At 72.1% G+C, this 113,910-nt stretch carries 97 protein-coding genes, 4 pseudogenes and 2 CRISPR repeat arrays (1 of these 103 only partly in view); of the genes and pseudogenes, 49 read left to right on the top strand and 52 right to left on the bottom strand.

The genetic code is table 11. From position 1 onward, the window contains the following. Positions 1-955 carry the 3' portion of a hypothetical protein gene (locus ACIBCM_RS27085; protein WP_399247557.1) on the top strand. 98 nt of this gene lie to the left of the window's left edge, so only the last 955 of its 1,053 coding nucleotides appear in the window; the start codon falls outside the window, past its left edge; it ends in the stop codon at positions 953-955. 124 nt (positions 956-1,079) lie between these two features. Here ACIBCM_RS27085 and ACIBCM_RS27080 read toward each other — a convergent pair whose 3' ends face one another. The 3 genes from ACIBCM_RS27080 to ACIBCM_RS27070 form a co-directional block, all read right to left on the bottom strand. Further along, positions 1,080-1,598 (bottom strand): HAD domain-containing protein, encoded by a 519-nt coding sequence (locus ACIBCM_RS27080; RefSeq protein WP_399247555.1) that lies wholly within the window; start codon positions 1,596-1,598, stop codon positions 1,080-1,082. A 178-nt stretch (positions 1,599-1,776) separates the two neighbouring features. After that, on the bottom strand, positions 1,777-2,367 hold the full coding sequence (locus tag ACIBCM_RS27075) for a hypothetical protein (protein ID WP_399247553.1): 591 nt from the start codon (positions 2,365-2,367) through the stop codon (positions 1,777-1,779). 209 nt (positions 2,368-2,576) lie between these two features. Beyond that, on the bottom strand, positions 2,577-3,104 hold the full coding sequence (locus ACIBCM_RS27070) for a DinB family protein (protein ID WP_399247551.1): 528 nt from the start codon (positions 3,102-3,104) through the stop codon (positions 2,577-2,579). Positions 3,105-3,625: 521 nt separating this feature from the next. Between ACIBCM_RS27070 and ACIBCM_RS27065 the strand changes: the two genes are divergently transcribed. Together ACIBCM_RS27065 and ACIBCM_RS27060 are read left to right on the top strand one after the other, a co-directional pair. Then, on the top strand, positions 3,626-4,354 hold the full coding sequence (locus ACIBCM_RS27065) for an alpha/beta hydrolase (RefSeq protein WP_399247549.1): 729 nt from the start codon (positions 3,626-3,628) through the stop codon (positions 4,352-4,354). 184 nt (positions 4,355-4,538) lie between these two features. Beyond that, a complete protein-coding gene (locus ACIBCM_RS27060) occupies positions 4,539-5,477 on the top strand; it encodes an RNA polymerase sigma factor (protein ID WP_399247547.1) in 939 nt (312 codons plus the stop codon). A gap of 408 nt (positions 5,478-5,885) precedes the next feature. On the opposite strand, the pseudogene ACIBCM_RS27055 reads toward ACIBCM_RS27060, so the two are convergent. Then, a pseudogene (locus tag ACIBCM_RS27055) lies at positions 5,886-6,059 on the bottom strand (IS630 family transposase); the annotation flags it as partial. A gap of 774 nt (positions 6,060-6,833) precedes the next feature. Between ACIBCM_RS27055 and ACIBCM_RS27050 the strand changes: the two are divergent. Beyond that, positions 6,834-8,165, top strand: a complete 1,332-nt coding sequence (locus ACIBCM_RS27050) for an alkaline phosphatase family protein (protein WP_399247545.1) — start codon at positions 6,834-6,836, stop codon at positions 8,163-8,165. Between the two features lie 6 nt (positions 8,166-8,171). Here ACIBCM_RS27050 and ACIBCM_RS27045 read toward each other — a convergent pair. Together ACIBCM_RS27045 and ACIBCM_RS27040 are read right to left on the bottom strand one after the other, a co-directional pair. Further along, positions 8,172-8,399: pseudogene (locus tag ACIBCM_RS27045) on the bottom strand (ISL3 family transposase); the annotation flags it as partial. Between the two features lie 554 nt (positions 8,400-8,953). Beyond that, positions 8,954-9,535 (bottom strand): hypothetical protein, encoded by a 582-nt coding sequence (locus tag ACIBCM_RS27040; RefSeq protein WP_399247543.1) that lies wholly within the window; start codon positions 9,533-9,535, stop codon positions 8,954-8,956. A gap of 517 nt (positions 9,536-10,052) precedes the next feature. Here ACIBCM_RS27040 and ACIBCM_RS27035 point away from each other — a divergent pair. Both ACIBCM_RS27035 and ACIBCM_RS27030 read left to right on the top strand, forming a co-directional pair. Next, complete coding sequence (locus tag ACIBCM_RS27035; RefSeq protein ID WP_399247541.1) at positions 10,053-10,310, top strand: hypothetical protein; 258 nt, start codon at positions 10,053-10,055, stop codon at positions 10,308-10,310. Positions 10,311-10,414: 104 nt separating this feature from the next. Further along, on the top strand, positions 10,415-10,858 hold the full coding sequence (locus tag ACIBCM_RS27030) for a hypothetical protein (RefSeq protein ID WP_399247539.1): 444 nt from the start codon (positions 10,415-10,417) through the stop codon (positions 10,856-10,858). Between the two features lie 204 nt (positions 10,859-11,062). On the opposite strand, the gene ACIBCM_RS27025 is transcribed toward ACIBCM_RS27030, so the two are convergent. Beyond that, positions 11,063-11,773, bottom strand: coding sequence for a hypothetical protein (locus ACIBCM_RS27025; RefSeq protein ID WP_399247537.1), 711 nt, complete (start codon positions 11,771-11,773; stop codon positions 11,063-11,065). Between the two features lie 397 nt (positions 11,774-12,170). On the opposite strand from ACIBCM_RS27025, the gene ACIBCM_RS27020 reads away from it, so the two are divergent. Next, on the top strand, positions 12,171-12,494 hold the full coding sequence (locus tag ACIBCM_RS27020; RefSeq protein WP_399247535.1) for a hypothetical protein: 324 nt from the start codon (positions 12,171-12,173) through the stop codon (positions 12,492-12,494). Positions 12,495-12,864: 370 nt separating this feature from the next. Here the strand turns inward: ACIBCM_RS27020 and ACIBCM_RS27015 are convergent, their stop codons facing one another. The 10 genes from ACIBCM_RS27015 to ACIBCM_RS26970 form a co-directional block, all read right to left on the bottom strand. Continuing rightward, a complete protein-coding gene (locus ACIBCM_RS27015) occupies positions 12,865-13,359 on the bottom strand; it encodes a transposase (RefSeq protein WP_399247631.1) in 495 nt (164 codons plus the stop codon). Between the two features lie 39 nt (positions 13,360-13,398). After that, positions 13,399-14,713: direct repeats of the CRISPR family, unit length 29 nt; unit sequence GGGACCATCCCCGCGGGTGCGGGGAGCAC. Between the two features lie 86 nt (positions 14,714-14,799). After that, on the bottom strand, positions 14,800-15,153 hold the full coding sequence (cas2e, locus tag ACIBCM_RS27010) for a type I-E CRISPR-associated endoribonuclease Cas2e (RefSeq protein WP_399247533.1): 354 nt from the start codon (positions 15,151-15,153) through the stop codon (positions 14,800-14,802). After that, the gene (cas1e, locus tag ACIBCM_RS27005; RefSeq protein WP_399247531.1) at positions 15,150-16,097 is read right to left on the bottom strand and encodes a type I-E CRISPR-associated endonuclease Cas1e; all 948 of its coding nucleotides are present in this window, start codon (positions 16,095-16,097) and stop codon (positions 15,150-15,152) included. Before cas1e ends, cas2e begins: the two co-directional genes overlap by 4 nt. After that, entirely contained in the window at positions 16,094-16,909 is an 816-nt protein-coding gene (gene cas6e / locus ACIBCM_RS27000) for a type I-E CRISPR-associated protein Cas6/Cse3/CasE (RefSeq protein ID WP_399247529.1), read from the bottom strand. The genes cas1e and cas6e overlap by 4 nt, the downstream gene beginning before the upstream one ends. After that, complete coding sequence (gene cas5e / locus ACIBCM_RS26995; protein ID WP_399247527.1) at positions 16,909-17,637, bottom strand: type I-E CRISPR-associated protein Cas5/CasD; 729 nt, start codon at positions 17,635-17,637, stop codon at positions 16,909-16,911. The genes cas6e and cas5e overlap by 1 nt, the downstream gene beginning before the upstream one ends. Further along, positions 17,634-18,827, bottom strand: coding sequence for a type I-E CRISPR-associated protein Cas7/Cse4/CasC (gene cas7e, locus ACIBCM_RS26990; protein ID WP_399247525.1), 1,194 nt, complete (start codon positions 18,825-18,827; stop codon positions 17,634-17,636). Before cas7e ends, cas5e begins: the two co-directional genes overlap by 4 nt. Continuing rightward, positions 18,824-19,525 carry a type I-E CRISPR-associated protein Cse2/CasB gene (casB, locus tag ACIBCM_RS26985; protein WP_399247523.1) on the bottom strand — a complete coding sequence of 234 codons (702 nt, stop codon included), beginning with the start codon at positions 19,523-19,525 and terminating at the stop codon, positions 18,824-18,826. The genes cas7e and casB overlap by 4 nt, the downstream gene beginning before the upstream one ends. Further along, complete coding sequence (gene casA, locus ACIBCM_RS26980; protein ID WP_399247521.1) at positions 19,522-21,222, bottom strand: type I-E CRISPR-associated protein Cse1/CasA; 1,701 nt, start codon at positions 21,220-21,222, stop codon at positions 19,522-19,524. The genes casB and casA overlap by 4 nt, the downstream gene beginning before the upstream one ends. Further along, on the bottom strand, positions 21,215-24,013 hold the full coding sequence (gene cas3, locus ACIBCM_RS26975; protein WP_399247519.1) for a CRISPR-associated helicase Cas3': 2,799 nt from the start codon (positions 24,011-24,013) through the stop codon (positions 21,215-21,217). The genes casA and cas3 overlap by 8 nt, the downstream gene beginning before the upstream one ends. A gap of 341 nt (positions 24,014-24,354) precedes the next feature. Further along, positions 24,355-24,627: a CRISPR direct-repeat array (repeat unit 29 nt; unit sequence CTGCTCCCCGCACCCGCGGGGATGGTCCC). Between the two features lie 176 nt (positions 24,628-24,803). After that, positions 24,804-25,550, bottom strand: a complete 747-nt coding sequence (locus ACIBCM_RS26970) for a DNA-methyltransferase (RefSeq protein WP_399247517.1) — start codon at positions 25,548-25,550, stop codon at positions 24,804-24,806. A 357-nt stretch (positions 25,551-25,907) separates the two neighbouring features. Here ACIBCM_RS26970 and ACIBCM_RS26965 point away from each other — a divergent pair, with 357 nt between their 5' ends. Further along, positions 25,908-26,096, top strand: a complete 189-nt coding sequence (locus ACIBCM_RS26965; protein WP_399247515.1) for a hypothetical protein — start codon at positions 25,908-25,910, stop codon at positions 26,094-26,096. A gap of 68 nt (positions 26,097-26,164) precedes the next feature. On the opposite strand, the gene ACIBCM_RS26960 is transcribed toward ACIBCM_RS26965, so the two are convergent. Further along, positions 26,165-26,608 carry a hypothetical protein gene (locus tag ACIBCM_RS26960; protein WP_399247513.1) on the bottom strand — a complete coding sequence of 148 codons (444 nt, stop codon included), beginning with the start codon at positions 26,606-26,608 and terminating at the stop codon, positions 26,165-26,167. Positions 26,609-26,901: 293 nt separating this feature from the next. Here ACIBCM_RS26960 and ACIBCM_RS26955 point away from each other — a divergent pair, with 293 nt between their 5' ends. From ACIBCM_RS26955 to ACIBCM_RS26900, 12 genes and pseudogenes are all read left to right on the top strand, one after another. Next, positions 26,902-27,255 carry a hypothetical protein gene (locus tag ACIBCM_RS26955; protein ID WP_399247511.1) on the top strand — a complete coding sequence of 118 codons (354 nt, stop codon included), beginning with the start codon at positions 26,902-26,904 and terminating at the stop codon, positions 27,253-27,255. Between the two features lie 387 nt (positions 27,256-27,642). Further along, positions 27,643-28,050 carry a hypothetical protein gene (locus tag ACIBCM_RS26950; protein WP_399247509.1) on the top strand — a complete coding sequence of 136 codons (408 nt, stop codon included), beginning with the start codon at positions 27,643-27,645 and terminating at the stop codon, positions 28,048-28,050. After that, a complete protein-coding gene (locus ACIBCM_RS26945; RefSeq protein WP_399247507.1) occupies positions 28,043-29,122 on the top strand; it encodes a caspase domain-containing protein in 1,080 nt (359 codons plus the stop codon). The genes ACIBCM_RS26950 and ACIBCM_RS26945 overlap by 8 nt, the downstream gene beginning before the upstream one ends. Before the next feature lie 237 nt (positions 29,123-29,359). After that, a pseudogene (locus ACIBCM_RS26940) lies at positions 29,360-29,838 on the top strand (IS5 family transposase); the annotation flags it as partial. A 183-nt stretch (positions 29,839-30,021) separates the two neighbouring features. Then, positions 30,022-30,138, top strand: a pseudogene (locus ACIBCM_RS26935) (IS5/IS1182 family transposase); the annotation flags it as partial. Between the two features lie 400 nt (positions 30,139-30,538). After that, positions 30,539-31,531 (top strand): dihydroxyacetone kinase subunit DhaK, encoded by a 993-nt coding sequence (gene dhaK / locus ACIBCM_RS26930; protein WP_399247505.1) that lies wholly within the window; start codon positions 30,539-30,541, stop codon positions 31,529-31,531. A 35-nt stretch (positions 31,532-31,566) separates the two neighbouring features. Beyond that, positions 31,567-32,175 (top strand): dihydroxyacetone kinase subunit DhaL, encoded by a 609-nt coding sequence (gene dhaL, locus ACIBCM_RS26925; protein ID WP_399247504.1) that lies wholly within the window; start codon positions 31,567-31,569, stop codon positions 32,173-32,175. After that, complete coding sequence (locus tag ACIBCM_RS26920; protein ID WP_399247503.1) at positions 32,172-32,582, top strand: PTS-dependent dihydroxyacetone kinase phosphotransferase subunit DhaM; 411 nt, start codon at positions 32,172-32,174, stop codon at positions 32,580-32,582. Before dhaL ends, ACIBCM_RS26920 begins: the two co-directional genes overlap by 4 nt. Positions 32,583-32,968: 386 nt before the next feature. Then, on the top strand, positions 32,969-33,961 hold the full coding sequence (locus tag ACIBCM_RS26915) for a hypothetical protein (RefSeq protein ID WP_399247501.1): 993 nt from the start codon (positions 32,969-32,971) through the stop codon (positions 33,959-33,961). 31 nt (positions 33,962-33,992) lie between these two features. Continuing rightward, complete coding sequence (locus ACIBCM_RS26910) at positions 33,993-34,616, top strand: class F sortase (protein ID WP_399247499.1); 624 nt, start codon at positions 33,993-33,995, stop codon at positions 34,614-34,616. Between the two features lie 129 nt (positions 34,617-34,745). Next, a complete protein-coding gene (locus ACIBCM_RS26905) occupies positions 34,746-35,324 on the top strand; it encodes a TetR/AcrR family transcriptional regulator (protein ID WP_399247497.1) in 579 nt (192 codons plus the stop codon). A gap of 83 nt (positions 35,325-35,407) precedes the next feature. Further along, a complete protein-coding gene (locus ACIBCM_RS26900) occupies positions 35,408-36,172 on the top strand; it encodes an SDR family NAD(P)-dependent oxidoreductase (RefSeq protein ID WP_399247495.1) in 765 nt (254 codons plus the stop codon). 51 nt (positions 36,173-36,223) lie between these two features. Here ACIBCM_RS26900 and ACIBCM_RS26895 read toward each other — a convergent pair whose 3' ends face one another. Beyond that, positions 36,224-37,447: an acyltransferase family protein gene (locus tag ACIBCM_RS26895; protein ID WP_399247493.1), complete on the bottom strand. Its 1,224-nt coding sequence runs from the start codon at positions 37,445-37,447 to the stop codon at positions 36,224-36,226. Positions 37,448-37,853: 406 nt separating this feature from the next. Between ACIBCM_RS26895 and ACIBCM_RS26890 the strand changes: the two genes are divergently transcribed. From ACIBCM_RS26890 to ACIBCM_RS26880, 3 genes are all read left to right on the top strand, one after another. Continuing rightward, complete coding sequence (locus ACIBCM_RS26890) at positions 37,854-38,357, top strand: SRPBCC family protein (RefSeq protein WP_399247491.1); 504 nt, start codon at positions 37,854-37,856, stop codon at positions 38,355-38,357. Positions 38,358-38,665: 308 nt separating this feature from the next. Continuing rightward, entirely contained in the window at positions 38,666-39,448 is a 783-nt protein-coding gene (nagB, locus tag ACIBCM_RS26885; protein WP_399247489.1) for a glucosamine-6-phosphate deaminase, read from the top strand. Between the two features lie 201 nt (positions 39,449-39,649). After that, on the top strand, positions 39,650-41,008 hold the full coding sequence (locus tag ACIBCM_RS26880) for a globin domain-containing protein (RefSeq protein WP_399247487.1): 1,359 nt from the start codon (positions 39,650-39,652) through the stop codon (positions 41,006-41,008). 320 nt (positions 41,009-41,328) lie between these two features. Here the strand turns inward: ACIBCM_RS26880 and ACIBCM_RS26875 are convergent, their stop codons facing one another. The 4 genes from ACIBCM_RS26875 to ACIBCM_RS26860 form a co-directional block, all read right to left on the bottom strand. After that, entirely contained in the window at positions 41,329-43,722 is a 2,394-nt protein-coding gene (locus tag ACIBCM_RS26875; RefSeq protein ID WP_399247485.1) for a phosphoketolase, read from the bottom strand. Positions 43,723-43,783: 61 nt separating this feature from the next. Beyond that, positions 43,784-45,238: an NADP-dependent succinic semialdehyde dehydrogenase gene (locus ACIBCM_RS26870; RefSeq protein WP_399247483.1), complete on the bottom strand. Its 1,455-nt coding sequence runs from the start codon at positions 45,236-45,238 to the stop codon at positions 43,784-43,786. Between the two features lie 144 nt (positions 45,239-45,382). After that, positions 45,383-45,763 carry a hypothetical protein gene (locus tag ACIBCM_RS26865; protein ID WP_399247482.1) on the bottom strand — a complete coding sequence of 127 codons (381 nt, stop codon included), beginning with the start codon at positions 45,761-45,763 and terminating at the stop codon, positions 45,383-45,385. Between the two features lie 687 nt (positions 45,764-46,450). After that, entirely contained in the window at positions 46,451-46,789 is a 339-nt protein-coding gene (locus ACIBCM_RS26860) for a WhiB family transcriptional regulator (protein WP_399247480.1), read from the bottom strand. A gap of 465 nt (positions 46,790-47,254) precedes the next feature. On the opposite strand from ACIBCM_RS26860, the gene ACIBCM_RS26855 reads away from it, so the two are divergent. Continuing rightward, positions 47,255-48,892 (top strand): MFS transporter, encoded by a 1,638-nt coding sequence (locus tag ACIBCM_RS26855; RefSeq protein WP_399247478.1) that lies wholly within the window; start codon positions 47,255-47,257, stop codon positions 48,890-48,892. On the opposite strand, the gene ACIBCM_RS26850 is transcribed toward ACIBCM_RS26855, so the two are convergent. The 4 genes from ACIBCM_RS26850 to ACIBCM_RS26835 form a co-directional block, all read right to left on the bottom strand. Then, positions 48,862-49,491, bottom strand: a complete 630-nt coding sequence (locus ACIBCM_RS26850) for a DUF6629 family protein (RefSeq protein WP_399247476.1) — start codon at positions 49,489-49,491, stop codon at positions 48,862-48,864. The genes ACIBCM_RS26855 and ACIBCM_RS26850 overlap by 31 nt on opposite strands. A gap of 21 nt (positions 49,492-49,512) precedes the next feature. Further along, positions 49,513-50,313 (bottom strand): carbon-nitrogen hydrolase family protein, encoded by an 801-nt coding sequence (locus ACIBCM_RS26845; protein WP_399247474.1) that lies wholly within the window; start codon positions 50,311-50,313, stop codon positions 49,513-49,515. Positions 50,314-50,578: 265 nt separating this feature from the next. Further along, the gene (locus ACIBCM_RS26840; protein WP_399247472.1) at positions 50,579-50,923 is read right to left on the bottom strand and encodes a hypothetical protein; all 345 of its coding nucleotides are present in this window, start codon (positions 50,921-50,923) and stop codon (positions 50,579-50,581) included. Between the two features lie 306 nt (positions 50,924-51,229). Beyond that, on the bottom strand, positions 51,230-51,595 hold the full coding sequence (locus ACIBCM_RS26835) for a VOC family protein (protein ID WP_399247470.1): 366 nt from the start codon (positions 51,593-51,595) through the stop codon (positions 51,230-51,232). A 307-nt stretch (positions 51,596-51,902) separates the two neighbouring features. Here ACIBCM_RS26835 and ACIBCM_RS26830 point away from each other — a divergent pair, with 307 nt between their 5' ends. The 5 genes from ACIBCM_RS26830 to ACIBCM_RS26810 all read left to right on the top strand — a co-directional run bounded on the left by ACIBCM_RS26830 (position 51,903) and on the right by ACIBCM_RS26810 (position 59,258). Then, the gene (locus tag ACIBCM_RS26830) at positions 51,903-53,777 is read left to right on the top strand and encodes a methylmalonyl-CoA mutase family protein (protein WP_399247468.1); all 1,875 of its coding nucleotides are present in this window, start codon (positions 51,903-51,905) and stop codon (positions 53,775-53,777) included. Beyond that, the gene (gene scpA / locus ACIBCM_RS26825) at positions 53,777-55,975 is read left to right on the top strand and encodes a methylmalonyl-CoA mutase (RefSeq protein ID WP_399247466.1); all 2,199 of its coding nucleotides are present in this window, start codon (positions 53,777-53,779) and stop codon (positions 55,973-55,975) included. Before ACIBCM_RS26830 ends, scpA begins: the two co-directional genes overlap by 1 nt. A 13-nt stretch (positions 55,976-55,988) precedes the next feature. Beyond that, a complete protein-coding gene (gene meaB, locus ACIBCM_RS26820; protein ID WP_399247464.1) occupies positions 55,989-56,978 on the top strand; it encodes a methylmalonyl Co-A mutase-associated GTPase MeaB in 990 nt (329 codons plus the stop codon). Positions 56,979-57,278: 300 nt separating this feature from the next. Beyond that, positions 57,279-57,875, top strand: a complete 597-nt coding sequence (locus ACIBCM_RS26815) for a putative glycolipid-binding domain-containing protein (protein WP_399247463.1) — start codon at positions 57,279-57,281, stop codon at positions 57,873-57,875. Between the two features lie 39 nt (positions 57,876-57,914). Next, positions 57,915-59,258: a 6-phospho-beta-glucosidase gene (locus ACIBCM_RS26810; protein WP_399247461.1), complete on the top strand. Its 1,344-nt coding sequence runs from the start codon at positions 57,915-57,917 to the stop codon at positions 59,256-59,258. Between the two features lie 73 nt (positions 59,259-59,331). Here ACIBCM_RS26810 and ACIBCM_RS26805 read toward each other — a convergent pair whose 3' ends face one another. The 3 genes from ACIBCM_RS26805 to ACIBCM_RS26795 form a co-directional block, all read right to left on the bottom strand. Next, entirely contained in the window at positions 59,332-60,207 is an 876-nt protein-coding gene (locus ACIBCM_RS26805) for a GNAT family N-acetyltransferase (protein WP_399247459.1), read from the bottom strand. A gap of 120 nt (positions 60,208-60,327) precedes the next feature. Then, positions 60,328-61,785: an amino acid permease gene (locus tag ACIBCM_RS26800; protein WP_399247629.1), complete on the bottom strand. Its 1,458-nt coding sequence runs from the start codon at positions 61,783-61,785 to the stop codon at positions 60,328-60,330. Between the two features lie 249 nt (positions 61,786-62,034). Further along, entirely contained in the window at positions 62,035-62,988 is a 954-nt protein-coding gene (locus ACIBCM_RS26795) for a hypothetical protein (RefSeq protein ID WP_399247457.1), read from the bottom strand. A gap of 459 nt (positions 62,989-63,447) precedes the next feature. Between ACIBCM_RS26795 and ACIBCM_RS26790 the strand changes: the two genes are divergently transcribed. The 3 genes from ACIBCM_RS26790 (at position 63,448) to ACIBCM_RS26780 (ending at position 66,814) form a co-directional block, all read left to right on the top strand. Continuing rightward, complete coding sequence (locus ACIBCM_RS26790; protein WP_399247455.1) at positions 63,448-63,882, top strand: DUF6299 family protein; 435 nt, start codon at positions 63,448-63,450, stop codon at positions 63,880-63,882. Positions 63,883-65,000: 1,118 nt separating this feature from the next. After that, positions 65,001-65,924 (top strand): MurR/RpiR family transcriptional regulator, encoded by a 924-nt coding sequence (locus ACIBCM_RS26785; RefSeq protein ID WP_399247454.1) that lies wholly within the window; start codon positions 65,001-65,003, stop codon positions 65,922-65,924. 719 nt (positions 65,925-66,643) lie between these two features. Further along, the gene (locus tag ACIBCM_RS26780; protein WP_399247452.1) at positions 66,644-66,814 is read left to right on the top strand and encodes a hypothetical protein; all 171 of its coding nucleotides are present in this window, start codon (positions 66,644-66,646) and stop codon (positions 66,812-66,814) included. 196 nt (positions 66,815-67,010) lie between these two features. On the opposite strand, the gene ACIBCM_RS26775 is transcribed toward ACIBCM_RS26780, so the two are convergent. Continuing rightward, positions 67,011-67,763, bottom strand: coding sequence for a Clp protease N-terminal domain-containing protein (locus ACIBCM_RS26775; RefSeq protein WP_399247450.1), 753 nt, complete (start codon positions 67,761-67,763; stop codon positions 67,011-67,013). A 794-nt stretch (positions 67,764-68,557) separates the two neighbouring features. On the opposite strand from ACIBCM_RS26775, the gene ACIBCM_RS26770 reads away from it, so the two are divergent. Further along, positions 68,558-69,370, top strand: coding sequence for a hypothetical protein (locus ACIBCM_RS26770; protein ID WP_399247448.1), 813 nt, complete (start codon positions 68,558-68,560; stop codon positions 69,368-69,370). A 117-nt stretch (positions 69,371-69,487) separates the two neighbouring features. On the opposite strand, the gene ACIBCM_RS26765 is transcribed toward ACIBCM_RS26770, so the two are convergent. Then, positions 69,488-70,750: a cation diffusion facilitator family transporter gene (locus ACIBCM_RS26765; protein ID WP_399247446.1), complete on the bottom strand. Its 1,263-nt coding sequence runs from the start codon at positions 70,748-70,750 to the stop codon at positions 69,488-69,490. A 562-nt stretch (positions 70,751-71,312) separates the two neighbouring features. On the opposite strand from ACIBCM_RS26765, the gene ACIBCM_RS26760 reads away from it, so the two are divergent. Further along, on the top strand, positions 71,313-72,179 hold the full coding sequence (locus ACIBCM_RS26760; protein ID WP_399247444.1) for a maleylpyruvate isomerase family mycothiol-dependent enzyme: 867 nt from the start codon (positions 71,313-71,315) through the stop codon (positions 72,177-72,179). Positions 72,180-72,479: 300 nt separating this feature from the next. On the opposite strand, the gene ACIBCM_RS26755 is transcribed toward ACIBCM_RS26760, so the two are convergent. Both ACIBCM_RS26755 and lnt read right to left on the bottom strand, forming a co-directional pair. After that, positions 72,480-72,962 (bottom strand): NUDIX hydrolase, encoded by a 483-nt coding sequence (locus ACIBCM_RS26755; RefSeq protein ID WP_399247443.1) that lies wholly within the window; start codon positions 72,960-72,962, stop codon positions 72,480-72,482. A 50-nt stretch (positions 72,963-73,012) separates the two neighbouring features. Next, a complete protein-coding gene (gene lnt, locus ACIBCM_RS26750; RefSeq protein WP_399247442.1) occupies positions 73,013-74,641 on the bottom strand; it encodes an apolipoprotein N-acyltransferase in 1,629 nt (542 codons plus the stop codon). 440 nt (positions 74,642-75,081) lie between these two features. Here lnt and ACIBCM_RS26745 point away from each other — a divergent pair, with 440 nt between their 5' ends. Continuing rightward, the gene (locus ACIBCM_RS26745) at positions 75,082-76,161 is read left to right on the top strand and encodes an O-antigen ligase family protein (protein WP_399247440.1); all 1,080 of its coding nucleotides are present in this window, start codon (positions 75,082-75,084) and stop codon (positions 76,159-76,161) included. 108 nt (positions 76,162-76,269) lie between these two features. On the opposite strand, the gene ACIBCM_RS26740 is transcribed toward ACIBCM_RS26745, so the two are convergent. Together ACIBCM_RS26740 and ACIBCM_RS26735 are read right to left on the bottom strand one after the other, a co-directional pair. Beyond that, positions 76,270-76,824, bottom strand: coding sequence for a hypothetical protein (locus ACIBCM_RS26740; RefSeq protein ID WP_399247438.1), 555 nt, complete (start codon positions 76,822-76,824; stop codon positions 76,270-76,272). Positions 76,825-76,940: 116 nt separating this feature from the next. Beyond that, on the bottom strand, positions 76,941-77,774 hold the full coding sequence (locus ACIBCM_RS26735; RefSeq protein WP_399247436.1) for a glutamate racemase: 834 nt from the start codon (positions 77,772-77,774) through the stop codon (positions 76,941-76,943). On the opposite strand from ACIBCM_RS26735, the gene ACIBCM_RS26730 reads away from it, so the two are divergent. Continuing rightward, on the top strand, positions 77,773-78,960 hold the full coding sequence (locus tag ACIBCM_RS26730; RefSeq protein WP_399247434.1) for a glycosyltransferase: 1,188 nt from the start codon (positions 77,773-77,775) through the stop codon (positions 78,958-78,960). The two genes, ACIBCM_RS26735 and ACIBCM_RS26730, sit on opposite strands and share 2 nt — an antisense overlap. Before the next feature lie 140 nt (positions 78,961-79,100). Here the strand turns inward: ACIBCM_RS26730 and ACIBCM_RS26725 are convergent, their stop codons facing one another. Further along, the gene (locus ACIBCM_RS26725; RefSeq protein ID WP_399247432.1) at positions 79,101-80,393 is read right to left on the bottom strand and encodes a TerD family protein; all 1,293 of its coding nucleotides are present in this window, start codon (positions 80,391-80,393) and stop codon (positions 79,101-79,103) included. Between the two features lie 253 nt (positions 80,394-80,646). Between ACIBCM_RS26725 and ACIBCM_RS26720 the strand changes: the two genes are divergently transcribed. The 3 genes from ACIBCM_RS26720 (at position 80,647) to ACIBCM_RS26710 (ending at position 84,613) form a co-directional block, all read left to right on the top strand. Continuing rightward, complete coding sequence (locus ACIBCM_RS26720; protein WP_399247430.1) at positions 80,647-81,114, top strand: DUF6643 family protein; 468 nt, start codon at positions 80,647-80,649, stop codon at positions 81,112-81,114. A 250-nt stretch (positions 81,115-81,364) separates the two neighbouring features. Further along, positions 81,365-81,970, top strand: a complete 606-nt coding sequence (locus tag ACIBCM_RS26715; protein ID WP_399247428.1) for a hypothetical protein — start codon at positions 81,365-81,367, stop codon at positions 81,968-81,970. A 231-nt stretch (positions 81,971-82,201) separates the two neighbouring features. After that, positions 82,202-84,613, top strand: coding sequence for a right-handed parallel beta-helix repeat-containing protein (locus ACIBCM_RS26710; RefSeq protein ID WP_399247426.1), 2,412 nt, complete (start codon positions 82,202-82,204; stop codon positions 84,611-84,613). Here the strand turns inward: ACIBCM_RS26710 and ACIBCM_RS26705 are convergent. Continuing rightward, positions 84,583-87,114 carry a hypothetical protein gene (locus ACIBCM_RS26705; protein WP_399247424.1) on the bottom strand — a complete coding sequence of 844 codons (2,532 nt, stop codon included), beginning with the start codon at positions 87,112-87,114 and terminating at the stop codon, positions 84,583-84,585. The genes ACIBCM_RS26710 and ACIBCM_RS26705 overlap by 31 nt on opposite strands. A gap of 196 nt (positions 87,115-87,310) precedes the next feature. On the opposite strand from ACIBCM_RS26705, the gene ACIBCM_RS26700 reads away from it, so the two are divergent. Beyond that, positions 87,311-88,156 (top strand): DeoR/GlpR family DNA-binding transcription regulator, encoded by an 846-nt coding sequence (locus tag ACIBCM_RS26700; protein ID WP_399247627.1) that lies wholly within the window; start codon positions 87,311-87,313, stop codon positions 88,154-88,156. Next, positions 88,153-88,605, top strand: coding sequence for an SRPBCC family protein (locus ACIBCM_RS26695; RefSeq protein ID WP_399247422.1), 453 nt, complete (start codon positions 88,153-88,155; stop codon positions 88,603-88,605). The genes ACIBCM_RS26700 and ACIBCM_RS26695 overlap by 4 nt, the downstream gene beginning before the upstream one ends. A 255-nt stretch (positions 88,606-88,860) precedes the next feature. Here the strand turns inward: ACIBCM_RS26695 and ACIBCM_RS26690 are convergent, their stop codons facing one another. Then, positions 88,861-89,802, bottom strand: coding sequence for an NAD-dependent epimerase/dehydratase family protein (locus ACIBCM_RS26690; RefSeq protein ID WP_399247420.1), 942 nt, complete (start codon positions 89,800-89,802; stop codon positions 88,861-88,863). Positions 89,803-90,204: 402 nt separating this feature from the next. On the opposite strand from ACIBCM_RS26690, the gene ACIBCM_RS26685 reads away from it, so the two are divergent. Next, complete coding sequence (locus ACIBCM_RS26685; RefSeq protein WP_399247418.1) at positions 90,205-90,690, top strand: SRPBCC family protein; 486 nt, start codon at positions 90,205-90,207, stop codon at positions 90,688-90,690. A gap of 100 nt (positions 90,691-90,790) precedes the next feature. Here ACIBCM_RS26685 and ACIBCM_RS26680 read toward each other — a convergent pair whose 3' ends face one another. Then, complete coding sequence (locus ACIBCM_RS26680; protein WP_399247416.1) at positions 90,791-91,924, bottom strand: PLP-dependent cysteine synthase family protein; 1,134 nt, start codon at positions 91,922-91,924, stop codon at positions 90,791-90,793. Between the two features lie 200 nt (positions 91,925-92,124). Here ACIBCM_RS26680 and ACIBCM_RS26675 point away from each other — a divergent pair, with 200 nt between their 5' ends. Together ACIBCM_RS26675 and ACIBCM_RS26670 are read left to right on the top strand one after the other, a co-directional pair. After that, a complete protein-coding gene (locus tag ACIBCM_RS26675) occupies positions 92,125-92,448 on the top strand; it encodes a hypothetical protein (protein ID WP_399247414.1) in 324 nt (107 codons plus the stop codon). 249 nt (positions 92,449-92,697) lie between these two features. Then, on the top strand, positions 92,698-93,255 hold the full coding sequence (locus ACIBCM_RS26670) for an ATP-binding protein (RefSeq protein WP_399247412.1): 558 nt from the start codon (positions 92,698-92,700) through the stop codon (positions 93,253-93,255). 291 nt (positions 93,256-93,546) lie between these two features. Here the strand turns inward: ACIBCM_RS26670 and ACIBCM_RS26665 are convergent, their stop codons facing one another. The 5 genes from ACIBCM_RS26665 to ACIBCM_RS26645 all read right to left on the bottom strand — a co-directional run bounded on the left by ACIBCM_RS26665 (position 93,547) and on the right by ACIBCM_RS26645 (position 99,616). After that, a complete protein-coding gene (locus ACIBCM_RS26665; RefSeq protein WP_399247410.1) occupies positions 93,547-96,111 on the bottom strand; it encodes an ABC transporter permease in 2,565 nt (854 codons plus the stop codon). Next, positions 96,108-96,932, bottom strand: coding sequence for an ABC transporter ATP-binding protein (locus ACIBCM_RS26660; protein WP_399247625.1), 825 nt, complete (start codon positions 96,930-96,932; stop codon positions 96,108-96,110). The genes ACIBCM_RS26665 and ACIBCM_RS26660 overlap by 4 nt, the downstream gene beginning before the upstream one ends. Before the next feature lie 74 nt (positions 96,933-97,006). Then, positions 97,007-97,315 carry an SHOCT domain-containing protein gene (locus tag ACIBCM_RS26655; RefSeq protein WP_399247408.1) on the bottom strand — a complete coding sequence of 103 codons (309 nt, stop codon included), beginning with the start codon at positions 97,313-97,315 and terminating at the stop codon, positions 97,007-97,009. Positions 97,316-97,449: 134 nt separating this feature from the next. After that, positions 97,450-98,322 (bottom strand): YhjD/YihY/BrkB family envelope integrity protein, encoded by an 873-nt coding sequence (locus ACIBCM_RS26650; protein WP_399247406.1) that lies wholly within the window; start codon positions 98,320-98,322, stop codon positions 97,450-97,452. 79 nt (positions 98,323-98,401) lie between these two features. After that, entirely contained in the window at positions 98,402-99,616 is a 1,215-nt protein-coding gene (locus ACIBCM_RS26645; RefSeq protein ID WP_399247404.1) for an ROK family protein, read from the bottom strand. A 120-nt stretch (positions 99,617-99,736) separates the two neighbouring features. Here ACIBCM_RS26645 and ACIBCM_RS26640 point away from each other — a divergent pair, with 120 nt between their 5' ends. Together ACIBCM_RS26640 and ACIBCM_RS26635 are read left to right on the top strand one after the other, a co-directional pair. Then, positions 99,737-101,203, top strand: a complete 1,467-nt coding sequence (locus ACIBCM_RS26640) for an MFS transporter (protein ID WP_399247402.1) — start codon at positions 99,737-99,739, stop codon at positions 101,201-101,203. 114 nt (positions 101,204-101,317) lie between these two features. Beyond that, positions 101,318-101,608, top strand: coding sequence for a DUF6332 family protein (locus tag ACIBCM_RS26635; protein WP_399247400.1), 291 nt, complete (start codon positions 101,318-101,320; stop codon positions 101,606-101,608). Here ACIBCM_RS26635 and ACIBCM_RS26630 read toward each other — a convergent pair. The 3 genes from ACIBCM_RS26630 to ACIBCM_RS26620 all read right to left on the bottom strand — a co-directional run bounded on the left by ACIBCM_RS26630 (position 101,569) and on the right by ACIBCM_RS26620 (position 104,406). Further along, the gene (locus tag ACIBCM_RS26630) at positions 101,569-102,234 is read right to left on the bottom strand and encodes a response regulator (RefSeq protein ID WP_399247398.1); all 666 of its coding nucleotides are present in this window, start codon (positions 102,232-102,234) and stop codon (positions 101,569-101,571) included. The two genes, ACIBCM_RS26635 and ACIBCM_RS26630, sit on opposite strands and share 40 nt — an antisense overlap. Positions 102,235-102,347: 113 nt before the next feature. Then, positions 102,348-103,583, bottom strand: coding sequence for a sensor histidine kinase (locus ACIBCM_RS26625; protein ID WP_399247396.1), 1,236 nt, complete (start codon positions 103,581-103,583; stop codon positions 102,348-102,350). A 124-nt stretch (positions 103,584-103,707) separates the two neighbouring features. After that, positions 103,708-104,406, bottom strand: a complete 699-nt coding sequence (locus ACIBCM_RS26620; protein WP_399247394.1) for a TetR/AcrR family transcriptional regulator — start codon at positions 104,404-104,406, stop codon at positions 103,708-103,710. Between the two features lie 313 nt (positions 104,407-104,719). Between ACIBCM_RS26620 and ACIBCM_RS26615 the strand changes: the two genes are divergently transcribed. Continuing rightward, complete coding sequence (locus ACIBCM_RS26615) at positions 104,720-105,169, top strand: nitroreductase family deazaflavin-dependent oxidoreductase (protein WP_399247392.1); 450 nt, start codon at positions 104,720-104,722, stop codon at positions 105,167-105,169. A gap of 458 nt (positions 105,170-105,627) precedes the next feature. Here the strand turns inward: ACIBCM_RS26615 and ACIBCM_RS26610 are convergent, their stop codons facing one another. Continuing rightward, positions 105,628-107,007 (bottom strand): geranylgeranyl reductase family protein, encoded by a 1,380-nt coding sequence (locus ACIBCM_RS26610; RefSeq protein ID WP_399247390.1) that lies wholly within the window; start codon positions 107,005-107,007, stop codon positions 105,628-105,630. A 109-nt stretch (positions 107,008-107,116) separates the two neighbouring features. On the opposite strand from ACIBCM_RS26610, the gene ACIBCM_RS26605 reads away from it, so the two are divergent. Further along, a complete protein-coding gene (locus tag ACIBCM_RS26605) occupies positions 107,117-108,481 on the top strand; it encodes a dipeptidase (RefSeq protein ID WP_399247388.1) in 1,365 nt (454 codons plus the stop codon). Positions 108,482-108,733: 252 nt separating this feature from the next. Here ACIBCM_RS26605 and ACIBCM_RS26600 read toward each other — a convergent pair whose 3' ends face one another. Both ACIBCM_RS26600 and ACIBCM_RS26595 read right to left on the bottom strand, forming a co-directional pair. After that, positions 108,734-109,801 carry an NUDIX domain-containing protein gene (locus ACIBCM_RS26600; protein ID WP_399247387.1) on the bottom strand — a complete coding sequence of 356 codons (1,068 nt, stop codon included), beginning with the start codon at positions 109,799-109,801 and terminating at the stop codon, positions 108,734-108,736. A 363-nt stretch (positions 109,802-110,164) separates the two neighbouring features. Then, positions 110,165-111,142: an ROK family protein gene (locus ACIBCM_RS26595; RefSeq protein WP_399247385.1), complete on the bottom strand. Its 978-nt coding sequence runs from the start codon at positions 111,140-111,142 to the stop codon at positions 110,165-110,167. A gap of 211 nt (positions 111,143-111,353) precedes the next feature. On the opposite strand from ACIBCM_RS26595, the gene ACIBCM_RS26590 reads away from it, so the two are divergent. Continuing rightward, positions 111,354-112,334, top strand: a complete 981-nt coding sequence (locus tag ACIBCM_RS26590) for a LacI family DNA-binding transcriptional regulator (protein ID WP_399247383.1) — start codon at positions 111,354-111,356, stop codon at positions 112,332-112,334. Positions 112,335-112,416: 82 nt separating this feature from the next. Here the strand turns inward: ACIBCM_RS26590 and ACIBCM_RS26585 are convergent, their stop codons facing one another. After that, complete coding sequence (locus ACIBCM_RS26585; RefSeq protein ID WP_399247381.1) at positions 112,417-113,724, bottom strand: DUF6986 family protein; 1,308 nt, start codon at positions 113,722-113,724, stop codon at positions 112,417-112,419. Between the last annotated feature and the right edge of the window lie 186 nt (positions 113,725-113,910).

Below are 113,910 nucleotides of genomic sequence, written 5' to 3'. Positions count from 1 at the left end.
GAAGAACTTCGTGGTGAGCCTCGGCTCGCTCCGCGACGGCTCCCGCGACAACTGGACCCGGCTGGGCACGTACTCCTTCGCCCCGTCCGGCACGGTCACCGCCCGCATGTACCTCTGGACCCAGGAGAACCACCCCGCCCGTGACATCACGGACACCACTCCCGATCTGTCCTGCTCCACCAACGCGAACAACTCGAAGACCCATGTCCGCCAGTGCCGGACCCTGACGGCCGGCGGCTTCCTGGCCGCGCCGGCGGAGACACGCACGGGCACGTTCACCACACGCACCGACGCCACCGGGGCGCAGGTCGTGCACATCACCTGGCAGATCAACCGGACATGGACGGAGGAGTGGACCGTACGGCCCGCACCGGACGGCACCCTGGCGCGGCTCGACTACCGTTACAGCACCCTCGCCACCCACGGCTACGCGTACGGCAGCGACCAGGAGTTCACCGAACGCAGATCGATGGACACGGTGCAGCAGTACCCCGGCGCGCTGAAGCAGGACATCGCCACATGGGCGAAGGACCAGGTCGGCACGGGCGCCGGGCAGACGTTCCAGCACGGGCAGTTCCGCAGGTGTACCGGGGAGACCCACTGCCTGACGTACGTCCAGCCGACATCGGCGGCGGCGTGCCGGAAGACCGGCGGCTGCCCCGCCTACGGGGGCGGAACGGCGGCGGACGTCACGTCGATCCAGTACCACCTGCTGAAGATCTCCAGCTTCGACCGGCGGGACTCGCTGTGGCACTGGTGCACATGCCTGGCCATGGAGCGGAACGAGTTCTGCTACACGGGCAACTCGCATGTGAAACCGATGATGCAGATCATCGACGACAACGGGAACTTCCGCGGCTGGGTGGGCGCGGAGGCGTCGTTCTATCCGTCGTCGGCGGGTGACCCGCGGCACCACGACATGCTGTCGACCTTCCGGATCACGGATTTCCGCTGACCGGGGGCGCCTCCGGCCGGGGTGTTGGGCCGGCCGGGGGCTCTGACGACATCGGCGAGGCCCTACGGCTCGCTGAAGCGGCGGCCGATCCGGGCTTTCAGGCCGGTGTACTTCTCCGGTCGTGTCAGACCGGTCTGCGCAGCCACGAATCAAGGGCCGTGTAGTCGGCGTCCGTCAGGCCATGTCGGGGGTCGACACGGTGGAGCAGGGCTTTCCCCCGATGATGGGCGGCGACCCAGGCCCGATCAGTGTCCGTGACCTCGTCGTCGGCCCAGGCGAATGGACGCCCCGCGGCCCATGCGACCAGGGCTCGGGTCTTCCAGTGCAGTCCGTTCCGCTCGTCCCGGTGATCGGCGTCCGACGGTTCCGGCCAGACCACCACCGCCAACCGCGGGAGACCGATACGGGGCGCGATGCACTCGTTCGCGTCCGCCATCCAGGTCGTCGCCCAGACCACCTCGCACGGCAGCGCCGCCAGCCGGGGCCCGTGCCCGGGGTTGATCCTGCTCAGGAGCGGGTTCGCGCCGGCAGGCAGGTCAACACCCGTTGCATAGACCGGATACGGCCGGGATACCGCACCGAACGGGATGAGCGGCCCGTCGACATCGAGAAACAGCAGTGGGCGCTGCACGGCGCCCGTCACGTGAGCACGATGGCCGGCGGATGCCACAGGTCACCGCCTCGACGCCCCGGCGGATGTGCGCGGCCGGAGATCCCGGGACACCGCGCGCCGGGAAATCGTTCGGGGTACGCAGGCGCGCCTCCGGCCCCGGGGGCCCGGCAGAAGACAGCATTCCGCGCCGCCCCTGTGCAAGATCCGTTTATGGGAACACATCCTTTCCCTGAAGTACGCTCCGAAGGCGCGCCTCCAGTTCCTCTCCAGCTGATTGCCACTTCCTTGCCGCTTCCCACATTTCTTCGATCGGGATGTCGGACACCCCCGTGTCCGCCCATGTGCTCTCGTAGTCGCCAGGATCCGCGTGGCCGGAATCAATGCGCGACTGACGGTACGCCCTCCAGCTTTCACGGCGCTGTTCCTCGTGGTGGTCGATCCAGGTCAGACCTTCCAGGAACTGTCTCGCGAGTTCGAGCTCATCTTCTCTGAGTAACGCACGTTTTTGAATGAGAAAGGTGTTCAGGACCGGGATCTCGGCCCTCAGGTCCTGACCGCCCGTGTTCCAGCGAGAATTCAGTTCGTACTGTTTGAGTTTATCGATGAGCGCCTGGAGGGCGGCTGTGCGTTGTTCACGGAAGGGTGCTTCCAGGGTTCCGCGCTGCTCCATCTCCAACGCCTGCCGTGTCGCACGCTCATTGCTCGCCTGCCGCTTCTCGGTGCGCGCCCATTGGAAGAATGCCAGTGCGGCCACCAACAGGGTCGCGGCAACCGGCAGGGCGATCGACAACACGTCCATGGCGGGGGCTTACCCGTCCCGCGCATGAATGACGCGGGCTGGGGGTGGGCGTGGTCCGGGCGAAGGGGGTGGAGGGGCGATTGCCGAGTGCCGGGAGGTCGGGCGGGGCGGTCGGGACCGGCGTACGCGGGACGGGCAGAGCGGGGCCCGCTGCGATGGAGCACGGAGCGCCGGGTGCTTGCGCCGCCTTTCCGGGCCGCACCCACGTCTCACGCGCCGGTGGCTCCGTCGACCTGCTCGCGGATGAGATCGGCATGACCGTTGTGACGTGCGTACTCCTCGATCATATGCACCATGATCCAGCGCAGGGAGACTCCCCGGTCGCCGAGGTGACCCGCTTCCTGCCCGGACAGGCGGCCGGAGTCGTCCAGCGATGCGTCGGTGATCAGCTCACGGCCTCGGGCGACCTCCGCCTGCCAGGCGGCCGTCGCCTCGTCGAGCCCTCGGTCCGGCTGGAGGGCGAAGCCGTCGGGGTTGCCCTCCCCGAAGACCGGGGGCACGGTCAGACCCGCGAACACCCGCTGGAACCAGTTGCGCTCCACCTCGGCCATGTGCTGAACGAGGCCGAGCAGCGTCATCGGCGACGGTGACGCCGCGGCGAGCCGCAACTGATCGTCTTTCAGGCCCGAGCACTTCAGGGCGAGAGTCGCACGGTGAAAGTCCAGCCATGCTTCCAGCATGGTGCGCTCGTCGGCATGCGCGGGCGGGACGGTCCGTCCATCCGGTGTCGTCTTCATGAGCACACCCTGGCAGCAGCGCCCGTGGACCACGACCGTCTTCGCCGGAAACGAACACGCTCGCCGGTCTTCCACGGTGGGCCGGTGACATCGAGACCCACTAAAATTGATCGCACTGAGCCACGGCCACCCCGGCCTGGTCGACGACCGTGGGCGCTCGGCGCTCGGCGCTCGCCCTGTCCGGCCCGCGGTCCGGGCTGCCCCGCCCGGACCCTGTGAGGGCGAGGGCCGTCGGCATGGCCGCGCGCGAGGGATCGCCGCCGGGAAGGGACCTCCTCACGGCGGCCGGCAGGGCCGGGGGACGCGGGGGCGCTGCGGATCCCCCCGGATCTTCGGCCGCTACGTCCGGCAGTGGATGCCACGACCCGACTCTACTGTGACGGGTATCACACCGAGCGGGGTGAACTTCGGCGCCCGCCGTGCATCTGGTCGGTGTCGGGTCACCGAGCGGGGGCGCAAGATCGGCCTCTGCTCGGCAGCCGTCTTTCTCCTGTCACCGAGGAACTGTCAAAGGAGCGGCCGTGAGTGCCACACCGCATATACGGAACATCGTCCTGGTCCACGGCGGATTCGTCGACGGATCGGGCTGGAAGGGTGTCTACAACCTGCTGCGCGCGGACGGCTACCGCGTGAGCGTCGTACAGAACCCCACCCTGTCCCTGGCCGGCGATGCCGCCGCGACCAGGCTGATCCTCGACGCCCAGGACGGCCCGACCGTGCTGGTCGGCCACTCCTACGGCGGCGCGGTGATCTCCGAAGCCGGCAACCACGAGAACGTCGCCGCACTCGTCTACGTCGCAGCGTTCGCGCCCGACAAGGGCGAGTCCGTGAACACCCTGATCGCCGATCCGCCGCCCGGCGCGCCCGTCCCCCCGATCCTGCCGCCCGTCGACGGCTACCTCTTCCTCGACCGCGAGAAGTTCGCCGCGTCCTTCGCCGGGGACCTGCCGGCCGACGAGGCCCGGTTCCTGGCGGACTCCCAGGTGCCGTGGGGGCTGGACGCCCTGAGCGGGAGCGTCGGACACCCCGCCTGGCGCGGCCGGCCGAGCTTCTACCTGGTCGCCGCGGACGACCGTATGATCCCGCCGCCGGCCCAGCGCGCCATGGCACAGCGGGCCGGCGCGACCGTGGTCGAGACCCCAGGCAGCCACGCCGTCTACGTGTCCAGGCCCGCCGAAGTCGCCGCCCTCATCGCCCGGGCCGCGACCGGAGCCGACACCCCGCAACCCGGCGCACCGAGCGGCGGCTGACCTTCCAGGACCCGGTACGCGCACCCCACCCGGCGCCCGCGGAGCACGCGCCCCCGGACACTCCTGGTCCGGGGGCGGCCCCAGGGCCATGCGGCGACCGCCGCCGCATGGCCCTCTGGACCGGCCCCCGCAAGACCCCTACTGTTGCCGCACAACCCGGTACCAGCCACGGAGGCCCTCAGCCATGGTGCCCTTCCAGCCGCTCACCGACACGGAACTCACCCGCCGCGCCCAGGCCGGCGAGACCGGAGCCCTCGGTCTGCTGCTGGCCCGCCACCAGGCGCCGATGCGCGCGGTGGCCCTCAGCCTCCTCGGCCACGGTCCCGACGCCGACGACGCGGTCCAGGACGCGGCCCTGACGGCGCTACGGCGTATCGCGGACGTACGGGACCCGTCCGCCGTCGGGGCCTGGCTGCGCGCGATCGTACGGAACAACGCCCGCATGCGGCTGCGCGCCGCCCGCGAGACACCGGGTCTGGAGGGGCTCGACCACCTCCGGCCGTCCGACCACGGGCCCTCCCATCCCGAACAGATCGTCGAGCAGCACGCCATGCGCGACTGGATCTGGGCAGGAGTGGAGAAGTTACCCCAGCACCTGCGGCTGGTACTGATGCTGCGGCACTTCAGCGACATCACCTCCTACCAGGACATCGCCGAGGCGTGCGAGGTGCCGGTCGGCACGGTCCGCAGCCGCCTCAGCCAGGCCCGGGCGACCATGGCCCGCGCGCTGACGTCAACCGCCGAGGAGGCACACGACGACGCCTCCGCCGTCACCGACGAGAGCAGACACGAGGCCATCGCCACACTTCAGGCGTCCGAACGCGGCCCACTGCCCCGGGACATCGCCGAACTGTGGCCCAGGGAGACCGAACTGACCGGCGTCCTCAGCCGCCCGGGCGAACGTCTCCACCCCACCCCTGTCCTGCGCCGGGTCCTGGAGTCCGGAGTGCGCCAGCACCTGCGGCACGTGGTGGCCAGCCATGACATCACCATCTGGGAGATGGACGTCACCAGCCCCGCCGACAAGGCCGACCCCTGCCCGCCCACACTCGCCTGGCTCATGTTCCGCGACAACCGACGGGTCCGCCGGCTCCGGGTCGTCTTCCCCCGGCCGCCGCGGTAGGCGCTCCGTCACCTCGCTCACTCCTGACCTCCCGGCCCGGACCCGACGCCCCATCAGAAACGTCGGCAGTCACGGGCGTCGACAGCAGGGCCAAGGCCCTGTGCACAGGGTGCTCATCTCGGCCGAGCGGGCACGCGTGCTGCTTGCCGAAGCGGCGCGGGACGGGCAGCTGAGAGACGCGGAGGTGGCGGGGGCACTGAGTAGCGCACAGGCGTCCCTGCGGAACCTGGCCCGCGACAGCGGCAGCGTCACACTTGTCGCCGAAGTCCGCGGCACCCAGGCCGGACTGTTCGGCGGCGCCGAGGCGCTGCGCTGCTACCGGGTACACGGTACGGATGGACGCGCTTCGGCCGTCCGCCCGGGCTCACGAGGTCGACAGCTGGGCCAGACGGGGTGTCCAGTGCCGTGTCAGGCAATGTTCGCCCTGTCGACGATGGCGCGTAGGCGCCGGTCGTCGGCAGGGCGGTTTCGCCGGATGATGTCGCGGCGGATCATGCTTCCCTGTTCCTTGTGGCCGGCGTGGTCGGTGCCGTCCGGCGTGGAGTGGCGCAGGGCGGTGAACCGGGCCTCGATGCGGTTGAGCTGGTGAACGTCACCTCCGCGACCTTCGTCACCGGCATGCCCTGCGCGGACAGCAGCACCGTCCGGGCCCGCCGCCAGGTCACCACCGAACCCGTACCGCGGCGGTGATCCGCAGCAACTGCCTGCCCTCGTCATCATCAATGTCCCGGGCCCGCACACATTCAGCCACCCCATCATTCCCGCCGTACGGCCCCTCCCCAGCCGGCAACCACGCAACCTCTCATAACAGGGCGAACATCCCCTGACACGGCACGAGCTCTGCATTTGCGGGATTCACACGGATATGAGGTTGAGGCTGGGCAGGGCCGCCGGATCTGATGTGATCTGTGATACAGAAGTGACATTCGCACGGCGTCTTGGTCCGGCTGCTGCTGTTTCATCCCAAGGCGCGGCAGGTGGTGTGCCCGTTGCTCCAAGCGCCGGTGTCTGCGCCCTGGCCCCGCCGGGTCTCATCAATCTGTCGCTGGACGCGCCACAGGGCCCCGGGGGGCCTTCGTGAGCTGTCCTCGGTGTGCGGTCTGTTCCGGTCCGGCCGCCAAGGCGCCGCCGGCCACCGGACTGCCGCCTTGCACCCGATCCGCCGGCAACGTTCCACTTCGCGGGACGTTCCTGAGAACCGGAAACCCCCTACAGACCAACCTCATCCGGGTTGATGAAACGAATAGGAGCACCCCGCCACGACGCGATGCGACCGGCGGGAGTGCCAAATGATCTTCCGGAGTTGTTCAGTTGGCGGTCATCGGACCGCCGCCGTGGCCCGGTGTGATCGATGCCATGAAATCTCCCTTCATCACCGCCCCTTCCCGTCGCTCCCTGGTCCGCGGCCTGCTGGCCGGAGCCGGTGCCGCCGCGGTGTCCGGCGTCCTGCCGTCCGCCGCTGCGGCCGCTGGCACGGGCCGGGGAAGCCGGGGCGCGGCGGACCACGTCATCCTCATCGCCTGGGACGGGTTCGACCCCCGCTACGTGGACCTCGCGCCCCTGCCCAACCTTCGCCGGCTGGCCAAACGGGGGTCGCTGTCGACCTCGCGCGGCGTGATGACCTCGATCACCAATCCCTCGTGGGCCTCGGTCGCCACCGGGGCGTGGCCGGAGAGGACCCTCAACACCGCGTACTTCTTCGACTCGAAGGCCGGAGTCGCCCGCGGGCAGATGCGGGACCTCGCGGTGCCCACGATCGCCCAGGCGGTGCGCGCCCAGGGCGGCACGGTGGCATCGGCCCAGTGGTTCATCGTCCAGAACCACGGCACCGCGTACGGGGATCCGGAGGGCATCTACACACAGCCGGGCGGTCCTGCCTCCCGCCGGTTCGACGACATCATCGCGGTGATCGAGGGCAGGCCGGTCCGTTCGGGCGCCACCACGGTGACCGCACCGCGCATTCCGGAGCTGATGGCCGTGTACTGCGACGAGCTCGATGGACTCGGCCACGCGGGCGGCGAGGACAACCCGGCGCTCCCGGACGCGATCACCGTGCTCGACGGACAGCTGGGCCGCCTGGTGGAGGCGACGAAGGACGCCGGGATCCACGGCCGTACGGCGTTCGTGCTGCTGGGCGACCACGGCATGACGACGTTCACCCGCCGCAACGGCGATCAGATCCTCGACGCCGTCGCGTCCGCCGGACACACCGCGCAGATCCTCGGGAGCGGTCAGGCGCCCTCCCCCGGAACCGATGTCGCCATCGTGGTCGGCGGAGTCGGCAGCGTTCATTTGCTGGGAGAGGCCGCGGCCGACCCCGGCGCGGCGCGGCGGATCAAGGCGGCGATAGAGAAGGCCGACCATGTGACCGCGGTGTACGACAAGGGCTGGCAGCGGGCCCAGCGTATGAGCCCGCTCCACGGCGAGCTGATCATCCAGGTCGACCCGGGCTGGTCCATCGGGACCGGCGAGCAGTCCGGCCCCTCCGGGCGGCACGGCGCGCCGACCGAGCAGGAGTCGGCGTTTCTGATCGCCGGTGCGGGTGTCCTCCCCAACCGACGCCCCCGCGCCGCGCGCCATGTGGACATGGCACCCACGATGGCGGCGCTCCTCGGGATCGACCCGCCGGCGGGTGCGCAGGGCAGGGTGCTGACCGAGGTGCTGCGTCCCCGGCACAACAATCACTGACTGTGCGGTCTTGGTGTTGACGCCCTCGGTGGGGCCGTTGCTGTAGGGAAGGGTGAGTGCGGCGGGGACGGCGTCGTGGTCTCGTTCCAGGCCCCGGGTGAAGGCGTGCAGATGGGGCAGGTCGGCTGCGCGGGCCTGGATCCAGCGCGAGAGCCGGTCGGCGTTTCCTGCGCAAGACGACAGGAGCCCGCTGCTCACTGTAGGTATCGGCCTCGTCGTACTGGGGCATGTCGCGAAGCCCAACCGTTGAAAGCGAGTTGGCCGCACCGCGCCGGAGGTCAACGGCAGGGCGAGTGCCTGTGTCCGGCCCCGCAGGTCCCTTTACGGGCGGCCGTTTCCCCCTCCGGCGGGGCCGTGGACAGGTACGTCCGGAAAGAATCTTGCGGCTCCCGGTACCCGTTGCGGGGCACTCGTGCGGCGGGTCGTGACAGCGGCGCTAGCCAACACGCCGCCGGCCGTGCAGCCGGGAGCGGGCCGCAGCAGGAAGACACGGTGCCAAAGAGGCCGGCGTCAGCAGGGCCACGATCAACCGGGCTCGATCCAGCGGACCGCCGCCACCGGTGCCGCTCCCCGGCGAGCTCGTGACGACAACGAACTCAAGTACATCGGCGGAGAATTGAGGAAACCGAAACGCGAGCGGCCCGCTCCAGAACCGCCTCGCCGCCGCAGCCGGCCGCGATCGCCGCGCTTGTCCAACGATGCACCTCCCGGGCCGACGTCATCGGCCCTGTTGAATGCCCCGGACCCAACCTTCGCCCAACGTCGCCGCATACCGAAAAGGCCAGAGATCATCCCCTGTCACCAGTTGCACCCGAGAAGGGAGAAGCCCGAGCCAGTACGCCTTGCAGAGCATCCACAAGTGCGGAACGCGCTGGAGCCAGCGCCCTCGCACGCTCGATGACTGCGGTCACCCTCTCTTGATCGTCAGTATGGTCCGCCGCCCAGTCATGCAGTGCGTTCCTGAAATGGTTCGTCGCAGCGGAGCAGTCATACAGCGTGGCGTGGACCTCCTGCGGGCCAACCAGGTTGATCATCACAGCGGTCGCCTGGAAGTTCTCGTGCGTCTCCACGACTCGGGCCATGTGCTGCGGACGGTCGTCGTCGCCACAGAACATCGCGCTCTCGGCAGCCGCAATGAATGCCTCTACGGCACGGACGGCGCCTGCATATGCTTGCTGGCGTTGCCCACGGAGCCACTGCCGGTGCTCCACGACCGCCTGGTCACGCACCTGCTGCCGGACTGCCTCACCCGCCGTTCGTGCCCCGCGGATGGCTGCAGTACCGGCAATCAGCCCGCCACCCAACGCGCCTATCGTGCCTGCCAAACCTGCAATCAGCGCGGCAACCCCTTGGTCCATGGTCAACAGCATGCCCAGAGCGGTTCCATGGCCAACACCACGACCGGAGCACGGTGCGGGACGGAAGGCCCGGCGGCCCGGCTCCCGCGATGACGGATCCGAGTGGATCGCGCGGGCGTGCCGGCAGGCACCGAGGCACAGGCGACGTGCCGCGCGGCCCGAGGCCGTGCAGGCGGTTGCCCGGCCGGTGGTCCGGAGAAGGGCGGCGACAAGCCCTTTTCAAGGGGGTGTCCGGGGAAGCGGCGTTCGCGGTGGCTGCTCATCGTTGCGGTCACAAGTAGAGCAATCGGGCCGCGCGTTGGCGGGCCGATGGCGGTGATCGAAGGGCGGCCGGGCTCGGGGGCGCCGGGAGCGGCGCAGGTCGCACCTGATCGGTGCGGTGTGCGTGCCGGCGGCGGTGCTCAGCGTCGCGTATGTGGTGAGGTAGCTGGGTTCATGGCTGTCTTCAGGCGGGCGAGACTGCGGGCCTGCTGGCCGCCCCGGTGGTGTGGCCGCGTTCGTGCCGGCGGTGCCGACGTTGCGGAGGCCGGTGCAGGGCAATGACGCCGAGCTCACCCGGGGCCGGGCGGCGACGCCGGCCGGCCAGGCCAAGGAGAGGGAGGGTGCGATGTGGCGGCAGTTGCGGGGCGGCGACAACCGGCGCATCAACCTCACCCACTCCCTTCGCCCCGCTGCGGGTCGGACGGCCGATGCCCCGGCGGCGGGCCGACTGTCCGCCGAGGGCCCCGGAGGTCCGGGACTGCCGGACATCGTCTCCTACTACTGCTCAGCCAAGCTGCTTCCGTGATACGTGCGTGATACGCGGTCATTTCTTGCCGCCCCCGGAACAGCCCTCTACGGTGCACAAGACCTTACGGTGTACAACCGTTCTCGATCACTGGAGAGCACCACATGATCAAGGCAAGGGCCAAGGCCGCAGGCGCAGTTCTCGCAGGGGCGGCGCTCATGACCGGCCTCGGCACGGGAGAGGCGATGGCAGCCACCAGCGCTTCGAAGCAGCCGTTCAGCGCCAGCGGCACCTCGCACTCGGGCTGGTCCGGCTACACGAACGGCTCCATGACCTTCTACCAACGGTCCGTCAACATCACCGGAACCGTGAAGTCGAACACCACCGGCTGTGTACGCGCCGAGTTCAACGTGTGGTCGGGCAGCAGCATCACGGACACCCAGTACCGGACCGCGTGCGGACGCGGCCCCGGCTCGTCCAAGGGCTTCAACTTCACCTCACCCACCCTGAGGGGAGGCGCGGGCTCCATTCAGGTCCGCCTCGACGCGGTGACCGCCGACGGGCGGTACCTGGAGTACATCGACGGCAACTACGTCTACAACCCCTGACGGCCGGGGAAGGGCGGCCCGGCCACTGCCCGGCCGCCCTTCCCTCCCCGGCACCGCACCGGGCCGCCCGAGCACAGCCGGTGTGCTTCGAGCCTCTGGCGGCGCCGGAACCGAGAACGCTCCGGGACCATCCGAGCGCGTCCTCCTTGCGATGTACCGCATCTGACGCCACGCGCTGATCCACCGCCGATCACGGGACAGCCCTTAGGACGGCAGAGTGACACGGGCTGTGGGCCGGGTGCCCTCGGCAACAGCCCGGACTCGGTCGACGAGCATCCTGGCCCAGTCCTCGGCCGAGGGGCTCCGTTTGTCCCTCGGAGCAGTGACTCGGATCTGCACCGGGCCGACGTGCGCCTTGACATGGGCGAAACGCTCGGAGCGCAGGATCACCGCAGCGTCTCCGATGGCCGCCTCGGACGATTCGTAACAATCGAGGTTGCGGGGGGTGTTTTCCACGTTCTCGGCAGCGAGGCGGGCTCGGGCCAGGGTGCTGACCTCGCCGTCGTCAGGGCCTTCCTTTGGCGCGTCGACCACGTCGATCTCGAGCGTGGCGCCAAGGCTTCCGTCCGGGGATACAGCGGAGTCGTACAGCCCGTATTCGGTGTCGTTGAAGTAGATGATGTCCTGCGGTTTCCCCCCGCACGCCCCGGCGTGCAACTCTTTGGCAGCATCGATTTCGTCCCTCCAGAGCCTGTCTGTCTCCTGGGACGAACCCCACCCCGGCGGCAGGTCACCCGCCTTCGGCCAGGCCGCCTTGATCCCCTCTCTCGTTACCAGGCCGTCGATGACCAGGCTGCCCGACTCACTGGGCGCAGGGGTGCTCTCGGACACAGTCGCCGAGGCCGACGGCCTGCGGTCGGGCGACGCCGTGTCGTCGCTACAGCCGGAGACGGCTACGGCGACAACGGCGGTCACCGCGGCGATGCGTACGAACGGTGTACCCAGCGTCCTTGAACCCATTTCCACGCCCCCCAGTCAGCCTGATATCCAGTCAACTCTACGGAAAGATAGGCGAGTTGCGCAGCAGTGGATACGATTCGCATTCTTCGGGTCCTGATCCGCGGGAGGGCGTTGACGCATCCGGTACGCTCCAGGGCCTCCCCGAGCGAAGCAGCGACGCGCTGGAGCGGATCCCCCACTTTTCTCCACCCCGGCGTTGACTCGGAGGGGAATTCAGGTGGAAGGCGCGAGGAAGCGGCATCCTGCCGACCCGGGGCCAGTCCACGGTCCAGAAAGAGGCTCTGTAACAAGCCGTCGCATGCCGGCCGCGTTCTATCTTTCCGTGGGCGACCGACCTCCCAAGAGAGGCCGTTTGGAGAGTCTGTCGGACTGCCTCGGCATCACCGACCGGATGGTCGAACCGTGGGGTCCTGACGGGACGGATCTGGTAGCCGGCCGGTGGGCGGGGATCATCTGCGAGTCGGTTCTGCTCCCGCTCACACACTACGACGCCCTGATGATCACCTTCCGGTTCGAGACACTTGAGGCGATGACGGATTCAACGTCAGGCGACGCTCTTTTCGAGGACGGAGCAATCGCCCTTGTCCACGCTTTCCGTGATGCCTGCACCGAACTCTCGCCCGCCTCCGCCTTCATCTCCACGCATCCGTGGGCCCTGTCTCGCCTTTGGTGGTGACGGAGAGTCGTGAGGGTCATCGAAGGAGTCCTGAGCACACCCGCCGATGGTGACTCGAGGCTGCAGTGTCGAGGCCCCTGCTCCCGATCGGGAGGGGACGCTTGGCGCTCTACGGCTTCTAGGTAATGCTCCCCATGCATGTGGGGATGAAGCTCCTATTGGTCGTCAAGTTTCCAATTCCGATAGGTGTTGGCGAGGTTGCCGTCACATCAGATCCGCGTTCGATGCAGGAGGTGACGCTGATCCAGACGCCAAAGCTGTGGCGAGGGTGGTGTTCTTGGACCGGCGTGCCGCTCGCAGGTCTGCGATGCCGGGGACAGCAACTGTGGTGGGTGCGAGGTAGCGGAACATCTCCCGGGAGGTCGCCCGTTCAAGGAGTCGGACGATCTACTCCTTGGTCCTGCCAGCCGTTGTCTGCCGCGCCACGTATTCGAGGCTGCGCTGCTCGCTGGCCATTCGGACGAGGGCTATTCGATGGAGGGCCGCGCTGGTGGCCCGGTCGCCGCCCCGGGAGAGGCAGTGGCGGCGTGGTCTCTCCGCTGGGGCCCGGCACCGGGACCACGCCGCAAAGGGCTACGAAGGACGCTTCGGTGCGGAGACGATCAGGGTTGCCGCCTGCGGTGATCAGCAACTGGGCAGGAAGGTCGGGCCCGACACCGTAGGTGGTCTGCGGGCCGGGATTGTGGGTGCTGACCACAGAACTCAGCGCAGTCGGGAGCGCCCGAGCGGCGGCGCGGGCGTCGATCCAGTCGAGCTTGCCGCTGCGGCGGCGTACAGCGCGGTCGAGACGGGTTAACCTCGGCCACGGCCAAACCGGCTGCGCGGGCGGCGCGAAGCCGGTTCCGTAGGACGCGGTGTCCTCCATGCCGATCGCGGCCACGTCACCGTGAGTGCCAAGGCGCTCGGGGCCGTCCCCGCGCGTGCGGGAAGAACGATTTAGCCGCTCGCGCCCGTGACACCGGATTGAAGGGTCATCCCCGCGGGTGCGGGGAGCACCTGCCCTCGCGGTTCGTACGGCGGGTACCGTCGGGACCATCCCCGCGGGTGCGGGGAGCACATCCTCGCCGTCCGTCTCGACCAGGCACCGCCGGGACCATCCCCGCGGGTGCGGGGAGCACACGGGGGGCCTGGTCGCCGGACTCCGGCTCAGGGGACCATCCCCGCGGGTGCGGGGAGCACCGGCTTGATCGCGGGTTGGCGGTCGGACTCAGGGGGCCATCCCCGCGGGTGCGGGGAGCACCGGCCGCGGTCCGTGCCGACCGGGTGGCTCCCGGGACCATCCCCGCGGGTGCGGGGAGCACCGGTAGTGCTGCTGGGCGGCGGTGATCGCGTAGGGACCATCCCCGCGGGTGCGGGGAGCACGATCCGCCGCCCCGGACCTTGCCCGTCTCGGGGGGACCATCCCCGCGGGTGCGGGGAGCACGTCACAGAGAAAGGGAGCGAGGTGGCCTCGTTGGGACCATCCCCGCGGGTGCGGGGAGCACCCCGCCACCCGGCCCTGCGGTCGGTGTCCCGGGGGACCATCCCCGCGGGTGCGGGGAGCACCCGGCACCTCCTCGACAAGATCCTCCTCCCCGCGGGACCATCCCCGCGGGTGCGGGGAGCACCACGTTGTAGGGGCCGTCGGCCGCGAACGTCACGGGACCATCCCCGCGGGTGCGGGGAGCACTTCGCCTGCACCTTCTGCGCGGCGCGCAGCCAGGGACCATCCCCGCGGGTGCGGGGAGCACGGCGTAGAAGGGCCGGATTCAAGCGGATCACGGGGACCATCCCCGCGGGTGCGGGGAGCACCCATGGTCCAGGGGCTCCTGGACGACGCGTCCGGGACCATCCCCGCGGGTGCGGGGAGCACACCGGCACCGTCTCCGTCGACACCTCCACGACGGGACCATCCCCGCGGGTGCGGGGAGCACGACACGGTCGATGAATCGGCCGAGCTGGTCGAGGGACCATCCCCGCGGGTGCGGGGAGCACGGTGGGGGCGAGATCAGCACGAACGGGCGCCCGGGACCATCCCCGCGGGTGCGGGGAGCACGTCGCCAACGAGCCCGCGAAGTGGACCGCGAAGGGACCATCCCCGCGGGTGCGGGGAGCACATCTGCTCGCTGGATCGTCGCTCTCGATCCAGGGGGACCATCCCCGCGGGTGCGGGGAGCACGCCGCCAGTTGCACGCGTTTCCAGCGGCGGATGGGACCATCCCCGCGGGTGCGGGGAGCACACTCGGTGACCTGCGGTGTTAGGAAGGTCGGGCGTAGTTCTCGAGCACTTTCACCGGTTCCGGCAATCTGCGCATATCGAGCTCAATCATTGTCTGCCGAAGCGGCGGCGCCTGGACGCTTTGCTCCAGCCGGGCTTCGGACCGCTCAAGGTTGGCTTCTGGGTATCGGCGTTGGGGCGGAGGATCAAGGTGATGCCTTCGTGGTCGATCGGGTGCCAGGCATGATCGTGAGTGCGGAAGGTGTAACCCTGTTCGTTGTTGGTGGTGTGGGCGAGCAGTGCTCGGCCTTGGTCGGCGTACTGCTGCACCTCGTCCCAGAGGATGTCGCGGATGCGTGCCGACGGGTTGCCGATGAACACGCCGGAGGAAATCTCCAGGAGCCAGCGGGTGAGGAATCCACGGAGGCCGGCCGGGCAGTTGGTGAGGACGATCACGGTCACCAGACGGCCGCCGCATCGCCGCCGTAGTTGCGGCCGGCGGCCACTTTGCGGTCGCCATCGCTCCGCAGCGTGACACGATCCTGTTCATCGGGCTGTGCGCCATCCAGGAGGAGCAGGTCTTTGATGTCGTTGACGCACCGGTCCAACAGGGAGGTCTCGTTGACTCGGTCGCGCAGGGCTCTGCGGGTGCGGGGGCCGACGTCTTCGTCGTCTTCGGCTGCGATGTCGAAGGCCAGCGGGATGCCGATCTCGGTCTTGTAGAGGTCGGCTATGTCCATGACGAACGACAGTTCGTGTCCGGAGTGGACGAATCCGAGAGCGGGGCTGCAACCGAGGGACGCGACGACCGCGTGTGCAATGCCGTACATGCACTGGGCGGCCGCGGTGATGGCCTGGTTGACGGGGTCGCCGCTGGTGAAGTCGCCCGGCGTGTACTGCCGGCCGTTCCACGGGACGCCTGTGCGGCGGGCCTGGGCGCGGTAGCAGTCTTTGACACGAGTGCCTTCGCGGCCCAGGAGTTCGTGGCGGGTGAGTCGGGCGGGGTCTTCGGCCGGGAAGCGCAGGCGGTACATGGCGCGGGCGACGGCGATGCGGGAGCGGACGTTGGCCCACTGGGCGGCTTGGGCCTCGGCGAGTGCGGCGGACCTGGTCAGGGCACGGCCGCCCGCGTAGTAGCGCACGCCGTGCTCGCCCACCCAGGCGACGGCCGCTCCGGTCTCGCCCAGGACGCTCATCGCCTGGTGGGTGATGCGGGTGCCGGGACCCAGGAGAAGTGTGCCGATGGTGGCGGAGGGGATGTGCCTGGTGCCGTCGGCGTCCTCGGCGGTGATCGCGTTGGCGTCCCGGTGCACCGTACAGCGTTCGAGGTAGACGAAGGAGAGACGCTCACCGATGCGGGTGAGGTGACGTGGAGTGAGCGCGGTGCGCTTTCCGACGGTCGTCACCGGGCACCCCCGGCCGTGGCGTCGGGCACCGGTGGTGCGAGTGTCATCAGGCCGCAGCCGTACGCCTTCGCCTTGCCGAGTCCCTGGGTAAGGGTGCGGCGCAGGGCCCCCGGGTCGGTGACCTCCAGACGGCCGTCGAAGGTCACTGTCACCAGACTGACCGGGCCCCGCTTCGATGCCCGGTCGTCACACGACTTCGAGAACGACAGGGACCGCTGGTCCCGGACGGCCAGTTCGTACCGGTCGCCGTGGTGCTCGGTCTTCGACATATGGGTCGTGCCACCGGGCAGCAGCCGTTCGTCTTCGCGTTTCTCGATGATCCGGAATCCCGCTCGGGCTTGTCGCCCCTCGTCGAGGAGCCATCCCATCTGGTGAATGGGCGTCAGATGGGCGGTGCGTTTGGTGGGTTCACCGTCCTTGCGGCGGATGTGATGGACGGGGTTGGCCGTGAGCCGGAATGCCCAAGTGTCACCTTCGGTGAGGCGGTCGAGGAACGGGCTGTAGGGACGAGTCTGCCAGCCGGGAGTCTCGGGGGTGAGGGCTGCCGCGGGCCAGCCGGCCTGTTCGACGAGGTGGGTGAGGTCGGGGCGGTCGGGACTCACGACGTAGAGGAAGACCTCGGCTCGTGCGTTGTGGTCCAGGCGCCACAGCACCCTCGGCGCCTCGGAGTCACGGGTGCCGGGGCCGTCGGGATCGCTCGGCAGCAGGCCGGGGAAGGAGGACATGACGGCCGCGTGCAGCGACTGGGGCGAAGAGAGCAGTCGGCGGGCGCCGGGACGTGCGGTGTTGACGCGGAATCGGGTCAGATACATCAGAGAGTCTCCTCCTCCACGGCGTCGAAGGGGTCGTGTCGCGGTACGGAGTGGGCGGGGGCGGCACGCGGGTTGGGCACCTTCACGGTCGTGGTGATGACGGAGCGCAAGGTGTGCCGACGGTGCGCCGGGGAGAAGCTGAGGGGCTGGTCGCGCAGGGTGTCGCCGCCGGGCTGTTCGCCGGGGCCGGGTTCGCTCAGGACGGTCAGGGCGACCGCGGTGTCGGTGCGGCGGAGCCTCTGGTACCAGCGGGCGGCGTGCCAGGGCTCGTCCCGCAGCGCCTGCTGAAGGCCGGTGTCACGGATGCCGATCTCGGGCGGGAGGTCCGGCGGGCAGGAGCGGCGGCCGAGGAACAACGGGTAGGCGGGGGCGCGCAAGGCCGTGTGGAGTGCCGTCAGGTGGTCGGGGTCTCCTTCCAGAGCGGCGACGAACACCGCGTCCGCGAGATAGAAACGCTCGGACAGCGGCATCGATTTGCCGGTGACGGCATGGTGGGCGGTCTGGAAGTCGCGTACCCGGGTACCGGGCTGGTCGATACGGACCCCGAAGCGGAGCTCAGCGAGCCGCGCCAGGGCGCCGTCGTCGGCCCGGTCGATTCCGGCGGCGGAGGCGAGCATGCCGATGACGCCGCTCTTGGTGGGGGCCGGTTCGGTGGTACGGCGGACGAAGCGGGCCGAGGACCCCCATGCCTGCAGGGGTCCGGCCAGCCGTAGGAGCAGGACGCTCATGCGGGCTTGTCCAGGCGTTCGGCGACGGCCCGGCCGACGGAACGGACCAGATCGGACAGGCGCTCCGTGTCGGTGCCGAGGCCGGCGAGCTTCTCGGTGTTCGGTCCGACCCTCAGGACCCAGGTGAGGGTGGTTTCCTCGTCTCCGTAGGCACGTTCGATCGCGGGGATGTACTCGGCGAGACGGGCGGCCGCCTCGCGCAGATGCCCGCCGGTCGCGGTGACGGGCTCCTCGAAGGCGGCGACATAGCTGATCGGGCGGGTGGTACGCAGCTTGACCACGACGGCGTCCGGCAGCGTGTGGTGCCCAAAGGTGTTGATCTTTCCGGTGGGGAGGGATTCGAGGAAGCCGCGTACGAAGGCCTCCACGGCGCGCTGTACCGGTTCGGTTCGCGGTTCGTCCTCGCGCAGCCCCTCCCCGAGGTTCTTGGCGAGCTGATGGACGCCCAGTGCGGCGTAGCGATAGAGAGTGGCGGAGTTGAAGTCGACGGTGCCGATCATTCCAGCGCCCGATTCGGCGTCGGTGTTCTTGTCGTCGACAGCCGTGTAGTAGTCCGACTCCATGTCGACGCGGTGCACGCTGATGGCGTGGGCGACCTGGACCGCGGCGTCGACGTTGAAGTCGGCGGAGTCTGCGACCATACGGCCGAACAGCGCGATGTCGACCGAGTGTCGAGTGTCGGCGATCTCCCTCGCACGGGCCTTGTTGTCCTTGTTCTTCAGGTACGCCTTGATGTCGGCTGCACCCTCGACGGCGAGAGCGGCGAGGCCGTCGAGCTGACGGGCGCTGAGAAACAACAGGTACTTGGACTCCGGCGCGGGATCGTCCTCGCCGTCCTTCTTCGCGTCGGCTTTCCGCTGGGGCACCTCGATCTTGGATCCGGTCGCCGACTGGATCACCTCGGCGGCGAGCGTCAGGGCCGCGGGGCCGACGATCGTCGCGTCCAGGCCGGTGATACGGGCGGCGAGGACTTCGGCGACCTTCTTCGTCCGTACGCCCAGCTCGCTCGGATCGAGCAGATGCTCGTCGCCGAAGTAGCTGCGGGTGGCGCGCTTCCACGCCTGGCTGGAGACACGGGCGCGCGGCACTCCGCCGTAAACGGCCGACTTCGGAGCGCCGGTGTCGTCCCGGTTGAGATTGCTGGGCGGCACGGTCTGCAGGGCGTGCACGTCGAGGAAGATACGGTTCACGAGGCGTCCTTGTCCGTGAGGTCGGTGGTGTCGTCGGCTGTGGCGGGAGCACCGGCCGCGTCGGACGGCGTGCCGGTTCCGGTCGGCCGGGGGGCGCGGTGTGCGTGGAAGGAGCGACCCCAGGCCCGACGGACCTCGTCCCGGCCACCGGTCTCCTGCCAGCGATAGAGCTGCTCGGCCAGGAGTGCGTAGTCGAGGGGGATGTCAGCACCCCGCAGAAGCACGACGACTTCTCGTAGGCGCTGCGCCAGGGCGGGCAGGTCCGTGGCGGTTCCGACGCGGACGAACCGCTTGAGTACGGGTTCGTCCATGTCTCCGGGAGGCATCAGACGCCGCACCGCGGAGCCCAGGGCGTGCGGTGCGGTACGGCTGCCGGGCCGGTGCATGCCGGTGCCGCGGGACTGCTGGTGCAGCGCCCACAGGGTGAGCGCCACATGGAGGGCGTCCTCGGCGCGGGTCAGTTCCACCTCACCGAGCGGCCGGCCGCTCTCGGGGACCTCGTGCAGGGGGCCGGTGTCGGCCAGTCCCCACAGATCCGGTGTCCGGGCGAATTCTCTGCCCGCGCCGCGGCGCAGCCGGGCCAGAGCAGCCACGGCGTGGGACTGATCCTTGAGATAGCCCTTCTGCAGCGGGGTGATGAGCCGGTCGGTGAGCCGTCCGACACGCTTGCGGGCCGTGACTGCGATGACGGTGGTCATACGGGCATCTCCGGGGAGAAGTCGGGCCCGGGCTCGGGACCGGAGTCCGGCGGCGGGTCGGAGGAGAACGGGTGGCCGAGCGCCTTGTTCAGGGCAGCGCGGAACCACTTCTCCGCGAGCGCGGAGTTGAACCACACGAGGCCCGTCTTCGTCGTCACGGTCCGCCCCGCCCATGCCGCTTCGCCTGCGTCGTCCAGGAGCCGATCCCCGAGCCGCGCCACGGCCCGGTACACGTCCTGCTGCCACAAGGTGCGCTGTTCGTAGGGGTCTTCGGCGGCTCCGAGCTTGTGGAGCCAGGTGCGATACGGGCCGTCCAGGGTGGCGAAGCCGAGGTGGCGAGCGGTGGCCTTGGCCCCGTCTGGTTCGGTGCCCGCGGCGCGGGCCAGAGCGGTGGCGAGATCACCGAGGGCCCGTACGGCTTGGTCGGCGTCGTCGACCGCGTCGATCGCCTGCCTGGCGTATTCACGGTCGGTGCGGTGCAGCAGCACCACGGCCATCGACACGTGGTCGTCGACGATCTCGTCGATCACGGACTGCTGAGTGCCGTAGACCGGGCCGACGACCCGGGTGCGGATCAGGAAGCCGCGCGGAAGCCGACCCTCGGTCACGAGACGGGCGACCCATTCGAGAATCCCCGGCCGCAGAGTCCTGGCCGGGTCGGAGCCCTGGGCGGCTTCGGTACGGTCGGCGAGCAGCGCCTCCAGCCCTCGCCAGGCCGACCGGGAGGGGTCGTGCTCCCGGGGCAGGTACGACAGTGCCTCGCCGTGCTTCTTCTCCTGCGCCACACTGCGGCGCCAGCCCGTCATCGGCTCCTGTTCGTGCATGTTCCGCGGAACGAGCGGATCCCCGTAGCCGAGGACCACCCCGTGAACACCGTCGGCGTCGAAGTGGAGCCGTAACCGCCGCGTCTGCCATGTGTACAGATCCCGCACCCCCGACGGTCGGCGCGAATCTGTCGCACCGGGCCCGGGCGCCTCACGGCGCCAGGCCGGCCGGTCCCCGGATTCGAACCGCAGGCCCGTGGTGTCGGCGGCCACGAGATTGAGCAGCAGCGTCTCCCGCAGCGTGGCGCCCTCGACCATGACCCCGCCGAGCGTCCCGGCCCAGCCGACACCGAGCGGGTACACCTTGCCGCCCTTGACCCGCGCGTCGCCGTCCATACCGGTCTTGATGCCCGAGGTGTCGTAGGCGTGCGCGTGCACGACCCAGCGGGCCACCTCGGCGAAGCCGAGCCGTGCCACGGCAGGCATACGGGAAGTGAAGAAGGGATCGCCGTTGGGGACGTCCGCGACAATGCGGTTCAGGGAGAACACGTCGTCCCGCGCCGTGCGCAGACCGGCGACCTGGAAGAACGGTACCTGTGGGTGGAGAAGGTCGAACCGGCCGCGGTGCTCGTCCAGATAGGTCGGCACAGGTATGAAGCACTGCTCGTCGGCCCACAGTGCTGCCCAGTGTTCGATGTCCGCGGGGCCGTCGAACGCGTCGTGCGCGACGGCCAGCAGTAGGCGTATGAGGGCGAAGTCCTGCGTCGGGAGGTCTCCCACGATCCGTGTGAGGTCGCCTGCCTGGGCGAACACCTCCCGCAGCGAGAGTTCGGCATGGGTCCCGTCGCACCGCAGGACCGGAATCCACGGCTCCGCAGTGAGGTCGAACGACGGGCCACGGGCCTCGGCATGTTGTGGTGGCGGTTCAGTCACGGGTCACCTCAAGACCGTCGCTCTGGGTGTAGTGAAGCCGGAAGCCTGCCAGACGGGTCCGACAATCGGTGTCGAGCGGCAGGATCAGCTGGCCGGCGAGCCAGTGGCTCTCCTTCGTCTGCCAGGCCGGTACGTAGAGTTCTTCGAGTTCCGCGATCGCACGGTCCATCACGTCGGCGTACGAGAACTGGATGGGCAGCCGCAGACCGCACTGCGCGGCGGCCCGCGCCGCACGCGGCGACGGCGTCCGGTCCCGGGGCAGTTCCAGATCCCCGAGATCGTTTCCGTGCCGGTCCTTTCCCAGCCACGGAAGGGTGGCCAGGGTTCCGTCGGAACGCCGCTGTACGACGACGACTTCCAGGCTCTCCCTGCTGTCGCGGACCTGAGCCCGGCCCGCGCGGGTGTCTTCGGCCTCGCCAACTCCCGCGGCGACCCAGCCGATCAGCGGTCGGCCCGCACGCCCGACCGCCCCGAGCCGGAACACCTCCGCCCGCGCCGCCTGGTCGGCCCGGTGCTTCTCGTGGTGCTCCAGCGCTGCGGCCATCGCCTCCGACCACCCCTCCGGCGCGGCCGCGTCGTCCGCATACGCGCCCTGCACCAGCGGACTGATGTCCTGCGGCAACTGCACCGGCTCGCCGGTCCCGCCCCAGTAAGGGAGCAGCATCGCCGCGGAGCGCAGCAGCGTGTACGCCCCGTAGACCGCGACCGACCCCCGCACCGGCACGGGCACACCGGCACTCCAGTCGGCTCCGGTCACCAGGCACCGGGCTGTGCGCAGGCTTTCGGGCCGGTCGGCCTGCTTCTCGCCCCGCTGATGGCGGTGGAGCCGTCCCATCCGCTGGAGCAGCAAGTCGACCGGACACAGATCGGTGACAAGGAGGTCGAAGTCCACATCGAGAGACTGCTCGGCCACCTGGCTCGCCACCACGATGTGGGCGCCCGCCGGCCGTCCGCGCGGCTTGCCCGGCGGCCCGAAACGAGCGAGGAGATCAGCGTCCTTGCGGGCCCGGTCCACATCGACGAAGCAGGAGTGCGCCACGGTCACCCGCTCATCCCCGAAACGCTCCCGTAACTCCCGCGCGGTCTCCAGAACCCGCTTCACGGTATTCCGCACGACCAGGACACAGCCCCCGCCGCCGAGGTCAACGGCAAGCCGGTCGGCCAGCACCGTCACGTCGTCGTCAATGTGCTCAACATGGACATCAACGCCTCGCGCCGACGCCCCGGGACTCTCGACGACGGGCGCCTGCTGCGGAGCGACGGCCGTCAGCAGCGGATACGCGGTTGCGCGCCCGATGTCCTCGTACCCCACGGCGCCCGCCCCGGCTCCCGCGTACGCTTCGGCGAGCTCCCGGCGCCGGGACGCCGGAAGCGTCGCCGACAGCACCACCACCGGCACCCGGTAGGAACCCAGCCACGACAGCACCCGGTCCAGATACACGCTCATATACGTGTCGTAGGCGTGTGCCTCGTCGATCACCACGACCTTCCCGGCGACCGCGAGGTGCCGCAGCGCCAGATGACGGCTTTTCAGTCCGGCGAACAGCAGCTGATCCACCGTCCCCGCCACGAACGACGACAGCATCGCCTTCTTCCGGCCCCGCAGCCAGGCATGCGCCACCAGTCCGGCCTCGGCGGCGCCGCCCTCCTGCGAAGGCCGCAGGCGCTGCACCGGCGCATCCATGTCCACCGCCGCGATCTGCTGCCGGGTGTCGCGCATCAGGTCGGCGTACTCCTCGTTCAGGGCGGCCTTGGAGTGCGCCAACAGAACCGACCGGCCGCCCTCCTGCGCGGGCAGATGTCCGAGCCAGTCCAGCAGGCGGGGAAACATCGCGTTACCGGTGGCCATGGTGGGCAGCGCGAAGAACATCCCACCCGCACCCGAACGCGCCGCGAACACCTCCGCAACCGCCAGCGCCGCCTCCGTCTTCCCCTCCCCCATCGGGGCCTCAATCACCAGCAGTCCGGGTAACGGCATCGCGCGCGCCACCCGCACCGCCGCCTCCTGCACCGGCCTCACCCCGGCCCCCGCCGGCAGGTCGAACCGGTCGGCGAACAACTCCTCCACGCTCCCGCCAGGCTCCTCCGCCCGCCAGGGATTCGGCAGGTCGAGCCCGCGCCATGCCGCCGCAACACGCTTCTCACCCGTACGGCGCTCGTCCTGCGGGAAGTACGGGAACAGATCCGGATTCGAAGCGATCCAGTCGGCGACAATCACCAGACCGGTCAGCAGGACCTGCACCGGTTGCGGCAGCTTCACCCCGCGCCACGCGCCGAGTCGCTCGCCCGCCCCGTACTCATCCGCGCACGCGTCCAAGAGCTCGCCCTGCACCCGCCGCCACACCTCCCGACCGGAACCGGGCGTACGCAGCAGGTGGTGGCGGTCGTCCAACGCCTTGATCTGCCCGTGTTCCGGCGGCACGCCATGATGTCCGCCCACCACCACCGCGAACTGTCCCGACTCCTGGCGCGTCCAACCGTGTCGTTCCTCCAGCCACTCCTCCAGCAACAGCTGACCTGCCAGGGCATGCGGCGCAATCCGGCGGTCCGGACCGAACTGACGCCCCGTCCGCATCTCCAGACCCACCGCCCGCATGCAATTGGCCAGCGCCTCGACCTGGCAGGCGAACGCCGGCGTCGCCTTCCCGATGTCATGCACCGCCGCGAGCCACACCACCAGCCGCCGGGCTTCTTCGGCGCCCCCCGGCAGAGAATCCACGATCAGCCCGCGGACGCTCGCTGGAAGCCACTTGTCCCACAACAGCCCCGCCACAGCGGCACTGTCCTCCATGTGCCGCCACAATGGCAGCCAGCCCTCGGTGTCCCGGTCGTGCTTTGCCCACACACTCCGCACCGGCCCCACCAGCCGCCCACCGAGCCCTGAACCAGATCCCCCGCCACTCCTCATGCCAGATGAATACAGCCAAACCACCAACCACGGGCCCTAAACACGAAAAGATGTGCACCACGTACGCGAATCAGGTATTGGTGACAACCGGCCCCTCAACAACCTACGGTCGACGTAGATCAACCTCACAAGAGGACGAATTGGGAACTATGACCCATTTGCCTGATTCGATGAAACTACTCGAAAACAACACCCCTCACCGCTAGAACCCCAGGTCACGGAGTCTGCTCCCCGCACCCGCGGGGATGGTCCCGAGACCGGGGAGCTGGAGACGCTCGATTCGATCTGCTCCCCGCACCCGCGGGGATGGTCCCCGTACGGCGCGGCGTGACCAGACTCCGGAGGCCTGCTCCCCGCACCCGCGGGGATGGTCCCTCCATGAACTCCGACAGGCCGTTGCCGACGCTCTGCTCCCCGCACCCGCGGGGATGGTCCCGCAGGAGCGCCGCGTGCCGCTGTGCGTAGTCGCTGCTCCCCGCACCCGCAGGGATAGTCCCCGTCACAGCCAACGGCCCCACCTTAGCGATCTGGACCCGCAGCCGCGCGCGGAGAACAACCGCTTCAGTGGAGCAGCGGCTTCTGAACAGAAGCGGAAGGGCAGCTGGTACCTCCCAAGGCACCAGCCAGCCTGCGAAATCTGCGGCCTTCGGCCCCGGCCCAGCGGAGGTGTTGCTCACTCCTCCGGCCCGACGAGGACGACGTCGTCCTGGGTCAGCTCCGCCCGTAGCCTTCGTTCGGCCACTTTCGCGTAGTGCTCTGACAGTTCGATTCCGATGAACCGCCGTCCTTCCCCTAGTGCCGCGACGCCCGTGGAGCCGCTGCCGGTGAAGGGGTCGAGGACGGTTCCGCCCTCGGGGCAGATGCGTACGAGTTGTTGCATGATCTCGACCGGTTTCTGGGTGATGTGTACGCGGTCTTTGCGCGGCTGGGAGGCGGTGAAGTGGCCGGGCAGGTAGAGGCGCCGCTCCTGGTCGAGGGTGCCCTTGACGCCCCAGGTGATGAACTCGGCCGACTGCTTGAACCCGCCCCTCCTGGGCCGGCTGACGGGCTTGATCCAGGGAAGCGTGCCGCTCCAGGTCCAACCGGCCATCTGCAGGGCGTCGCTGGTGGTCGGCTCCTGGCGCCAGTCGGAGAAGACCATCGCGACGGAGTGCTCCGCCGCGATCCGGTACGCCTCGGTGAGAAGCGCGGTCAGCCAGCTCCGGTACGAGCGCTGGTCGCGGTTCTCGCCGGGGAAGTTCCGCAGGTCGTGCGCGGAGCCGCTGGAGACGTACTTGGCCCGTGCCGTGCGGCCGGTGCGTTCGGAGCCGGTGCGTCCGCCCGAGTTGTAGGGCGGGTCGGTGATGACGGCGTGGACGCTGTCGTCGGGGAGGGTCTTAAGCACCGTGAGGGCGTCGCCTCGGTGCAGGGTGTAGCTCATGCGCGGGGTCCTCTTTCACAGCGCGACGGACCGGGCAGGGGCCTGACCCGGACGGCACTCACAGCACCCGCCCGGAACGGCTGCGCCGGAGGGTAGCCGCGATCTCCGGCCGTACCCAACGAGCAGATGCCCTGCCCCGCGCTCCGGTTCGACGGCCGTTTGGTGCGGCCGGAATGTCCGTTTACTGTCTCGCCGTGTCACCGGGACGGAGCCCAGCTCCACCCGGCTGACCTGCGCTGATCCCTGCCGTCACATCCCGATGCGGAGTCGGTGCGGCCTGCTCGTCCCACCGCTCCCGAATCCTGAAGGAGAACGTGGTGCACCGGCTGAGAATACGAGCGCGGCCGGCTGCCGCGTATGACCTGGGCCCTGCCGTCCGGGACGGCCGACTCCTTTGATCTGGGCCCGCCTTCGAGGTTCATCACCCTGGTGCGCGGTGCCGCCGGCTCTGTACGAGACGTCGGCACCGCGCACCCGACCAACCGCGACGAGGAGCTGCGATGCCGCACGTCCTGGTACGCCTACCTGGTGTCTCCATCCCGTTGAACAACTGGGCTGCCCACCCCGGCGGACGGCGGCTCCGATGAAGAAGACCGTCGCAGCTGTCATCGCACTCAGTTCGTTCGCTCCTCGTCGTCGAACAGGCCCGCGCGGTCGGGCTGACGATCTGCCACTCCCGGCGGCCCCGGCCCATCGACGAGAACTGGCTCCGCGAGCAATACCTCATCTGCAAACGCTCCACCTACGACATCGCCCGGGAAGTCGGCGTCGAGGACGAGACGATTCGCCGCCGGCTCCGACAACTCGACGTCCCCCTGCGTCCGCAGGGTGTTCGCAGCCGCACCGTGATGCTGGCCCCACTCGACACCGCCCTGCCCCGCGACATTCGCCGGGCGGTCGAAGGCACACTGCACGGCTGGCACCGGCTGCACCGCTTCCACATCGCCATGGCCTTCCCGTCCCTGGAAGCGGCGGCGAGCTACCTCAGGGCCGAGCGCAGCACCCTCGTGACCCAGTTCCAGCGACTCGAACGCGACCTCGGCACCGCTCTCTTCCACCGATCCGCCTTCAACAAGCCCCAACGCCCCGGCACACGCGGCCAATCACTGCTGCGTGACCTCACGCACGAACGAATCCAGGAACTCATGCGCAATCCACAAACCCCGGTTACACCTCCCGTATGCGCCGCCGGGCAGTCCCCGGCATCTCCGTGCTGGCGGCCCTCCTCGCCGTCGCGGGCCTGGCCGCATACGTCACTCGCGATGAGCGTCCGTCCTCCAAGGCTTCCGTACATCAGGCAGGGCCCGCCTCCCCCTCGCCCCCTTCAGTCAGGGATTCCCCTTCCCCGGCCGTGAGCCCCAGCCCCCTGCCCACTCCCCCGTCCACCCGCGACCCGATCGCCTTCGGGAAGGCCGCGGCCGCAGCCCTGTGGTCCTACGACACCCGCGTCCATTCCCAACCGAAGCTTCTGGCCGCCCTGCGCACTTGGCTGACCGGTGAGACCAGGTACGCCTCTGCTGCCTCGATCGACGCGGTCGTCCCCTCGCCCGTGCTGTGGGGGCGGATGGCCGACAACGGCCAGGACCAGGGTGAACACCAGCATGGCGGTGGTGGCGCCATCCTCGCCCCGGCCGAACGCGCTGCCGGCCAAAGGCGGCGTACCTGCCTAGTCCGTGGGCTGACCTCCCTTCCCGTCTTGACGTAGTCAGGACTCGAACGGGCTCCCTGACTCGGGGGAATTCGGTACCGGGCAGGCCGGGATCCAGTTCCGGCGACGCGCCGGCCCGGGGTTCTGCATCCCGGGGGACTCATCGAAATCCCTATGAATCGGAAGCGGCTCGTCACGGTCCTCCGCCGGAAGCAGGCCAGCAACACGCCCAAGGGGCCTCGGCAGTTCCGGGCAAGTGACGACATTCCGCAGTACGAAGATCGGGTCCCGTTGTACTGTGTCACCTGCCCAGGATCGTCGCGCCGGTGCGGCCGATGGCGTGTGGCGTTCACCTCCCACAGGCGCTCCGTGGCCCCGGCTCCTTGTCACGACGGCCAAACTGGGTAGTGAGCACGGAACCGACACTCACCGCTTGGGGGGACAGTGCTCATCAGTGTGGAAGTGGCTGACGATCCTGACGGCCGCACGACCGCCGATCTCTACCGTTGGCTGCGCAGTGACTCAAATCTGCGAAGGACAGCAGATGTTGCTCTACAGACGCGCGGCGTCCCCGGGGCGATGGGAGCCCTGGAGGTCATCAACATCGTGCTGACTCAGGGCATCGCGGCGCTCAACCTCGCGGTGGCCTATGCGGCATGGCGCGTCGCCAGGCCGACCACACCAGCGGTGACAATCGAGTTTCCCGGCGGCTCGATCACTGTACGGGATGGCGGAGAGGAAACCGTGCGGCGTCTCGTCGAAGCCCTGCGCGAGGACCAGGCCGCTGACCGGGGCCGCTCCGCCAGTCCTTCACAGGGCAACGACGATACGATCGGAGAGCCGGGTGGATGAAGCGACGCAGCCCGACCCCAGTGCCTCACGTGCTGTCCTCATCGGTGTGACGACCTACAGCTCCCCAGGGCTGGACGCCCTGCCGTCGGTGGGCAACAACCTCGGGCAGCTCGCAGCACTGCTCACCGACAGAGAACTGTGGGGACTCCCGAGGAAGCACTGCCGTGTACTGCGCAACCCATCGCGGAACGAAGTCCTCGACACCGTCCATGAGGCGGCCTCCCAAGCGGAGGACGCCTTTGTGCTGTACTACGCCGGACACGGCCTGGTGAGTATGCAGAATGAACTGCACCTTGCCCTTGGCGACGCCTCCAGCGAGCGCCTCTACCGGGCGCTGCGCTACGACGAGGTCAGATCGCCGATCGTCGACGATTGCTCCGCCCGAAGCAAGGTCGTCCTTCTGGACTGCTGCTTCAGCGGGTGGGCCATGCAGGGCCACATGAGCGGTTCCGCCATACCGCTCATGGTGGCGGATCACACAAGCATCAACGGCACCTATGTGATGACCGCTTCCGCCGAGACCAAACTCGCCCTGGCCCCGAAAGGCGAGCGGTACACGGCCTTCACCGGCGCGCTTCTCGACACCTTGAGCAGAGGAGTTCCCGGAGCTCCTGACCTGTTGAACATGGAGACCATCTACCGTGCGGTGCGCCAGGAACTGATCGCAAAAGGCCGCCCTGAGCCTCAACAGCGTGCCCGGAACGCCGGCCATCGCATCGCGCTCGTGCGGAACCGCGGAGCGCCGTCGAAGTCCGCAGCGGGCCGTCCGGTTGATGGAAACACTCCGCTGCCTGCACAGGGGGCCGCTCTCGGTGAGGGCGCTCAGGAGGGAAGCCCTCCCTCGGGCCGGAAGGAGCCTGGCAACCTGTGGAAGCTGTTGAGTCTCTGGATGATTGCGCTCGTGGCCGCCACGCTCGTCGGGCTGGTGCTCGCCACAGCCCTGGTCTTCCTGACGGCGTGGTGGGTACTCGCAACGTTCACTCCGGTGACCAGCCACACCGCGCTGGGGATCGCTGCCGCCATCGCACTCCTGGTCGGGGGTACTGGTCTTGTGCTGTTTTCACGCTCCTGAACCGAACGGCCTGGCGCAGACCAACCACGTCACCGTCTCATCCACTCTTTTCTCATTCCGCTCCCCCTGGAATGCTTCACCGTCGAGGCCTCGCGGCAAGAGGGACGTAGGGGCTGACCACCAAACATCAACGGTTACGTAAGCGATTACGGTTCCAGGCGGCGCAGCGGCTAGCTCCAGTAAGAGGTCGTCTCATTTGGGTGGTCGATAGTCTGGGTTGGTGCTGATCGTGGAACTCTGGTGGCGGACGAGTTGTACGACCTGTTCCAGCGGGTGATTCCGCCCGCTCCGGTGCGGCCGCAGGGCGGGGGGCGGCGCCGGTACAGGGGACCGTGAGATGCTCGCGGCGATCATCTTCGTGGCCACCACGGGCTGCACCTGGCGCCCGTTGCCGCCGGTCTTCGGCCCCTCGGGACCGACCGCGCACCGGCGCTTCGCCGAGTGGAGCGCCGCCCGGGTCCGGGCGAAGCTGCACCGCCTCGTTCTTGATGAACTGGGCTCTCGCGGCGAGCTGGACTACCAGCGGATTGCGCGATCGACTCGGTGAACATGCGGGCCCTGAAAGGGGGGGACCTGACAGGTCCGAATCCTGTGGACCGGGGCAAGAAGGGCTCGAAGATCCGCTTGATTACGGACCGGACCGGTCCGCCCCTCTTCACCGGTATCTGCGGCGCCAACCTCCACGACAGCCAGGCCCTCGAACCGCTCGTGCTAAGGGCTGTCCCGTAATCGGCGGTGGATCAGCGCGCGGCGTCAGATGCGGTGCATCGCAAGGCGGAGGAGCGCCCGCATACTGGGCGTATTTGGGCGTTTCGACAACGAAGCGAGGTGCCGTAGCTGTCGTCGTGCGCCCGCCGGAGATTGCGGGACAGCCCTTAGGCATCCCACCCATCCGCTCCCGCCGCGGGCCGCGCCGGCGACGGCCCGCCAAGCTGCATGCGGACAAGCGCTACGACTGCGACCACCTGCGCCGCCGACTCCGCAAACGCGGCATCCGCCACCGGATCGCCCGCAGACTCGCCAAAGGAGACCACCTCTTAGCCCGTCCGGGCGACGCGCCGCCCCGCGGCCCCAGCAGCCGCGTCGGCTGCGGCTGACCTCTCATCAACACCGTGCCGGACCCCATGATGGGTGCGGACCATCCGAGTGAGAGCCGGGACGAACATACGGAGGGCGCCACACCACCGGCGCAAACCGCGAACTCGCCCGATACTGGTTCGAGCGTTCGCGCTGGAGAACCCCGTCCCCGATCCGACCCGACGCCCCATCAGAAAGTCAGCATCGAGTCAGCATCAGTACCGCCAGGACCCGCCCTCGACCGCCGGGAAGCATCAAGATCAACTTCTAGCCATACTCGCTCCGAACTGCAGAAACACACCCCAGGTACCCGTCTGCCAACCATCCAGGGAGAGACAGTTGAGGATGCTCATCAATGTCCCCGAGACCGTCGTCGCCGACGCTCTTCGGGGGATGGCCGCCGCGCACCCCGAACTCAGTGTGGACGTGGAGAACCGCGTGATCGTCCGGCGGGACGCGCCGGTGCCGGGGAAAGTGGGGCTGGTCTCCGGGGGCGGATCGGGGCACGAACCCCTGCACGGCGGGTTCGTCGGGCCCGGGATGCTGTCCGCCGCCTGTCCCGGGGAGGTGTTCACCAGTCCCGTGCCCGATCAGATGGTGCGTGCCGCCGCTGCCGTGGACAGTGGCGAGGGAGTGCTGTTCATCGTCAAGAACTACACCGGGGACGTCCTGAACTTCGACATGGCCGCCGAACTGGCCGAGGACGAAGGGGTACGGCTCGCGAAAGTGCTGGTCGACGACGATGTGGCGGTCACCGACAGCCTCTTCACGGCGGGCCGGCGCGGCACGGGCGCGACACTGTTCGTGGAGAAGATCGCGGGCGCCGCCGCCGAGGAAGGCGCACCGCTGGAGCGCGTCGAGGCCGTGGCGCGGCGGGTGAACGACGGCTCGCGCAGCTTCGGGGTGGCGCTCAGCGCGGTCACCACACCCGCCAAGGGCACGCCCACGTTCGACCTTCCCCCGGGGGAGCTGGAGTTGGGGATCGGTATCCACGGTGAGCCGGGACGCGAGCGGCGGCCGATGATGACCGCGCGGGAGATCGCGGACTTCACCGTGGACGCGCTGCTGGAGGACCGGAGGCCGACGGGCCCGGTGCTGCTGCTGGTCAACGGGATGGGGGCCACTCCGCTGCTGGAGCTGTACGGATTCAACGCCGAGGTCCACCGGGTGCTCGCCGAGCGCGGGGTGGCGGTGGCACGTACCCTCGTCGGGAACTATGTGACCTCGCTCGACATGGCGGGCTGCTCGGTGACGCTCTGCCAGGCAGATGAGGAGTTGCTGCGGCTGTGGGACGCTCCGGTACGGACACCGGCGCTGCGCTGGGGCCACTGAAACCGGCCGGGAACTACTGATCACAGGGAGTCCATGTGCTCGACGCCGACTTCTTCCGCCGCTGGCTGACGGCCGCGGGCGACCTCGTGGACCGGGAGGCGGACCGTCTCACCGAGCTGGACTCGGCGATCGGGGACGCCGACCACGGCAGCAATATGCAGCGGGGGTTCGCGGCGGTCGCGGCGGCCCTGGAGAAGGAGTCGCCCGGGACCCCCGGGGCGGTGCTGACGCTGGCGGGCCGGCAGTTGATCTCCACCGTCGGCGGGGCTTCCGGTCCGCTGTACGGGACGCTGCTGCGCCGGACGGGCAAGGAGCTCGGCGACGCGGCCGAGGTGACGCCCGCGCAGTTCGCCGACGCGCTGCGTGCGGGTGTCGCCGCGGTGGCACAGCTCGGTGGGGCCACGGCCGGGGACAAGACCATGCTGGACGCGCTGGAACCCGCGGTCGAGGCACTCGGGGAGGGCGTCGATTCGTTCGCCGGGGCCCGTGAGGCGGCCGAGCGGGGCGCGCTCGCCACAGTGCCGATGCAGGCGCGCAAGGGCCGGGCCAGCTATCTGGGCGAACGCAGCATCGGACACCAGGACCCCGGGGCCACCTCCTCCGCCCTGATCGTCGCGGCGCTCGCGCAGGCGGTGCCGTCATGAGCGCGGACGGGCCGGTCGGGATCGTGCTGGTGTCCCACAGCAAGGAGGTGGCCGAGTCCGTCGCCGTTCTCGCGGCCGGCCTCGCGGGCGGGGGCTCGACCGCGACGGTCGCCGCGGCGGGAGGCACCACGGACGGCGACCTCGGCACCAGTTCCGAGCTGATCGCCGGAGCTGCGGCGGCGGTCGACCAGGGCGCCGGGGTGGCCGTGCTGGTCGATCTCGGGAGTGCGGTGCTGACCGTGAAGGCGCTGCTCGCCGAGGGAGACGAACTGCCCGACCGTACGCGCCTGGTGGACGCTCCCTTTGTGGAGGGGGCCATCGCCGCGGTGGTGACGGCGTCGGCGGGCGGCGATCTGGACGCGGTGGAAGCCGCGGCGACGGAGGCGTACGGCTACCGGAAGGCCTGAGTCACCCGGCTGCCGGAGGGTTCCGGAGGCGGTGGTCACGTTCGTCCGGTGAGGTGGGCGTCACGATTCCCCGGGGCACGTTGGTCACACGGTTCCTCGGCCGGGACGGTGGTCGCGGTCCGCCCGTGGGGCGGGTGCCGAGCCCTGACCCGTACCGCTGGTGGTCGGCCGTTCGCCCGATACGGCGGACGGGCCGGGCGACGATCCGACGGCGGCCGCCCCGGGCGCCGTCGGATCGTCGCCCGGACGGCCCGGTAGGGGGAGCACCTTCCGGAGCCTCGCGCAACGTCCCGGCGACCGTTCGGCCCACCACCGGTGGCAGCCCTGGCGGAGCCCTCCTAGCGTCGGTCTCGACGGGGTCATTTCCTACCATCGGAGACCTGACCATGCGGGCCATACGGCGTGCCTCCCTCGCCTCGCTTGCCTCCCTCGCCCTCCTCGGCGCCACGGCTCTGGCAGTGGGAGTACCCACCGCCGCGGCGGAGCCCGTACCGGTCCCCGCACCGGTCGGTGGCCTGGGCGGGACGGAGAACGGACCCGGTGCCGAGGACAAGCTCGGCCCCGAGGACCGGCTCGGTGCCGAGGACAAGCTCGGTGCCTGGGCCGGAGACGAAACCGTTGCCGGGGCCGGGGCCGGAGAAGACCACCGAGCCGGAGACGGATCGGGGTTCGCGGACGAGTTGGCGCCCGGGAGGCCGGATGCGGCGGGCCGCGAGGACGAGGTCCCACCCGGCTCCGACGCCGGGGCGAAGACCCGCCCGGAATCCGAGCACGGATCCGGGACGGGCACCGGCAGGGAAGCCGGGACCGGCACGGGAGCATGGCCAGGGACAGGGACATGGACGGAGACGGGGACGCGGACGAAAACGGAGACGGGGACGGAGACGGAGACGGAGACGGGGACGGGGACGGGGAACGACATCACCTCCTTCGGTTTCACCGTCACACCCGAGCAGGTCGCGCCGGGTGAGTCCGTCACGCTCAATGCGACGGAGTGCGAGTCCCCGACCGTGACCGCGTCCTCGGGCGTCTTCGAGACCGTGACCCTGACCGAAGGACTCCCGGCGACGGCCAGGGTCGTCGAGGACGCCGAGCCCGGAGCCGAGTACGAGATCACCTTCGACTGCAAGGGCGAACGGGGCTCGGCGGTCATCGTGATCGCCGACTCCCACCGGGGCGGCGGAACGCACACCGGAACCGGTACGCACGAGCCGCCCGGCCCCGTGAAGCCCGGTGGTGGGGTGAAAGCGGGCGCCGGTGGCAGTCTCTCCGGGCTGAGCCCGGCTCAGATCGCCGTGGGATCCACCCTGGTGGCGGGCGCGGTAGGCGGCGGAGTCGTACTCCTGCTGCGCCGCCGCCGTGCCGGGGACGGCGTCTGACGCGGCGCGCGGGTACGGATACGGGTACGCCATGCAGCCGGCCTCGCGACGCGGTACATGGTGCACTCTGCTGTGCCTGCTGCTGCTCGGTGTCTTCCTGCTGCGCGCCGAAACGGGCGGCGGCGGACCGGCCCGTCCCGCGGCGGCGGCCTCGGCGCGCCCCGAGGCCGCCGCGCTGCCGCCCGCGCCCGGTCCCCTCCCCCACTCCCCACCCCGCCGGCTCACGATCCCGTCGATCAAGCTGAACGCCCCGCTGACGGGGGTCGGCCTGGAGAAGGACGGTTCGATCGAGGCACCTCCGCTCGCGGACGCCAATCTGGCGGGCTGGTACACGAGGGCGGCCGCTCCGGGCGGGCGTGGCACCTCCGTCGTCGTCGGCCATGTCGACAACACTCTCGGACCGGCCGTCTTCTATCTCCTGGGCACGCTGAAACGGGACAGCCGTATCGAGGTGCTGCGCGAGGACGGACGTACGGCCGTGTTCGCCGTCTACGGCGTGGAGCTGTACGCCCGGACGGCCTTCCCCGCCGACCGCGTGTACCGCGACGGGCCCCGGCCGGAGCTGCGTCTGATCACCTGCGGGGGTACGTACTCGAAGAAGGCGGGCTACGACGGCAATGTCGTGGTCTTCGCACGGCTCGTCGAGGTCCGCTGACCACCGGGCCCCTCCCCCGTCTGCCCCCGGCCCGAGCCCCGCGGCCGGCCCTGCCCGGGAATCCGGAGCATGGATCAACACACGACTCTTATTTGACCGCTCGTTCCAGTAAGGATTATCGTCACCGGCATGGCGAGAACCAAGGAGTTCGATCCGGACGCGGCGCTTCAGCGGGCCATGGAGCTGTTCTGGCACAAGGGGTACGAGGCGACCTCGATGGCCGATCTCGTCGAGCACCTGGGGATCGGTCGCGCGAGTGTCTACGCGACGTTCGGCAGCAAGCGGGAGCTGTACCTCAAGGCGTACGACCGCTATCTGGAGAACGGCGTCGACTTCGTCGGACTGCTCTCCCGGCCGGGCCCCGTCCTGCCCGCCGTGCGCGCCCTCGTCGAGCGCTACGCGGACGAGGCCGCCCGGGACACCCTGCACCGGGGCTGCATGGTGGTGAACACGGCCGTCGAACTGGCACCGCACGACCGGACGGCGGCCCGGCGGGTCGAGGCGAACTGGGACTTCGTCGAGGGCACCCTCACCTCGGCGCTGGCCCGCGCACGCGCCCAGGGAGAGCTGTCCGCGGGCAAGGACCCGCGGGCGCTGGCCCGATTCCTGCTCACGCTGCTCCAGGGAATCCGCGTCATGGGCATGGGCTCGCAGGACCCGGCCCGGCTGCGCGACACGGCCGCGGTCGCCCTGTCCGTACTCAACTGATCCCGCCTTCGGCGCCTGCGCCGCTTTTCTGTGGCCGAATACTAGACCGATCGTTCAATTATGACCTCCTCGAAGGAGAACCCGTGAACACCCATCGATTCCACGGCAAGGTCGTACTCGTCACCGGCGGCGGAACGGGCATCGGGCGTGCGACGGCGCGCGCCTTCGCCCGGGAGGGCGCCGCCGTCGTGGTGGCCGGGCGGGGCGCCGACGCCCTGGCCGGGACGGTCGAGCTGATCGAGAAGGAGGGCGGCCTGGCGAGTCCGGTGACGGCCGATGTGACGGTGGAGGAGGACGTGGTCCGACTGGTGGAGACCGTCGCCGAGCGCCGCGGAGGGCTCGACGTCGCCCACAACAACGCGGGGATCCTCGGCCGTCCGGGCCCCCTCGCCGACCTCGACACCGACACCTGGCGCGAGGTGCTGGACGTCAATGTCACCGGGGTCTTCCTCTCGATGAAGTACGAGATCCGGCAGATGCGCGCCCGGGGCGGCGGCGCGATCGTCAACACGTCCTCCAACATCGGTACGCATCTGCGCAAGCCGATGCTGGCCGCGTACGCGGCTTCCAAGGCCGGGGTGAGCGCGCTGACGCGGGCCGCCGCCCGTGACCACATCGGCGACGGCGTCCGCATCAACGCGGTGAGCCCCGGGGCCAGCGACGCGCCGATGTCCCTCCTGCCCGGCGAGAGCCCCGGGGAGCGCGGGGAGCGGCTCGCGCCCTCCATCCCGCTCGGACGGGTCGGCACACTCGACGAGATCGCCGCCGCCGTGCTCTGGCTCGCGTCCGAGGAGGCGGGTTTCGCCGTCGGCCACGATCTGGTCGTCGACGGCGGAGCCAGCGCCTGAGCCCGGACCCGGGCCGCCCTGCCCCGGGTCCGTGCCGTCCGCGCCCCGCCCTCAGCCGCGCATGCCGAACAGGAAGCGCGTCACCCGGGTGCGCCGTACGAGGAGGTCGTACACCGTCGTCGTGAGGACCAGCGAGACGAGGACGATCACCAGGTACTTGGGCAGCATCGGCCAGTCCCAGCCGACGACCCCGTACGCGACGGCGACGACGACCGGCTGGTGGAGGACGTAGAACGGGAGGACCGCGGCCCCCAGATACGCGTACACACGCTGTCGCCCGCTCCGCTCTCCGTCGGGCGGGGACGGGGGACGGGGCGGTGAACGGCGGGCCAGGAGGTGGCGGTCGAGCAGTCCGAGGATCGCGACCAGCCAGAACCAGCCGGTGAGACCGAAGAACGTACGGGCCGCGACGGCGAGCGGGGTCATCGCGGTGAACGGGTCGTCCTGGGTGAGGAACCCTGGCAGCGCCGCCAGGAACAGCACTCCGCCGGCCCCGGCCGCCAGGAGTGCCTCCCGGCGCATGACGGCCCGGAACCGGTCGTCGGCGGCGAGGGCGAACCCGCAGACGAAGAAGAGCAGATACGCCCAGCGGCTCCAGCCGCCGTACGACTCCTCCAGGCCCACCAGCGCGCTGATCAGCGCGATCGGCAGGGCGGGCAGCAGGACGACACCACGCCTGTCCACCGCCTTCGCCGCCCCATCGCGCAGCCGGGCGCCGGCTCCGCCCCGCAGCGCGTACGCGGGCAGGGCGAGCAGCAGGGAGAAGGCCAGCAGCAGTACCACGAACCACAGATGCCCGGTCTCGAAGTGCTCGCCCTGGACCACGAAGGGGAAGGCTCCCGGATCGAAGCGCACATCGTAGAAGCGCGGCAGGAACCGGGCGTAGGACTCGTCGTACGAGGGGTCGGCGGCGCGCAGCCGGAGCCACTGGGGCACGGGCATGATCGTGAGCAGGGCGAAGACGAGCGGGACGCCCAGTCGCAGCAGTCGCTCCCGCAGAAAGCCGCCCGGACCACGTTTGCGGAGCGAGTACCAGGTGCCGAGCCCCGCGATGAGGAAGAGCGCGGGCATGGCCCAGACCACCCCGAGCCCGGCGCCGATCATGGTGAGTCCGGTGGTCTCGTCGTTCTTGACGTAGAAGTCGTCCCGCTCGTCGAACACCAGCGCCGAGTGGAAGAAGACCAGGCCGACGACCACGAGGAGCCGGATGGCGTCCAGCTCCGGCCGTCGCTCCGGGGACGTGGCGCCGGATGTTCCGGTGCGGGCCTGTGACATGTTCGGGTGCCCCCCTGTCCGTGCCGCCGATCGCGCTCCAGAGCGACGATTGTCGGGGTCGCCGGAGGCGGCGCGCCAGTACGTCACCGGCCTCACGACGGCGCCGGATGCGGCACCGGTTGCCGACGGCCGGCGAGGGAGGCGGTCTCCCGGTGCGGACGGCCGGCGGCGGCCACCGCTGCGGGCGCGGACCGGACCGCGTGAACCGGTACGGCGGGACACGGCGCCGCGGGCGAACTGCGCCCGTCGGCACGGCGCGTGACCGGAGCCGCCGGAAAGCGCAGGTGGACGGGCAGTCGGGCGGACCGCGCGGACGCGCGCGGTCCGCCCGTTGTCAGTGGCGGACCCTACTGTGGGATCGTCGGCGCCCTCGCGTGACGGCGCATCGATCCCGGAGGAGAGAGCCATGACGTCCCCCCAACCGACAGGCCGGCTACTGGACACCGAGGGCGGCCGCGACCTGGTGCTCAGCCGCACGATCCACGGCTCCCTGACGGACGTCTGGGCGCATCTGACCGAGTCCGGGCGGACCGCGCGCTGGTTCGGCGCCTGGAAGGGGGAGGCGGGACCGGGCCGGACCATCGAGGTGAGGATGGGGTTCGAGGAGGGGACGCCCTGGTCCGAGGTGGCCGTCGAGGTGTGCGAGCCGCCGCGCCGGCTCGCGGTCAGCACGGCGGACGAGGCCGGGGCCTGGCATCTGGAGGCACTGCTGTCGGAGGCGGACGGTCTGACGACGGTGGAGCTGATCCAGCATCTGTCGCGGGAGAACGGGACGGGGCTCGGCGAGATCGGCCCCGGATGGGAGTACTACCTGGACATGTTCACCGCTTCGTACCAGGGCGCCGGGCTGCCCTCGTTCGAGACGTACTATCCGGCGCAGAAGGAGTTCTACGACCGCCTCGGCGGCTGATCCGGGCGCCGGCGGGCGGGCGGACGGGCCGCTCCCGGCCACAGCCCCGGGACCGCCCCGGACCGCTCGGCTCCGGGCCGCGCGGCGCCGGACATGACGGCGGCGGACCGCGGGTGCGCGGCTCCGTGGCCGGTCAAGGGCGGGGCGGGCCCGGACGCCCGACGGCGGCCGGTGCCCACGGCGCCGGACAGCCGGCCCGCCATGGTGTTTGGCCGCTACACGCTTAAGAGTCCCCAGCTGGGGTAGATTGGTCTACACCATTGTGCGGACACGGGGTCACGCACAGAGTGCAAGAGACAGGGACGACCGTGGAAGTTGTCATCGTTCCGGATGCCGCCTCCGGCGGGGAACTCATCGCCGAAGCCATGGCCGAGCTGCTGCGACGCAAACCCGATGCCCTGCTGGGGGTGGCCACCGGGTCGACACCGCTACCCGTCTACGAAGCCCTTACCACCAAGGTCCGCGCCGGCGAGGTGTCCATGTCCGCGGCGCGGATATGCCAGCTCGACGAGTACGTGGGCCTGCCGCCCGGCCACCCGGAGTCGTACCGCTCGGTGGTCCTGCGGGAGTTCGTCGAACCGCTCGGTCTGCCCGAGTCCTCGTTCATGGGTCCCGACGGCGCCGCCGAGGACGTGGCGGCGGCCTGCGCCGCCTACGACCGCGCGCTCACGGACGCCGGCGGTGTCGACCTCCAGTTGCTGGGCATCGGCGGCGACGGGCACATCGGCTTCAACGAGCCGTGCTCCTCCCTCGCGTCCCGCACCCGGATCAAGACCCTCACCGAGCGGACCCGCCGGGACAACGCCCGGTTCTTCAACAGCCTCGACGAGGTCCCGCACCATGTGATCACGCAGGGGATCGGCACCATCCTGGACGCCCGCCATGTGGTGCTGCTGGCCACCGGCGAGGGCAAGGCGGACGCCTTGGCGCTCGCCGTCGAGGGCCCGCTGTCGGCCCTGGTACCCGCCTCGGCGCTGCAGCTCCATCCGCACGCCACCGTGGTGGCCGACGAGGCCGCGGCCTCCCGGCTGAAACTCGCCGACTACTTCCGCGCCACCTACGCGACCAAGCCGGCCTGGCAGGGCATCTGACAAATCCGCCACCGGGCGCGGACCCCGGACAGCGGTACGGACGTTCCGGCCGGGACGGCGATTTCGCCCCGGCCGGAACATATCCGGAACAGATTTAGCATTCAACGGCTCATCCTCCCCCGTGAGTTGATACGGTGCGCTCGCTCGGCACTACTCGTGCGTTCAGTCGGCGCACGGAACGTGCGGCCCCGGGGGAACCACATGGACGACGACAGCACCGCCCGCCACGACATCGCCCTGGTCGGCGCGAGTCTGGAGCGGGTCAGAAGACGGGCCGGACATGTGGTCCGGTACTTCTACGCGCACCTCTTCGCCAACCATCCGCATCTCAGACCGCTGTTCCCGGCCCTGATGGACGATCAGTACGAACGGCTCTTCACCACGCTGGTCCATGTGGTGGAGCATCTGGACCATCCCGGGCTGCCCGCCCATCTGGAGGAGCTCGGCCGGGACCACCGCAAATTCGGGATCGTCGAGGAGGACTACGCGGCGGTGGGTACGAGCCTGGTCGCCGCCGTCCGCCAGCACAGCCCGAACCGGTGGGACACGCGGACGGAGTCGGCCTGGCTGCGGGTGTACGGACATGTCGCGGCGCTGATGGCGGCCGGTGCGCGCCGGGCGGCGGCCGCGCACGAGCCCGCGTTCTGGAGCGCCACGGTCCTCTCCCACCGGCTGCACGGGGACCACACGGCCGTGGTGCGGGCGGCCGTCCGCACCCCGTACCCCTGGCTGCCCGGCCAGTACGCCACGATCGAGCACCCCGAGCTGCCGGGAGTGTGGCGGCCCTACTCGCTGGCGGGCGGAGCCGCCGGTCCCGACCGGGAGCGGATACTCGAATTCCATGTCGGCCGGGTGCCGGACGGGCTGCTCAGCAATGTGCTGTGCGACGCCACCGAGCCCGGCCGGACCCTGCGGCTCGGCGCGGCCTCGGGATCCGCGCTCACCCCGCCGCCCGGCACCCCGGCCGTCACCCTCATCGCCGCGGGTACGGGGTGGGCGCCCGTCAAGTCGGTCCTCGACGAGCTGCTGCGCCGCCGGCCGGCGCCCCGGATCCGTATCGACGCCGTGGCCCGCGGTGAGGCGCACTTCTACGACGGCGCGTCCCTCGACGACCTGCTGCGCGATCATCCCTGTCTGAGCGCGTACTGGTGGTACCAGGAGCGCGGCGAGGGCGAGATACGCGCGGCGGAACGGCTGCACACCCATCTGCGCGGACGCCGGGACTGGGCCGGTGAGCGCGTCTATCTCTGCGGACCGGTGATGTTCGTGGAGGAGACGGCGAAACTGCTGTACGCGTGCGGGCTGCCGGAGGGCTCCCTGATCCGGGATCCGCTGCCGTCGTCGGTCAAACCGCGCGGCCATGTCTCCCACGCCGAGGCGTTCGTCGATCCCGTCCCGGTGAACTGGATCGACCCGGACGCCCGTATCCGGCCGCTGGACGCCCCGGCCACCGCGGGGCCCGGCGCGGTCGCGCTCCCGGTCACCGGTGAGGAAGCGTCCGGCCGGGAGAGCGCGACCCCCGCGATCAGCGCCTTCCGCGGCGGGCCCGGCGGCCGCTGACCACGTTCCGCGCGCCGGGGAGACGCCGGCGAGACGCTGCCCGGGGGCGCGGCACCATACCCGGCGACCGACGCACGCCGTGTGATCACTCCCCGGTGACGCCGCCCGGGACCGCGTCAACGGGTCCGACACCCGCCGCCGCTCCGGGGCCGGGCGGGGCGCCGCGGCTCACCGAGATCACCGTGGCGAGCCCGAAGGGTCAGCCCGGGCGGCGGCCAGGGACAAGCGAGCCCGAGGCCGCCCGGTCGTGGGCGCCGTAGTGCAGGGACCGAGGGCTCAAGGGCGCCTCTCGCCTCCGGGGCGGGCACGGTCCGGGGCGGTCAGCCGCTCCACGTCCAGTCCGCGATCTCGGGCAGATCCGTGCCGTGCTCACGGATCCAGATGTGGTGACGGGAGCGTGCGTCGGCCATCGCCTGGCGCAGGGCGGCGGCGCGCACCCCGAGCCCCGGAACACGGTCGATGACGTCCATCACCAGCCGGTACCGGTCCAGATCGTTGCGGACGACCATGTCGAACGGTGTGGTGGTAGTCCCTTCCTCCTTGTAGCCGCGGACATGCAGATGGGGGTGGCCCGCCCGGCGGTAGGCGAGCCGGTGGATCAGCCAGGGATAGCCGTGGTACGCGAAGATCACCGGCTTGTCCCGGGTGAACAGGGCGTCGTACTCGAAGTCCGGCATGCCGTGCGGGTGTTCCCGCTGCGGCAGCAGCCGGGCGATGTCGACGACGTTGACGACCCGCACCGACAGCCCGGGCGCGTGACGGCGGAGCAGTTCCGCGGCGGCCAGGGTCTCCTGCGTGGGTACGTCCCCGGCGCAGGCGAGCACCACATCGGGCCCCCTGCCACCCGCCGTGTTGTTCTCGGTGCCGGCCCACTCCCACACCCCGGCGCCCCGGGCGCAGTGGGCGCGTGCCTCGTCCATGGTGAGCCAGTCGGGGCAGGGCTGTTTGCCCGCGACGATCACATTGACGTAGTCGCGGCTGCGCAGCGTGTGGTCGGCGACGGCCAGCAGGGTGTTGGTGTCCGGTGGGAGGTAGACGCGGACCACCTCGGGGCTCTTGTTGAGGACGTGGTCGACGAAGCCGGGGTCCTGGTGGGAGAAGCCGTTGTGGTCCTGGCGCCAGACGTGGGAGGTGAGCAGATAGGTCAGGGAGGCGATGGGCCGGCGCCACGGCAGACGGCGGGAGGTCTTCAGCCATTTGATGTGCTGGTTGACCATCGAGTCGACGATATGGGCGAACGCCTCGTAACAGGAGAACAGCCCGTGCCTGCCGGTGAGGAGATAGCCCTCCAGCCAGCCCTGGCACAGATGCTCGGACAGGATCTCCATCACCCGTCCGTCGTGGGCCAGATGCTCGTCGGTCGGCACGGTCCCGGCCTGCCACGCCTTGCCGGTGGCCTCGTAGAGCGCGTCGAGCCGGTTGGACGCGGTCTCGTCGGGGCCGACGACCCGGAAGTCACGGCGCTCGGCGGTCGCCGCCATCACGGAGGCGAGCAGGGAGCCGAGGACCCGGGTGGGCTCATGGGTGCCCGCCCCCCGCTTGTCGACCTCGACGGCGTACCGGTCCAGGCCGGGCAGGGGCAGTTCGCGCAGCAGGACTCCGCCGTTGGCGTGGGGTGAGGCACCGAGCCGCCGGGTGCCGGTGGGGACGCAGCCGAGCACCTGGGGCAGCGGGCGGCCCGTCGCGTCGAACAGTTCCCCGGGACGGTAGGACCTGAGCCATGCCTCCAGCTGGCGCAGATGCTCCGGATGGTCGCGTACCCCGGCCAGCGGCACCTGGTGGGAGCGCCAGGTGTTCTCCACCGGGTTGCCGTCGACGGTGGCGGGTCCCGTCCAGCCCTTGGGCGTGCGCAGGACGATCAGGGGCCAGTGCGGCCGCTGCCGTACGCCGTCCCTGCGGGCCGCGCGCTGGATCTCCTCGATCCGGTCCAGGGCCCGGTCCATCGCGGCGGCCATCGCGCGGTGGACGGCCTCGGGCTCGTCACCGGTGACATGGATGGGTTCATGGCCGTAGCCGCGCAGCAGTGCGTCGAGTTCGGCCTCCGGGAGACGGGCGAGGACGGCCGGGTTGGCGATCTTGTAGCCGTTGAGATGGAGGATGGGGAGCACGGCCCCGTCGTGGACCGGGTCGAGGAACTTGTTGGAGTGCCAGGAGGTGGCCAGCGGCCCGGTCTCCGCCTCCCCGTCGCCGATGACACAGGCCACGAGGAGATGCGGATTGTCGAACGCGGCTCCGTAGGCGTGGCTCAGGGAGTAGCCCAGCTCACCGCCCTCGTGGATCGAACCCGGTGTCTCGGGGGCCACATGGCTGGGCACCCCGCCGGGGAAGGAGAACTGCCGGAACAGCCGCTCCATGCCCTCGGCGTCCCGGCTCACGTCCGGATAGGTCTCGGAGTACGTGCCCTCCAGCCAGGAACCCGCGAGCACGGCGGGCCCGCCGTGGCCGGGACCCCAGACGCACAGGGCGTCCAGGCCGCGCCCGGAGACGACCCGGTTGAGGTGTGTGTAGACGAGGTTGAGGCCGGGTGAGGTGCCCCAGTGGCCCAGCAGCCGGGGTTTGATGTGCTCGGGCCGCAGCGGCTCGGTCAGCAGCGGATTGGCCATCAGATAGATCTGGCCCACGGCCAGGTAGTTGGCGGCACGCCAGTGGGCGTCGAGGGCCGCCAGTTCGGTGCCGGTGAGCCGGGTACCGGCGGTGGTGGTGACTGCGTTCATGGAGGAGTCCTTGTGGGGTCCGTGAGGAGTCCTGACGGGTCCTTGCGGGGTCCGTCGGGGGTCAGTGCCCGGGGCCGTACCAGAGCGTCGTGATGTTGCAGAACTCCCGGATGCCGTGGGCGGACAGCTCCCTGCCGTAGCCGGACCGCTTGACACCGCCGAACGGCAGCGCGGGGTGGGAGGCGGTCATCCCGTTGAAGAAGACGCCCCCGGCCTCGATGTCCCGGGCGCACAGGGCCATCTCGTCCTCGTCGCGGGTCCAGACGTTGGAGCTGAGGCCGAAGGGCGAGTCGTTGGCGAGGGCGATCGCCGCGGGGAGGTCGGGGACGCGGTAGACGGTGGCCACCGGTCCGAAGGCCTCCTCGCGGTGGATACGCATCCGCTCGTCGACCTCCGTGAGGACGGTGGGCTCGTAGTACCAGCCCTTGTCCAGGGTCGTGTGTGCGTCCCCGTGCGTACCGCTGCCGCCGCCGGCCGCGGACCCGGTCGTGGGCGTGGGGCGGCCGCCGCCGCACAGGGCCCTGGCTCCGTGCCTGAGGGCGTCGTCGACGAGTTCCTCCAGATCGGTGCGGCCCTTCTCCGTGGCGAGCGGGCCCACCTGCACGGACTCGTCCAGGGGATCGCCGAGGACGAGTGCCCGCATACCCGCGGTGAAGCGTTCGCAGAAGGCGTCGTGGACATCGGTGTGGACGATGAACCGTTTGGCGGCGATGCAGGACTGGCCGTTGTTCTGCACCCGTGCCGTGACGGCGGTGGCGGCGGCCCCGTCCAGATCGGCCGACGGCATCACGAGGAACGGATCGCTTCCGCCGAGTTCCAGGACCGTGTGCTTCACCTCGTCGCCCGCGACCGCTGCCACGGACCGGCCCGCGGGCTCGCTGCCCGTGAGGGTCGCGGCGGCCACCCGGCGGTCGCGCAGAATGCCCTCCACCGCCGCCGACCCCACCAGCAGGGTCTGGAAGCAGCCCTCGGGGTAGCCCGCGCGCCGGAACAGATCCTCCAGGTACAAGGCGGTCCCCGGCACGTTGGAGGCGTGCTTGAGCAGTCCGGTGTTGCCCGCCATCAGGGCCGGTGCGGCGAAGCGCACAACCTGCCAGAGGGGGAAGTTCCACGGCATCACCGCCAGCACCACCCCGAGCGGCCGGTAGCGCACAGTCACCCGGGCGGCGCCCGAGTCCTGGACGTCGGCGGCCGAGGGGTGCTCGTCGGCGAGGAGTTCCGCCGCGTGCCGGGCGTACCAGCGCATCGCCCTGGCGCACTTCGCGGCCTCGGCGCGGGCCGCCGCGATCGGCTTGCCCATCTCGGTGGTCATCACGCGGGCGATGCGGTCCTCGTCGGCGTCCAGCAGATCGGCGGCGCGGTTCAGGAGCCGGGAGCGGGTGGCGAAGTCGGTGGTGCGGTGCTGCTCGAAGGCGGTCCGGGCGAGTGCGAGGCGCCGTTCGATCTCCTCGGCCCCGAGGGGGTCGAAGGTCCGGAGCGTCTCACCGGTGGCCGGATTCACCGTGGCGATGGGCATGGGGATGTCCTCCTCGGATGTGGTACGGCTATGCGTCGGGACCTGCGCGCCCGACCGCCCGAACCCGTCCGGGCGCCGGCGTCCGGCTCGGTCGGCTCTTCGACGGTCCCGCGCCCGGGGCCGTCCCGCAACGCGGCGGACGGGTCACGCGGCCCGGCTCACCAGCCGCAGCTGGACGTCCTTCTCCTGGTCACCGGCCGCGGTGCCCTCCTGCCGTACGTCGAAGGACGCGGCCAGCGCTTCCGTCATCCGGTCGACGGCCCAGTAGCCGCCCTGCATCTCCGCCTCGACGGCGTCGGTGAGCGATACGGGTCCGGCCCCGCCGCCGGGGACGGTGTCGCTCACGTCGAAGGTCGCCGTCCACACGGTCGTATGCCCCTCGGAGACGTACTCCGGGCGGTCGGCGGCGGCGCGGTCGCAGGCGTACGACCTCCTCAGCACCTGGAAGACGGTATGGGCGTCCTCCTTGGTGCAGCCGCTGATCGTGACCGTCACGGGTTCGGCGTGCTCATCGGTCCTGTTCACGGTGATCCCTCGCTCTCCGCACGGTCCGTGCGCTGTTCCCGGCCGCCTTCCCGGGCCGGTGCTGTACCGGGGCCGCCGACCCGGGCCGCCCGCGCCGAAGGCCCGATGCCTGTGCCCGGCCGCGTGAACCAGGGGGCAGCGCGCCCGCCGCAACGCCCGGCTCGCGGGGAGGAACGCATCTCCAGGCTGCCCCGGTCCCGTACGGGATGCGAGTCGGGCGACCCCCTCGGCCCGGGGTGGCGACAACGAGCCGGGCCGCCCGGACCGGGGTCAGCCGGAGGGCTCGTCCGGAACCGGCTGCTCGGGGTGGACGGATCCGCTGCGGGGTTCACCGCTGCGGCCCGTGCCCGCTTCGTCCGTCCGGGGCAGGTCCCCGTTCGTGTCACCGCCGCCGGGGACGCCGGCGGGTTCCAGGGGGTCTTCGCCCTCCCAGGCCTGCTGGTCGGCCGGATCCCGGGGCAGCGGGCGTTCCGTCTCAGCCGGGCCGGACCGCCGCCCGCCGTTCGGGGGCCCGGCGCCCGCTCCCTTCGTGCCCGGTCCCGGCGCCCCCGATGGCCGTGGCCCGTCCGGTGGCCGCCCTTGGCCCCGTGGCTGCCCCGAGCGCCGAGCGGTCTTCCGCCCCGGCCTCGGTCCGCCGCCGGAATGCTCCGGCTCCGCATCCGCGCGGTCTCGGTCGGTCATCGCCACTCACCTCTTCTCGCCGGTCTCCTCGGCGGCCCCGGCGGAGGGCCGGACGCCACCGCCGGTACGCACGGAACTGCCCACGGAACGGCGCTGGCTCGCCGCCGTCCCGCCCCAGACTCCCGTGCGCTGCCCGGTGCTCAGGGCCCAGTCGAAACACTCCCGGCTGACGGGACAGCGCCCGCAGACCTCACGGGCACGGTCCAGTTGCCCGGCCCCGGGACCGATGGCGCTGATGGGGAAGAACAGTTCAGGGTCCTCGTCCGTGCACGCGGCCTCGCGCTGCCACTCCATGGTGTCCGGGCCGTCCGGGCCGGGGGCGCGGCGACGGGGTACCGGGCCCATCCGTTCAGTCCCCGCCCCGGACGATATGGCTCTCGGGATCGGTGTCGGGGCCCTCGGCCCGCCGTCCGCCGGGGCCCGTGCGGTGGGCCCGCGCCGGGACGCATATGCGTATCCGCCCGCTGAATCCGGCTTCTTCACGGGGCCGGCACCGGCGGGGGTCTTTGCCGGACACCCCGGATACCCCGGACATTCTCGCTGTCCCGGGCACTCCGGCCGTCCCGGGCGTCCCGGGCGCCCCCGGAGTCCGTGAAGTCGCCTGAGTCCCTGAAGTTCCCGTACGCCCTGATTTCCCCAACGCCATGACAAACGCCTCCTCGGCCTTCCGCACCGTCACCGCGGCTTCGGGTACCCATTCGGCTCGGGATTAACGGGGTTCTCGATATGTTGAGGGGGCAAGCACTTGGTGTCGGCTCCCCGGCCGGACCGAGCATCCGTCAACTCGTTCGCCAGGGAAGGCCGTTACGCATGCCGCGCAGGACAGCACAGGAGGACACCGCCCCGGGCGGGCGCGTCCGTGAGGCCCGCGCAGCCCGGGGAGTCGTCCCCGTCCTGGCGTTCGCGGGCATCACGGTCGCCGTGATGCAGACCCTGCTCATACCGGTGATCAAGGATCTGCCGGTGCTGCTGAGCACCAGCCCGGCCAATGCGACCTGGGTCATCACCGCCACGCTGCTCGCGGGGGCGGTGGCGACGCCGATCATGGGACGGCTCGGAGATCTGTACGGCAAGCGGCGGATGCTGCTGGCCAGTCTCGGCATCATGGTCGTCGGCTCGCTCATCTGCGGATTCACCGACGATCTGGTGACGATGATCGTCGGCCGGGTGCTCCAGGGTTTCGCCATGGGCGCGATACCGCTCGGCATCGGCATCATGCGCGATGTCGTACCGCGCGAGCGGCTCGGTCCGGCCATGGCGCTGATGAGCTCGTCGATCGGGGTGGGCGGCGGTGCGGCCCTGCCGGGCGCCGCGGTGATCGCCTCCCACGCCGACTGGCACACGCTGTTCTTCACCTCGGCGGGCCTCGGCCTGGTGTCGATGCTGGCCACCGTTCTCGTGGTGCCCGAGCCGTCACTGCGCGCGGGCGGCGGCTTCGACCTGCCGGGGGCGCTGGGACTGAGCGCGGGTCTGCTGCTGCTTCTGCTGCCGATCACCAAGGGCGGCGACTGGGGGTGGAACTCCCCCGTGACACTGGGCATGTTCGGGGCGTCGGCGGCCGTGTTCGTGCTGTGGGGTCTGTGGGAGCTGCGGACCACCGGCCCGCTGGTCGATCTGCGGACGACCGCGCGCCGGGAGGTGCTGCTGACCAATCTCGCCGCGATCATGCTCGGCGCGGCCTTCTACATCGTGTCGCTGATCCTCCCTCAGCTGCTCCAGCTCCCGGTCTCGACCGGTTACGGCCTCGGGCAGTCGATGCTGGTGGCCGGGCTGTGCGTCGCTCCGCTCGGGATGACCATGATGTTCACCACGCCCCTCTTCGGGCGTCTGTCCGCGCGTTACGGCCCCCGGGCCGCTCTGCTGACCGGCATGCTGATCATGGCCGTCGGCTATGGAGCGGGCCTCGGCATGATGAACGCCGCCTGGCAGACCGTCGCCCTCTCGGTCGTGCTGGGAGCGGGCATGGGACTGGCGTACGCCTCCCTGCCCGCGCTCATCGTCGGGGCGGTCGACCCCTCCGCGACGGGAGCCGCCAACGGGCTCAACACCCTGATGCGCTCCATCGGCACCTCCACGGCGAGCGCCGTGATCGGCATGGTCCTGGCGAACACCTCGGTGTCGATGGGCGGGGTGCCCGTACCGAGTATGCGGGGCTTCAGGATCTCGTTCCTGGTCGCCCTGGGCGCGGTGCTCACCGGACTCGCCCTCGCGGTGTTCCTGCCGTCGCGCAACAAGGCGAGGCCGTACGCACAGGGCACCGGACCCGGAGTCGAGAGCGGCCCCGGACCGGAGGGCGTTCCGGCGGCGGGCGCGGCGGGCGGGGGCACCGTCAGCGGCACGGACACCCGTGCGACGGCGGGCGCCCGGCCGGCCGAGGACTCCGGCCGGGGCCGGGGACCAGGGCGGGATCCGGGCTCTCAGACCGCCCGCACCCCTCCCGGGGGCTGACGGCGCCCGCGTACCCAGAAGAGCACCGATACGGAGGCGACGGCCGCGACCGCGCACCAGGTGGACACGAACGCGGTGCGCCACAGCAGGGCGCAGAGCGCCGCACCGGCCGCGGCCACGAGCCCCAGCAGCCGCAGCACCCGGTCACCGCTCAGCAGCAGCGCACCGACGGTCGCGAGGAGATATCCGGCGGCGACGGCGCCCGGGTGGGGCAGATCCAGTACATAGCCGACGGTACGGCCCCGGATGTCGGCCGTCACCGTCCGCGTGGCCAGGCAGTACACGAGCACCGCCGCCGTGACGAGCCCCGCAGCGAGCGGGACCGCGAGCAGCCGCCGCCCGGGTACGGCAAGCAGGACCCCCAGCGGAACCCAGACCGGCAGCACCGGCAGGGCGATCGCGGCCCAGGCGTCGGTCGCCGCTCCCGTGCCGCCGCCGGAGCGCCACAGCACCGCCTCGACGATCTGGTGGGCGCCGAGCAGCAGGGGCAGTGCGGCGAGCGGCAGCTCACGGGCCCGGCGGACCCGGGAGACGCAGACGACCCCGGCCGAGGCGACGGCGGTGCCCGCCACCAGATCGGCCGTCGCGCTCCAGCACATGCGCGTGGTCCGGCCGCGCCGTCAGCCGTGTCCCAGCCGGCGGTTCGCCAGTACGGGCACGGCCCGCCGTACGGACTCCACCTCGGCCGGATCCACCTCGGCGACCAGCAGCCCGGGGGCGGCCTCCAGCCGTGACCGTACGGTTCCATCGGGCCCGACCACCGCGCTGAACCCGATACCGGTCGGCGCCTTGGCGACGGCGGGCCCTCCGGAGGCGGCCGGGTCGGCCTGGTCCACGGCGGCGACCCACAGGGTGGCGTCGAGCGCGCGGGCGCGGACGAGCAGCTCCCACTGATCGCGCTTGCCGGGGCCGTCGCCCCAGGAGGCGGGCAGCAGGGTCAGGACGGCTCCGGCGTCGGCGTGGGCGCGGAACAGCTCGGGGAATCGGACGTCGTAGCAGGTCGCGAGGCCGATCCGGACGCCGTCGACGTCGACGGTGACGACCTCGGAGCCGGGGGCGACGGTCGCGGACTCGGTGAATCCGAAGGCGTCGTACAGATGGATCTTGTCGTAGGCGGCCTCGACGCCGGGGCCGGTGGCGATCAGTGTGTTGGTGACCTTGCCGTCCGCCGCGGGGGTGAACATTCCGGCGACCACGACCAGCCCGGTCTCCTTGGCGATCTGCCGCACCTCCGTGGCCCAGGGCCCGTCCAGCGGTTCGGCGAGGGGGGCGAGCCGGGTGCCGAAGCAGGCCATGGTGGCCTCGGGGAAGGCGACGACCCGCGCACCGGCCCCGGCCGCGCGCCGCGCCTGCTCCCGTACGAGGGCGAGGTTCCGCGCGGGATCGGGGCCGGTGGTGATCTGGCTCAGGGCGATGCGCATGGATGTCCCCAGAGGTGGAGGAAACGGTCCGGGGTGGACCGGCTGTCACTGACAGGATGCGCCATCACCCCACGCGACACCCGCCTTGGGACCGGCCCCGCGGAAGGGACACGGCACACGCGGTACCGGCATCCGGTCGGGGTGCGGGGTGGTCTCGCCGCGGGGGCACCGGATGAGCACCGCTCGCACGGAGCACCCTCTGACCGCCGCTGTGCCCGTGCGACCGTGCCAACCGCTCGATCCGGCATGTAACCGGCACGCGTACTCAAAGCTCAACGCGCACTCTCACGATGTCGTCGCCAGGTTCTCCGTAGCGCAGGACGACGTGTGCCGGCCGAAACGGGAGCGCGCGCAAGCACGGCTCCATCACCCGGTACAGGGCATCCGCATCAGGGCCATAGGCATAGATCACGACTTCACCGCCACCGAACTCGTTGCCGTCGACCTCACCGACGCCGGCGGCCCTGACCGCGGACTCCGCCGATCGCTCGGCGTCGAAGACCAGCGACCTCTGGTCAGGCTCCCCGAAGCCGTCGCCACCCAGTTGGAAGCGAGCGATCACGGCGTGCTCCGGAGGCGTCTCCGGCGGGTCGACCTGTGTGTCCTTCATGGCAGCACCCTCCCACCGGGCTCTGACAGCCGGCTCCGAACCCGGACAGCCCAGCACACGGCTCTCAGGTCGCCCCCTGCGCGCAGGAGCGCCGCTCACAACCGAGAGCACCGCTCACACACCAGAGCACCGCCCGAGCGAACACCGCTCACAACCGAGAGCACCCCTCACAACCCGGAACACCACCCACACACCAGAGCAGCGCTCACAGCAGAGAGCGCCGCTCCCACAGGTGAGCATCCGTCAGACAGCGCCATACCCCCCTGGCTCCCGGTTCCGGAGGCCATGAGGATCAGCACGAACGGGTCAGCCGCCTTTCGGTGGTTCGTGCAGCCCGAAGGGCGAGCCCTGGTCGTCGTGGCAGAACGTGAAGCGGCCGTAGCGGGCGATCGTCTCCTCGTCCTCGCCGAGGGCGAAATCGTCGACCGTACCGCCGAGTTCGACGACCCGGTCGAGCGCGGCTTTCAGATCGTCGACCCGGAAGAAGAGATACGGACCCGCGCCGGGGTCGTCGCCGTGCACCCCGCCGGGGGCACCGGGCGTACCGATCTCATAGCCGCCGCCCCCGGACACGCCCGGATCGAAGGTCCAGTCGAACAGTGTGCCGTAGAAGGCGCGGGCTCGTTCGGCGTCACCCACGCCGAGTTCGAAGAAGGAGATCTCACCGGCCATGGCGGAGCCCGCCTTCCCTCAGGAGTCCCGTGGTTCCACGATACGGTCCCGCCCCGGGGACCGCACCCGGCTGGTCGCGGCCGCACGGACTCGCCTGCCGGCGGGCGTTCCCCTCCGGCAGGCGTTTCCCTGCCCGCCGCGCGTTCCGCCGTCGCCGGAGCGGCCCGGCGCCGCCGGAGAGCGGACCATCAAGGGATAAAACATCTCATAACCCAATCAAAACATAGATTCACGACCATCGGGGCGAGTGCAAGGTCACAGCGTGTGCCCCTCCTGAACGATTGTGTGCATGACCTAGCATCCGAGCATGACGGTCCTCCCCGACGACGGGTTCTCCCTGGCCGCGGACTTCCCGGACACCTCCCATGAGCAGTGGCAGCGCCTTGTCGCCGGCGTGCTGCGCAAGGCGGGCAAGGACGTTCCGGACACGGCGGCCGAGGAGGCGCTCTCCACGGCCCTGGAGGACGGGCTCACGACCCGTCCCCTGTACACATCGGACAGCGGCGCCACCGCCGCGGGCCATCCGGGCTTCGCCCCCTTCACCAGGGGCGGCAGGCCCGAGGGCGGTGTGCTGTCCGGCTGGGACGTGCGCCAGCGGCACGACCGCCCCGACCCGACGCGTACGAACGAGGCCGTGCTCACGGACCTGGAGAACGGCGTCACCTCCCTCTGGCTCTCCGTCGGTGAGTGCGGGGTCCCCGTCCCGGAGATCGCCACGGCGCTGGACGGTGTCCTGCTCGACCTGGCGCCCGTCGTCCTGGACGCGGGTGACGCGTTCGGCCCCGCCGCGGCGGAGTTGCTGCGGCTGTACGAGAAGCGCGGCATCGAGTCCGCGTCCGGCAACCTCGGAGCGGACCCCCTGGGCCACGCCGCGCGCACGGGCGTCTACGACGGCGTACCGGAGCGCACCGCTGAGGCCGTCGCGCTCGCCCGCCGCGTCCGTGACAGCCACCCGGCACTGCGGACGCTGACCGTGGACGCGCTGCCCTACCACGAGGCGGGAGCCTCGCCCGCGCAGGAGCTGGGCTGTTCCCTGTCGACCGGTGTCGCGCTGCTGCGCGCGCTCAACGACGCCGGGTTCCCGGTCGAGGACGCCTGCGCCCAGCTGGAGTTCCGCTACGCGGCCACCGCCGACCAGTTTCTGACGATCGCCAAGTTCCGGGCCGCGCGCCGGCTGTGGGCGAGGGTCGCCGAGGCGAGCGGCGCGCCCGCCGCGGGCGCCCAGCGCCAGCACGCGGTGACCTCGTCCGTGATGATGACCCGGCGCGACCCCTGGGTGAACATGCTGCGCACGACCGTCGCCTCCCTCGCGGCCGGCGTCGGCGGGGCGGACGCCGTGACCGTACTCCCGTTCGACCACGCCCTCGGTCTGCCGGACGACTTCGCCCGCAGGATCGCCCGCAACACCTCGACGATCCTCGTGGAGGAGTCGCATGTGGGCCGGGTCATCGATCCGGCCGGCGGCTCCTGGTACGTGGAGCGGCTGACGGACGAGCTGGCCCACGCGGCCTGGGAGTGGTTCCAGGAGATCGAGCGCGCGGGCGGCCAGCTCGCCGCGCTGCGCGGCGGCCTGGTGTCCGAGCGGATCGACGCCGTCTGGCGGGCCCGTGGTGCCTCTCTCGCCCGCCGGCGCGAACCGGTCACCGGAGTCAGTGAGTTCCCGCTGCTCTCCGAGGCGCCCGTGGAGCGCGACCCCGCGCCGTCCCGGCCGTCCGGAGGACTGCCCCGGGTACGCCGTGACGAGGCCTTCGAGGGGCTGCGGAGCCGTTCGGACGCGCATCTGGCCGCGACCGGAGCCCGCCCGCGGGTCTTTCTCGCCGCCCTCGGCCCGGCGTCCGCGCACACCGCGCGGGCGTCGTTCGCCGCCAACCTCTTCCAGGCGGGCGGTGTGGAGCCGGTCCACGACCCGGTGACCGTCGACGCGTCATCGGCCGCGCGGGCGTTCACCGCCAGCGGGGCCGAGATCGCCTGCATCTGCTCCAGCGACGCCCTGTACGCCGAGCAGGCGGCCCCCGTGGCCGAGGCGCTCAAGGCCGCGGGCGCGCGCCGGGTGTACCTCGCGGGGCGCCCCGGTGAGTGGCGCGAAAGCTGTGAACGGGCCGGGGTGGACGAGTTCGTCGTCGCGGGCGGCGACGCGGTCGCCGTACTCACCCTGGCACTCGACCGGATCGGAGTGGCGTGATGGGTATCCCCGACTTCACCGAGGTCGCGCTCGGGAGCGGCGCGCCCGCGGGCTCCGAGGACCAGTGGCGGGCGGCCGTCAAGGAGTCCACGGGCACCGGCGCCGGTGATCTGGCGTGGGAGACGCCGGAGGGCATCGCGGTCAAGCCGCTCTACACGGCGCAGGACCTGACGGGGCTGGACTTCCTCCACACCTTCCCCGGGATCGCGCCGTTTCTGCGCGGCCCCTACCCGACGATGTACGTCAACCAGCCGTGGACGATCCGCCAGTACGCCGGGTTCTCCACCGCCGAGGAGTCCAACGCCTTCTACCGGCGCAATCTGGCCGCCGGCCAGAAGGGACTGTCGGTCGCCTTCGATCTGCCGACCCACCGCGGTTACGACAGCGACCATCCGCGGGTGACGGGCGATGTCGGCATGGCGGGTGTCGCGATCGACTCGATCTACGACATGCGGCAGCTGTTCGACGGGATCCCGCTGGACCGGATGAGTGTGTCGATGACGATGAACGGCGCCGTCCTGCCCGTTCTCGCGCTCTATATCGTGGCCGCCGAGGAGCAGGGCGTACCGCCCGAGAAGCTGGCCGGGACCATTCAGAACGACATCCTCAAGGAGTTCATGGTCCGCAACACCTACATCTATCCGCCGGCGCCCTCGATGCGGATCATTTCGGACATCTTCGCGTACACCTCGCAGCGGATGCCCCGCTACAACTCCATCTCGATCTCGGGCTACCACATCCAGGAGGCCGGGGCCACGGCGGATCTGGAGCTGGCGTACACCCTCGCCGACGGCATGGAGTACCTGCGTGCGGGCATCGGCGCGGGCCTCGACGTGGACGCGTTCGCGCCCCGGCTGTCGTTCTTCTGGGCGATCGGCATGAACTTCTTCATGGAGATCGCCAAGCTGCGGGCCGCACGTCTGCTGTGGGCGAAGCTGGTGCGCACCTTCGAGCCGAAGAACGCCAAGTCGCTGTCGCTGCGCACCCATTCACAGACCTCGGGCTGGTCGCTGACCGCGCAGGACGTCTTCAACAATGTGACCCGTACGTGTGTGGAGGCGATGGCGGCGACCCAGGGGCACACCCAGTCGCTGCACACCAACGCGCTGGACGAGGCGCTCGCCCTGCCGACGGACTTCTCCGCGAGGATCGCCCGCAACACCCAGCTGCTGCTCCAGCAGGAGTCGGGTACATGCCGGGTCATCGACCCGTGGGGCGGCAGCGCGTACGTCGAGAAGCTCACGCACGATCTCGCGCGCCGGGCCTGGCAGCACATCGAGGAGGTCGAGGCCGCCGGGGGCATGGCGCGGGCCATCGACGCGGGCATCCCGAAGCTGCGGGTCGAGGAGGCGGCGGCGCGTACCCAGGCGCGTATCGACTCCGGACGGCAGCCCGTCATCGGGGTCAACAAGTACCGCGTCGAGACGGACGAGCAGATCGATGTGCTGAAGGTCGACAACTCGTCCGTGCGCGCACAGCAGTTCGCCAAGCTGCGGAGACTGCGCGAGGAGCGCGACGAGACGGTGTGCCGGGACGCGCTGCGGGCGCTGACCCGCGCCGCCGAGCAGGGTCCGGGCCCCGGTCCCGACGGCAATCTGCTGGCGCTCGCCGTGGACGCGGCACGCGCGATGGCGACCGTCGGGGAGATCTCCGACGCCCTGGAGACGGTGTACGGGCGGCACTCGGGCCAGATCCGTACGATCTCCGGTGTGTACCGCAACGAAGCAGGCGGGTCCCCCTCCGTCGAACGCACCCGGGCGCTCGTCGAGGCCTTCGGCGAGGCCGAGGGACGCCGGCCGCGCATCCTGGTGGCCAAGATGGGCCAGGACGGGCACGACCGCGGACAGAAGGTCATCGCCACCGCCTTCGCCGATCTCGGTTTCGACGTGGACGTCGGCCCGCTGTTCCAGACCCCGGCCGAGGTGGCCCGGCAGGCGGTGGAGGCCGATGTGCACATCGTCGGCGTCTCCTCGCTCGCGGCCGGACACCTCACACTGGTGCCCGCGCTGCGCCAGGAGCTGGCGGCCGAGGGCCGGGAGGACATCATGATCGTGGTGGGCGGGGTGATTCCGCCGCAGGACGTCGACACGCTGATGTCCGAAGGGGCGGCGGCGGTGTTCCCGCCCGGCACGGTGATCCCGGACGCGGCGCACGACCTGGTGAAGACCCTGGCCGGTTCGCTCGGCCACGAGCTGTGAGACCGTGCCCTCCATGCCACCCACGATCGACATCGCCGGTTATGTCAAGGGCGTCAGGGAGGGGTCGCGGGCGTTCATCGCCCGCGCCGTGACCCTCGTCGAGTCCACACGCGCCGATCACCGGGCGCTCGCACAGGAGTTGCTGACCGAGCTGCTGCCGTACGCGGGCGCGGCCCGGCGGGTGGGGATCAGCGGGGTCCCGGGGGTCGGGAAGTCGACCTTCATCGACGCGCTGGGGACTTTGCTCACGGGCCGGGGGCACCGGGTCGCGGTGCTCGCGGTCGATCCGTCGTCCAGCCGTACGGGGGGCTCCATCCTCGGCGACAAGACCCGGATGGAGCGGCTCGCGACCGACCCCGCCGCGTTCGTACGGCCCTCCCCCACGGCGGGCACGCTCGGCGGGGTGGCGAAGGCGACCCGCGAGACGATCGTCGTGATGGAGGCCGCGGGATACGACGTGGTGCTCGTGGAGACGGTCGGCGTGGGCCAGTCCGAGACCACGGTCGCCCAGATGGTCGACACGTTCCTGCTGCTGACCCTCGCGCGGACCGGGGACCAGCTCCAGGGCATCAAGAAGGGCGTGCTGGAACTCGCGGACGTGATCGCGGTGAACAAGGCCGACGGTCCCCATGAGCGGGACGCCCGGGGCGCGGCGCGGGAACTCGCGGGCGCGCTGCGGCTGATGCATCCGGCCGACGCGGCGTGGACTCCCCCGGTGCTGTCGTGCAGCGCCCGGGAGTCCACCGGGCTCGACACCGTGTGGGAGCGGATCGAGCGGCACCGGGCGCTTCTGGAGTCGACGGGACGGCTCGACGGCAAACGCCGTGACCAGCAGATCGACTGGGCCTGGTCGATGGTCCACGAGGAGCTGCGGGAGCGGCTGCGCACGCATCCCTCCGTACGGGCCCTGGTTCCCGGCCTGGAGCGGCAGGTCCACGACGGGGAGCTGACCGCGACCCTGGCGGCGGAGAGGATCCTCGGCGCCTTCGGGGAGCCGCTCTGACGGGTCGCGCTCCGGTTCCGCGGGGGCGGCGCCGACCGGGTGCGGTACGGGACGGGGTCCCGCAGCCCCGCACCGCGGGCGCGCGGTCCTGTAGCCGTGCCGCGCGGACCCGGTCATCGGGCCCTGCCGGGCGGTTCGCTGGCACTGCCGGTCCCGAGGCCGTAGCTTTACCGGCCGGTCGCCGTCCCGAAGCCGTACGCCCGCTCACGGCCCCGAAGCCGTACCGCCCGGTCCAGGCTCACAGGCCCTGCCGCGCGGTCACGGGCCCGGTCGTCCCGTCGCTCTGGCTAGTGTGGTCCCATGACCACCTCACCTGTTCTGACCTGGGAAATCCTGGAGAACCAGGGGTACGAGACCGCCTGGGTCCGCCGGTCGGAGACCAGCCTTCAGGCCCGGGGCCGGGCCGTCGGGATCACCCCGGAGCCGTACTGGATCTCGTACGGCCTGCGGACCGGCGACGGCTGGGTGACGCGTGAGCTGCGGGTGACGGCCGAGTCGGCCGGAGGGGTACGGGAGCTGGTTCTGCGGCACGACGGCGCCGGGCGGTGGACCGCAGGCGGAAAGCCCCGCCCCGACCTCGACGGCGCGCTCGACTGCGATCTCGGGCTGTGTCCGCTCACCAACACCATGCCGGTGCTCCGGCACCGGCTCCACCGCTCGGGTGGCGAGCGGGAGTTCCGCATGGCGTGGGTCTCGGTGCCCGATCTCACCGTGTCCGCGTCGGCACAGACGTACACCCCTCTGGGACGGACCGGGGACGGCGGGGCACTCATCCGGTTCGTCTCCGGCGGCTTCCGGCGCGAGGGGGAGTTCGACGCGGACGGATTCGTCGTCGACTACCCGGAGCCGGCCCGTCTCATCGGTCGCGGTGAACGCCCCGCCCGCGACCACGGGTAGGTTCGGTGCCCAGGCCCCGGAAGTGAAGGCGGTTCAGTCATGAGGCTCACGGTCCTCGGCGGCGGCGGGTTCCGGCTGCCGCTCGTGTACGGTGCCCTGCTCTCCGATCGCGCCGAGGGCCGGATCACGCGTCTGGTCCTGCACGATCTCGACGCCGGGCGGCTGGCCGCCGTCTCCCGGGTCCTCGCCGACCAGGCGGCCGGGGTCCCCGACGCCCCGGAGGTCGTGGTGACGACCGATCTCGACGAGGCGCTGCGCGGCGCCGACTTCGTCTTCTCCGCGATCCGGGTCGGCGGACTGGAAGGACGGGCCGCCGACGAACGCATCGCGCTGGCGGAGGGGGTGCTCGGGCAGGAGACCGTGGGCGCGGGAGGGATCGCGTACGGGCTGCGCACCGTGCCCGTGGCCGTCGGTATCGCGCGCCGGGTCGCCCGGCTCGCCCCCGATGCCTGGGTGATCAACTTCACCAACCCGGCCGGTCTGGTGACCGAGGCGATGGCCCGCCATCTCGGCGACCGGGTCATCGGCATCTGCGACTCGCCCGTGGGCCTCGGACGGCGGGTGGCCCGGGTGCTGGGCGCCGACCCCGACACCGCCTGGTTCGACTACGCGGGACTCAACCATCTGGGCTGGCTGCGCGGTCTGCGCGTCCGGGGCCGCGACGAGTTGCCCCGGCTGCTCGCCGACCCGGAGCTGCTGGGCTCCTTCGAGGAGGGCAGGCTCTTCGGCCCGGACTGGATCCGGGCGCTGGGCGCGATCCCCAACGAGTATCTGCACTACTACTACTTCAACCGCGAGACCGTCCGCGCCTACCGTGCGGCCGGGCAGACCCGGGGGGCCTTTCTGTATGAACAGCAGGCCCGTTTCTACGCGGCGATGGAGCGGCCCGGCACCCCGGCGCTGAAGACCTGGGACGCCACCCGCGCCGAGCGCGAGGCCACCTATATGGCCCACAACCGCGAGGCGGCCGGGGCGGGCGGGCGCGACGCCGCCGATCTGGAGTCCGGGGGGTACGAACAGGTCGCCCTCGCTCTGATGCGGGCCATCGCCCGGCATCGGCGGACCACCCTAATCCTCGACGTCCGCAACCGTGGCTCGCTCTGCGCGCTGGACTCGGACGCCGTCGTGGAGGTTCCGTGCCTCGTCGACGCGAACGGCGCCCATCCCGTCCCGGTGTCCCCGCTGCCGGACCACGCGACCGCGCTGGTGTGCGCGGTGAAGGCCGTCGAGCGGGAGGTGCTGGCGGCGGCCGAGTCCGGTTCGCGGGCCCGGGCGGTGAAGGCGTTCGCCCTGCATCCGCTGGTCGACTCGGTGACCGTCGCCCGCCGGCTGGTCGACGCGTACACCGCGGCCCATCCCGGCCTCGCGTATCTGCGGACCTGACCGGAGGCGGGTGCGGTGACGGATTCCCTCGCGCGCGGCCCCGGCCGGTGCGCCCGGGGCCGCGCCGGGCGCCTCAGCCCAGTTCGAGGGTGGTGGTGCCGTAGACCCGTTCCGCGCGCGTCTCGGGGGCGGGCCCGGTGTACATGCGTACGGTCGGGAACCGGGGCGTCAGCCCCCGCTCCCGTGCGAGTGCCGCGGCCTCGCCCTGGGTCTCGGGCATGTCCACCGCGACGTCCTCCTCGGGGCCGAGGTGGGCGGTGAGGCTCTCCAGGAGCGCCGCCGCGTCCTTGGGGGTGTCGGCGAACAGGGGCCCGACGCGGTGTCCGTCGCGGCCCGGCCGGATCGCACCGTAGCCGGTGACACGGCCGTCGAGCAGCCGGACACGGGCCGTGTGCCCCGGGGCGGTGAGCCAGCGGGCGACGAAGGAGGCGCGGTCGGCGGGAAAGCACTCACGGTCGTACGCGCCGATCGCGGGGAGATGCTCGGGGGTGACGGGGACGACCCCGTCGACGGCGGTACCGGTGCGCGCGGCACGGCCGCCCCAGCGGACGGTCCCGTGGGCGGGGCGGAATCCGGAGCGCCGGTAGTTGGCCTCCTGGGCCGGGACGGCGTCGAGGCCGACCAGCCGGTCCCCGGCGTGCGGGAAGGCGGCGCGCCAGGTCGCGAGGCCGACGCCCCGGCCGCGCAGGTCGGGGCGGACCAGGTAGTGGCCGAGGAAGGCGTACCGCGGCGAGTAGGTGACGATCGACACCGCGGAGACCGGGCTGCCGTCGATACGTCCGATGAAGAAGCCCCGGGGGTCGGTGGGGTGGAAGCAGGCGGCATCGCCGAGGCCCGGGTTCCAACCCTCGGCGGCGGCCCATTCGGCGATCAGGTGCCAGTCCTCAAGGGACGCGGGGGCGACGGTGAGTCCGGTCGCGTCCGCAGTACGGGGGACGGGGTGGGTCATGGGGGGTGTCCGTTTCCCTCAGTTGTCGGTCAGATCGGTTGTCGTTCGGGCTGTCGGTCGGACCGGTCGCCCGTCGGGCCGGTGGGCGGCCGGACCGGTTGGCGTCGGACCGGCCGGCGGTCAGATCAGGTCCATCGCGGCCACTTCGTCGGGGCTGCCGTAACTGACCGGTCCCTGGAAGCGTCTGCGGGCGGTGGCGAACCACCACACCGTGGCTATCAGAAGAACCGCGCCGAGCGCGATCGGCGCGTAGTTGAAGGTGGTGGCGGTGATCGGGGAGACGTGCGGCAGCACGAACAGCGCACTGGTGAACGCGATCCAGCCGACGGCCGTGCGGGCGACGGGCACGCTCCAGCGCCCGAGGCTCCACGGTCCGGGCTCGAAGGCGTCGCCGAGGCGCAGCCGCAGGAAGACGGGGATGCCGTACGCGAGATAGAGCCCGACGACATTGACGCTGACGACCGCGGCGAACGCGGTGTGGGACCACCACGCGGGAGTGATCAGGGCGAGGGAGCAGGCGGCGGCCAGCCAGACCGCCTTGACCGGGGTGCGGGTACGCGGGGAGACCGAGTGCCACAGCCGGGAGCCCGGCATCGCGCCGTCACGGGAGAAGGCGAAGATCTGGCGGGTGTTGCTGGTCATACTGGCGAGACCGCAGAACAGCATGGCTCCGATCACGATCAGCAGGAGCAGTTGGGCGATGCCCGTGCCGAGCGCGTCGACGAGAATCCGCACGGGTGGGGCGGAGGCGCCCGCGGTGGCCGGATAATCGCGGATGGCGTACACGAGAGCCAGGATCAGAGCCAGTCCGACGACGGCTGAGCAGGCAATGGCTCGCATGATGCCCTTCGGTGTGTTGACGGACGCCTTCACGGTCTCCTCCGACATGTGGAAACTGCCGTCGAAGCCGGTGAACGTCCAGCTGGCCACCAGCAGCCCGAGCATTGCCGCGTAAACACCGCTGGTGAAGCCGGTGCCGTTCATGAAATCCGTGGCGAACGAGGCTTCCTGATGACGTGCCGGGATCAGGATGAGACAGGTGACGATCACGGTCGCGCCGATCAGCAACCACCACACCGAGATCCTGTTGAAGATCGCGACCAGCCGTACGGTGTAGGTATTGGCCAGCGCCTGGATCAGCAGAATCGCCGCGGTGATGATCACGGTCCGCCGTCCGGTCACCTCGTAGTGCCGCGGCCAGTGCATCGTGATGTACGCCTGGATGAAGGTGGCGGCGGCATAGCCGGTGGCGGCCGTACGGCCCACCTGCCCGACGAAGTTCAGCCAGCCCGTGTACCAGGACCAGGCGCCCGAGTGGTGCCTCGCGAGCTTGCCGGCGGCGAAGTGCAGGGCCCCGCTGGTCGGGTAGGCGGACGCGATCTCCCCCATCGCAGCCCCGACGGCCAGCACCATCACCGACACCGCGATCCAGCCGAGGATCAGCACCGGCGGACCGCCCGCGGCCATTCCGTAGCCGAAGGCCGAGAAGATCCCGGTGATGACGCTGATGACGGTGAAGGAGATCGCGAAGTTGTCGAAGGCGCCGAAACGCCGGGTGAGCCTTCGCGGATATCCCATGGTGTGCAGGGTGGCGTCGTCGTCGAGAGTGACGGCTCCTCCGTCCCGGTCCCGGTTCCGCGCACCGGAGGAAGCTGTGCGTTCGGACACGGCCGTGTCCTTTCCATGAATGACTGGACAGCCGGGGCGGTGGGGGGTTCGGCCCATGGACGATTCAGTACGTGTTCTTCGTGGTCGTTTTCTCTGTGGTCGATGAATTACTCATCATGTGGGTGCCACGGACCGTGAGTGGAGCACGGGCCGTGCCGATCACTGCGCCGGGACGGGAAGTCCACAGGCGCGCCTCACCTTGGTCAATTGTTCGCCGGGGTCGCCGAAGACACTCCACGGCATGCGCGAAGCGTAGGGCCCCATGGCGACCAGGACTTCACGTGCCTCGAATTCCCTTCTGCCCATATAGAGGGCGTGGGCCAGATAGGACAGATCGAGGACCGGGGTGAAGCGGTAGCCCGACGCCTCGGGGAACCAGCTCTTGTAGCCGCCCATCGCCGTGGTCACCCAGTGCGGCTGCCGCCAGGCGCGCGACGCCAGCAGTGAGCCGGGGTCGTACTCCTCGGCGAGGACGACGAGCGGCAGCAGCCGCAGCGGGGAGGAGGCCGGGGCGCGGTGTCCGAGGAAGGAGGCGACGTCCCTGCGGGCGCTCGCGGAGCCGCCGTTGCGGGTGAAGAAGAAGGCGAGGAACCGGTGGTGGGCCTCCCGGTTCCAGGGGTCGAGCCTGAGGATGCGGGCGAAGAGCTGCCAGGGCCCGGGGGGCGCGGTCAGCAGTCCGTGCGGAGCGGGGTCGCCGGTGCGCCGGACATGCGCGAGCGCCAGCTGGGCCACCCAGGGGGTGGGGTCGTCGGGCAGCATCCGCGCGGCGCGCTCGCAGGCGGCGTTGGCGATGCCGAGGAGGGTGCCGGTGTGCGGGTCCCCCGCGTCGGCGGCACGCAGGGTGCGCAGCATCGCCACCCGGGCCCACAGCAGCGCGGCATCGGGCCCCGGTTCCTCCCCGAGCCAGCGCTCGGCGAGATCGGAGTCGGCCGCCTCGGACGCCAGCACCAGCGAGCGGTGGGCCCTGATGCCGAAATCGTGGCGCGCCTCGCCCAGGATCTGCTGGGAACTGAGATATCGGCCCGCCTTCACATCGACACACGCACGGGCGAGCTGATGGTCGTCAGCCGCCGGATGCCAGACGTACTGACCGTCGAATGAGCCAGTCGGCACGTACACCTCCCCCGTTCCCCCCGGACGACAGCGGTTCCCCCCGCGATGTACCGGCCACCGCATTCCGGCCCGGCCGAATCGGCCGGTTCCCCCCGGATCAGCGGCGGCGGGATCACACCCTACTCATCATCAAGTGAAGGAGAAAATACTCGTCCGGGTATCGGATGAGTTCACTGCGCAGGATGCAAGGGACTCATGGGTAACCGGCATTTGCTCCAGGCACTCCCTATACCACGGGCCGACGAGGATTCCCGCGCCTTCTGCCGCGCCCCCACCCGAAAGAGACCGCGGCGCCACGGACGACCGGTCGGCCGAACGATCCCGCGATCGGTCCCGGGGCGGGGCGGCGGAACCGGCCGCTCGCCCGGCCGGCCCCGGGAACCCGGCACAGGGAGCAGTCGGCTCACCCGCTCGCGGCAGGGCCCGACACCCGGGCCGGGCGCACTCGTTGGGGCGGACATGATCATCACTCGACGGGCGACGCTCGCCCTCTCGCTCTGTACCGCCGCCGTCCTCGGGGCCGGGCCGCTGGCCGGCACCGCCGGGGCGCAGTTCGCCGCCGACACCGTCACGATCGACCCGGGCGGCCGGATCGACGGGGCCGGCGCCGTCACTCTCACCGGCGCCTACCGGTGCTCGCCGCCGCGCGCGGGCACGGTCCTCATCGGCTCCGCCGTGGTCCAGGGTGACAGCAGGGCCGACCTGGAGGGGTCGGTCGCGATCTGCGACGGCCGCGTCCACGGCTGGCGCGGCTCGGGCAGCGCCGGCAAGGCACTCCGCCCCGGGCCCGCGCGGGGGGAGGTGACACTGCTCGAACTGGACACCTCACGCGGTCTGCCGTTCCCCGTGATGCTCGGCACCGGTCGCGGTGAGGTGACCCTGCACCGCGGCTGACGGACGGTCGGCGCCGGTGGAACGCCGGAGCAGGGCGGTGCTGTCGGGGCGGTCGGTCGCCCTTCAACACCTCCCGGATCAGCCGGCCGTCCCGGTGAGCGGGCCCGTCCCCGCGGTCGGCGAGGGTACCGCGCAGCCGCTCGCCACCGGAGCCGATGCCGGTTCCCGATCCCGCGTCGGCGGCCGCCGGACGCGGGCAGCGGTTCGCCGGTGACCACCGCCGGCGCCCGGCGGGCCGTGACGGCCCCGGCCGGGCGAAGGCGACCTCGGCCGGACGGCAGAGGTTCCGCGACGGTGCGGCTCGTCGTGCCGGGGCGTCCGGTCCGGAGAGCGCCGGCCCCTCCGTCCGGCGGGAGGATCGGCCGCCGCGATGGTGTCGGTGAGCCCGTCGCGGGCCCGGGCGGAGGAAGACCGACAGCCGTTCGTCCCCTCGAAGAGCGCGGACCTGGCGCCGGGTAAGGCGGCCACCTCGCCGTAGGGCGCCACGGCACCGGCCGTCCGTGTCCCGGGCGCAACTTCCGGCCCGCGCGAGAGGCCCGCGCGAGAGGCCCGCGCGAGCGTCGCGCCGGAAGCGGGGAGCCGGTCCGGGACGGGTTCACCGCCCCGGAGGACGGGTGAGCCGACCCGTCCGGCCGCCTCCACGGCACCCGCGACCGCCCGGGCGAACAGCGGCTCCGGTCCGTCCGGCACTCCGCCGCCTCCGGTGTCACCCGCGCCCGCCGCGGCGGAGTGCGCCCGGCCACGCCGTACCGGGTCACACGGCCGGCCTGCTCCCCGGACGCCCCGGACCCGGATGTCACCCACCGCCGGGAGCGGAACACCTCGCTCCAGGGGGCCGCCGCCGTGTGGCCGAGGAGTGCCGCAGGGCCCCTCCACCGAGAGGTTCCCCGGGTTAGCACGGCGTGGAGAACGATCGTTCTTCCTACCGCCGTACACTCCCGGCCGGACGGTCGCCGCAACTCAACCCATGCCGCGCCCAAGGGAGTTGGCTTAACGGTCGCCCGTCCACCGGATGTCCGGCATCCGAGACGGGAGTCCGCGGAGGCGGACGGCACCCTCGGAGCGCCGCGGCGACTGGGCTATGTTGAGCGGGAGTGGGACGAGAAGGAGTGACACCGGTGCCATCAGATCAGCAGTCACGCGCTCAGGCGTCTGCGATCACGCCGGGAAGACTGGAGCCCGACGCCGAAGCCGCCCCCACGGACCGGGTTCTCGCCCTGTTCGGCGGCCACCGGCTCTCGCCCGGTCAGCGGCGCATCGCGCAGTACATCACCGACCACCTCACCGAGGCCGCTTTCCTGTCGATCACCGACCTCGCCGAGCGGGTCGGGGTCAGCCAGCCGTCGGTGACGCGGTTCGCCGCGTCGCTGGGCTTCAGCGGCTATCCGGCGCTCAGGGAGGCCCTTCAGCCGATCGCGCTGAGCGCGGTCGCGGGCCTGCCCGACACCCGCGAGGAGATCCGGCGCAATGAGCTCCAGGCCGCCGTCGACGCCGAGATCGAGAACCTGGAGAATCTGCGCCGGGTGCTCGCCGACACCAACCAGGTGCTCGACGTCGGCCGCGAGCTGGCCCGCTCGGTTCCGCTGACCGTCGTCGGCCTGCGGATCTCCGTCTCCCTCGCGGAGTACTTCTCCTACGCCGCGCGCCGGATCCACCCGGATGTGCGCACGGTGACCCGCGGGGGCAGCGTCGCGTACGACACGCTCCTCCAGTCACGGGCGGCGGGCGGGAGCTGGGTCCTGGCGTTCGCGATGCCGCGCCACGCCCACGAGACCCTGGCGGCCATCCGCGCGGCCCGAAGATCGGGCCTGAGGGTCGCGCTGATCACCGAACTGGCGCTCGGCCCGCTGGTGGACGAGGCCGACGAGGTGCTGCTGGCCTCCACCGGCTCGCGGCTCGTCTTCGATTCGTACGCGGCACCCGGGGTACTTTCCGCGGCGCTCCTGCAGGCCATGGCGGATGCCGACCCCCAGCGCACCCAGGCCCGGCTCGAAGACTACGAACAGGCCGCTGAGCAGCACAATTTCTTCATCGAGGACTGACTCCGCGCCCCCGCGCACCCACCCCTTCGCACCCTGAAAGAACAGGACTTTTCACACCTGAACCTGCATGAATTTTTTCATACCCTTGCTTACTCGACGGTATATATATTTACTTCGTGGAGTGACACCGAGATCATCGGATGCCGGAGTCACCCATGCTCTTCAGGAAGGCCACAGCCCGCGAACATGCACATGGCCAATCGCCCCGCCTCGGACGAACCGGGGCGCGGCCTGCTTCCGGAGCCGGCGCCCCTGAGGGGCGGCCCCGCTGCGGTCGGTCACGGCGAGCCCTCGCGGGTCGACGAGAACCGGACACCGGGTAACGACGCAACCTCCTCGCGTCCGCGCCAAGGTGTTCCGTCAGGGCTCCGCCCCCTGCGGATGCCCATCCCGGCGGCCTCGGCCAACCCCTGGGCCGGGGCCGCCAAAATCTTCCGGTCCGGCCGCACCCCGGACCGGCTTCCGGACCCCGGCTGGAGCGGCGACGCGCCCGCTCCGCCCCGGGATCGCCCCGGACCGGCGGTGCCGGTTCGAGTCCCCCGGAACCCCGGACCGGAAACACACCGCCGCCCGTCGGCCGCGCGATCTGCCGTCGGCCCGGCACGTCTGCTGCGCGGTGCTCACCCGTCACCATCCGCTGCCGGCGCGCCCGGCTCCAGGTGCAGCACGGGAGACGCGCCGCACTCCGGACCCGCCGCACGGAGCCGCCGGGGCTCGGGATGTTCGACCAGGCCGCCGGGAACACCATCCGGCTGTACGCGGTGGAACCGGACCGGCTGAACCGACCGGCCCGTACTGTACGGCTGCTGATGGACGCGCTCGCCGACGAGACCCGCCACGAGGGCCCGGGGCGGACACCTGCACAGGAACGCTTCACCCTCACCCGGTAACCGCTCGGTACGGGCCCCTTCAGCCGCCATGACTCCGGGCTCCGGGCTCCGGGCTCCGGGCTCCGGGCTCCGGCGGGATCAGGCGCCAGGGCACGCGAGCCGGGCTCGATCCGTACGACAGGACCCAGTCCGGCCCCGGTGCCGGATTCCTCCTGGAGCACCGGGGCCTGACTGGAGCACCGCGGCCGGGCGAGGGTCAGCTCCCCTCCTTCTCCTCGGCGCTCCCGGCGACCGCCCCGGCCAGCGCCTCGGCCGTGAACTCCTCGGCAGCCGTCTTGCTGATGCCCAGGCCGGTCAGCACACCGTCGCCGTCCTCCCACTCCAGCAGCGCGAGCAGGATGTGCTCGGTGCCGATGTAGTTGTGGCCGAGGCGCAGGGCCTCTCGGAAGGTCAGCTCCAGCACCTTGCGCGATCCGGCGTCGTACGGCACCAGTTCGGGGGCCTCGTCGACACGCGGGGGCAGTGCGTCCGTCGCGGCCTGCCGGACGGTGTCCAGCAGCACGTTCTGGGCGACGATCGCCCGCGCGCCGATCCCCTCGCGCTCGACCAGCACCCCGAGCACCAGATGAGCGGGGGTGATCTTCTCATTGCCGACTGCCTGGGCCTCGCGCTGAGCCGCCACCACGACATTGCGGGCGCGCGGGGTGAACCGGCTGAATCCCTGTTCGGGGTCCAGCGCCTGCGCCGCGCCGCCCTCCTTCGGGACGAAGCGCTTCTGAGCGGCCTGCCGGGTCACGCCCATGCTGCGGCCGATGTCCGTCCAGGACGCACCGGAACGGCGCGCCTGGTCCACGAAGTGGCCGATGAGATGGTCGGCCACGTCACCGAGGTGGTCAGCCGCGATGACCGCGTCGGACAGCTGGTCGAGAGCGTCGGTGTGGACCTTCTTGATCGCCGCGATCAGATCGTCGAGGCGCACGGTGGTGGTGAGTGGTTCGGAATTCTCCATGCGTCAACCCTAGGTTGTCACTCCAGGAACGTCAACTCGCGGTTGACAGTCATGATCCGGCCGGAGGCACGTCGCGGGCCGGGCACGGGCTGTCGCGGGCGGAACCCCTCGCAGGCGGAAGGCCGCCGGAGGGATCCCGCGCCCGTCTGCGCGGCGGACCGCGCTCGCGGGCTGCTCCGAACGAGCGGTACGGGCCCGGGCCCCCGCCGGTTCCTCGCGTGACCAGCGAGAACGGCGTTACGCTCCCCGCGCACCTCTCCGGATTCCCGGAAACACCCCAAGGCCCCGAGTACCTGGCAGATCTGGAGAACACGCATGAGCAACGGCCCCGGGCGGGCGGCCCGCACCGGCGTGTTCGTGGCCTCCGGCGCTCTGGCCGTGCTCTGCACCGCCGTGATCACTGCCTGCGGGTCGGACGGGGATCCCGGCAAGCGCGACCGGTCCCCCGGCTCGAAGCCGCCCGGATTCGCGACCTCCGGCTCGATGTCACCGGGCTCCGCCGCGCCGGGCTCCCCTTCACCGTCGGCGAGGCCACTGCCTTCCGGTACCTCCGCTTCCTACGGCGGTGAGTCGGTGCCTCCCCCTCCGCCGCCTCCGAAGCGCAGCGGTGCCCCGAAGCAGACGGGCCCCGGTGTCGCGCCCCCGGAGACCCGCCTGCCCATCTGCCCCGAACCCGGCTGCCGGCAGCCCCCCGGGGAGACCCCGCCGCCGGGCACCCCGTGAGCGGACCGGAACCCCGCGCGCCGGGGTCGACCCGGCGTACGGGCCCGGCCGAAGAGGCTTCCCCCACCGCGGTGATCAGGATCGTGGCCGCACAGGCGTCGCTCATCGCCGCGCTGATGTTCTACCTCGGCGTGATCTATACGAGCGCCTACTACAACCACTTCCACATCTCTCCCTTCGCCCTCGGCTTCGGCTTCGCCGAGTTCGTCCTGCAGAGCCTGAATCTGATGACCTTCCCGGTCCTCGTCGGTGCCGTCGTGCTGGTCATCGCCATTGCCGTCAGCGGGCGACGGCCCCGCCAGGCGCTGCCCGGCGGCATGGTGCGCGGTGCCTCGTCCGGCGTGTCGGCGCTCGCCCGCTACTACCCCGTCGTCGTGGCGGCCGGTCTGGTCCTTCTCGTCGTGTGGTGGGTGTGGCAGCTGTTTCTCCCGTACCGCTGGCTCGGCCCCCTGCTCATCGCCGTCGGTCTGCTGCTGGGAGAGGCCCGCCGGACCGGCCCGGACGATGCTCCGAGGGGTCTTCGGGACACCGCCGTACCGGTGTTCGCCGCCGGGGTACTCCTGCTCTGGACCGTCACCCTCGTCGCAGGCCAGCTCGGCGAGCAGCACGCCAGGAACGCCACCCACGACGTGGTCCAGCGCACCGGGCTCGTCGTCCTGAGCACGGAACGGCTCGGCCTGACCTCCCGGTCACCGGACCTCCGCTTCGAGGACCTCGGCGCGGGTGTCCACTTCCGTTACCGGTACACGGGCCTGCGGCTCATCGCGGAACGCGAAGGGCGCTACTTCGCCGTACCGGTCGGCTGGGACTCGAAGACGGATCCGGTCTACGTCCTCCGGGAGGCCGACGGCATGCGCGTCGAGCTGACCCCGGGCACGCAGTAGGGGCGGCAGGGCGGCGGTTCGGGCAGGAATGTGGTTCGGGCAGGGCGGCGGTTCGGGCGGGAGGACCGGTACGACGAACCGCGCGGACCGACGGGCGGGACGGTCCGAGCGCGGCGATCAGGGTGCGGGCCGCGCGGCGCGGGTCTCCCCCGGCCGCGGGCCGTGGTCCGGCTCGTCGCCGGAACACATGGCGGTCATGTCCCGGTACGCCGTGACGGCCGCGGAGTTCGTCGTCCGGTGGTGCTGTCGGCCCCCACCGGTACCGCCGCCGGGCACCGGGTCCCCGTGGGCGGCCCGGCCGCCGTGGTGGGCGAGGACCCGGTGCGGATCACCGCCGGTGGGCGAGTGGTCGGTGTGGACGGTCGCGGCGGTCAGCCGGGGTACGGCGTGGATGAGGGCGTGCTCGGCGGCCACGGCCAGCTCGTGGGCCCGGACCACCGTCAGATGGGGGTCGACGACGATATCGGCCTCGGCGCGCAGGGTGTGGCCGATCCACCGCATCCGCAGCTGCCCGGTGTCCCGTACTCCGTCCACCCCGCGCAGGGCGGCACGGGCGGTGTCGACCAGGGCCGGGTCGACCGAGTCCATCAGCCGCCCGCAGACCTCGCGGGCCGCGTCCTTGAGGACGTACAGGATGGCGGCCGTGATCAGCAGGCCGACGACCGGGTCGGCCGCGCGCACACCGAGCGCGGCCCCGCCCGCGCCCAGCAGCACGGCCAGGGAGGTGAAGCCGTCGGTGCGGGCGTGCAGACCGTCGGCGACCAGCGCGGCGGAGCCGATCCGCCGTCCCGTACGGATCCGGTAGCGGGCGACCCACTCGTTGCCCGCGAATCCGGCCAGCGCGGCAGCGGAGAGCTCCCACAGATGCGTGAGTTCACGGGGGTGGAGCAGCCGGTCGACGGCCACGAACGCGGCCAGTGCCGCCGAGGCGGCGATCGTCACCACGACGACGATGCCGGCCAGGTCCTCGGCGCGGCCGTAGCCGTAGGTGTAACGGCGGTTCGCCGCGCGTCGGCCCAGCATGAACGCGATCCCCAGCGGGACGGCGGTGAGGGCGTCGGCGGCATTGTGCACCGTGTCGCCGAGCAGCGCCACCGACCCCGACAGGCCGACGATCACGGCCTGTACGACGGTGGTCGCCCCCAGGACCGCCAGGGAGATCCACAGGGTGCGCATCCCCTCGCGGGAGGTCTCCATCGCCGCGTCGACCTTGTCACCGCTGTGATGGGCGTGCGGTCCGACCACATGGGCGAGCCGGTGGCGCACCGAGGCCCACGAGGTCCGCTTCCCGTGCTCCGGACCGCCGCCGGGCGAAGCACCGTGCCCGGGTCCCTCAGCCTGGCGGTGATCGTGCGTACGGTCGTGCCGATGCGCCTCCATGCGCCCACCGTGGCACAGGGATTCGCCTGCAGCCACCCTCGTCATACACCTCCTGACCAGGTGCGACACACACGCAGCTGCGTCGGGTGGGCAACGGATCCCCGAGGCCGGTCCGCCCGGCGCCGGCGGCGGACCTGGTCGTCCTCAGGGGACGAGTTGATCAGAGCCCTTCGCCGGCCGGCGGCTGAGAGGTGAGGGGCGTGTCGTACGCCACGGGGAGCGGGCGCCGCCGAAACCGCTGCCGGCGGTGAGCGAGCGGTACGGCCGGTGGCGGGGTCATCGCCGCGTGATCAACGGCTCGTCCACCGGGGGGCGTCGGGGTGGGGGCGTGAGTTCCGGAACGGCGCGGACCGTACCGGTATCCGGCGTCGGGCTCTCATCACGGCCCATGCCGTCCAGGGGCTTCCTGGCCGGGAGCACCGCCTGCGCCACAACCGTTTCCGGCCGGTCCCGGAGGCCGGTGTGCGGGCCGGGGTCCGGTGTTCCGGTCCCGGTGTCCGGGCGCGTCCGAGCGGGCGCAATTCGGTTTACCACCCGGCGCACCCGCTGCCAGGATCGCTCGATGAGGCCTTCGACAACCGCGGACCATCCGCTGCCCGATCACTCATGGCTCGGCGATCCGATCGACGCCCGCCCCCTGTTCACCGCCGAGCGGGCCGCGCTGCTCGCGGATCTGCGCGGTCTGGCACCCGCCGCCTGGCACGAGGAGGCGGTGCCCGGCTGGACCGTACGGGATCTGGCGGCGCATGTGCTGGGCGACGATGCCGGGCGGATCTCCCGTGACCGCGACGGGCACCGGGAGGGCCCGGCCCCCGTCCCGGGCGAGACGCTGGAGGAGTTCATCCACCGGATCAACCAGGAGTGGGTGAACGCCTGTCGACGGCTGAGCCCGGCCGTGATCGTCGAGATGCTGGAGGTGAACGGGGTCTCGGTCGCCCGCCTCTTCCAGGACGCCGATCTCACCCGCCCGTCCCTCGGGGTCTCCTGGGCCGGGGCCGATCCCGCGCCTCTGTGGCTCGACTGCGCGCGGGAGTTCACCGAGTACTGGACCCACCGCCAGCAGATCCGCCAAGCCACCGGCCGGACCACGGACCCGCAACCGCGGGCACTCGCCCTGGTACTGAACACATTCGCCCGGGCCCTGCCGCACACACTCCGCGCCACCGAGGCGGACCGGGGCACTCAGGTCCGGCTCGTCGTGGAGGGACCTGCGGGCGGAACCTGGACCGCCACCGCCGGGGACACCGGCTGGTCCCTGGCCCCCGAGCCCTCGGGGCCACCCGCGGCCACGGTCCGGCTCGACGCCGAAACCGCCTGGCGCCTGTGCGTCCGCGCGATCGAACCGGCCACCGCGGTGGAGCGCGGCCGGCTCGAAGGCGACCGCCGGCTCGCCGAGGCGATCTGCCGGATCGTGTCCATCATCCGCTGAGCCCGCATCCAGCCCGCCGAGACAGGCCCGGGAAGTCCACAACCAACCCGTCAGGACAGGCCCGGGAAGTCCGCATCCAGCCTCGCCGGCGATTGATTGAGGCGGGGGCCCGGGGGCAGCGCCCCGCAGCCACCCACACCACCACAAGCGCCCGCACCAAGCCCCGCCCCACCCGGGGCAACGGAACCAGCCAGGGACCGCCCGCACCACCCCGCGAGCCAGGAGCCGCACCACCCCTGTCCACCGGGAAACCCGCCCCACCCGTAGGGCGGGCTCACACGCGCGCCGGGCTTCGCCCCCTCAGACTCCCCCGGCCGGCAGGAACCACGCGGCCCCTTCAGCCGGCGCCTGTTGGATCCGGAAGCGCGCGAACTCGCTCAGCTCCGGCAGCGCGTCCACGGCGAACCACCCCACCTCCAGCAACTCGCCGTCGTGGACCCGCGCCTCACCGCCGGTCGCACGGCAGCGGAAGGTGATGTCGAGGAAGTGGCACCGGTCGCCGTTGGGATACGTCACCGGCTTCGGCAGGGCCTGGACGAGCACTACCCGCTCGGCCTCACACCGCACCCCGGTCTCCTCGTACACCTCGCGCACGGCGGTCACCGCCGGTTCCTCCCCCGGCTCGGGGATGCCGCCGACCGTCGACCAGCGGCCGTTGTCGGCCCGTCTGCCCAGCAGCACCCGTCCGTCGTCGTCGAGGACGACCGCGCTGACCCCCGGCAGCAGCAGCAGCTGATGGCCGGCCTTGGCCCGGATGTCACGGATGAAGTCGGGGGTCGCCATGCCCCCGACCCTAGCCTCTCCCGCCGGACGCCCCGGGTTCCGGCCGAGGACTACGGTGCCCCGGTCACGCCCGCGGTGCCGTCCTGTCCCTGCCGCCCGCGCCGGGCCCGTACGGCTCCGGCGGCCACCCAGCCGAGACCGCCCGCCGCGACCAGCACGAGCACGGCCTCGGGCCAGGCACCGAACCGGGTGGCCGGGGTGAGCGAGGAGCGCAGCGGGACCTCGGCGACCAGGGCGTCGGGCGTGAACATCTTCGTCTTCTGTACGACGTCCCCGTCGGGCATGATCACCGCGCTGACCCCGCTGGTCACCGGGACAACCACCGACCGCCCGTGCTCCACCGCCCGCACCCGCGACATGGCCAGCTGCTGGTACGTCATCTCGCTCCGCCCGAAGGTCGCGTTGTTGCTGGGTACGGAGATGAGCTGAGCACCGTTGGTGACGGTGTCACGCACCATGTCGTCGAAGGCGGCCTCGTAACAGGTGACCAGGCCGACCTCGGTACCCGCCAGGTCGAAGACGCCGACCTCGTCGCCGGGCCCGAAGTCACGGCGGACCCGGTCCACGTCCGAGCTGAAGAGCCGTACGAAGGACCGCATCGGGATGTACTCGCCGAACGGCTGCACATGGCGCTTGTCGTAGGTGTCGACCGGGCCGCGCGCCGGGTCCCACTCGATGAGGGTGTTGCGGAGCTTGCCCTTGTCGGGCGTGATGACCGCGCCGACGACGGTGGGCACGCCGATCGCCTTCACGGCGCGGTCGATGACGAGCCGCGCGTCGGCGTTGGCGTACGGGTCGATGTCGGAGGAGTTCTCCGGCCACAGCACGAAGTCGGGCCGCGGCACCTTGCCCGCCTTCACCTCCGCCGCCAGTTCCTCAGTACGGCGCGCGTGGTTGTCGAGGACCGCGCGGCGCTGGGAGTTGAAGTCGAGCCCGAGCCGGGGCACGTTCCCCTGGATCGCGGCCACGGTCGCGGTGCCGTCCTCGGCGGAGTCGTCGACGAGCGGGAGCACGGCGAACGCGGCGGTGACCGGGACGAACACCGCGAGCAGCGCGACGGCCATCGGGCCGCGGGGCAGTGTCCCGGTACGGCGATGGAGGACCACGCGCCGGGCGCTCTCGTACAGGCCGAAGCCGCACAGGACCACCGCGAAGCCGAGGACCGGTGTCCCGCCCAGCGCGGCCAGGGGCAGAAAGACGCCGTCGGCCTGGCCGAAGGCGATCTTGCCCCAGGGGAAGCCGCCGAACGGCACCCTGGCGCGGGCCGCCTCGCCGAGGATCCAGACGGCCGCGCCCCACAGCGGCCATAGCGGCAGCCGTGAGACCGCGGCGATGCCCATGCACGCGCACGCGATGAACAGCGCCTCCGCGGCGGCCAGCGCGAGCCACGGGACCGGCCCGACGTCCTCACCGGTCCAGATCAGCAGGGGGAGCAGAAACCCGAGCCCCGCGAGATAGCCGAGCCCCAGGCCCGCGCGCAGCCTGACCCCGTGCAGTGTCCAGGCGAGCAGCGCGAACGCCGGCACGGCCAGCCACCACAGGGGCCTCGGCGGAAAGCTCAGAAACAGCAGCACCCCCGCGAGCGCCGCGCCCCCCGGCCGCACCAGCCGGCGCCCCCACGGCCCGCGGCCGGCCGGAGCGGGTGAGGGGGCGTCGACGGAGGTCATGGTGGCGCTCACCTGCCGGAGTCTACGGGAGGGGGGTATCGGCCCCACACCCGAGCCACGACCGGGCAGCGCCCGCGCCGGGATTCGGCCCCGCCGGGCGGCCCCGGACCGGGGAGCGGGTCCGCACGATCCGCCCGCCGGTCGGCGGAGGCCCGCCGAACGCCGGTGACGGCAGCGGTGATGGTGCAGTTGCCGGTGGTGCCGGACCGCCGGGCACCGGCACTCTGCGCACCCCGGCCCCGCCCGGTGTTCGAGGACCGGAAACACGGGCGGCCCGGCCACCCCGTCCGTACCCGCGAGGGACGCGCGCACCGGCCCTCGGCACCCGCCTCCGCCAACCCATCCACAAATCCGTGTCCCGGCCGTTACCGTAAGCGCAGCCTTCGCGGACCCGGTCGGGCCGGCGGTCGCGTCGGCCCACGGGGACGGGTGCAGGTCGGGGGGTCGGCAGGATGATGGCTGCGCCGGACAGCCGGGCAGCGGCGCGCGAGCGCGGGGGTGCGACCGATATCGCCGGGGCCGTCGTCCTCGGTGTGTGCGCGGTGTGGTCACTGGTCAGCGCCGCGGGACGGGAGGCCAGACCCGAGGGCGTGCTGCTCGCCGTGTCGGCCGTCGCGGCGGGGTACGCGTGCGGCCGGATCTCGGGCACGCTGCTTCCGGTCACCAGCGCCACGGCCCTGTCCCTGGCCGCGCTCGGGCTCGCGCTCGTCTCACCGGAGGGCGTACCGGGCGCCAACGCGGGCGCCCCGGTCCAGCCGGGCCACACCGGCGCGGCGGCGGCGCTGCTGGTGCTGAGCGCGGGCGCGGCCTGCTGCGCCGCCTCCGCCGCCCGCCCGCCGGCACTGCGGCTCGCGCTGCGGCTGCTCGCGCTCGCGACCGTCGTGACCGCCCTGGCCGTGGGCTCCGTCGCCGGTTTCGCCGCCTGTGCGGGGGTCCTGCTCTGCTCGGTGGCCGCCGCCCGGATGCGCCGGCGTACGGCCGGTCTCACCGGTCTCGCCGCGGTGACGGCCCTGGCCGTGGCGATCGCGTGGGGCGTGGCGGAGAACGCGCTGCCGAGCGGGCTCAGGCAGTCGCTGGTGGGCCAGCTGACCCCCAACAGGGTGGCCCTGTGGCAGGACGCGCTCGCGCTCGCCGAGGACGATCCCGTACGGGGTGTCGGGCCGAGCCGCTTCGGCAAGCTGAGCGCCACCGCTCTCCAGTCGGCGGGCTCGGACGGCAAACCGCACTCGGCCCTGTTCCAGCAGGCGGCGGAGCAGGGGCTGGTGGGCGCGGTGCTGCTCGCTACGGCATTCGGGTGGATGTTGTTCGCGCTCTGGCGCTCGCCCCGGTCCACCCCGGTGGTGCTCAGCGCGGGCGCGGCCCTGACCGCGCTCGCGGTGCTGGCGAATCTGGGGAACGCACTGAGTTTCGCCCCGGTCACGGCGGGGGCGGGACTGCTCGCGGGCCTCGCGACGGCGCGTGGGGCGGGCGGGGGCGCGTCCGGCCCGGCCGGCCGTACGCCTCCGGAGACCGCGGGTCTCCCCGCTCGCTGAGCGGCGAGGCCGACCAGGGGCCTGCGGAGGGTTCAACGAGGATTCGGCGAGGGTCCGGCGGGCGGAAGGCACCGGGCGCCCGGTCTCACCGGGCAGGGGCGGGGACCCTCAGATCTGCGCCGGCTTGCCGGACCCCGCGCCGAGCCGGTCGCGGATGGCCCGGACCGCGGATTCCGCGTCGTCCACGGTGACCGTGAAGATTCTGCCGTCACCCAGGGTGACGACCACGCCCTCGCCCCGGCGTACGACGACCGCCGTACCCCGCTCCGGGCGCCAGCGGTAGCCCCAGCCGCCCCAGTGCCTCGGGGTGACCTTGGGCTCGAACTCCGCGCCGACGACATGGGCGAGGAGGATCCGGCGGCGCGGCAGGCCCATATGACCACAGCGCACCTCGACGGCGTCGCCGTCCACCTTGACCGCCACATGCACGAAGGCGAGGGTTCCGTAGAGCATCAGCAGACCGGCCGCGACACAGCCGACCACGGACATCACCAGCGGGGCGACGCCCGAGGTCCAGCTGGACACGACCGCCAGCACGATGCCGAGCGCGATACAGGCGGCTCCGGCGAAGGCCAGCAGCCACTGCACCCGGTTGGTCGCACGGCCGGTCCAGATGGCGGGGACGGGCTCGGCGTGCGTCGAGTCATGGGATGGGTCCCTCATGCGTGCAGAGTACCCAGCTTCCGGCGCCCCGGCATGGGGTCCGTCATGAGGATCACATCCGGTCCGGCGGCCGGGGAGACGGGTGCCCCCGGCCCTGCCCGTGACCGTCGGCGGCGTCAGTGCGCGGGCGTCACGGCCCCGAGCAGCCGGGCCTCGGCGTAGCCCAGCGCGCGGTCGGGCAGGGGGGACTCCCGGCCGCTGAGAATGACGGTGAGCCCGCCGGGCGCCCCGGGGCGGACCGCGGCCGGGGTACCGATCCGGCGCAGTGCCTGGGCGGCGACCGCGTCGGCCGAGCCGTGCAGCACGACGGGGCGGCCGATGGCGGCGCGGATGCGTTCGGCGACCAGTTCGTAGTGGGTGCAGCCCAGGACGATATCGGCGGCGTCCTCGGGGGTCAGGGCGCAGGCGGCGGCGATCGCGCGGTCGATGCCGGCCTCGTCGGCGAACTGGACGCCGTCGGCGAGACCCGGGCACGGCACCTCGGTGACCTCGGCGCGCCCGGCGAAGTCCCGGATGAGGGCGCGCTGATAGGGGCTGCCGGTGGTGGCGGGCGTCGCCCAGATCGCGAAGGGGCCGCCGCCCGCCGACGCCGGTTTGATCGCGGGCACCGTGCCGATCACCGGGATCGCGGGCTCCAGTTCGTCGCGGAGGGCGGGCAGCGCGTGTACGGAGGCGGTGTTGCAGGCGACGATGAGGGCGTCGGGCGCATGGGCGGCGGCGGCGCGGGCGACGGCGATGGCCCGTTCGGTGACATCCCGCGGTGTACGCGGACCCCAGGGCATGCCGTCGGGGTCGGAGGAGAGCACGAGATCCGCGTCCGGCCTCAGCCTGCGTACCGCCGCGGCCGCCGCGAGGAGGCCGATTCCGGAGTCCATCAGCGCGATCTTCACCCGGTCACCATAGTCGACCGACCTCGGGGAACCGGGGCGGTGCGGCAGACTGCGGCGCATGAGCCCCCTCGCCTGGACCGCCGTCGGATCACTGCTCGCGTGGGGGTGGCTGCTGCTGGGGCAGGGCTTCTTCTGGCGCACGGACCAGCGGCTGCCGCATCCGGCCAGAGGCTCCGGCGCGCCGGGCTCCTGGCCGGATGTCACCGTGGTGGTGCCCGCGCGGGACGAGGCCGCCGTCCTGCCGGACAGCCTGCCCTCGCTGCTGGCACAGGACTACCCCGGGAGTGCCGGGATCGTACTCGTCGACGACGGCAGTACGGACGGCACGGCGGATGTGGCCCGTGCGCTGTCCGAGCGGTACGGCGGGCTGCCGCTGACCGTGGTCTCCCCCGGCGAGCCCGCGCCGGGCTGGACGGGCAAACTGTGGGCGCTGCGGCACGGCATGGCGCTGGCGAGGACGCGCGGGCCCGTGTATCTGCTGCTGACGGACGCCGATATCGCCCATGCCCCGGACAGTCTGCGCACTCTGGTGGCCTCGGCGAGGGACCACCGGCTCGATCTGGTGTCGCAGATGGCGCGGCTGCGGGTCGCCGGGGGCTGGGAGCGCCTGGTGGTGCCCGCGTTCGTCTACTTCTTCTCCCAGCTCTATCCCTTCCGGTGGGTGAACCGGCCCGGGGCGCGTACGGCCGCGGCGGCGGGCGGCTGTGTGCTGCTGAGCACGGAGGCCGCCGACCGCGCGGGGCTCCCGGACTCGATCCGCCAGGCGGTGATCGACGATGTGTCGCTGGCGCGGGCGGTGAAGCGGTCCGGCGGCCGGATCTGGCTGGGGCTCGCGGAGCGGGTGGACAGCGTACGGCCGTATCCGCGGCTGGCGGATCTGTGGCGGATGGTCTCGCGCAGCGCGTACGCCCAACTGCTGTACAGCCCCTTGCTGCTGGCGGGGACGGTGCTGGGGCTGACGCTGGTGTATCTGGTGCCGTCCCTCGCGCTGGCCGTGGGCGTCGTCGGGGGCGATGCTCCCGCGGCCTGGGCAGGAGGGCTGGCGCAGGCCGTGATGACGGCGACGTATCTGCCGATGCTGCGCTACTACCGGCAGTCGCCCCTGGCGGCTCTGCTGCTGCCGTTCACCGCCCTGCTCTATCTGCTGATGACGGTCGATTCGGCGGTGCAGCACTACCGGGGCCGGGGCGCGGCCTGGAAGGGGCGTACCTACGCCCGTCCCGGGGCCGCGCCCGAGGAGACCTGACCGCGGAAGGTGACCGGGGCGGGGTGACCGGACCGACCGGGCGGGGCGACCGGTGCGCGCCCGCGGCCGGGCCGGCGGCGCCGTACCGCCGGCGGCCCCGTCCCCGCGGACCGCGCCCTGGAATCACCCCCGCCCCCGGCTCACTTGCGGCCGGGGGTCCAGTTCATTCCCCAGCCGTAGGTGTAGTCGATGGTGCGCTGCGGGCTGACTCCGCGCTCCGGGACCAGGAACCGCGCCTCGCGCTGGACGACGAGGTCCGAGCCGGTGTTCGTGATCAGCGCGAGGGAGCAGACGGTGGAGGGCACGGTGCACTCGCCCAGCGAGAACTCGATGGGCGCGCCGTGCTGCGGCTGGAGGGTGACATGGGCGTCGAGGTCGGCGAAGCTGCGCGCGCCCTCGTAGATGGTGACGAAGATGACGATCCGGCGGAAGTACTGCTGGTGGTCGAGGTTGATGGTGAGGTTCTCACCGGATGTGCCGCCGGTGCGGTCGTCCCCGTCGAGATGGATGAACGGGGGCTGGTGGAGGGCGCCGAAGGCGTTGCCGAGCGCCTGGACGACTCCCTTGCTGCCGTCGACGAGTTCGTAGAGGGCGCACAGGTCGAGGTCCAGGTCGCCGTGCACCGCGATGGCCCGCCCGAGTTTGGCACCCCAGCCCTTGAACTGCTTGCGGACCTGCCAGCTGAGGTTGACGCGCATGGTCCCGGAGGTGCCGCCCTGCTTGGTGAGGGAGACCGTGGGGGTCTCCTTCGTCAGCGTCACCTTGCTCAGACGTACGGGCGCCGTGGGCGCGGAGGGCGCGGGTGCGGGAGGCGCGGGGGGCGCCGGTGCGGGCCGGGGGGCCACGGGCGGAGGGGTGACCTGCGGGACCGGAGCGGGGGGCGGCGGCGGGGCGGCCTGCTGCGGTTCGTCGACCGTGATGCCGAAGTCCGTGGCCAGCCCGGCCAGTCCTGAGCTGTAGCCCTGCCCCACCGCGCGGAACTTCCAGGCACCCTGCCTGCGGTACAGCTCACCGAGGACGAACGCCGTCTCGACGCTCGCGTCCTGGCTCTCGTAGCGCGCGATCTCGGCTCCCGACACCGCGTCGACGACCCTGATGTAGAGCCCCGGCACCTGTCCGAAGGTGCCGCCGTCGGCGGACGCGGCGAGGACGATCTTCCCGATCGCGGGCTCCACGCCGCCGAGGTCGACGCCGACGACGTCCGTGACCGCGCCCGGCGCGTTCTGCTTCCCCTCGTGGCGCACGGCCCCGGAGGCGTGCGAGGGCTGGTTGTAGAAGATGAAGTCCGCGTCCGACCGGACCTTGCCGGAGCCGTCGTCGATCAGCAGCGCGGACGCGTCGACATCCGGTACCGACGGGCCCTGCCGCCAGCCCAGTTCGACGCGCACCCGCTGCGCCGCCACCGGAGTATTGGCTCCCTTAAGCATGGACATGCTCGCCCCCTCGCGAGTCGGAGTGTCACCGGACAATTCGCTGGGCGCCAACCTATTCCTCCCGGGCGCCCGAGCGCGCGTGCCGACGCACGAGTAACCCGCGCTCAGCTCGTCCTTTACACGATTCTTGCTCGATTCGACGACCGATTTTCCCAGATTCGCTCACATTGGGGATCGGCAGCCCCTCGCCTCTCCCGAAAGAACCCTTTAATCGGGCTCCCCAACCGACAACTCAGGGCTTAACTTATGTGCCATGACCTCCCCCCGCGTCACCTACGGCGGCGGCTACTACTCCGCTCCGTCGTTCGCCGACACCCCGATCTACGACTCACTGGTCGCAGAGCGGGGCACGCCTCAGATCGCCCCGATCCGAGTGCCCTCCGCGTACGACACCGGCAACAGCTATCTGCCGGCGCTCCCCGCGGCTCTGCCGGCCCTGCCGGCGGCTCCCTCGATGCACCAGCAGGCGCCCGCGTACGGCCATCCCCAGCAGATGCCCCAGCCCGTACCGCTCCAGCAGGCCGCGGCGCCGTACATTCCGCAGCAGCCGTCACCGCAGCGCGGCTACCCGGGTCCCCAGGGCCCTCAGCCCCAGCGCCAGGCGCCCAGCGGCTACGAGGCGATGCGCCCGGCGGCGGCCCGGCCCGCGCCGCCGCCCGCGCAGGGCCCCACCGCGTACAACGCCCAGTACACCCGCCCGCATCCGGGCCAGGGGTACTGACCCGGGGCCGGGAAGTACCGGCGCCCCCCGGGGCTCCGGACAGGATCCGTATCACCGTCACCGTGAAGCCGCCCGGCCGTGGGGGCCCGGGGTTCGCGCCCGAAGAGGTCTGTGGGAACCCCGCGCCGTGCCGCGGACGTTGGGCCTACGGCAAGGTGACGGCGAGGGGTGATGTACCTCTCTCTTTCCCGCGACTCGTCCGTGCGCCGTGCCGTGCCGGGCTATCACGGAGAGGGAAGGGGGTGTCGCGGTGCGGGCAGCAGCAGGGCTCTGGCGCTGGCGCGGCAATCCGCTGCGTCGCGCGACCGATCTCGTCGAGGCATGGGTGGCGCTCGTCGCCGCGTTACTGATCGTCAGTGCCGCCCCGGTCATCGGCTGGATCACCGGCGGCCTCACCGAGGAGTCCGTGCGCCAGCAGGCGCGCGCACAGCGGCAGCAGCGCCTTCAGATCACCGCCACGGTCGTCGGGCCGGCTCCGAAGTCGCCGACCCGGATGTATCTCCCCGGGGTGCCCGCCTCACACGAACGGCGTTCCGTGGTCGCCGCCTGGACGGCGCCGGACGGGAGCAGACACACCGGCAGACTCTCCTCCCCGCTGGCGCGTCCGCGCGCGGGTGACACCTTCACCGTCTGGGCCGACCGCTCGGGCCGGATCACCGGCCGGCCGCTGGACACCGCGTCGGTCAGGACGCACGGCGTCCTCGCGGGCGTGGGCGCGGGCCTGGTCTCGGCGGGACTGGTCGAAGGCGCCCGAAGACTTCTCGTACGTCAGCTGGTGCGCCGCAGACACGCGCGCCTCGACCGGGCCTGGGCCGCGGCGGGCCCCGACTGGGGACGGGCGGGCGCGGGCAGCTGACCTCCCGATTCGTCAACTGCCGCCCCTCACTCACGCTACGGTGGAGCGTGACCCGCTCGCGGGGCCGGGATCTTCTCCCCGTGCACGGCGGAGCCGGCCGGGGCGTCGGACGGACACCGCGCCGGCGGTCGGCCCGGCACCGGCCGGACACGGGCCGGGAGACGGATCACCCAGGCCGTCCCCGCGAGGGCGCGGCGGAGCGAATTCCCGAGGTGGGGGCAGAGCAGCACGATGGCACAGGGCACGGTTCAGGTGACCCACACCGGTACTTCGCGGTGGCGGCGCCGCACAGGTGAGTACGCCTCGCTCGCGGCCGCCCTGGAGGCCGCGGGCGACGGCGACGTCCTCACCGTCGCACCGGGGACGTATCGCGAGAACCTCGTGGTGCGGCGGGCGGTCACCCTGCGCGGGCCCGAGGGCTCGGTCGGCTCGGTGCGGATCGCGCCCGCCGACGGCGTGCCGCTGACCGTGCGCGCCTCGGCCACCGTCCAGGACCTCCATGTCGAGGGGCAGGACACGACGGCGCCCGCGCTGCTGGTGGAGGACGGCACGCCCGAGCTGGTCGATCTGCGGATCTCCACGCGGTCGGCCGCCGGTCTGGAGGTGCGCGCCGCGGCCCGGCCCACCGTGCGCCGGGTCGTCGTCGACAATCCGGCCGGTGTCGGCATCGCCGTGCTGGAGGGCGCCGGCGGGGTGTTCGAGGAGTGCGAGGTCGTCGCGGCGGGCCAGTCCGGGGTCTCGGTGCGCGACGGCGGCCACCCCCGGCTGGAGCGCTGCCGGGTGCACCACGCCTCGGGCGCGGGGCTGACCGTGACCGGGGAGGGCAGCGGACTGGAGGCCATCGGCTGCGAGGTGTACGAGGTCAAGGGCGCCGGTGTGCAGATCGCCTCCCGCGCCTCGGCGCATCTCACCGACTCCAGCGTGCACCGCACCTCGGCCGACGGTGTCACCCTCGACACCGACGCCGTGCTCACGCTCTCCGACTGCGACATCCACGACATCCCGGAGAACGCGATCGATCTGCGCTCCCGGTCGGTGCTGACGCTCACCCGCTCCACGGTGCGCCGCTTCGGGCGCAACGGCCTGTCGGTGTGGGATCCGGGCACCCGGGTGGACGCCAACCAGTGCGAGATCCACGACAGTACGGGCGACTATCCGGCCGTCTGGATCAGCGACGGCGCCACCGCCGTCCTCGACTCCTGCCGCGTCCACGACGTCCCGGACGCGCTGTTCGTGCTGGACCGGGGGTCGCGGGTCGATGTCGTCGACAGCGATCTGTCCCAGATCCGCAATACGGCGGTCTCGGTGAGCGACGGCGCCACCGCGCAGCTCGACGACTGCCGGATCAGGGAGGCGTCCACGGGCGCGTGGTTCCGCGACCACGGCAGCGGCGGCACGCTCAACGGCTGCACCGTGGACGCGGCGCAGACCGGGGTGATCGTCACCAAGGGCGCGGACCCGGTGATCGAGCGCTGTACGGTCACCTCGCCCGCCGAGGCGGGCTTCTATGTGTCGGCGGAGGGCCGTGGCACCTTCCGCGGCTGCCGGGTGACGGGCAGCGGCGGCTACGGCTTCCATGTGATGGACGGCTGCCGTACGGCCCTGCACAAGTGCCGCACCGAGCGGTGCGCGCGCGGGGGTTACGAGTTCGCGGAGCCGGGCCTGCCGCTGGTCGAGGACTGCACCAGCGACGAGTCCGCCCTGCCGCCCGGGACGGGAGCGGTCATCGGGAGCGAGCCGGTGACGGCCCGGCTGACCTCGGTGCCCGCGCCCGGTTCCGCGGAGACCCCGCGGACCGCACCGGCCGCCGAGGCCGCCCCGGCGAAGCCCGCGCGCGCCTCGGACGCCGTTCTCGGTGAACTGGACGCGCTGGTGGGCCTGGAGAGCGTCAAGCGCGAGGTCCGGTCCCTCACCAACATGATCGAGGTGGGCCGGCGCCGCCAGGAGGCGGGACTCAAGGCCGCGTCCGTACGGCGGCACCTGGTGTTCACCGGCTCCCCCGGCACCGGCAAGACCACGGTCGCGCGGCTGTACGGCGAGATCCTGGCGTCGCTCGGGGTGCTGGAGCGCGGCCATCTGGTCGAGGTCTCCCGGGTCGATCTGGTCGGTGAGCACATCGGCTCCACCGCGATCCGCACCCAGGCGGCGTTCGAACGGGCGCGTGGCGGGGTGCTGTTCATCGACGAGGCGTACGCCCTCTCCCCCGAGGACTCAGGGCGGGACTTCGGCAAGGAGGCCATCGACACCCTGGTGAAGCTGATGGAGGACCACCGGGACTCGGTCGTGGTGATCGTCGCCGGGTACACGGCGGAGATGAAGCGGTTCCTCGCGGTCAACCCCGGTGTGGCCTCCCGTTTCTCACGGACCATCACCTTCCAGGACTACGAGGCCGGTGAGCTGCTGAGGATCGTGGAGCAGCAGGCCGACGAGCACGAGTACCGGCTGGCCGACGGTACCGGCGAGGCACTGCTGAAGTACTTCACCGAACTGCCCAAGGGTGCCGCGTTCGGCAACGGCCGTACCGCGCGCCAGACCTTCGAGTCGATGGTCGAGCGGCACGCGGGCCGGGTCGCCGAGCTGGCCGAGACCGACACGGACGCCCTGACCCTGCTCTACTCCGACGATCTGCCCGAACTGCCCTGAGCCCGCCGGGCCGCGCCGTTCGGCGGCCCCGGCTGTCGGGGTACGCCGGGCAGCAGCCCGAGCAGTTCGCCGCGGGCCGTGGCGAAGACGGGGTCGGCCTGGTACTGGGAGTGCCCGAGGATCGGTTCGGGCAGCGGGTGCCGGGACGACCGGCCGTAGGCCACCGGGTCGAGGAGAACCTCCCGGTCGGGTGACGGTCCCCGACCGGCCGGTACGAGGACGGGCCCGCCTATCGGGTCGGTGTGCCGCCACAGATTGCTCCAGCAGTGCACCTCGTCCCGGAGGTCGGCCAGGGCGTCGGGCCCGAAGTAGGCGGGGAACCAGCGGCCGTACAGCCGTTCCAGGGGTGAGCCGTACGTCAGCAGGGCGACCCGGCCCCGGGTGGCGGCGGGCAGCTGCCACACGGCCGACGCGGCCAGCACACTGCCCTGGGAGTGACCGGAGATCACCAGCCGTCCGCCGGTCCGCTCGGTCCAGGTGCACATGCGCCAGGTGAGATCGGGGACGGCGCGCTCCGCGTAGCACGGCGGTGCGAACGGGTGCGCGGCGCGCGGCCAGAAGGTGCCGACGTCCCAGAGGACGCCGATGGTGCGCCGGGCGGAGGCGTCGCGGTAGGCGCGGCGGCCCCAGGTGACGAACAGTATGAAGCCGAAGCCGACCAGCCAGGAGCCCAGCGACTGCGCGGTCCCGGCGGCGGCCTCGGCGAAGGAGCCGCTGTCACCGAACGCCTTGCCGGGCACCTCGTCGCTGATCCAGGCCCCGGTGACGGCGCCCGCGCCCAGGAACAGGGCCGAGCCCGCGACGACGCCGACGATCCGGGGCGCGCCGTCGGTGACCGAGGCCCGGGCCCGGGCACGTGCGATCTGGCGGGTCCTGGCCGGGTCGGGCCGCCACCGGCCGGGCGGGGGCACCGTCCGCGCGTAGTCACGCTCGACGGTCCCGCGCAGCCGGCGGGCCGCCAGCCAGATCCGGATCCCGAGGGCGGCGGCCGGAATCAGCAGCAGGACCAGCAGGACGGGGATGACGGACGCCTGCCAGCTGAGCAGGACGGGCGGCCCCGGGATCGATCCGTCGCCGTCCATACCGGGGGTGCCGGGCCCGTCCAGCCAGTCGGCGACCCGCTGGGCGACCCCTCCGGTCATCACTCCGCCGAGCGCGCAGGCGAGCATGGCGACGGCCGGCCCGCCCAGTCCGGCCAGCACGGTACGGGGATGGCGCGCGCGGCGGTGCAGGACGAGCGCGGTGACGGCGAGCGCGACGACCAGGGTGCCCTGTACCAGGACGATGACCCGGAACGTCATGTCCCCGGGCAGGGTCCCCCGGGACTGCCACAGCGGCCGGGACCAGGAGGCGTACACCAGGGACAGCGCGAAGACCAGGAGCGCTCCGGCGGGCAGGACCCGCACGAGCGCGCGGTCGGCCCGGGCGTCGAAGCGCCGCTCGCCGCGCCCCCTGCTGACGACGACCAGCACCACAGCAGCCGTGCCCAAAACGAGAACGGCCTCCAGCAGCACCCCGCAGACCGTCAGCAGCGCCTGGTCGCCGGACCGGTCGTGGCGGGCGGCGGCCCCGGCGACGGCGGCGGAGACCGTGAGGAGTCCGGCGGCCGTATGCGCGGCGCGCAGCCGGGCGACGAGCCGCCGGCCGTACCAGAATCCGGGGCGGCCCAGCGCGGGCCGCCCGGCCGCCGTACCGTCCTCCGCCGAGGGATCGGACTCGTGGTCGAGGTCGGGTCCGGGGCCGGAATCGGGGGCGGGGCCCCGGTGGCCCTCGTCCACACCCTCGCCCGTCGGCGGCCGCTGGGACTCGTAGGCGCTCCAGGTGCGGTGGGAGAGGTACCAGAGCAGTCCCACCAGGGCCGCCGGTACGAGCGAGGCGAGCGCGAGCCGCCGGCCGGGCTCCGACCACCAGCCGCCGCCAGTGGCCGAGAGGAAGCCGAGCCAGGATCTCCCGTCCGCGCACTCCACCAGTCCGGCGCACTGCCACGCCAGCAGATCGAGCGCCACCTCGCAGGCGGCGGCCGTCAGCAGCACGGTGAGGCTCAGCGCCAGCAGCCGCACCAGGGCCCCGTACAGCCGGGTGGTGCGGGCGAGGCCGGCGGCCCTGGGCCGCATCCAGTGCGCGAGATTGACGACCATGAAGGGAAGGAGCAGCAGCCACAGGGCGCGGGCGCTGTTGCCGGAGGTGAGGTTGGACCAGCAGTACGCCTCGGGGACGGGCCTGTCGCGCGGCGCGGCGGGGGCGTCCGGAGCGGCGGACCCGGCGGGAGCGGACCGGGCGGGCTCGTCCGCCCCCGCGGGTTCAGGCCGTTCCGCGCGCTCGTGCCGCTCGTCCGCGTGCTCGTCGTCGGCGCGCCGGAACACGGCGGCCTTGTCGTCCCCGGAGATCCGTACCGTCCTCGGGTCGCCGAGCATCTCCTGCGGGCCGGCTCCCCCGACGCCGTGGACCAGCAGTTCGAGCGCGGGCCCCTCACTGCGCGGGGCCGGGGTCTCAGCGGACACGTCGGTGGCTCGCTCTCTGGCTGGGAGGACCGGCCGACGGGCGGCCGTGCGGCGTTCGTACCTCAGAATCCCGGATTCGGACGGTTCGCGGCAGGGCGCTCACGGAATCTCCGCGAGCCCCCTCGCAGAGGGCCGTGGGAGGATGAGCGCCCTTGGTGCCATGGCGTACGACGAGACGGAAGGACCGGCCACGGCGGTGACCGACAACCAGAACCTGCTCGCGGAACAGCGGCGTTCACTCATCCTCGACGAGGTGCGCAGGCGCGGTGGCGTACGGGTCAACGAGCTGACCCGCAAGCTCAATGTCTCCGACATGACCGTGCGCCGGGATCTGGACGCGCTGGCCCGGCAGGGTGTCGTCGAGAAGGTCCACGGCGGCGCGGTCCCGGTCGTCGAGGCGAGCACCCACGAGCCGGGGTTCGAGGCGAAGTCGGGTCTGGAACTGCGGGCCAAGGAGGAGATCGCCCGGGCGGCGGTGGCCATGGTCACCCCCGGGACGGCGATCGCGCTGGCCGGAGGCACGACGGCGTACGCACTGGCCCAGCAGTTGGTGGACGTCACCGAGCTGACGGTGGTCACCAACTCGGTACGGGTGGCCGATGTCCTCCACACGGCCCAGCGGCCCGCGCCCGGCGCCGCTCCGGGCTCCGCCCGGCCGCGCGGGGCGACGGTGGTGCTGACCGGTGGGGTGCGCACCCCCTCGGACACCCTGGTGGGGCCGGTGGCGGACACGGCGATCCGCACGCTCCACTTCGATGTGCTGTTCATAGGCGTGCACGGCATCTCGGTGGAGGCCGGGCTCTCGACCCCCAATCTCGCCGAGGCGGAGACCAACCGGCACTTCGTACGGGCCGCCCGGCGGGTGGTCGTGGTGGCGGACCACACCAAGTGGGGGACGGTGGGCCTGAGTTCGTTCGCCCGGCTGGCGGAGGTGGACACGCTGGTGACGGACGCGGGGCTCTCCGCCGCCGCGCGTGAGGAGATCGAGGAGCATCTGCCGGGCGGTCTGGTGGTGGCGGGCGGGACCGCCCCGGAGGAATGACCGCCTTCCGGCTGACCCGGGAGGTGGCACTGCCCGCCGGGGAGGCGTGGCGAAGGGTCACCGACTGGGGTGCGCACGCGGCCCGGGTGCCGTGCACCGCGCTCACCTCGGTGACACCGGGACCCACCCGTACCGGCACGGTCTTCGTGGTGCGCTCGGCGCTCGGACGGCTGGGGTTCGACGACCCGATGGAAGTCGTCCGCTGGGAACCGCCCGGCGGCACCGGAGGGGGCGTCTGCCGGCTGGAGAAGCGCGGCCGTGTCGTCCGCGGCTGGGCGGAGATCGAGGTACGCCCCCTGGGCCGGGGGTCGCTGGTGGTGTGGACGGAGGAGCTGCGGCTGATGGGGGTTCCCCGGCCGCTGGAGCCGCTGGGAGCCCGGGTGGGACGGCTGGTCTTCGGCCGCGCGCTGGACGGTCTGCTGCGGCCGGGGAACCCGTCCGGACGCTGAGCGGCCACCGGGGCGGGACCGCGCACCGGCGGCGGACCGGCCGCACCCGCCCGGGCGGCGGCTGCCCGGGCAGAGCGGCGCCGATGGTCACGGGCGGGCCCGGCGCCGGGAGTTCATCACCGGCCCCGGGCCGGCGTCACCGTGGGGAACACGCCGGAGCGGTGAGGAACCCGCCCGCCGCCCTTGCCGTGGAGTGTCCCCTTCCCGCAGCGTACGAACGCCGGTACCGGGCGACGACGGGCGCGGGCCCGGGTGTCACCCCGTGGACGTCACGCGCTCACGCCACCAGTCCACGGTCGCCCCGACCTGTTCACCGACGGGGGTGGCCCGTACCGCGAACGCGGCTTCGTAGGCGCCGGAGTCGACGACGAACGGACGGTCGAACTGGTACCGGATCTCCTTGAGTTCACGGATCAGCGGGGAGAAGACCGACAGGACACCGAACACGGCGCCCGGAAGCCCCCGCACCGCGACGGGGCCCGATCCCGCCCGGGCGGCAAGGCGGTCGACCATCTCCCGGCTGGACAGCGCGGGCGCCGTCGGGACGTGCCAGGCCCGTCCCCAGGCCCGTTCCTCGCCCGCGACCTCCTCCAGGGCCCTGGCCACATCGGGGAGGTAGGTCCAGCTGTGCGGTGCCTCCGGATCCCCGAGCGTGGAGACCGGCCTGCCGCGCAGCACCCGTGGCACGACCCGCGCGGCCAGATGCCCGCCGTCGGTCACACCTGGTCCGAAGAAGTCCGAGGCCCGCACCTCGACCGCCCTGATGCGCCCCTGCTCGTGCAGCTTCCGCGCCTGCTCCCAGACGGCGGCGCGCACCCTCCCCTTGGTGCCGGTCGCCGCGAGCGGCAGCTTCTCGGTCAGGGGACCGTCCACCGGGCCGTAGCCGTAGAGGTTGCCGAGCAGGACGAGGACCGCGCCGGTCGCCTCGGCCGCCGCGCAGAGCGACGAGGCCAGCGGCGGCCATTGCCTCGCCCAGCGGTGGTAGGGCGGTGCGGCACAGCTGTGGATCGCGGCCGCGCCCCGTGACGCCTCGGTCAGCGCCGTGGCATCCGTCGCGTCCAGTACGACATGCTCGATGCCGGGTTCCGGTCTCCCGCCCGATCTGGTGACGACACGAACGGAGTGACCCTTCCCGGCGAGCAGCCGTGCGGTGGCCGCGCCGGCGGGTCCGTATCCCACGACGACATGGAGGTTCACACACGAACACTAGCGCGAGTACGCGGCTTCACGCCGAGTACCGGGACGCGCAAGACGGGTGCCGTCCGCTTCCCCGTGTCCGCGACCCGGTGACCGGTACCGGCCGGATCCGGGCATCCCGCAGCACCGGAAGGCCGGGACGGTACCCCTGCGTTGCCGACCGTCGCGCGGCGGCTCCGGTCCCCGGTCGGGGACCACGGGACACGGACCGCACCACGTCCGGTGACCGGCCCGCCCCGGGGCGGGGGGTTCCGCGCGGCGCCCGGGCCGGGGGTTCGGCGCGGCGGTTGGTCCGGGGCGCCCCGAACGCGGGCCCCTGCGTTCAAGGGACCGGTGGCGGCGGCCGTGAGCGCGCCAGCTATGGTGTTCGCGCCCTGTCACCCTGCCCGGGAGGTACGGTCCATGGCTCGTCGGCTTCAGCAGGTGGAACTCGGCTTCGTCGATACCGCACCCGTACGGCTGGTGCACTCGGCCGGTCTCTCGGCGGCCCCGGCGCTGGTGTACCGGGCTCTCGCGGAGGATGTGCCGGGCTGGACCGAGTGGTTCGACGCCGTCTCCCGGGCGATACCGACCCACGGAGGCGCGGGCCGGGACATAAGGCTCCGGATCGGTGCCTTCTTCTCGGAGACGATCCTGGCGACGGACCCCGGCGAGCGGTACGCCTATCGCGTCGACACGACCAATGTGCCGGGTCTGCGGGCGCTGTTGGAGGAGTGGCGGATCACCCCGGTGGAGGGTGGCGGCAGCCGGGTGCGGTGGACCTTCGCGGCGGACGGCTCGGCGCCGGCCCGGGCCGCGGTACGGCTCGCCGGGCCGGGGCTCGGAGTGTCCTTCCGGGGCGCGATGCGCAAACTGGACCGCAGGATCGGTGGCACCCCAGCGGGCTGACCGCACGCCCGGGCCCGTACGCAAGGACCACGACCACCGGGCGGCCCGGGCCGGTCCGGGCACGGCACCGGTCCCGCACCGCGGACCGGGCCCCCCGGGTTCAGCCGGTCCACTCCCCCGTGCTGAGGAACCGGTCGATCACCGCGGTGTACGGCGCGATGTCCAGCCCCTGTCCGGCGAGCCAGGCGTCGGAGTAGTACTTGTCGAGATAGCGGTCGCCGGGGTCGCACAGCAGGGTGACCACACTGCCCCGCCGCCCCTCGGCGAGCATCTCCCCGACGATTTTCAGCGCGCTCCACAGGCCGGTGCCGGTGGAGCCGCCCGCCTTGCGTCCGATGGCGGTGTCCAGCGCCCGTACGGCGGCGACGCTCGCCGCGTCGGGGACCTTCATCATCCGGTCGATGGCGCCGGGGACGAAGCTGGGTTCCATCCGGGGACGGCCGATGCCCTCGATCCGGGACCCCCGGTCGCTGGTGGCCCCCGGGTCGCCCCGGGTCCAGCCGTCGAAGAAACAGGAGTTGTCCGGGTCGGGCACACAGATCAGCGTGTCGTACTGCATGTAGTGCACATAGCGCGCGATGGTCGCCGAGGTGCCTCCGGTCCCGGCCGTGGCGACGATCCAGGCGGGCTCGGGATAGCGCTCCAGCCGCAGCTGCTGGTACATCGATTCGGCGATGTTGTTGTTGCCCCGCCAGTCGGTGGCCCGCTCCGCGTAGGTGAACTGGTCCATGTAGTGGCCGCCGGTCCGCTCCGCGAGCGCCGAGGACTCCTCGTAGATCCGGCGGTAGTCGTCCACGAAGTGACAGCGGCCGCCGTGGAATTCGATGAGCCGGATCTTCTCGGCGCTGGTGGTGCGGGGCATGACCGCCACGAACGGGACGCCGATCAGCTTGGCGAAGTACGCCTCCGAGACGGCGGTCGAGCCGCTGGACGCCTCGATGACGGGCTTGCCGGGCCGGATCCAGCCGTTGCAGAGGCCGTAGAGGAAGAGGGAACGGGCCAGCCGGTGCTTGAGGCTGCCGGTCGGGTGGGTGGACTCGTCCTTGAGATAGAGATCGATGCCCCAGTCCTCCGGCAGCGGGAACTTCAGCAGATGGGTGTCCGCCGAGCGGTTGGCGTCCGCCTGGACCTTTCGGACGGCGTCCTTCAGCCAAGCCCGGTAGTCCGGATCGGTGCGGTCGACATCTCCCGTCACCGTCGCCCCGCCCGTCGCCCGCTTCCCGCCAGTGCCCATGCCCGCCGTCCCTGTGCTCTGCTCGACTCCGTTTCCCGACTGTCACAGTAAGGCCCTCACCTGCGAAAACCCTCGCTTTGGGGATCCATAGGGCGCACTTGTGGGCAGGAATCACAGAGCACGGTCCGCATCCACTGGTGCACAGCCCCGGAGTTGTGCAGACTGCCAGCAGGTGTCGCGACGAAGGGGAGGAGGGGCCGATGGCCATGGCGGAGCCCGAATTCCGGGCCACAGGCGTACGGATCGAGCGGTGGCCTCGCTCGCTCACCAAAGCCGGACAGGTCCTCATCAAGGACGGCCGGCTCCAGCTGCTCACCAGCTACGGGCGGGTCATCGACAGCGCCCCGGTCCGGGCGGTCAGAGCGGGCCGGGCCCGGTTCACGGACGAGGCGAGCACGGCGGTGAAAGTCAACGGGAAGCGGTACCGGCTGACCATGGGTCAGCGCGACCGGGGCTCCGACGCCGAGACGCTCGCCGGCCGATTCCTGAAGGCCGTACACGGCGCGGGTGCCGCCGGGGACTGAGCCGCCGTACGGCACCGGGCCGGGGCCACCGCCGGGAACCGGCGGACCGGGAGCCCCGGTGCCGCAGCGCCTCGGGGGACGTCTGAGTTGCGGGACCGCTTTGGTGGGTTCACGCTTGTCTCACACCATCACTCAGGGTGCGCCGGCGGTAACGCTGTGATCCAGCCTCCGCCGGAACGATCAGCAGACAGCCACCTGCTGGATCCGATCCTCCGCCTTCTTCCGGACCTACTTCGGGGAGTCGCAGCCGTGATCAGCCAGCCAAGCAGGCACTGCACGGTGGAGCTCCAAGCCCTGCCGTCGCGAATCGGACAGGTCCGCAGAATCCTCTCGGCGCAGCTGCGCTACTGGCACCTCGATCCTCTGATCGATCAGGCCGCGCTCGGCGTCACCGAGTTGCTGACCAATGTCCATCAACACGCCGAACCCGACAAGGTGTGCACCGTGGACATCGAGCTGCTGCTCGACCGTCTCACGGTCTCCGTCCAGGACCACGACCCCCGGCTGCCGACGCTCCGGGACGGCGGCGATCTCTTCGCCACCTCCGGCCGGGGACTCGGACTGATAGCGGCCGTCAGCGAGAACTGGGGTGTACGGCCCCAGGGCGACCTGGGAAAGGTCGTCTGGTTCTCGCTCACCGCGGCCCCGCCCCCGGTGATGCCGGGTTGGCGTTCGACCGTCCTCGAAGGGGTGGGGGACGGGCACCTCTCCCCCACCCCGCGCCCACTCGACACGCATGCTCCGGCGGCCGGGGCGCTGGACGCGGTACGCGAACACGCGGGCGCCCGGTCGTCCGTCGGAGGCTGACCGGGCGGGGGCCCGGGTGCCTTCCGGCCGGGCCCGTACGCCCGCGGGCCCGGCCGGGTGCGCCCGCGAACCGGTGCGCGTACGCCTCCGGCGCGCGCTCGTTCCCCTTCCACGGCCGGGGGCTTCGGGCTGACGGGGAGTCCGGGCTGAAGTCCGGGCGCCTCCTGGCTCGGGCGCCTCCGCCTCACGCTCGTGCCCCTCCGGCGCGTGCTCCCGCCCCTTCCACGGCCGGGAGCTTCGGACAGGAGGCCGGGGACCGCCGCCCGTCCGGCCCGGGCGGCGGGGTGGGCCTCACTCCACGGCGATGGCGCGCAGCACGTCCAGCCGGGCCGCCCGGCGCGCGGGCCCCCGGGCCGCGACCGCTCCGGCGGTCAGCCCGACCACCGCGACCAGCGCCAGCCGCACGGGCGGTACGGCGAAGGCGAACGCCGTGTCACCGGCGTTCCCCGACGCCTTGACGAGGACCCAGCCGAGCAGTGCGCCGAGCGCCAGCCCGCCGGCCGTGCCGAACGCGGCCACCAGGAGCGACTCGTAGCGCACCATCGCCCGCAGCTGCCTCCTGGTCTGGCCCACGGCCCGCAGCAGCCCGAGTTCCCTGGTGCGTTCGTGGACGGCGAGGGTGAGGGTGTTGGCGATGCCCAGCAGGGCGATCACCACGGCGAGCGCCAGCAGGGCGTAGACCAGGGTGAGCATCATGTCGATGGCACCGGCCGCCGACCGCGCGTACTCGTCACGGGTCTGGATCTCGGGGTCGCCGTACGCCCGTGCGGTCTGCACCACGGCCGCCTTGCCCTCGGCGGTGGACACCCCGTCCCGGAAGGTGACGGCGATCAGCGTGTCGGAGTCCCGGCCCCGGTGCGGTGCCCAGGCGTCACGGGTGATCACATAGTCGCCGGCCAGCCGCGACTGCTCGTACACGGCACGGACGGTGAACGTCCTCTCCGTTCCGTCGGTGAAGGCGAGTGTGACGGTGGAGCCGGGCCGCCAGCCGTGTTCACCGGCCTCGTTCGCGGCCACGGCCAGGCCGTCGGTGCCAAGCCCGCCGAGTGATCCGCGGACGGTCCCGAGGTCGAAAGCGGTGGCGAGCGCTGCCGGGTCGGTCACGGTCAACTGCCGTCCCGCGCCGTCCACCTCGGCGACTCCCCTGCCCAGTCCGACGGCGGACGCCACCTCGGGCCGCCGGGCGATCTCCGGGGCCAGCCGGGGACTGAGCCCGCTGCCGCCGGCGCCGAACGCCGGGGCGCTCACCGCGACATCGCCGGCGAAGGAACGCGAGACCGTCCGGTCCATGGTTGCCTTCAGCGAAGCCCCGAAGACCGTGAACAGGGCCACGACCGCTACCCCGGTCATCAGTGCCGTGGCGGTGGCGGCGGTGCGCTTGGGGTTGCGCAGGGCATTGCGCCCGGCCAGCCGGCCGGGGGCACCGCACAGCCGGGCGAGCGGAGCGCCGAGGACACCGACGACCGCCGCGGACACCACCGGTCCGAGGACGACGAAGGCGGCCAGGGCGAGTACGGCGCCGGTCGCCGCGAGGACGACGGAGGGTGTTACGACCGTGCCCAGCACCACGGTGCCGGTCCCGGCGAGTGCGACGGCCGCTCCCGCGTACGCCCGGGTCCGGGAAGCCGCCGACCGGTCCACGGCGCTCTCGCGCAGCGCGGCCAGCGGTGCGGTCCGGCCGGCGTGGACGGCGGGCAGCAGCGCCGAGCCGAGGCAGACGATCACGCCGACGGCCAGGGGCAGCAGCATCGAGGTCGCGCCGACGCGAAGTCCCCCGGCGGGGAAGGCGAAACCGGCCGCCGGGAAGAGGGCCCGGAGCCCGAGCGCGATCCCGATGCCGCCCGGCAGACCGGCGGCGGACGCGGCCACCGCGACGACGGCGGCCTCCGCGAGGGTCGATCCGACGATCTGGCGGCGAGCGGCGCCGAGTGCTCTCAGCAGGGCGTTCTCCCGGGTGCGCTGGGCGATGACGATCGTGAAGGTGTTGTGGATGGAGAAGGTCGCGACCAGCAGCACGATGCCGGAGAACACCAGCAGCAGTGTGGTGAACAGATCCAGGAACCGGCCGGAGACCTGGTCCCGGTTCTCCTCGGTGGCCTCCTGGCCGGTGATGGCCTCGACGCCGCCGGGGAGTACGGAGGAAAGGGCCGCCACCAGTTCGCGCGGGCTCGTTCCGGGCGCGGCCCGCACCTGGATGGAGGCCGCCTCCCCGGGCTTCGCCGTCAGGTACTTCCCGGCGTCGGCGAGGGTCATACCGGTGAACGTCGTCCGGGCCATGCCGTCCTCGCCGCCGAACGTGGCCAGTCCGACGACGGTGACCTTCACGGGTTCGGGGGTCCGCAGGACGGTGGTGTCGCCGATCTCCAGCCCGCCCTCGCTCGCGGCGCCCCGGTTGACGACGACCTCGCCGCGGGCGGCGGGGGCGCGGCCCTCGGCGAGTTCGTAGGGATTGAGCCGGGGGTCCTCGATCCAGTTCCCGGCGAGGGTCGGCGGGCCCTGGCCGCCGACCGGTCCGCCGTCGGCGCCGACGAGCACGCCCGCGCCCTGGACGGCGGGCGCGGCGGCGGCGACCGCGGGGACCTTCTCGATCCGGCCGACGAGGTCCGTGGGCACCGGCTTTCGGGTGACCTCGCCGGAGACGGTGACCACATCGGTGGCGCGGACGACGGCGTCGGTGCCCCGGTTGGCCGTCGCGAACAGGGTGTCGAAGCTGCCGCGCAGGGTGTCGCCCATGACGAGGGTGCCCGCCAGGAAGGCCACCGCGAGGAGTACGGCGGTGAAGGTCCCCGCGAAGCGCCGCCGGTGGGCGCGCAGCGAGCCGAGGCCGATCCGCAGCCAGGTCCGGGTACCGCTCATCCCGCCACCTCCGCGGCGCCGCCCGCGCGCACCTCGAACGCCTTCATCCGGTCGAGTACGCGCTCGGCGGTGGGGTCCGGCATCCGGTCGACGAGCCGTCCGTCGGCGAGGAAGACCACCTCGTCGGCGTGGGAGGCGGCGACCGGGTCATGGGTGACCATGACGACCGTACGACCGGTGCTGCGGACCGTACGGCCCAGCAGGCGCAGCACCTCGTCGCCCGCGCGGGAGTCGAGGTTCCCGGTCGGCTCGTCGGCGAAGACGACGTCGGGCCGTGGGGCGAACGCCCGGGCCACCGCGACGCGCTGCTGCTGGCCGCCCGACAGCTCGGCCGGGCGGTGGTGCAGCCGGTCGCGCAGTCCGACGGTGTCGATCAGCGTGTCCAGCCACACGGGATCGGGCCGGCGTCCGGCGAGGTCCGCGGGGAGGGTGATGTTCTCGGCGACGGTGAGCGTGGGAATCAGATGGAAGCCCTGGAAGACGAAGCCGATGCGCTCGCGCCGCAGCACGGTCAGTCCGCGGTCGTCGAGCCCGCCGAGATCGGTGTCGCCGATGAGCGCGTATCCCGAGGTCAGGGTGTCGAGCCCGGCGGCGCAGTGCATCAGGGTGGACTTGCCGGATCCGGAGGGGCCCATGATCGCGGTGAAGCGGCCGGCCGGAAAGCCGAGGCTGACCCCGTCCAGGGCCCGTACCTCGGTGTCGCCGCGGCCGTAGACCTTCACGGCGTCGACGACCCGGGCGGCGGCGGGCCCGGAGCCGGAACCACCGCCCGTTCCACGGGCGGTGGTGGTCCGGGGGCCGGTGGGCCCGGCGGTTTCCACGAGCCCGCCGGGGGCCTCGGTCCGGTGGGAGCCCGCGGGACCCCCGGGGCGCGGGGCGGGGTCCGGCCGGCGGGTCATGCCCTGACCTCCCCGCCCGCGCGGCCGAACTGCTCGTCCAGGACGGAGAGCCGGCGCCAGTACTCGTCCTCGTCGATCTCGCCAGCCGCGAACCGGCGGCCGAGCAGGGCGATGGGCGAGTTCTCGCCATGAACGCCGGGCGGGGTGTGGCCGGTGTGCGACGGCCGCGGACCACGGCGTCCGCGCCACAGTCCGGTACGGCGCAGGACGGTGACGGCGCCGGTGATGACGGCCGCCCAGATCAGCGGAAGGAACAGGATCCACGGGCCGGGCCCGTGTCCGTCGGCGAACGCCAGGGTGTACATGTCGGTTCAGCTCCTCGGTGGTGGCCGTGCACGATGTGCCTGCCGTGTCACCTCCGAGGCTCCCGCCGGCGCCGGGTTCCGTCGTCGTACGGCCGGCGGCACCGTGCGTACCGCCCGGGGAGTACCCCGGGATCTCACGGCTGCTTCCGCCGCCCGGCCGGGGGCCGGGCCCCGAGTCCGCGCTCCAGCCCCCGGCGTACGCGCTCCTCGTGGACGAGCCGTCCCACCAGCGCGCCGCCGTAGACGACCACGCCGACGCCGACGAGCCAGGACTGGATGACGAGGACGGTGCCGAACGGGCCGTAGGTGACCGCGTTCGACGCGATCAGCGGGGAGAACACCAGCTGGGAGAAGATCCGCAGACCGAGCATGAAGAGCGCGGTCGCGACGGCCCCGGGCACGAGGGCGCGCCAGCGCACCCGGCCGCCGAGCAGCAGCCGCTGGGCGACCCAGAAGAACACGAACGTACCGATGAGATCACCCAGTGCCGCGCCGGCCGTGCCGAAAGAGCCGGAGGGCACCGGAGTGTTGACGAAGACCAGCGTGGCGAAGACGAGCAGGGCGAGGAAGACGATATGGCGCCACATGGTGTGCCAGCGGGCGGTGGGCAGGTCCCACACCTTCTCGTAGCCGGTCTGTACGGCGGAGCCGAAGGTGAGCCCGAAGACGGCGAGGGCGGCCAGGCCGAAGGCGGTGGTGCGCTGGAGCGCCGTGCCCGGCGGGGCGAAGAGCTGCTCGACCTGGTCCTGGGACGCCTGGGAGACGCCGAGTGCCTGGCCCAGCCAGCGGGCGAAGCCCTGGCCGCTGGCCGGGTCGGCCGCCGCGACGACCACCAGCAGTGGTACGAGGGTGAGGAAGCCGAGCGCGGCGAAGCCCATGGCCCGGTGCATCAGTTCCATCTCACGAGCGCGGTTCCAGCCCAGGCCGACGGGTGAGGAGACGATCCTGAGGTACCACCGCTGGAACCGGTGCGCGCGGAGCGGGGAGCCGGGGCGCTCGTGGGTCATAGCTCGTCGTCTACCCGCTCGGGGGCCGCGAGGCGTCCGGGGTGCCTCCACTCGGGTGGACCGGCCCGGCACCGGGGTCTCAGCCGAGCGCGCCGAGCGGATCGTCGAGTACGGGCTGCCACGCCAGCTCGGCCGCGCCCACCAGGCTGTTGTGGTCGAGGGTGCAGGCGAGGACGGGGACCCCGCCGCTCCTTCCCCACAGGCTGCGGTCGGCGACGACGGCACGCAGCCTTTCGGGGTCGGCGGCGAGGAGTTCGCGGTGGAGCCCGCCGAGGATGATGCGGTCGGGGTCGAGGATGTTGACGAGACCGGCGAGCCCGAGGCCGAGGCGGTCGAGGAGTTCCCCGACCGCGGCCCGTACGGCGGGGTCGTCGTACTCCGTGGCCAGGAGTTCCCTCGACTGCTGGAGCAGGGAGACCTCGGGTCCCGGGTCGCGCCCGGCGGCGGTGAGGAAGGCCAGCGGGTCGGTCTCGACGTCGAGGCAGCCACGGCTTCCGCAGTGGCAGGGGCGGCCCTCGGGGTTGACCGTGACATGGCCGACTTCCAGGGCGAGGCCGGAACCCCCGGTGTGCAGACGGCCGTCCACGACGAGCGCGCCGCCGACGCCCCGGTGTCCGGTGGCGACGCAGAGCAGGTGCCGGGCTCCGCGCCCCGCGCCGTGCCGGTGCTCGGCGAGTGCGGCGAGATTGACGTCGTTGCCGGTGAAGGCGGGCCCGGTGATCCCGGCGGCCCTGACGAGCCCGGAGAAGGTGTCGCGTACGGGTGATCCGGCCGGCCAGGCCAGATGGAGGGGGTTGAGCGCGGTGCCGTCCGGTTCGGCGACGGCGGACGGCACCGCCAGGCCCGCGCCGACGCACCGGCGTCCGCTCTCGCGCAGCAGGGCCGCGCCGGCGTCGACGACCGCGCCGATGACCTGGCCCGGGTCGGCGGAGACCGTGAGGGCGCCGGGCGTGGTGGCGAGAGTCCGGCCGCCGAGGCCCACGAGAGCGGCGCGGAAGCCGTCGGGGTGGACCTGCGCGGCGAGGACGACGGGCCCGGCGTCGTCGATGGACAGTCGGTGGGAGGGTCTGCCCTGGGAGCCGGTGGCCGCGGCGGGCCGGGAGTCGACGCGGATCAGGCCGAGGGCTTCCAGTTCGGCGGCGACGGCGCCTGCGGTGGCGCGGGTGACCCCCAGTTCGGCGGTGAGGACGGCCCGGGTGGGCGCGCGGCCCGTATGGACCAGTTCCAGAGCGGGGCCGAGCGCGCTGCGGCCCCGCTCCAGCCGGGATCTGGTGCTCGTCGCCTTGACGCTCATGGAGGCGAGTCTCCCATGATCCGGAGGCCGTGAGGCCGCGCCGGCCTGGATGGCGGGGGCGCTCGGCGGAGATATCCGGCCGCCTTGTCCAGAACCCCGCGCCCCGCCTATCGTCACTTTGTGCCGAAACCAAACAAAATACGTCCTCCCCGGTCCCGTGGCCCCGGCGGCACCGCCGCGCCGCCGCCCTCCGTGTCCAGTCTCCTGACCGCCCTCATCGTCTTCTTCGCCCTGGACGGCTTCCTCTTCGCGGGATGGGTCGTCCGTATCCCCGCCGTCAAGGAGCAGACCGGCGCCTCGGCGAGCGCCCTCGGACTCGCGCTCCTGGGTGTCTCGGCGGGAGGCGTGGTCACGATGATGCTCACCGGCCGCCTCTGCCGGCGCTTCGGCAGCCTCCCGGTGACCGTCGGGTCCGCCGTCCTGATGTCGCTTGGCATCGCGCTGCCGCCGCTGACCCGGGACGCCCTCACCCTCGGTCTGGTACTGCTCGTCTTCGGAGCGGCCTTCGGGGCGATGAGCGTCGCCCTCAACAGCGCCGCGGTCGAGGTGATCGCCGTCCTCGGCAGGCCCCTGATGCCCGCCCTGCACGCGGTCTACAGCCTCGGCGGAATGGCCGGCGCGGGGCTCGGCGCACTGGTCGCGGGCGGGCTGTCCGCCACCGCGCATCTGCTCTGGCTCACCGCGCTGGGGCTGCTGACCACGGCGATCGCCGGGCCCGCCCTGCTGCACCACCGCACGGTCCTGCCGGGGCATACGGCAGGCGGGCCCGGCACGGCAGACGCAGGCACAGGCACAGGCACAGACGCAGTGGCAGCCGAACCGAGTCTCACCAGCCCCGACGGCGCCGGGCAGGGCGCTGTGATCACGCAGGACTCCGGGGCGGGCCGCCCGGGGAGGGCCGACGGGACCGGGCAGGGCACGGAGAGCGCCGGCGGAACCGGGCAGGGCGCAGGGAGCGCCGTCGGCCGGGACCCGCGCCCCGGGCGTGCGACCGGTGGGGCCGGCGGGCACTCCCCGGCCGGCTCCACCCGGGTCTTCGTCCTTCTGTGCGGGGTGATCGCACTCTGCACGGCATACGGGGAGGGTGCGATGGCCGACTGGAGCGCGCTCCATCTGGAACAGGACCTCCACACGGGCCCCGGGGTCGCCGCTCTCGGCTACTCGGTCTTCGCACTCGCCATGACCGCGGGCAGGCTCTCGGGAACGTTCCTGGTGGAACGGCTCGGCCACACCCGTACGCTCGTCGCGGGCGGCACGACGGCCGCCGCGGGCATGCTGCTCGGCGCCCTCGCGCCCTCGGTCTGGCCCACGCTGCTCGGCTTCACGGTGGCGGGCCTCGGGCTCGCGAACATCTTCCCGCTCGCCGTTGCGAGGGCGGGCGAGATCGCGGGCCCCGCCGGAGTCGCCGCCACCTCGACCCTCGGCTACGGCGGGATGCTCCTCGGCCCGCCCGCCATCGGCTTCCTGGCCGACTGGTTCTCGCTGCCCGTCGCCCTCACCACGGTCGCCGCGCTGGCCGCGGGCGCGGCGCTCATCGGGTACGCGTCCCGGAACACCGCGCCGGGGGAACGGCGCCCGGCGCTCTGAGCCCGAACGCCCGGTTCCGGCCGCCGGGCGTCCGGAGAGCGCGGACGGGGGCGGGTGGTCCCGCTCTTGTCCGCCGGCCGCGGCCCCTGTGACACTGGGCCGGGGAGGCGGGCCATGGGGCGGCGTACACAGGCGGACCGGGACGCGGTGACGGTCGAGATCGGTTACGCGCTGGTGAGCGCCCTCTTCGTCGCCGCGGTCGCCTTCGGGGTGATCGCCGGGCCGAAGCTGATGTTCAGCATGCCGTACGCCGTGGAGCGCGGGCTGCTGCTCGGGGGCTGCGCGGCGGCCGTGCCGGTCTTCGCCCTGCGGGTGGTGACCGTGCTGTGCCGGTTCTCCCGTACCCGCGGGGGCCGGGAGCGCTCTCAGCCGAGCCAGCCGGGACGGACGAGCCCCGACTCATAGGCCAGAACGACGAGTTGGGCCCGGTCACGGGCGCCGAGCTTCACCATCGTGCGGCTCACATGGGTCTTGGCTGTCAGCGGACTGACGACGAGTCTGCGGGCGATCTCCTCGTTCGACAGCCCGATCCCGACGAGCGCCATCACCTCACGCTCCCGCTCGGTGAGACCCGCGAGCACGCCCGCCTCCGTGGGTGCCTTGGAACGGGCCGCGAACTCCGCGATCAGCCGGCGCGTCACCCCCGGCGACAGCAGCGCGTCCCCGCCCGTCACCGCCCGCACCGCGCGCAGGAGTTCATCGGGCTCGGTGTCCTTCACCAGGAAACCGGAGGCACCGGAGCGGATCGCCTCGAAGACGTACTCGTCGAGTTCGAACGTCGTCAGCATGACGACCTTCACCCCGGCGAGCCGCTCGTCCCCGGTGATCGCGCGGGTGGCGGCGAGCCCGTCCCGCACCGGCATCCGGATGTCCATCAGCACGACGTCCGGGCGCAGTTCGCGCACCAGCCGTACCGCCTCGTCGCCGTCGGCGGCCTCGCCCGTGACCTCGATGTCCCGCTGGGCGTCCAGCAGGGCCCGGAAGCCCGCCCTCACCAGCAGCTGGTCGTCGGCGAGCAGTACGCGGATCACGGCGTCTCCTTCGGTGTCGTGCCGCCGGGCCGGCGGCAGGCGCGTTCGCCCAGGGCCCTCTCCGCTCCCCGGAGCCCCGGCTCCCGCCGGGTGGAGTATCGCCTTCCCCCCGGTCACGGTGTTTCCCTCGGCTGTACGGGGAGGTCGGCGCGGACCGCGAATCCGCCGCCCTCCAGGGGAACGGCCTCGATCGTGCCACCCAGCGCGGCCGCCCGTTCCCGCATCCCGGCCAGTCCGTTGCCGCTGCCTCCCGCCTCGGAGCCGGTGGCCGGGCCGTCGTCGTCGATCCCGAGGGCGAGACGGCCGGGCGCGTAGGAGATCCGTACCCGGGCGGTGCGCGAGCCCGAGTGGCGTACGACGTTGGTCAGGGCCTCCTGCACGATCCGGAACGCGGCGAGATCGGTGCCCGGCGGCAGCGCGTAGGAAGTGCCCTCCGTCGTGACGGTGACGTCCAGTCCGGCGCTCGCGGCCTGGTCGACCAGTTCGGACATCCGGTCGAGCCCGGGTGCGGGGGTACGGGGGGCGTCGCCGGGAGCGCGGAGGCCGGCCAGGACCTGGCGCACCTCGCCCAGGGCTTCCTTGCTGGCCGCCTTGATGGTGGTGAGCGCGGTACGGGCCTGCTCGGGGTCGTCGTCGAGGAGCGCCAGGCCGACACCGGCCTGGACGTTGATGACGGAGATGGAGTGCGCCAGCACATCGTGCAGTTCGCGGGCGATGCGCAGCCGCTCCTCGGCGGCACGGCGCTCGGCGGCGGCGGCCCGTTCGGCCTGGGCCCTGGCCCACTCCTGGCGGCGTGCGCGCACCACCTCGGCGGTGGCGAGCACGGCCACGAACCAGGCACCGGTGCCCAGGTCCTGCCCCCAGGAGGCGGCCGTGTCACCCCTCGGCGGGAGATAGGCGTACAGCCAGTGCGCGAGCACCAGATGCGCCGCCCAGAATCCGCCGACGGCCCACCAGGCGGCCCGGCGGTGTCCGGAGGAGACCGCGGAGAACGTCGCGACGACGAGGACGAGGAAGACCGGGCCGTACGGATACCCGGCGGCGAGGTAGACCGTCGTGGAGGCGGCGGTGCCGACGACGACGGCGCCGGGCCACCGGTTGCGCAGCAGGAGCAGGGCGGGCCCCACGAGCAGCAGCACCCGTCCGAGTGCGTCGAGCGATTCACGGGTCCCGGTCTGGCTCCGGGCCGCGAAGCCCGTTCCCACCAGGACGAACAGCGCCACCAGAAGGGTCGACGGCCAGGGGACCCGGGCGGCGGCCCGCCGTTCCTCCCACAGGCGCAGCGGCGGTGGCCCTCCGGCCCGTGCCCAGGGGGGACCTGGGCAGGTGAGGGTGCGCGGCTCTTCCATACGGTCACGCTAGACCCGGGCGGGCGCCCCGGCGTCCGCCCCGTGGGGCGATCGGCCGTACTCCCCGGGCAGTACACGCGGGCGGGCGAGTACGCGCGGGCGCACGCTGTCCGGTGACGCGCCGCTACAGGGCGGGGCGCAGGCCGATCTCCTGGGCGAGCCGGGAGGCGGCCTGGGCGAAGAACGCGTCGCGCTCCTCGACGACCCGGTTGAACTGACCGAACACCTCGAAGGAGATCAGCCCGAAGAGCTGTGCCCAGGCGGCCACCAACGTGACGACGACGGCGGGCGGCAGGCCGGGGGCGAGGTCCGCGGCGAGGCGGTGGGCCTCGGGGCGCAGTTCCTCGTCGAGCGGGGGAAGCGCGAGGCCCTGGGAGGCGTAGGCGTCGCGGACGATGGAGATCAGTACGCCGCCGACGCGCGCGGCCGGGCCGACGGTGTCCATGGGGGCGGTGTAGCCGGGGACGGGTGAGCCGTAGATCAGCGCGTACTCATGGGGGTGGGCGAGGGCCCAGGCCCGGACGGCCGCGCAGACGGCGGACCAGCGGGCGCGGTGGTCCCGGGGGTCTGGGGCGGCGGCGAGGGCGGATTCGGCGGCGGTGCCGACGGCGTCGTAGGCGTCGACGATCAGGGCGGTGAGGAGATCGTCGCGGCTGGGGAAGTAGCGGTAGAGGGCGGAGGAGACCATACCCAGCTCACGGGCCACGGCACGGAGGGACAGCTTCACCGCGCCCTCGGCCGCGAGCTGCTTGCGGGCCTCGTCCTTGATGGCGGCGGTGACTTCGACACGGGCCCGGTCCCTGGCCCCACGGATCGTGGTCATACGCGCAGTCTTCCATGTGTCGGAGCACTGATCAATTTCGAGAGCACTGCTCTGTGGATGGAGCGGTGCTCGTCGAGTGGGAGAGGCGATCTAAGAGGTGATCGGCGCACCGGAATGAGAGCGCTGCACTATTCCGAGAGCAGTGCTCTTGCTTTGGAGCAGTGATTCGTGCACACTGATCTCAAGCGAGAGCAGTGCTCTCGAAACAGATCACTGCACCGGCCGTACGCACGATCTGCCGTTCGCCAAGCACCACGGCGCACCGCCGTGCGACCCCCCGTACCGTGCCGACACCCGAAGCCCAGGAGCCCTCATGTCCCAGACCCACTACATCAAGCCCGGCCGCCTCGACAGCGTGTTCAACGGCGCGGTCGGCTGGCTCGCCCGGCGCGGCATCAGCCTGATGGGCACCGCCGAGCTGTCCGTCCGGGGACGTACGAGCGGTGAGTGGCGGAGCATCCCGGTCAACCCGCTCCCCTATGAGGGCGGCCCGTACCTCATCTCCGCACGCGGCCACTCCCAGTGGGTCCGCAATCTGCGCGCGGCCGGCGGGGGACGGCTCAAGCTGGGGCGTAGGACACAGGAGTTCACCGCGGTCGAACTGCCCGACGCGGAGAAGCCCGAGCTGCTGCGCATTTATTTGGAGCGGTGGGGCTGGGAGGTCGGCCGCTTCTTCGGCGAGGTGAACGCCAAGTCCACCGACGAGGAACTGCTCGCCGCCGCCCACAAGCACCCGGTCTTCCGGATCACGGTCTCGGGATGAGCCCCGGGGACCGCCAGGTGCCGACGGTGGTCTCCACCGACTACGGCAGCGGACCGGGGACCCCGGCGCGGGCCGGAGGTCAGGGCGGCGAACGGTGCGACTGCCTGCCGCCGCCTCGAAACCCGGGCCGCCCGGATACGCGCGGACCGGCGCCACCCTGGACGCGTAACCGGGGCCCTGCCCCGCACGGGCCACACGGCGGGCTCCCGGACCAGGCGGCCGGACCTCGGGGCCACGCGGCCGGGACGCACAAGCCGGTGCCCCTTCGCCCGCCCCGGATACGCCCCGCCCTGCCGGACCAGGACCAGGACCAGCACCTCCCGGCCGGATCCGCCGACGCGTCGGCCCGGGTCGCCACCTCTCCCCCGGCGCCCGGGTGCCCGATACCCGTCCGGCTCCCGGCAGGGGGTGCCGCTCCTTCCGGACCCCCGCCCCGGCCGGCGTGCCATCCCTCCGTGCTACGCCTCCGTGTCCCGGCCCGGTTGCCGTTCCGTCCCCGGCTTCGAGTCGGACCTCGACCCCGGCTCCCGCTCCGACTCCGGCTCCGGGTCGGCCTTCGGCTGGGAGACCGCCACCCGGCGGTCCAGCGTCTCCAGGGCCCGGCGAGCCACCCCGCTGCCACGCACTATCCCCGCCAGCGTCGTCGACCCGCGGGTGATGTCGGCGAAGACCCGCCAGGCCGGGCGCAGTCCTGTGATCGCCGCGTGGATCAGGCCCGGGCGGCGCTCGAAGACGGCGAGCATCCGCCGCCCCACGGCCATCTCGACACCCAGGCCCGCCTTGATGGCGAAGGCGTAGTTCAGCGCCTGCCGCCGCGCGTCGACGGCGTCGTGGGACTCGGCGATCCGCACCGCCCACTCCCCCGCGAGCCGGCCCGAGCGCAGCGCGAAGGAGATCCCCTCACGGGTCCACGGCTCAAGCAGCCCCGCCGCGTCCCCGCATACCAGGACCCGGCCGCGCGAGAGCGGTGAGTCGTCGCTGCGACACCGGGTCAGATGGCCGGACGAGATGGCCGGTTCGAACCCGGCGAGCCCCAGCCGGGCGATGAAGTCCTCCAGATAGCGCTTGGTGGCGGCGCCCTCGCCCCGTGCCGAGATCACACCGACCGTCAGCGTCCGCCCCTTGGGGAACACCCAGCCGTAACTGCCGGGCATCGGGCCCCAGTCGATGAGGACACGGCCCGCCCAGTCCTCGGCCACGGGCTCCGGGACCGGGATCTCCGCCTCCAGACCGAGATCCACCTGATCGAGTTTCACCCCGACATGCGCTCCTATCCGGCTGGCGCTGCCGTCGGCGCCGACCACCGCGTGCGCCAGGATCGACTCGCCGCCGGAGGTGACGACGGCGACCGTGCGCCGGTCCGGTACGGCGGGGCCGTGCTGCTCGACACGGGTGACGGCGACTCCGGTACGGAGGGTGGCGCCGGCCTTCTGCGCGTGTTCCACGAGCAGGGCGTCGAAGTCGGGCCGGTTGATCAGCCCGAACAGCATCTTCCTGGAACGCCTCGTACGGGTCAGTCTGCCGTTCAGGGAGAAGGTGACCGCGTGCACGCGGTCGCGCAGCGGCAGCTCGAACCCCGGCGGCAGGCTGTCGCGGGACGGGCCGATGATCCCCCCGCCGCAGGTCTTGTAGCGCGGCAGTTCGGCCTTCTCCAGCAGGAGCACCCGGCGTCCCGCCACCGCCGCCGCATAGGCCGCGGACGCCCCAGCGGGTCCCGCGCCGACGACGACGACGTCCCACACCGGGTCGCTGTGCCCATCTGCTTCTGCCCCTGCCCCGGTGACACCGTTCTCACTGCTCACGATGTGGTTCTGCTCCCGATCCGACGCGTGCCCCATGGTCTCGACGGCATCCTACGGCGCGGCCGTCCCACAACGCTGTGGCAGGATCGACCGCGCATTCGCCGTACACAAACAGCACAACGCAGCACCCACGAGGAGCGTGCCCATGTCCGCCCATCCGATTGCCGGGACCGTCGCCTCCCTCCTGCCCCGGGCCAAGGCGGAGCTGACGGAACTGGTGGCGTTCGCCTCGGTCGCGGATCCGGCGCAGTTCCCGAGGAGCGGGTGCGAGGCGGCGGCCGGCTGGTGCGCGGACGCGCTGCGGGCCGAGGGTTTCCAGGATGTCGCCGTACTCGACACCCCGGACGGCACACAGTCCGTGTACGGGTTTCTGCCCGGCCCGGAGGGCGCGCCGACCGTGCTGCTATACGCGCACTACGACGTACAGCCGCCGCTGGAACCCGACTCCTGGGTGTCCCCGCCGTTCGAGCTGACCGAGCGCGACGGCCGCTGGTACGGCCGGGGGGCCGCCGACTGCAAGGGCGGGTTCATCATGCATCTGCTCGCCCTGCGCGCGCTCAAGGCCAACGGCGGTGTGCCGGTGGGCGTGAAGGTGATCGTCGAGGGTTCGGAGGAGCAGGGCACGGGCGGCCTGGAGCATTACGCCGAGGAGCACCCCGGACTGCTGACGGCCGACGCCATCGTGATCGGTGACTCCGGCAACTTCCGGGCCGGGCTGCCGACGGTGACGGCGACCCTGCGCGGTATGACCATGATGCGGCTGAGGATCGACACCCTCGAAGGCAATCTGCACTCGGGGCAGTTCGGCGGGGCCGCGCCGGACGCGCTGGCCGCGCTCATCCGCGTACTGGACTCACTGCGCGCCGAGGACGGTTCGACGACCGTGGACGGCCTGCCCGCCGACGAGACGTGGACCGGGCTCCGGTACCCGGAGGAGGACTTCCGCGGGGACGCGAAAGTGCTGGACGGGGTGGAGCTGATCGGCTCGGGCTCGGTCGCGGACCGGATCTGGGCCCGGCCGGCCGTGACCGTCCTGGGCATCGACTGCCCTCCGGTCGTCGGGGCGACCCCGTCGGTGCAGGCGAGCGCGCGGGCGCTGATCAGTCTGCGGGTGCCGCCCGGCCAGGACGCGGCACGGGCGACGGAACTGCTCTCCGCCCATCTGCGGGCGCACACACCGTGGGGCGCGAAGGTGTCGCTGGAGCAGGTCGGCCAGGGGCAGCCGTTCCAGGCGGACACCGGCAGCCCGGCGTACACGGCGATGGCCGACGCCATGCGGGCGGCCTATCCGGGCCAGGAGATGCAGACCTCGGGCATGGGCGGATCGATCCCGCTCTGCAACACGCTGGCAGCGCTCTACCCGCAGGCCGAGATCCTGCTGATCGGCCTCAGCGAGCCCGAGGCACAGATCCACGCCGTGAACGAATCGGTCTCGCCGGACGAGTTGGAGCGGTTGTCGGTCACGGAGGCGTTGTTCCTGCGCAACTACGCCGCGTCCAGGAAGGTGTGACGCGGCGGCAGGCCCGTGGTTGGGCGCCCGACGCCTCGTCGCGCTCCAGGTGCGCCCGGCGCCACGGCACCGGATCCGGTCTCGTCCCGCGCGGTCCCGTAGGGGGCTGAGTCCCGGGTACGACAGGTGTTTCAGGCGGCGGCATCACCCGAAGGGGTGAAGCCCGCACGGCGGGCCACCGGAACGGCCCGTGCCGGACGGCGTGTGCGCGCCGGGCGGTGGAGGCGACGCACCGGGCGGCGGGGCAGCGGGTCAGCCGATCGGAACACCTGCCTCCATGTTGAGCACGGTCCCCCGTTCACGGGCCCGCAGCGCCCAGCGGAGCCGTTCGTACCGGTTGGGCGGGAGCAGATGCGCGGCCTCCCGCTCACCGACGAACCGCCAGTCGCGCAGCTCCGATCCGGGCAGCCGTATGCGTTCCGCTTCCTCGCCGTTGAGCCTGCCGCCGTCGAAGATCAGCCGGAGACCGCCGAAGCCGGGTGGCCGGGGCGGTTCCCAGTCGACGACGAGCAGTCCCGGCACCCTCTCCAGCGCGATGCCCAGTTCCTCGGCGACCTCGCGCATCCCGGCGCGGGCGGGCGCCTCTCCCGGTTCCACGACCCCGCCGGGAAACTCCCAGCCGGGCTTGTAGGTGGGGTCGACGAGCAGTACCCGGTCCTGGTCGTCGAAGAGCAGCACCCCGGCGGCGAGGGTCTCGGCGGCCGGTTCGGGGGTCTGGACGATCTCGCAGACGGACGCCTCTCCCGTGCGGACGGCCTCGGCGATCCGGTGGGCGGTGCGGCCGGGGTCGATCCGGCTGTTGTCGACGACGAGCGCGTCGGCGCGGATCCAGCGGGTGAGCGCGGCGAGATAAGGCTCGATGTGGTCGTAGCACCACTGCACGCGGGCCGGTCCCGCGGGGTCCGCGGGCTGCCCGGCGGAGGTGGCGTCCAACTGTTCCCGCCGTTCCCGGACGGCGATCCGTTCACGCAGGATCGTTTCCTCCGGATGGAGCAGCACATGCCGTACGGAGATTCTGCGCGCGGCCAGACCGCCGAAGATCTCGTCCCGGTACTCCTGTCGCAGCAGTGTCATCGGCACCACCAGCGTGCCGCCCAGTTCGCCCAGCATCGCCGCGGCCGTGTCCACCACGAGCCTGCGCCAGATCGGCAGGTCCTGGAAGTCGCCCACTTCGTCGAGCCGCTTGGGCGGCAGTTGCAGACTGAGCCCCTCGCCGGTGAGTTCGGGGTCGTACAGCGTGCTGTTCGGGATCAGATCGATCAGTTCGCGCGCGGTGCTCGTCTTGCCCGCTCCGAACGCACCGTTGATCCAGACGATCACGGTTCCCCCTCTTCGATAGCCCACAGTGGATTGCCCGGAACACCCTGCCACGTAACGTGCGGAGGGCGTTCGGCGGTGGTACGTCCCGCTTCCGGGGGCGCTCGGCGGACGGCCGCGGTACGGAACGGGTCCCCCGGTACGGGAGGGTCCGGGCGGGCAGGGGCGTGGATCCGTCCAACCGGCGGGGTACTCGCCGTCCGCTCCGCCGATGCCGTGTCAACCCGGCCGGTACGCCCGGCGCTTGGGGCTCGTGGCCCGCGTTCGGGCAACAGCCGGTACCGCCGCCGGAGACGGCCGGTGACCCGCCCCCGCGCGCGGGTTCCGCGGCGCCCCGCCCGCCCCGCCCCCGCTCGGCCCGGCGCGTCAGGGAAGGCTGCCCACGACCGGGGGCCCGCTCGCCACTGTCCCGCCGGGTCTGCCCAGCAGCGCGGCCGCCGCCGCGCCGACGAGCCCGGCGTCGGTGCCGGTGAGGGCCGGGGCGACGGTCAGCCGCCGGACGAAGGAGAGCGTCGCGTACTCCCGGAGGCTGCGGCGCAGCGGGGTGAAGAGCACCTCTCCCGCGCCCGCCACTCCCCCGCCGATCACCGCGATCTCTATCTCGACGAGGGTCGCGGTCGCGGCGATCCCGGCGGCGAGCGCCTGGGCGGCCCGTTCGAACGAGGCGAGGGCGACCGGATCCCCGGCCACCGCGGCCTCGGCCACCGCGGCGGCCGAGGTGTCGCCGTCCGGTCCCGGCCGCCAGCCGCCCTCCAGGGCCCGCCGTGCGATGTTCGGCCCGCTGGCGATCCGCTCCACGCAGCCGCGCGCACCGCAGGGGCAGGGGTCTCCGTCGAGGTCGACGCTGATATGGCCCAGATGACCGGCGTTGCCGGTGGGACCGGGGTGCAGCCTGCCGCCGAGGACGAGCCCGCCTCCGACGCCGGTGGAGACGACCAGGCACAGAGCGTTGCCGTAGCCCCGGGCCGCGCCCTGCCAGTGCTCGGCGGCCGTCATGGCCACACCGTCGCCGACCAGCCGGACCGGGAGCCCGCCGCAGAGCCGTCCCACCCGGGACACCAGCGGGAAGTCGCGCCAGCCGGGGACGTTGACCGGGCTGACGGTGCCGGCGGAGGCGTCCACGGGACCGGCGCTGCCGATGCCGACGGCCGATATCCGCCCCCACAGGGGGGTGGCGGACAGTTCGGCGACGACCGCGCCGACGGCGGCCATCACCGTCTCGGCGCCCTCGTGCGCGGGTGTCGGACGCTGGGCCCGCAGACGTATACGGCCGCCGCCGTCCACCAGCGCGCCTGCGATCTTGGTTCCGCCGATGTCGAGCGCGGCGACGAGGTCGGTATGCATCGCTGTGGGATCCCCCGGGACACTGGTCGGACCTGCGGCTTCGGGAACAGTTTCTCCCGCCCTGACAACGTTGTCCAGGCCCTATGCTCGACCGCACACTCGCACATACCGTACGACGACAGGACTGCGCACTGTGGCCGATACCGACCGTTTCCCGTATGTCTCCACCCGCCCGCGGGGCCCGGAGTCCCGTTACGGGAATCGGCCCACCATGAAGGACGTCGCGGCCCGGGCGGGCGTCGGCCTCAAGACCGTCTCCCGTGTGGTCAACGGCGAGCCGGGCGTCACCCCCGACACCGAGCGCCGGGTCCAGGAGGCCATCGAGTCCCTGGGGTTCCGCCGCAACGACAGTGCCCGGGTGCTCCGCAAGGGCCGTACGGCCTCCATCGGCCTGGTGCTGGAGGATCTGGCCGATCCCTTCTACGGGCCGCTGTGCCGTGCCGTGGAGGAGGTCGCCCGCGCCCACGGCGCGCTGCTCATCAACGGTTCGAGCGCCGAGGACCCGGACCGCGAGCAGGAGTTGGCCCTCGCGCTCTGCGCCCGCCGGGTGGACGGTCTGATCGTGATTCCGGCGGGCCACGACCACCGCTATCTCGAACCGGAGATCAAGGCGGGGATCGCCATGGTCTTCGTGGACCGGCCGCCCGGTCGGATCGACGCCGACGTGGTCCTGTCGGACAGCTTCGGGGGTGCCCGGGCGGGCGTGGCGCATCTGATCGCGCACGGCCACCGCCGTATCGGCTTCGTCGGCGACCAGCCCCGTATCCACACGGCCGTCGAACGGCTCCGGGGCTATCGCACGGCCATGGAGGAGGCCGGGCTCGCCGTCGACGACTCCTGGGTCTCCCTCGGATCGACCGCGCCCGGCCGGGTACGCCCGGCCGTGGCCGGCATGGTCGCGGGCCCGGAACCGGTCACCGCGGTGTTCGCGGGCAACAACCGGGTGACGGTGACGGCCGTACGCGTCCTGGCGGAACACGGCCGTCCGGTGGCGCTGGTCGGCTTCGACGACATCGAACTCGCCGATCTGCTCGGCATCACGGTCATCGCCCAGGACTCGGCGACCCTGGGCCGCACGGCGGCGGAGCGGCTGTTCCGCCGGCTCGACGGCTTCGACGACGAGCCCGCGCAGACGGCGCTGAAGACGGTGCTGATCCCGCGCGGCTCGGGCGAGATCCCGCCGCCCGCGTAGCACCGGCGCCGGTGACGCGTGGGCCGGGACGGATGAGCCCGGACGCATGAGTTCGGACGGGGAACGGGGAGGGACCGGCCCGTCAGACCGCCCGGCGCTCGGCGGCGAAGCCCTCCAGTTCCGTACGGGTGAGCCCGGTGAGTCCGGTGACCTCGGCGGGATCGAGAGCGCCGCAGTCGAGCCCGCGGAGGAGATAGCCGCTGAGGGCCCTGGCGGTGGCGGGCTCGTCCATGACGTCGCCACCGGTCCGGCCGGCGTACGCGGCGAGACGGGCGGCGGCCCTGTCGAGCCCCTCGCGGTAGAAGGCGAACACGGCGGCGTACCGGGTCGGGAGATGGGCGGGGTGCATGTCCCAGCCCTGGTAGTAGGCGCGGGCCAGCGCGCGCCGGGTGAGGCCGTAGTGGAGGCGCCACGCCTCGTGCACCCGGTCGGTGGGGCCGACGGGCAGGACGTTGGTCGAGCCGTCACAGACGCGGACGCCGGTGCCCGCCGCTGCGACCTGCATGACCGCCTTCGCGTGGTCGGCGACGGGGTGGTCACTCGACTGGTACGCGGCGCTGACGCCGAGGGCCGCGCTGTAGTCGAAGGTGCCGTAGTGGAGGCCGGTGGCCCTGCCCTTCGCGGCCTGGATCATCCGCGCGACGGTGGCGGTGCCGTCGGCCGCGAGGATGGCCTGGCTGGTCTCGATCTGGATCTCGAAGACGATCCGGCCGGCGTCCAGGCCGTGCGCCTTCTCGAACTCCTCCAGCAGCCGGACCATCGCGGTGACCTGCTCGGCGTACGTCACCTTGGGCAGAGTGAGAACCAGGCCCCCGGGCAGGCCGCCGCCCTGCATCAGCCCCGTGAGGAAGATGTCGAGGGTGCGGATGCCCCGGTCCCGTACGTCCGCCTCCAGGCACTTCATCCGGATGCCCGTGTACGGGGCGGCCGTTCCCGCGTCCGGCCGGCCGGCGGCCTCCCCGCGGGCCTCGTTGACCAGCCGGGCCGCCCGGGCGGCGTGGCTGTCCTCGTCGGCATCGGTCCGGCCGCCGTAGCCGTCCTCGAAGTCGATACGGAGGTCCTCGACGGGCTCCCGCTCCAGCTTGGCCCGTACGCGGGTGTGTACGGGCTCGGCGAGGTCCTCCGGGAGGCCCAGGGCGGCGGCGAAGGAGGCGGCGTCCGGGGCGTGTTCGTCCAGTGCGGCGAGCGCCCGGTCGCCCCAGGAGCGGACCGTGTCGGCGCCGTAGACGTCACCCGGTACATAGACGGTGTGCACGGGCCGGCGGGTGCCAGGGTCTCCGGGGTAGCGGCGGGCCAGCTCGGCGTCGACCGGTGCGAGACCGGCGCCGACGGCCCCGGTGACCGCTCCGGTGAGGCTGGTCGCCACCTTCTCCTGCCGCCCCATCGCCATACCCTCCCATTTCCGCTGACCGGAATGATTCATCCGTATGGCGAAGTTAGTTGGCGCCTCGATCCCCGTCAATGGTGATCCGGAACGGCGGGGGCCGCGCGGCGGGTTTGCCGTGCGGCCCTGGGGCGGAGCGTGCGTGCGGGTCAGCCCTTGCGCTGGTTGATCTGCTCCGTCAACTGGGGGAGG

It is taken from the genome of Streptomyces sp. NPDC051018, assembly GCF_044456085.1.
In the GTDB taxonomy this organism is placed as follows: domain Bacteria; phylum Actinomycetota; class Actinomycetes; order Streptomycetales; family Streptomycetaceae; genus Streptomyces.
The sequence above is the reverse complement of the archived record's forward strand: the minus strand, read 5'-3'. Positions and strand labels throughout refer to the sequence as shown.

Excerpts from the sequence above, each read along its gene's own strand:
- ACIBCM_RS27075 (WP_399247553.1), bottom strand. The coding sequence starts at position 2,367 with ATGGACGTGTTGTCGATCGCCCTGCCGGTTGCCGCGACCCTGTTGGTG.
- ACIBCM_RS27070 (WP_399247551.1), bottom strand. The coding sequence starts at position 3,104 with ATGAAGACGACACCGGATGGACGGACCGTCCCGCCCGCGCATGCCGAC.
- ACIBCM_RS27060 (WP_399247547.1), top strand. The coding sequence starts at position 4,539 with ATGGTGCCCTTCCAGCCGCTCACCGACACGGAACTCACCCGCCGCGCC.
- ACIBCM_RS27050 (WP_399247545.1), top strand. The coding sequence starts at position 6,834 with ATGAAATCTCCCTTCATCACCGCCCCTTCCCGTCGCTCCCTGGTCCGC.
- ACIBCM_RS27040 (WP_399247543.1), bottom strand. The coding sequence starts at position 9,535 with ATGCTGTTGACCATGGACCAAGGGGTTGCCGCGCTGATTGCAGGTTTG.
- ACIBCM_RS27030 (WP_399247539.1), top strand. The coding sequence starts at position 10,415 with ATGATCAAGGCAAGGGCCAAGGCCGCAGGCGCAGTTCTCGCAGGGGCG.
- ACIBCM_RS27015 (WP_399247631.1), bottom strand. The coding sequence starts at position 13,359 with ATGGAGGACACCGCGTCCTACGGAACCGGCTTCGCGCCGCCCGCGCAG.
- cas6e (WP_399247529.1), bottom strand. The coding sequence starts at position 16,909 with ATGTATCTGACCCGATTCCGCGTCAACACCGCACGTCCCGGCGCCCGC.
- cas5e (WP_399247527.1), bottom strand. The coding sequence starts at position 17,637 with ATGAGCGTCCTGCTCCTACGGCTGGCCGGACCCCTGCAGGCATGGGGG.
- casB (WP_399247523.1), bottom strand. The coding sequence starts at position 19,525 with ATGACCACCGTCATCGCAGTCACGGCCCGCAAGCGTGTCGGACGGCTC.
- cas3 (WP_399247519.1), bottom strand. The coding sequence starts at position 24,013 with ATGGAGGACAGTGCCGCTGTGGCGGGGCTGTTGTGGGACAAGTGGCTT.
- ACIBCM_RS26970 (WP_399247517.1), bottom strand. The coding sequence starts at position 25,550 with ATGAGCTACACCCTGCACCGAGGCGACGCCCTCACGGTGCTTAAGACC.
- ACIBCM_RS26965 (WP_399247515.1), top strand. The coding sequence starts at position 25,908 with ATGACCTGGGCCCTGCCGTCCGGGACGGCCGACTCCTTTGATCTGGGC.
- ACIBCM_RS26920 (WP_399247503.1), top strand. The coding sequence starts at position 32,172 with ATGAGCGCGGACGGGCCGGTCGGGATCGTGCTGGTGTCCCACAGCAAG.
- ACIBCM_RS26915 (WP_399247501.1), top strand. The coding sequence starts at position 32,969 with ATGCGGGCCATACGGCGTGCCTCCCTCGCCTCGCTTGCCTCCCTCGCC.
- ACIBCM_RS26910 (WP_399247499.1), top strand. The coding sequence starts at position 33,993 with ATGCAGCCGGCCTCGCGACGCGGTACATGGTGCACTCTGCTGTGCCTG.
- ACIBCM_RS26905 (WP_399247497.1), top strand. The coding sequence starts at position 34,746 with ATGGCGAGAACCAAGGAGTTCGATCCGGACGCGGCGCTTCAGCGGGCC.
- ACIBCM_RS26895 (WP_399247493.1), bottom strand. The coding sequence starts at position 37,447 with ATGTCACAGGCCCGCACCGGAACATCCGGCGCCACGTCCCCGGAGCGA.
- ACIBCM_RS26890 (WP_399247491.1), top strand. The coding sequence starts at position 37,854 with ATGACGTCCCCCCAACCGACAGGCCGGCTACTGGACACCGAGGGCGGC.
- ACIBCM_RS26880 (WP_399247487.1), top strand. The coding sequence starts at position 39,650 with ATGGACGACGACAGCACCGCCCGCCACGACATCGCCCTGGTCGGCGCG.
- ACIBCM_RS26875 (WP_399247485.1), bottom strand. The coding sequence starts at position 43,722 with ATGAACGCAGTCACCACCACCGCCGGTACCCGGCTCACCGGCACCGAA.
- ACIBCM_RS26870 (WP_399247483.1), bottom strand. The coding sequence starts at position 45,238 with ATGCCCATCGCCACGGTGAATCCGGCCACCGGTGAGACGCTCCGGACC.
- ACIBCM_RS26860 (WP_399247480.1), bottom strand. The coding sequence starts at position 46,789 with ATGGGCCCGGTACCCCGTCGCCGCGCCCCCGGCCCGGACGGCCCGGAC.
- ACIBCM_RS26855 (WP_399247478.1), top strand. The coding sequence starts at position 47,255 with ATGCCGCGCAGGACAGCACAGGAGGACACCGCCCCGGGCGGGCGCGTC.
- ACIBCM_RS26850 (WP_399247476.1), bottom strand. The coding sequence starts at position 49,491 with ATGTGCTGGAGCGCGACGGCCGATCTGGTGGCGGGCACCGCCGTCGCC.
- ACIBCM_RS26845 (WP_399247474.1), bottom strand. The coding sequence starts at position 50,313 with ATGCGCATCGCCCTGAGCCAGATCACCACCGGCCCCGATCCCGCGCGG.
- ACIBCM_RS26840 (WP_399247472.1), bottom strand. The coding sequence starts at position 50,923 with ATGAAGGACACACAGGTCGACCCGCCGGAGACGCCTCCGGAGCACGCC.
- ACIBCM_RS26835 (WP_399247470.1), bottom strand. The coding sequence starts at position 51,595 with ATGGCCGGTGAGATCTCCTTCTTCGAACTCGGCGTGGGTGACGCCGAA.
- ACIBCM_RS26830 (WP_399247468.1), top strand. The coding sequence starts at position 51,903 with ATGACGGTCCTCCCCGACGACGGGTTCTCCCTGGCCGCGGACTTCCCG.
- scpA (WP_399247466.1), top strand. The coding sequence starts at position 53,777 with ATGGGTATCCCCGACTTCACCGAGGTCGCGCTCGGGAGCGGCGCGCCC.
- meaB (WP_399247464.1), top strand. The coding sequence starts at position 55,989 with ATGCCACCCACGATCGACATCGCCGGTTATGTCAAGGGCGTCAGGGAG.
- ACIBCM_RS26815 (WP_399247463.1), top strand. The coding sequence starts at position 57,279 with ATGACCACCTCACCTGTTCTGACCTGGGAAATCCTGGAGAACCAGGGG.
- ACIBCM_RS26810 (WP_399247461.1), top strand. The coding sequence starts at position 57,915 with ATGAGGCTCACGGTCCTCGGCGGCGGCGGGTTCCGGCTGCCGCTCGTG.
- ACIBCM_RS26805 (WP_399247459.1), bottom strand. The coding sequence starts at position 60,207 with ATGACCCACCCCGTCCCCCGTACTGCGGACGCGACCGGACTCACCGTC.
- ACIBCM_RS26800 (WP_399247629.1), bottom strand. The coding sequence starts at position 61,785 with ATGGGATATCCGCGAAGGCTCACCCGGCGTTTCGGCGCCTTCGACAAC.
- ACIBCM_RS26790 (WP_399247455.1), top strand. The coding sequence starts at position 63,448 with ATGATCATCACTCGACGGGCGACGCTCGCCCTCTCGCTCTGTACCGCC.
- ACIBCM_RS26780 (WP_399247452.1), top strand. The coding sequence starts at position 66,644 with ATGTTCGACCAGGCCGCCGGGAACACCATCCGGCTGTACGCGGTGGAA.
- ACIBCM_RS26775 (WP_399247450.1), bottom strand. The coding sequence starts at position 67,763 with ATGGAGAATTCCGAACCACTCACCACCACCGTGCGCCTCGACGATCTG.
- ACIBCM_RS26765 (WP_399247446.1), bottom strand. The coding sequence starts at position 70,750 with ATGGAGGCGCATCGGCACGACCGTACGCACGATCACCGCCAGGCTGAG.
- ACIBCM_RS26760 (WP_399247444.1), top strand. The coding sequence starts at position 71,313 with ATGAGGCCTTCGACAACCGCGGACCATCCGCTGCCCGATCACTCATGG.
- ACIBCM_RS26755 (WP_399247443.1), bottom strand. The coding sequence starts at position 72,962 with ATGGCGACCCCCGACTTCATCCGTGACATCCGGGCCAAGGCCGGCCAT.
- ACIBCM_RS26745 (WP_399247440.1), top strand. The coding sequence starts at position 75,082 with ATGATGGCTGCGCCGGACAGCCGGGCAGCGGCGCGCGAGCGCGGGGGT.
- ACIBCM_RS26740 (WP_399247438.1), bottom strand. The coding sequence starts at position 76,824 with ATGAGGGACCCATCCCATGACTCGACGCACGCCGAGCCCGTCCCCGCC.
- ACIBCM_RS26730 (WP_399247434.1), top strand. The coding sequence starts at position 77,773 with ATGAGCCCCCTCGCCTGGACCGCCGTCGGATCACTGCTCGCGTGGGGG.
- ACIBCM_RS26735 (WP_399247436.1), bottom strand. The coding sequence starts at position 77,774 with ATGCGCCGCAGTCTGCCGCACCGCCCCGGTTCCCCGAGGTCGGTCGAC.
- ACIBCM_RS26725 (WP_399247432.1), bottom strand. The coding sequence starts at position 80,393 with ATGTCCATGCTTAAGGGAGCCAATACTCCGGTGGCGGCGCAGCGGGTG.
- ACIBCM_RS26720 (WP_399247430.1), top strand. The coding sequence starts at position 80,647 with ATGACCTCCCCCCGCGTCACCTACGGCGGCGGCTACTACTCCGCTCCG.
- ACIBCM_RS26710 (WP_399247426.1), top strand. The coding sequence starts at position 82,202 with ATGGCACAGGGCACGGTTCAGGTGACCCACACCGGTACTTCGCGGTGG.
- ACIBCM_RS26695 (WP_399247422.1), top strand. The coding sequence starts at position 88,153 with ATGACCGCCTTCCGGCTGACCCGGGAGGTGGCACTGCCCGCCGGGGAG.
- ACIBCM_RS26685 (WP_399247418.1), top strand. The coding sequence starts at position 90,205 with ATGGCTCGTCGGCTTCAGCAGGTGGAACTCGGCTTCGTCGATACCGCA.
- ACIBCM_RS26680 (WP_399247416.1), bottom strand. The coding sequence starts at position 91,924 with ATGGGCACTGGCGGGAAGCGGGCGACGGGCGGGGCGACGGTGACGGGA.
- ACIBCM_RS26675 (WP_399247414.1), top strand. The coding sequence starts at position 92,125 with ATGGCCATGGCGGAGCCCGAATTCCGGGCCACAGGCGTACGGATCGAG.
- ACIBCM_RS26665 (WP_399247410.1), bottom strand. The coding sequence starts at position 96,111 with ATGAGCGGTACCCGGACCTGGCTGCGGATCGGCCTCGGCTCGCTGCGC.
- ACIBCM_RS26655 (WP_399247408.1), bottom strand. The coding sequence starts at position 97,315 with ATGTACACCCTGGCGTTCGCCGACGGACACGGGCCCGGCCCGTGGATC.
- ACIBCM_RS26650 (WP_399247406.1), bottom strand. The coding sequence starts at position 98,322 with ATGACCCACGAGCGCCCCGGCTCCCCGCTCCGCGCGCACCGGTTCCAG.
- ACIBCM_RS26645 (WP_399247404.1), bottom strand. The coding sequence starts at position 99,616 with ATGAGCGTCAAGGCGACGAGCACCAGATCCCGGCTGGAGCGGGGCCGC.
- ACIBCM_RS26635 (WP_399247400.1), top strand. The coding sequence starts at position 101,318 with ATGGGGCGGCGTACACAGGCGGACCGGGACGCGGTGACGGTCGAGATC.
- ACIBCM_RS26625 (WP_399247396.1), bottom strand. The coding sequence starts at position 103,583 with ATGGAAGAGCCGCGCACCCTCACCTGCCCAGGTCCCCCCTGGGCACGG.
- ACIBCM_RS26620 (WP_399247394.1), bottom strand. The coding sequence starts at position 104,406 with ATGACCACGATCCGTGGGGCCAGGGACCGGGCCCGTGTCGAAGTCACC.
- ACIBCM_RS26615 (WP_399247392.1), top strand. The coding sequence starts at position 104,720 with ATGTCCCAGACCCACTACATCAAGCCCGGCCGCCTCGACAGCGTGTTC.
- ACIBCM_RS26610 (WP_399247390.1), bottom strand. The coding sequence starts at position 107,007 with ATGGGGCACGCGTCGGATCGGGAGCAGAACCACATCGTGAGCAGTGAG.
- ACIBCM_RS26605 (WP_399247388.1), top strand. The coding sequence starts at position 107,117 with ATGTCCGCCCATCCGATTGCCGGGACCGTCGCCTCCCTCCTGCCCCGG.
- ACIBCM_RS26595 (WP_399247385.1), bottom strand. The coding sequence starts at position 111,142 with ATGCATACCGACCTCGTCGCCGCGCTCGACATCGGCGGAACCAAGATC.
- ACIBCM_RS26590 (WP_399247383.1), top strand. The coding sequence starts at position 111,354 with ATGAAGGACGTCGCGGCCCGGGCGGGCGTCGGCCTCAAGACCGTCTCC.
- ACIBCM_RS26585 (WP_399247381.1), bottom strand. The coding sequence starts at position 113,724 with ATGGCGATGGGGCGGCAGGAGAAGGTGGCGACCAGCCTCACCGGAGCG.